This window comes from Rhizobium leguminosarum (assembly GCF_019798305.1).
Classification (GTDB): domain Bacteria; phylum Pseudomonadota; class Alphaproteobacteria; order Rhizobiales; family Rhizobiaceae; genus Rhizobium; species Rhizobium leguminosarum_U.
This window is the reverse complement of record NZ_JAAXDD010000005.1, coordinates 1-115,343: the sequence shown is the minus strand read 5'-3', so window position 1 is coordinate 115,343 and position 115,343 is coordinate 1. Positions and strand designations below refer to the sequence as shown.

The window sequence follows — 115,343 nt, the reverse complement described above, 5'->3', positions numbered from 1 at the left end:
AATCTTCGCGATCCGGCAACCTTGTTTGCTGTTCAGCAATTCAAGATGGAAGACAAGGATATTATCTATATTTCCAATTCGGACTCTGTCGAATTGGTCAAGTTCCTTGACATCGTAAACTCGGTATCGTCCACTATTTCCGGAGTGGCCGACGATGCGAACGATACCAGCAATGCGGTCCAGGATCTTGGAAATTGATTGACATAGGCGGGCCGTTATCGATCGCGAACGATCAATGACGGCGGTCTATGTAGCGGATTTGATGAAGGACTATGGTTATGGCAAGGTCTGGTGTTTATCGTAAGCTTGCGTATAGCGGAATCGTCGTCGCGATGTTTGCCGGCATGAATTCAAGCGCTTTTGCGGCAGCTTGCTTGGGTTCGGCAAATCTGACTTCCGGCGATATCAGTGGATTTTCAGCTAATCCCGTCGTTCTGCTCGACATGTCCGATCCGTTGGTTTTGTCATCGCGTGTTCGCGCGCTGGTCGGGAGTAGCAATGACGCGCTGTCGCCGGTGATCGAGCAGGCCAAGAAGGCCAGTGCCGGACAAATGGCGGCTATTGGCTCCGGTCTGGCGCGGGCCGCAAACAGCTGTCAGGTGCCGGATCCACAGTTCAAGCTGGCGATCGAAAAAGCCGTTGCCGACGCGGCTATTGCCGATCCCAACCTCGCGCCGCTGCTTGCCGCCTTTGCAAAGGTCCTTGCCGAAGGCGGGACCGCAGCTCTTGGCCCGGGTGCAAGTGCCGCCGCCGCATCTGGCATCGGCAATGACGGGCAAGTTGGACAAACCGGGCCTGGAGCGGACGATGGTACGCCGTTCGACGGCGCTGCCACAACTGCGGGCACGCTGAAGGTTTCGAATGCCGGCGCAGATGATTCATCGTCGACTTCAACGACGACGTTCGTCAGCATCGGAGCGGCTGGGCAGTCGTCCACCGATCCGACGCAGTCGACGAGCCAGAGTGTCCCGGTCATACAATAGCTGGAATTGCCCGTAGATCTTAGCGCTTGACGCTTTTGTTGGAGATCGAAATTGCTATCGCCAGATAAACTTACGCCGCGTATCGACCCCTCCCGCGATACTGGAAACGAAGCTGACTTCATCGATTTCGACAAGCTCATCGCAATCGCCCGCCGACAGTGGCGGATGGTTGCGGCGTGCGGTTTCGCCTTCGCCATTCTCGGCATTGTGTATGTCCTGACTTCGGTGCCTGTCTACACCGCCGACACAAGCGTGCTGATCGACCGCAGCGATAGTCAGGTGATCAACCAGTTGGCGGCTTTCGGCCAGATGGACGATGACGAAGGTACTGTCCTCAGTCAGGTCGAGCTGTTGAAGTCCGATACGATTGCCTATGCTGTCGTCGACAAACTTAAACTCGTCGACAATCCGGAGTTCATGGGACCGAAAAGCTCGCTTTTTTCCGTTTCAACGTTGAAATCCTTCATGAATTTTCGGTCGTGGTTTGCCGATGATGCAGTCGTCGCCCCCGATCCGGAAATGAGGCGCCGAGGCGCCGCGGAGACTGTCGCAGGCAATATTGATGTCGAACGCGTCGGCCGCTCCTATGTCCTTGACGTCAGTTATACCGCGCAGTCGCCCGGCCTAGCGCGTGATATCGCGGCAGGGATCGCCGACGTCTATCTGGTCGACAAGCTCAATTCGAAATACGAGGCGACACGCCGGGCCGGCCAATGGCTGCAGGAGCGTATCGAAGAGCTCCGGCAGCAGGCGCTGGACACCGACCTTGCGGTTCAAAAATTCCGCGGCGAGCATGGGCTCGTCGAGGCCGGATCCGGTACGCTGATTAGCGAGCAGCAGCTTTCCGAGATCAACACCCAATTGATCAATGCGCAGGCCGAGACAGCGAAGGCCGAGGCAAGATATGCCCGCGTCAAGTCGATCATCGACGCCAAGCAGACCGATGCGATCGTCACGGATGTGCTCGACAGTTCCATTTCGAACGACCTACGCAAGAAATATCTGGAAGCTTCCAAGCTCGAGACCGAAATTGAGGCGCGGCTCGGTCCCGATCACGTCCAGGCGGTTCGGCTTCGTGCGGAAATGGAAGAATATAAGAGGCTCATGTTCGATGAGTTAAACCGTATCGCCGAAAGCTACCAAAGCGAGCTGCAGGTCGCGAAATCGCGAGAAGATTCTCTGCGCGACAGTGTGACGCAGGCGACGGGCGTAGCCGCAACGGCCGGCGAAACGCAGGTGCAGCTTCGCGAACTCGAGCGCACGCGCGATACCTATAAGAATCTCTATCAGAGCTTCTTGACGCGCTATCAGGAAGCAATTCAACAGCAGAGCTTTCCGATTACCGCTGCTCGCATCATCACGACGGCGGAGACGCCGACGAAGCCGAGCGCTCCGAAGCGAGCTCTCGTCGTGGCTTTCGCGATGTTCGTGGGATGTGCATTTGGAAGTGGTATAGCCGCCTTCCGCGAATTCCGGGATCGGTTCTTCCGCACCGGCGACGATGTCCGGGACGTGCTCGATGTCGAGTCTCTCGGTGTCATGCCGCTGATTGAAAATAACGTCGACGATCCGACGCTCGTTGATCCCGGCAATCCGCGAAGCATTGCCAGGGGCGGGAAGACCACGACCTATGTCGAGGAGCATCCGCTCTCGGCATTTGCCGAGACGCTTCGAAGCGCCAAGATAGCCATCGACCTCAGTGCTGCCGATCAGCGCTGCAAGGTCATCGGCGTCGTGTCGAGCTTGCCAGGCGAGGGGAAGTCGACGACATCCATCAATTTTGCAAAGCTCCTGGCAATGCAGGGTGCGCGTTGCCTGCTTATCGACGGCGACATGCGAAATCCCGGTGCCACCCGAGCGATCGGCCGCCATGCCGAGGCCGGTTTGCTCGAGGCGATCGTTGACAGCCGTCCGCTCAAGGATCTCATCCTTCTCGATCCAAAAACGAAGCTCGCATTTTTGCCGACGGTGGCACGGTATCGTGTTCCGCATTCGTCGGAGCTGCTTGCGTCACGCGGCATGGATCAGCTTCTTCAAACGGCACGTCAAAGCTTCGATTATATTATCGTCGACCTGCCGCCCTTGGCGCCAGTTGTGGACGCGCGCGCGATCAATTCGAAGCTCGATGCGGTGGTTTTCGTTATCGAGTGGGGAAAGACATCGCGCAAGGTCGTGCAGTCGACCCTGCTGTCCGAGCCGGAACTCTATGCGAAATGCGTCGGTACTATATTGACCAAGGTCGACCCGTCGCAGATGAAACTTTACCGGACATTCGGTTCGAGCGAGTATTATTATAAGCGTTATTCGCGATACTATACCGAAAGCTGATGTTCTGCGATCGGTTCGTTTCGGTTACGAGGATCGCTTTCGTTATCGTCACCGTCGTCTTTGTGGTGCTGGCCGGTCGAGAGCTCTCCGCTTCGATAAGAACGGCCAGCATCTCGATCGTCGCCGAAAGGATCGAGCGTGGAGAGACGGTCGCGGATGACGTCGTGACCAAATATGCGTTGCGTAGTGTCGACGTCGTTGACGGACATTATTGTCGATCAGACATCGTGGCTGCTGGCGTAACCCTCGTTCTGGCGCAACTCGATCGGCAGAATGTCAATGTCAACTACGACGCCTGGGCCGTTGCGGCGTCGAGTGCGCGCCAGTATCTGCGGTATGCGCTTTCATGCATGCCGACGAACAGCAATTTTTGGCTTCGCCTTGCGGCCGTGCAGTCGACAATTGCGGAAGAGCCGGTCGCGATTGCGGGAATGATGAAGCGTTCGGTTGTGCTCGCACCCTACGACCAAGTGATGGTTCTGACGCGGTTTTATTTCTGGAACGATTTTACCGATGCAACGCTTACCGCGGCAAAGCGCGCCCTCGATAGCGATCTTACGACGATGCTGAAACTGGGCGATCGTTGCAGGGTCAACGCCACGATAAAAGAGATTAGCCCGCAGCTTCGTCCGATCTTCGATCAGACCTGGACGAGCGTTGGAGAGGCCGCGACGGCGCGGTTCCGGCAGCGTTGCAGCAAGTAAATCACCGAGCCGGTTTTCAAAGACAGTTCCAAGCTCCAAAAAGGCAGTGAACCAACGCCCGATGGAATATGATCGTGCTGTTCTGGAGGCAATTCCGAGCACCGCTGAAGTTAGCGGTCCATCTGGTTGCCGGCAACTGAGCACTGCGGCTCATTCTCTTGACCGGAGCTCAACTTGTATAAAACAACGCCCGCTGCTTATGCGGCGGGCTTTGTTTTTGATTGGCTATCGATGATCAGACTTCTGCGTCCGCGCCAGTGATGTTAAGTGTCAGGACGCCGACGTCGGTGTGGCCTTCGCCGTCAGAGATCTTGTAGAACTGGATGGTTTCCGTGACGTGATCGCCCGGAGCAACATCTACTGCCAGATCATAGGTGAATGTTCCATCCGCTTTGACATGGAACGTGCCATACGTGCCGGCGACATCGGTCGTTGCGCTTGGATTGCCGTTTACGGTCGTGGCGCCGAACTGGCGGAGGAAGAGATGACCATTGTCGCCGGCAATGTCGTTGTCCAGGGCGTTGCCGCCGATGGCGTCGCCCTCGGTGAAGCTGTAGTGGTCGTCGACCGCGATCGGCTTTACCTGGGTTACGCCCTGGATGTTCAGCGTGAACAGGCCGACATCGGTATGACCGCTGCCGTCGGAGATCTTGTACGAGACCTTCTCTTGGATCAATTCGCCATTGGTGAAGCCGATCTTGGCAGCGGCGCTCAGGACATAGGTGTAGCTGCCATCGGGCTTGACGAAGAAGGTGCCGTAGTCGCCCTGGATCTCGGTGACCTGGCTGTTGCCGCTCTTGGCGCCGACGCTCGCACCGTCGAAGGCGCGCAGGAACAGGTGTCCGTTATCGGATGAATCGTTGGAAAGCAGATTTCCTGAAATGGCGTCAGTTTCCAGGAATGTTGCACTATCGTCGGTTGCGTGAACAGCCATCGGTTCTCTCCTTGAATTGTTCTTTGCTAGGTCAATTCTGACCTTTAGCGAGCTGCCCGATTAAGGATATCTTAATACAGAGAGTCAAGCGTGTAATTAACAGCACGTGAACATTTTGGGGTGTATCGTACAATAATGACACACCTGTAAGTCGCGCAAGACAATGAAACGCCAGGGATTGTTACGTTAAATATAAGTGAAAATGTCAAATTACAGATACGAATCCATTTTTCGTTAGGAGGGAAGAATGGTTATTCAAAGGCATTTTATAAAAATACACTGATGTCCAGATATGCAGATGAGATATTGACATAGTCACTACGGGCTATAGCGTGACATCGCTGTTTTGTTTGGTTGTTCGCTCGATCTCATGGTTTTCGGCGAAGTAACTGATGTCGTGCTCTTGTCACATATGTTTATCAAGTAAGCTTTCTTTCGAGGCGGAATTTTCGCAAATTAATATGCGTGCCCTGGAAGATAGTCTTAATGCCGCTGCCTATGTCAGATAACTTGTTCATAATTGTGCAGCGCAACTTTTTTTGCAATGCAAAATATTCGAGAAGCTAAGATATCTTGTAGAGGATGTAAGAATTATCGCGAGATAGAACGCATTTTAGTGTTCCATTTTAGGAGGCAGAGAGAGGTCAGCAGGTAAAAGATTTTCCAGTATCTTTGGGAGATCATGGTGTGACCGTCTACTATGTAAATTCGGCAACGGGATCCAATCAGAATAGTGGGATGAGCGAGCAGTCGGCTTTCGCGACGCTTTCCGCGGTCGAATCCTTGAGGTTAAAGCCGGGAGACAACGTGCTGCTTGCCGCCGGAAGCGTGTTTAACGAGCAATTCGACTTGAAATACTCCGGCACTGTCAGCTCTCCGATTACAATTGGGAGTTACGGCGTTGGCGATGCGCCGGTCATTCACAGTAGTAATGACGGCATCCACGGATCGAAGGCTTCAAACATCATCGTGGAGAACATCAAGATTGCTGATACCGGCGGTGCGGCGATATATGCGGGAAATGTCTCTAACTGGACCGTCCGCAACGTCGAGGTCGAAAATACCGGAATTGCCGGCAAGCCCGGTTCCGTCAATTTCCAGAGCAGCCAGAACATTACCATCGAAAACAGCAAGATTTCCGGGGTGAATGGAGACGGCATCTGGATGGATAAAGTGATCGGCGTTACCATCGTCAATAACCTGGTCATCAATAGCCAGGGCGCTGCGGCAGACGCCGTTCAGTTGAACGACAGCAGCAATATCCTGATCAAGGGGAACCGTCTGGAGCAGACGGAGACCAATAGCGCAAAGGGCGTTCTGGTGCTTGTTCGGGCCGTAAATGCAGTGGTCGAGGACAATACCGTGGTCGGCGGCGGTTTCGGGATAGGTGCCAACGCAGGCAAGAATATCGCCATCCACGACAATGACATTTCGGAATATGGCGGTTACAGTTGGTCTTTCGGCATCGGCCTTGGCGACCAGGGCGATGCGACAAACTATGATATCAGTGGAAACTATATTCATAACGGCGTCTGGGGAGTGTCGATCAGCGCTGCAGGTTACCCAAGTTATACACGCACGGATATCGACATTCATGGTAATGTCTTTGACGACCTGTCGTCCTCGGCGCTGAAGGTCGACAGGCCTGCATCCGGCTCTTTCCATGATAATATCATCGACAGTGTGGTGTCGACGTTGACGATGCCGGTCGCAATTGCCCTCCAGAGCACCTTCTTGATCAACGACAATAAAACGCTGGAGCAAGCGCAGGCCGAACTCGACGCTGCGACTGGCAACACCCCGTCCAACAGTGAGACGCCTGCCACACCGGTTGTGGAGCCGCATGTCGAACCGTCAACACCGACGCAGACAAGCACTCCGGCGCCCGCGACTGAAGCGCAGGTTTCCACCGCACCCACCGTCGCCGTTCCCAAGATTTTCGCAGCCCATGACAGCCTGAAGATCTCGACGGATACGGGCAGCGCTTATCATGGCAACCTCCTCGAAAACGATAGCGCAATCAATGGAACCGTGCTGCTTCGTCGCTTCGGTGACAGTGCAGTGGATAAGCATGGGCTGACGCTGACCGGGAAATACGGCGTCATCCATGTGGAGAGCGATGGTGATTACACGTATACGGTCGATGCGGCGAAAATCGCCGGTCTCAGCGGAAAGGTCAGCGAATCCTTCCAATATAAGATTTCTGACGGCGCCTCTCACATCGATACGGACTCGCTCGGCGTGTATATCGATGTGGACGCTTTCCATAGCAGCCAAGCATCGCACCTGCTGGTTTGAATCACGCCAAAGAGAGCGCCGGCCCGCTGTTCAACATCTGAAAGGTTGATGATGAAGCGGTGTCGGCGGTCGAAGGCGCGGATAAAAAAATAGTCCTGCCGTTCAAAGGAAAAATGAACTATAGATTGAATTTATAGTTAACGCGGGAGTAATCGTCACACATATGCGCGCCATACGTTCATCTCTCTGCGCCGTTGTTGGGCAATTTGCGATTTTCACTTGCTTAGGTTGGTATATTTAGCGTAGCGTCAAGACAGAATCCCTGAAACCGCTCGTTATAAATTGGAGTTTTTGGCCACTTTTTGGTTGGATTCATGTAATAGGTCGTGGGCTTGCAAGCGGTCCGGCGCCGGTGTCGGGGGTCCAATGCAGTCGTGTCATTGATCGGGCGTGATGGACCCGGAGCTGGAGTGTGCGCCGGCATATTTGCTTTCGTGCGATGCGGTAAGAGAGGGATTATTTCGTGTTTCAGAATTCAGCAGCTGATGTCAGCGAGCCATCCAAAGCATTAAGGAAATGCAAGGGGGGGCTTGTTTTCATTGGAATAGCAAGCGCGCTTATTAACATCCTATACCTTACAAGTTCATTTTTTATGCTTGAGGTGTATGACCGGGTCATCCCTAGTAAAAGTATACCCTCGCTAGCTGTCCTGGCAATACTTGCGTTAATGCTTTACTGTTTTCAAGGAGCGTTCGAGGTTCTGCGAAGCAGGATGCTTGTGCGTGTTGCCGGTGCGCTTGACGAGATGGTGAACGGACGCGTGTTCCGCGCGCTGATCAAGGCTCCGTTGAAGGTCAAAATCGGCGGCGACGGGCTTCAGCCGTTGCGCGACTTCGACCAGATCAGAACCTTCCTGTCCGGTATGGGCCCGACAGCGATGTTCGATCTGCCCTGGTTGCCGTTCTATATCGTGATCTGCTTCCTCTTTCATCCGGCGATCGGATATATCGCGATCGGTGGATCGCTGGTTCTCGCGATCCTGACGTTCATGACCAATCAGGGAACGCGTACGCTCTCAAAAAAGCAGTCTGACTCCGCCAATATGCGGAATGCCTTCGCGCAGACCTCGATCCGCAACTCCGAGGTTATTCACGCCATGGGCATGGCAGGCACGATGGCCGAAATCTGGGACCGCAAGAACAGTGAATACCGGACGATCACTCGGCAGGCATCGGATGTCGGCAACGGATATGCGACCTTGTCGAAGATTTTCCGTATTGCTTTGCAATCGGGAACGCTCGCGACCGGCGCAATCCTGGTCATTCAAGGGCAGGCCTCTTCGGGAATTATCATCGCGGGCTCGATATTGACCTCGCGCGCCTTGGCGCCTGTCGAAGCGGCGATTGGAAATTGGCGTGGTTTCGTTTCTGCTCAGCAGAGCTGGGCGCGGCTTTCGAGCCTGCTGAAAACCATTCCTGAGATACCAGCCCCCCTGGCGCTCGCGGCTCCTACCAAGCAAGTCACTGTCGAGGGCTTGGCGAGCGGACCGCCGGCGGGCCAGCGCCTGGTCATCTCCGATGTCAGCTTCGGCTTAAGGGCGGGCAGCGCGCTTGGGGTCATTGGTTATAGTGCCTCGGGCAAGTCGTCGTTGGCACGGGCGATGATGGGCATCTGGCCGACCGTCAGAGGATCCATTCGCCTCGATGGAGCTGCGCTGGATCAGTGGGACGGCGACGCACTTGGCCGGCATATCGGTTATCTCCCGCAGGATGTGGAGCTTTTCTCGGGGACCGTCGCGCAGAATATCTGCCGTTTCGCGAAGGAGATGTCGCCCGAGGTTGTGGTTGCCGCAGCGAGGGCGGCGCGTGTTCACGATCTTATACTTCGTCTACCGAACGGTTACGAAACCGAAATCGGCGAAGGCGGTGCTGCGCTTTCGGCTGGCCAGAGACAGCGTATCGCGCTTGCAAGAGCGCTTTACGGCGAACCATTCCTCGTCGTGCTCGACGAACCGAACTCCAATCTCGATGAAGAAGGCGAGCGGGCGCTGAGTGCCGCGATCATGAGCGTGCGGGCGCGCGGCGGCATTGTCGTTGTCATCGCACATCGGTCCGGCGTTCTGGCGGTCTGCGACTTCGTGCTGATGATGCAGGAAGGCCGTATGATCGCGTTCGGTCCCAAAGAGGAAGTTCTGGCAAGGGTCAGCCGGCCGGAAGCGGCGCGTACGCCGATTGCCGAGCGTGTGGCTCAGCTTAAAGTCGTCGTTGACGGCATGAATGCGGCCGAATAGGCCAGAAGGAAGATTGTGAGCAAGGTTATCAGTGAATCGAAACGCTCCCTCAATCGACATGTTGCCGTTGTCGGTGTGTTGTCGATAGCCCTCGTTTGCGGCATTGGCGGTTGGGCGGCGACGTCAGAGCTTTCGAGTGCAGTCATCGGCGAGGGTGTGATCGTCGTCGACGGCGATGTAAAGAAGATCCAGCACCTGACAGGTGGTATCGTGTCGGAATTGCTGGTCTCCGAAAACGACCATGTGACGGCAGGGCAGGTCCTGATCCGGCTCGATGGAACGACGACCAGAGCGAACCTCTCGATTGTCGAAAGCACGCTCGCTCAGCTTTATGCTCGCCGTGCCCGTCTGAAGGCGGAACGGATCGGCGCCGAATCGTTCGAGGTCGAGGAAAACATCACCGATCTGACATCCAGCACCTCCGCGCAGAAGCTTCTCGATGGCGAGCAGAAGTTGTTCGACAGTCGCAGGTCGGCGCTTATCGGGATGAAGAGCCAGCTGGCATCGCGCAAGGATCAGCTGGCCGAACAGGTAAAGGGGTTGGTCGTTCAGATCAACGCTACCAACGATTCCATGGGCTTGATCGAACAGGAGCTTGAGGGCATTGATACGCTCTACAAGAAGGGGCTGGTCACGCTTCAGCGTCTGAATCAGCTCAAGCGGGCACGTGCCGATCTCCAGGGCAATAGCGGCCAGGAAATCGCAGCAAAGGCGGAGGCCGAGGGCAAGGCAATCGAGATTGATCGCCAGTCGATCCAGCTGGACGAGGATCGGCGATCTGAGATCGCAAAGGACCTGACCGACGTCGAGGCGCAGATAGCCGAATATGAAGAGCGCCGCGGAACCGCAGTCGATCAGTTGCACCGTCTCGACATTACCGCGCCGCTGACTGGGCGAGTTCACGAACTTTCGGTTCACACCGTCAATGGCGTTATCGATCCTGGTCAGACGCTGATGCTCGTGGTGCCCGAAAACAACGAGCTTACGGTCGAGGCGAAAGTTGCCACCCGCGACATTGATCAGGTTCACGTCGGTCAGTCCGTCGATGTGCGTTTCAGCGCTTTCGATCAACGCACGACGCCTGATGTGAGCGGTGAGATTACCTCTATCGCCCCTGATATCGTCAAGGATGAGCGCACGGGCATTAGCTACTATCCCCTGCGCGTCAAGCCGAAAGCTGAAAGCATCGCCAGGATGAAGACAATAAAGCTCTATCCCGGCATGCCGGCGGAGGTCTTTATCAAGATCGGCGACCGGACGGTTATATCCTATCTCACCAAGCCTCTGACCGATCAGATGCAGCACGTATTTCGTCAGGAGTGATTGGCGGCTGTTTCGCGTCAGGAGCCCCACGTCTTAAAGCAGCCGTTGTCTTTCGCCGGGCTGGGGTTGGTTTATTTCGTGGCGCTTGAACAGAGGTATGAGCTTCCATTTCACGAAATTGTCTCAAGCCTGCTGCAGGGTCTCCCTATGATATGTTTGCGGCTTTGGCGAGCAGCGCCAATTGAGAGGCGACCGGCTTGTGGACTGGTTCTGTTTATGGCGTGTCTGGTGATGCTTTCAGCGACCAAAAACGGTTATGCCGATAGTCCTCCGCCGCTGAAAATAGTGGCCTTCGGAACATCCTTGACGGCCCGCGGGGGATGGCAGCCTGCCCTTGAGGCAGAGCTTGCAGCCTGCCTGCACCGGCCTGTGAAGGTCGATAGTGTTGCGAAAAGCGGTGAAACGTCGCTGTGGGCTCTGACCCAGATCGATCGCGTCGTTGCCGAGCAGCCGGATATCATCCTGATTGAGCTCTACGCCAACGACGCAACGCTGCATCGGTTCGTGTCGCTTGCGCAAAGCCGAAAGAATATCGGCGACATCCTCGACCGGCTTCGGCAGCGCCTGCCGCAAGCGCGGATTGTCGTCATGGCCATGAATCCGTTTTCAGGATTACGTGGGCTGATCCGCCCCTTTGTCGACAGCTACATCTCGGCACATCAGGCGGAGGCGCAAAAACGGGGCCTGGAATTTGTCGACCACCGGCCCAACTGGGAGCGTCTTACGCCGGATGATCTGGTTACGGCAATTCCTGATGGCGCGCATCCTCTGCCCGACATCGCCTCTAAAATCATCACGCCTGAACTCGTCAAACGCATCACCGGCAACAATTGCGGAGAATGAAAAATTCTCTCACATGCCCGTCACAATCCGTGACGGCTTCCGGGTTCAGACGGCGGCAATATAATTTTTCAAGTAACTGACCAGCGAAGCCCGGCCGGCCTCAGACGCATCTTCGTGAGACGGACTATCCAGATCTTCGAGGAGATAGTTTTTGAGATCGTCATCGGTATGCGCGACATAGATGCCCGGCCGGCCCGCGAGCTGACTCACGGTGGCGAGTTGGTGATCGTTTCGGTGCTCGCCGAGAGCGGCCTTCCGGGGAACGAGTATGATCGGCTTCCCAAAACGCTTGGCCGTCAGCACAGTGCCAATTCCCGCATGAGAGACGATGATGGTTGCATCGCGAAAGACCTTATCAAAGTCCTTCGGCTCGATATTCTTGATCCACTTCATGTTCTGTGGCGTGTAGCTGCCCCTGCCGATCTGTGCCAGAACCGGTTTGGACAGTTCCGTTGCGAAGGTGTCGACGGCCTTGACGAGGCGATCGAATGGCAGCTGCGTTCCGACGGTGACGAGAATCAAAGGACAGCTCCTGCGTAGTGGGGGCCATCCGGCCGTGAAAGATGCTGCCATTGCGTGAGCCAGAGCGTCGCAATATGGCCAGCCAATTTTCCCGATAGGGACAGCTTCTCGACATTGGCGACGCTATCGATCCAGATCGTTCGCTTGCCCATCAATTTGCCGGCAAGCAGGCAAAAAAGTCCGGGTGCGGCGCCGGTCGAGATGATGACGTCTGGCCTCTGCTTGATGACGATGGAGAAGGCGCTGAAAAAGCACCGGATCGACATTGTGATCGAGTCGCGGCTGCAATCGGGAAGCACCAGGCCGTCGCGAATGTCGTATTTGGCAAGCAGCCCCGGGATGGTCGTTGCAAAGACAATATCGCAGCCCTCGAATGCGCCGCGCATGGCCATCAGCTGTTCCCAATGGCCGCCTCCTGACGAGGCAGCGAGAACCTTCAATTTTTTCTCAGCCATAGACAGGCATCTCCTATATTCGACCGATGATAATAGCGCAAAACCGTTCTGTTCAAACTGCGGCTGTGCCGCGATAATTCAATGGAAGTGTACCCATTTTTGGTTTGGTTGGTCGAAGCTTTGAAATTCATGGACGGCCGGTTAACCGCAGGATGTTTTCGTCTTGAACAAAAAAAGGGCCGAAACTCATTCGAGGCGCTCCCGCAAGCAATATCAGTGGACCGCATTGGGTTTGTATTCCTGATACGCGTGTCCGAGAATCCCGTTGACCATGCCAGCACCGCGCAGAACGTGGGTGAGAGCTCGCATGCCCCAATAGGGTGAAATCAAAATCGCCGGCAGCATGGCCAGTCCCAGTATGACCCTCGTTGCTCCATAAACTGCGCGAAAGGCTCGGCGCTTGAGGTTGCCATGCAGAACCTCACTGACTGCGAAGGTATTTCCGAGCCGGTATTGTCTTTGCAGCACCCATTTCCAGGTCATCCGGTTGGCGGGAACGATATCATAGACAAGCGCCTTATCAGCCCAGAAAACCTGCATGCCACGACGGATGGCCTGATTGAAGAAGAGATAATCCGTGCCTCCGGTGAAGCGCATCTTCTCTTCAAAACGCAGATTCCATGAGCGGATCAGGGGATAGTCGAACATGACGTTGTTCGAGGCCGCATAACCGATACGCTGACCGTCCTTGTTCTTTTTGCGCTCGAACACTCTCGCCTTGATGAAATATTCCGGCGGGTTTTCCGGATAGACCGGCTGGACGGGACCGTAGACGCAATCGGCGCGGTGTTTCTCCCGTGTCTCCAGCATCGCGTCCAGCCAGCCGTCGACCGGCCATTCGTCATCGTCGAGAAAGCAGAAAAGGTCGGTGCCGGGAGGCGCTGAATCCATTGCGCGGTTGCGCGCAAAGGGTATGCCCTGGTTTTGTTCGATAACGTAGATCAGGTCGTAGGCGCCTGTCTGGCCAAAGCCCTCCACCGTGGCCTTTGCGCTGCCGGCTGCATCATTGTCCACGATCACCATGGTGAGATGATAGGGACGATCCGGATGCCTGACCTGGCGGGTCATCACGTCAAGCAGCTTGGCAATCCCGTCGAGGCGTCGATAGGTCAGCACGCCGACGGCGATATTCAGCGGTGCGGCGCCTGCTTCTGCGCCGACGGATGAATGCGGAAAAGTCTGTTGCTGATTCATGACTGTCCTCGCCGCAGCATATTTCCCAAACGCTTGCGCGCCGCCATCAAGGCCACTTCGGTCGCGGCAGCATCGCCGAACGGACCGCCGGCCACCGTGTTGCGAGCTTCGCCCCGGAGCTTCAGAAGCGATGTCGTTTCGGCAATTCCGCCGGCCACGAGGCTTTTGCCGAGTGCTTGCAGCCCGTCATAGCGGCGTGCCAGTTCGAGCCCAGTCGCGATCATGATCCGCGGGCGCAGTGTCTTTGCCCTGCTTGTGCCTGTGTAGCGGTTCGACGCATGAATACGCTGAAACGTCAGCGGTGTTTCGACGATGGCGCCGCGGCCGAGAAAGGCAGCGGCAAACTTGATATAATTGTCGCTGAGGACGACGTCTGTCGCGACGGACATCGGCAGTATCTGGGACAGTAGATTGCGGCGGAAGCTCAAGCCCGATGTCGGAACCGGAAGCGAGGGAAAGCCGCCCCTGCGAAGCGTGTCCCGCTTGTCGAACAGTGTCACTTGCAGCTCTGCAGGAGGCTGGTCGCTTTCCTCGGTCGTCACCCGGTCGAAGCACCAGTCGATTTCGTTGCGATCGTAGATCTCGGCGATACGAGCAAGTTTGCCGGGCAGAAACGCATCATCGGCATCGAGGAGAAAGAGGATATCGCCGCTTGCGGCCGCAAAACCCGCATTGAAGCTTGATGCCTGGCCACCATTTTCCTTCAATACGGGCAGGATCCGCTCACCATAGGAAGCAAGAATCTCTTGGGAATCATCGGTGGAGCCATCGTCGACCACGATTACTTCGAAGTCGGGATAGACCTGCGACAGAACACTGTCGATGCATGGGCGCAAATACTGGCCATAATTGAAATTGTTGATAAGCACCGATAATTTCAATGCACGACCTCCTGCGCTAGTCGACCAGAATGATTTACTGCCGGCGCGTATCGGCGAAGTCCGGCGCGGTAGCCACGCATGTAATAGTACTTCCAGATGGCCCAGAACCGCTTCTTTGATCGCGGCAACGGATAAAGGAGGGCTGCCCGAACCGCCCAGTTGGCGCTCTCGATCCAGGTTCTTAAGGGGATTCCCCCGATCCTTATACCTTTTGGAATGTCTTCGGCGAAGAGCGCTGGCATTCCATAGCCAAGACGTTCCCCACGCTTCTGTACCCAAGCCTCTGTCACGCTAGAGGCTGGAATCCAATGATGAACAATGGCCTCAGCGCACCGATAGGTTTTCACGCCGCTTCGGGATAGGCGGCTGACAATTTCCGTATCCTCTCCCATTGCGAAAAGACCTCCTGGAAGCGGCCCGATATCTTCGCGGAATCGAACATTGCTGCCAAGCAATTCGCGACGCACGGTCGTGTTCGGACCCCAAATTTTTGTCGGGTCGCATGGGCCACTGGATTCCTGGTCGGCTATGGCGAAGGTTGATCCCATGGGAATCCAGTCCAACAGCGGATCCCCATGGGGATAGTGCTCCCAATTTGGAAGAATTCGGCCGCCGATAACGCCGAAATCCCGGTTCGCCTCCGCGCATGCAGCGATCGAACTCAACCAGTTCGCATCTGCCTCGACGTCGTCGTCCGTAAAAACGATCAGCGCTCCTCGAGCTATCGCCAGAGCTGCGTTCATAGCTCCTGATTTGCCTGGGCGGGTATGATTAACAACAACAATTGGAAGCTTCTTTGCATATTGATCGAGAAGCTCCTGTGTTTCGTCTTTACTGTTGTTGTTGACGGCAATCAGTTCCCATTGTTCGACTGGAAGGTTTTGCCCCAACATCGAATCCAGCATCTGTTGAAGCCGTCTGCTGGCGCCGTTGAAGGACGAAAAGATGACACTGATTCTCGGATCCGTCATCAAACCCACTCGCCTCCTGACGTGCGAAAAACCTGCCCGCTGCCTCCGCAGCTGGAGCACTTCCTGTCGATGCCGCGGTTTAGTACTTTCGTCATTTGGCACCGACCTGAGAGTAGATCGTTTTATTCATCGTAGATCGCTGCTTGAGAAATTGGCGCAGGATTCCCTGTCTCACCGACTGCGCCCAGAGCAATTTGAAGCGAACGCCGCTTAGCGGAAATCTCTTGACGACGACGCTGGCCGGCACCATCAGAAGCCATCTTAAGGCGCTAGCGATGGGCACACCGCCAATTTTCGTTTTGCTGTCGAAGAGGTCCGGCCGAACGATAACCAAGCCCATGCCATAACGCTCGCCGCGCCGCAAAACCCAGCCTTCGTTCACATAGCCCTTCCTGACAATGTGCCGAACCCCGGGATGCCGCGAGTGAAAAGCCTTGGCTCCATTCTTCTCCAACCTGAGAGCGAAAGCAGTATCCTCACCCATGGGGAACTGAGCGACAGTGGCATCGGGGCCGAGGCCGTCGTGAACGATATAACTGGATCCTAAAATGGAACGACGGAAGGCCGAATTCGGCCCCGATATCAATGCCGCTGAAATCGGCCCCTCGGGTAGACCGTCATTTAGTGCATAAAGAATCCCCAGATGCCCGTGATTGATGAGCCACGATGCGGGCCTTTCCTCCCATTCGGGCCTTATCAGGCCGCCGAATATGGCAAACTGTGGCTGCTGATCCGCCAAGGTGAGAAACTGCTCGATCCAATCCGGCGCGGGAATGACGTCGTCATCGGTTAAAATGACGAGTTCGCCCTCCAGATGGCGGAAGCCCAAAGTCAATGCGTACTGCTTACCTTGTTTTGGCTCAAAATAAACTTCCAGCGGAAGCCGCTCCTTATAGGAATTCAAGACTGCTGCAGTGTCGTCGCTGCTGTTGTTGTCGACCGCAACGATTTTCCATTCTTCCTGCGGTAGGGTGGAAGCGCATAGTGCGTCAAGCATCGTTGGCAGAGTCTTCTCGCCGTTATAAGTTGAGAACAGTATTGTAACCTTGACTTTGCTCATTTGATGCTCCGGACCTCATTTCGGCCGGATCGCTTCCCTGTGCGATTCGGGTCACGCCTTTACCGATGTCTTGGGCCTGCGATAGAACGCTGTCGATGCGTGGGCGCAAATACTGCCATAAATTTATGATGATCACCGAGAGTTTCAAATTACTGCCTCCTGTGCAATCGATTACTGTGTCATCGTCTGAGAAACGTATCGACGAATTCCGGCGCGATAGCCACGCATGTAATAATATTTCCAGATCGCCCAGAAACGTTTCTTCGATCGCGGCAGGAGATAAAGCATTGCTGCCCGGAGGGCCCATTGTGCGCTTTCGATCCAGGTCGGAAGTGGAACTCCGCTTAACCTCACCCCTCCGGGCACCTCGTCGGGAAAAAGCGCCGGCATGCCGTAGCCAAGCCGCTCGCCTCTTTTCTGTACCCAACCCTCGGTCACGCTCGATGCCGGAATCCAATGATGGACCACCGCCTCGGCGCATCGATAGGACTTGGCGCCATTGGCCGCCAGGCGAATGATGATTTCCGCATCTTCACCCATGGCAAAAATCTTTCCGGGAAGAGGACCGATATCTTCGCGGTAGCGCACGCTTGTTCCGAGCAGCTCTCGCCGGACGATCGTATTCGGGCCCCAGACTTTCGTCGGGTCACACGGTCCGCTTTGGGGGTCATCGACTATCGCAAAGGTGGATCCCATCGGAATCCATTCGATAAACCTGTCTTTTGGTTCTGTCTCCCATTCAGGGACGATTCTGCCGCCGAAGACGCCGTAACTCGGATGGGCCGCGGCGCAGTCGACGATCGCTTTCAGCCAGTTCGGTTCGGCGCGAACATCGTCGTCCGTAAAGACGACGAGATCCCCCTTCACCCGATCCAAGGCCATGTTCAGCGCGCCGGACTTTCCGGGCTTCCGCTGCTGCAGGATGGTGATGGGAAGCTTGTCGCTATAGGTTTCCAAAAGATCAAACGTGCCGTCATTGCTATTGTTGTCGACGGCTATCAGTTCCCACCGATCATGGGGAAGCTCCTGGCGCACCAAGGAATCCAAAGTATGGCGCAGCCGGCGGCTGGCGCCATTGTAGGATGAAAAGAGCACGCTGACCAATAGATCCGACATCAGTTAACAACCCTCTTGGTGAAGTCGAAAGAGAAGAGCTTCATATTTTGACCGCCTGTGCGATGTTCGAATGGGATCGGCGCTTACGCGGGGTTCGACCGCGTCTTACCGAAAAATTCGCGCTTGTGACCCTCGCCGACTATCCTCAGTTTACGAAGATTGCGCAACCACCGCCGCGGTTTGGTGAGTACGCCGCGGTTCAGGAAATACTGTCGCAGCAGGCTGGGTGCCTGACTATGCGATCCGCCGTGGGCGACCCGATAGACCGCCCCGCGAAAGGGAAGCTTCGTGAGCGGCGCCCCCCGCTGCGCAAGAATATCCGCTATGCGGACATGGCTGCCCAGCATCGACTTGATCCAGTCCAGCGAAGCATCCTCAAAGCGGGTCGGCAGTTCGTAGAGATCGGCACGAATGATCAATGAGGTACCGCAGAGATGGCTGAAGTCGTCGTGGCCAAACAGGAAGTTGCCGCCATCGTCCCAGATATAACCATGGTCGATCGTCCATCCGTTGGCGTCCCGATTGTCGGATACGTGTTGAACGATCCGCGAGCTGACGAAATCGTCGTCATCGACAATCATGAAGAAGCGACTGTCGGTGGCATTCAGCATACCGCTCAGAACGCGACGCCCTTTGTCTGCCCGGAAGGCATCAAGGAAGTCTTCTTTGCTGCCCTTTCCCAATTCATGCAGGTCGTTAGGCGGAAAGGTGACATGCACGGCGGAGAATTTTTCCGGCAGGTCAGGCAGATCGGCGCCTTCGTTTGCCACGATGATGCCGCGCCAGTCTCCGTTGGTCTGGTTGGAAATAGAGGCCACGGTCTGGGTCAGGTTTGCCTTCAGCCTGCTCCAATCGCGGGCATTGTCCTGATGGCGGACCGGGATAATGAAGGTGACAAGTGTCATCGAATGCCCCCTTAAGCCCGCAAGCTCACAGCTTCTTTTTCATCGACACGCCCCTTGGCTGCCTGACCACGCGCCCACTCTATTCCGTCCTCGAGCGAGGTTGCCTTGTATGAAAGGTCGGTTCCGCCGGAGAAAGCATTCATGAAGCGGCGGATCTTTCCATAGCTGTTGTCCAGCACGGCATGCGGGCGGCCGAGCAGCAGCGAGCAGATATGGACGTGCAGGCGATCGGTCACGATTGCGCGGGCACGCGAAATCTGACTGATGCCGCGCTCGAAACGGTTGTGTGCCGCAGCATCCAGTCTGCGCAAGGCAACTTCGCTCGGCTTCAATGCGAGATAGGCCGAAGCGACTCCCAACTTCTTGGCGATATCGACCTTCCGTTTCGACTCGGTAATCCAGTCTTCCACAGGAATATCGGAAGGAATTTTGCGATCGGTACCGCCAACCCGTTCAGCATCCTCCCGCAACATGGCGAGGACGGGAATCTGTGTCGCCCTTTCCGCAAGCGGGCCGATGGCAAAAGCCATATCGGGGCATAGTCGTACGGTGCAGTCGAAGTGTTTTTCGGAAAACTCCTTCGATTCTTCGTCGCGCACGAGCAGCACGAAATTCTTGTGGCGCCCGATTGCCCGTTTGGATTGCTCGATGCGCTCAGGCGAACTGTAGTGGATCGACTGCGGGAACTGGATGATCTGCCGATCCGGGAAACGCTCCATGATCGCTTCGCGGAAATCCTGGTGGGCAACCCAGATATCGCCGAAATTGCCGCCGCCGTGAATGAAGATCGGGCCGGTCGGTACGCGCCGCTTCAGTTCGTCGGCGGAGAAGTCGTACAGTCTGGAAACATAGTCCGGGCGCTTGCCGAAGCGATCCTTGAGATAGGCCATCTCACCCAGCCAGATTGCCGAGTCGCCGCAATTGCGGATGTCAGGAAAGTCGAGAATCGCAAGCGGTTCGTCGCGCGAGACATAGTCCTTGAGGCAATCATGGATCATGCCATTGAGTTTTGCGATCAGCTCCGATCTGGATTGGCTGGTCATTCTGCCTCTCTTCTTGATGTTCGTTTCGCTTCAGGCCGACTTGGGTACGGCAATACGTTTGGCTTTTGACAGGAACTTGACAACGATACGCTGAACTTCAGTTTCCGGGCCGTTTGGCTTCTTCATCGCGAGCCAAAGGACAAAGCTGGAACCGACATAGAGGATACCGCCGGTGACGACGAGGATGGCCAGGTGAAGGGCCAGCGCCAACTTGTCGGTGGGAGTGTTCAGGAGATGCGACAATCCCCAGACGCCGGCAGCCATCACGGCGACACTGGCAAGCGCGCGAAAGTTTGCCGCAAGCTGCTGGAAGAATGGCAGATTGATCAAGCGCTTGACGAGAAGCATGTTGACTACGGTGGAAATCAGGCCCGTCAACACGCGTGCATAAACGACGCCCGGAAGCCCGGCCATCATGAGACCCGCGATGATGATGGGCACGCGGACCACCAGCATCTGCGTGTCGCGGATGAACAGCATCTTGGTATGACCCTTTGCCATGCCCAGCGGTTGGACGAGCGAGCCGAGGGTCTGCAGAGCGAAGACCGATGCGAGCGCCTGTACGATGAAGATGGCGGGAATCCACTTTTCTCCCAAGGCAAGCCGCATCATCGGATCAGCTACCACTGCCATGCCGATTCCGGCCGGAAGCGCCACCGCCGCCAGAAGCGCCTGTGCACGCTGATAGGCTGCGACAAGCCGGACCGGGTCGTTGCGGACCTTCGAAAAGCCCGGGTAAATCGTCTGGTTCAACGGCGCCGTCGCCTCGCGCGTCGGCAGAGTCGAAAGAGTATTGCCGACGGTATAATGGCCAAGCTGCGTGGCGCCCAGCATCTTGCCGATTAACAGATACTCGACCCGCCAGTTCAACGTGTTGACGATCTGTCCGGCCGTCAGCCAGAGCGAGAACGAAAACAATTCCCGTGCATGCCGGAACGTTATGCGCGGCCAGAACGGCAGGACGGTATAGGAAACGATGATATTCGTGACCTGGTAGGCGAGGGTGCCGACAACGAGCGCCCAATAACTCTGGTAGATGGCAGCAATTGCCACCGTCACGACGAAGCCGACCAGCTTTTGCGAGACGTTGAGTACGAACTCCTGCCAGAAGATCAGATCACGCTGGAGCATGACGCGGCGCGGATTGGCGAGACCACTCAGGAGCAGGCTGAAACTCAAGGCAAGCATGACGCTCGTCAGCCGGGGCTCGTTGTAAAACTCGGCGATCGGATAGGCACTGGCAGCAAACAGCAGCGCCAATACCGCGCTTCGCGTCACGCTCAACGTCCACACCGCACTGAAGTGAACTTCGCTCGGAGATTCGTGGCGGATAAGCGCCTGGTTCAGCGAAAGTTCGGTGACGGAGCTCAAAATGACCTGGATCGTCGTTGCGATAGCAACGAGACCAAAGTCGGCCGGCACGAGATACCAGGCCAGGACAAAGGTGCTGAGTGCGGAAAGCCCGTTGACGATGGCGCGGGACAGACTCAGCCATATGCTGCCTTGGATCAGCCGGTCGGTAACACTGCTCATAGATCAATGGCTCCGCACGACCAGGACATCGACCATTTAAGTGGGCTGCACACCCGTTCAAAGTGCTTCTCCCCTTCGGCAGGGCAGATCGGGTTGATGGAGTTAGAAAGGATCATGCCTATTGCCTCGTCACGAACTCGGTTTGCGACATCACACGACGCTTGCCGTTTTCTTGGAAAAATCTTGCTTCAGTCGGTTTAGCTCAAGCAGCATTCTGTCGTGCGCCTTTATAATAGACTCATCTGTGCTGAGCTGGCCCGGCCTCTCTGCCACCCGCTGCAACGTCTTGACCGTCGACCCAAAGACATAGTTGCCAGTGAGCTGTCGGATGCGGCGGTGGCGAAACGTTATGTTCTTCAAAAGGTAGGTGCTTTTTCGTACCAGCGACGCGCCTGCTTCGACGATATTTGACGGGCCAATCGCGTCGAAGTCGATCTCGAGATCAAGCGCACTTGCCCAATCGTACCACTTGGCTCGATTCCCCGGCGCGATCGGCCGGATAGCCCGCCAGGGAACGCGCAGCGCGTCTGAGATAATGCAGCCATGCATCGCCTCGGAGACCACTTTATGCGATGCGCTGATTTCGGTCAGAACCTTTTCCACAGACCAGCGGGGATCGATATAGTGAATCCCTGCGAGCTCGCAGGCCTTATCCCAACTGCCATACATCGCGCTTTCGTAATGCGGCATGAAAGAGACCGGGTAGCGCTTCTCGATGCTTTTCGCATCCCAGCAGCTGCGCGTGAGGATACCCGAATCGCCGATGGCGTAGCTCGGATCGATGCCGAGGATTTCGGCAGTCTTCTTTCCGCGCACGAAATAGAATGTCCAGTTGCGATCGACTTTCGGCGGGTTGGTGTAGCCGCCATAGCCCGAGCCGAAGACAATCTTCTGCATATTAGGGTCGAAATTGTCGTAGAGAATCGAACCGATACCGAGAAAAAGTTGGCTTTCGTCGTCGTCGAAGAAGCCGGGCAGCAGGCGCTCCCAAAGCCAATGGTTCAGTTCGTCGCCAAAATTCTCGTGTTTCCCCCGGTAGGCAAACATCTTCATCGTGCTTCTCCAGTCGGCAAGTGCGTCACGATCTGCGAGACCATCTCATCTTCGCGTGCCATGCGTCCGTAACGCGAAATGATCTTGATGTCGCTGCGGATTATCTTTGCCGGATTGCCAGCGACGAGCGAGCGCGGCGGCACGCTCTTGGTCACCACCGAGCCCGAGCCGATGACGCATTCGTCGCCGATCTCGACGCCGGGCAGAATGATGCTGCGGGCGCCGATGAAGCAGCGTTTGCCGATCCTCGTGTGAAGGTAGAGCCCGCGTGTGAGGTCGTGGGTCAGAATCGCCGCCTCAAAGGCGACGTAAGTTTCCGCGCCGATATGCAATCCCCTAGGGTTGGTCTTGTCGAAACGCACGCTCAAGGAAAAGCTCGCGGTCGGATCGATGTCCATTCCCCAGAACTTCGTATAGTAGAGCCATTTGGCCCTCACAAATCCGTTCCGCAGCGGCCGAAATACGTTCAGTCCCCACTTCGGTTTTTTTCCTGTCTGCACCATCAAGTCCGACCCCGGCTGGAAAATTCGTCTAGCACGGAACTGTAATAGTCCTCGAGCGTCCCCGTCTGACGACGTAAGTCGAAGCGTTCGGCCACCAGAAGCGGTGCCCGCGCGCTAAAGGCTGTCCACAGGGTCTGGTCGTTGAGCAGTCTTCCGACCGCGTCCGCCATTCCTGCGACATCCCGCTCCTCCACGAGATAACCAGTTTTCCCCTCTTCGATCGCTTCGCCGACGCCTCCCGAGCGAAATGCGACGACCGGAGTACCGACGGCTTCCGCCTCGAGATTTGCGAGGCCGAAAGCTTCGGCGTGACCATTGTCGAGGGTCACGCTTCCATGGAGATAAAGCTCCGCACTGGCGAGCAGATCTCTTATCTCAGTCTGCGACAGATTTTCATGGATCGTGACGCTTGGCAAGGAACGACGCGCCAGTGCTTCGATTTCCTCCTTCAAGGGACCCTGGCCGACCATGACGAATTCGACCGGGGTGCCGGCGGCGGCCACACGCGAAAGCGCATCGATCATGAAACGATGGCCCTTATAGTCGACGAAGCGGGCAATTGAAACCACGAGCCCTTTTTTTCGGGGGCGGGGTTCCATTTTGAAGAGATCGAGATCGATGCCGATGTGATGGCGATAGACGCGTTCGGCTGGAAAGCCGAGGGCCAGCAGCCGGTCGCGGATGAAATCGGAAACGGCGATGTTCCAGCTGTTCCAGCCCGCCATCTCGCTCCGGCCCTTGGCGAAGAAACGCACCTGATTGAAGCCGCCCGGCTTTTTCGGGTCGCCGCGATAGGTGGCATCGAAGCCGTGGAACGTCGTGACGAGCGGCTTGCCGGCGGCCCGGGCCAGCGGGCCAATGACATACCCGTTCTTACCGAAATGGGCGTGAACAAGATCGGCTTTGCCGATCGCAGGAAAGAGGAAGGGAAGGCCGATCTGCGGGATTTTCAGCAGCAGTTCACCGGCCCGCGCAATGGGAGACCGACGGATGTCATGGACTGGAACAGTGGATTTTTTTGTATGCGCCGAAGAAATTCGCGAGCCGGCAAGAATTTCAGCTTCGAAAGTACGAAACGCTACAGCCTGGTTGAGAACAAATGCCTGGCTGGCAGGCAAAAATTTTTCCACATAAATAACGGCTTTTTTCATGAATCTGTTAGCGTCTCCGTTGTCTTGTGCATCACATCGCCTCTATTGCCCGCCGGACACCGTCGATCGCACTTCTTGGCGCATTATTTTCGTCGTAAAGATTAACACGCTTCGTGCAGGCGGCGGCAGGATCGGCCGCTTTCTCATCGCGCTCGCCGTATTTTTCCGACATGCCCCATACTGTCACGCCTTTCAAGTCGCCATGTTCGGCCGCCACGGTGATCACGTCACTGAAAATATCGGCGTAGGATGCCGGCGTGAAGGATTTGTCGCGGTTCAGGAAGTGGCAGGACGCATCCAGTTCGGTGATGAAAACGCCGACACCCATGTCCTTCAGCGCCGCGCAGAAGCGCCCCATTCCTTCCGGATCGATCCGGTCGAGACCGGGGCGGAAATGCGCCTGCAGCCCCACCGCATTGATCGGCGTTTTTTTTGCCACGAGATCCTCGACGATTTTCAAGATGCGTGCACGCTTCTGTTCGAACACGTCGGATTTTTTCTCCAGATGCGTTTCGTTGAGCACCAGCGTTGCGCCGGGATTGGCCTGGTGCGCCATGTCGAAACTCATACGAATATAATCGTCGCCAAGAAGGCGTCGGAAAACACAATCCCGCAGATCCGGTGCATCATACTCTAACGGTTCGTTCACCACATCCCAAGCATCGATCGAGTTCTTATAGCGAGTGACAACCTGTTTTATATGACGGTTCATCGCCGCCTGAATGGTCTTTGCGTCCGTGATATCCGACACCCAGCCCGGGACGCGATACCAGATCAGCGTATGGCCATAAACCCTCATGTTGTTTTTTCGTGCAAATGCAACCATGCGGTCGGCACTGCCGAAGCTGAAAACGCCTGGTCTCTTTTCCGTCGCATTCCACTTCAGCTCGTTTCGCGGCGTTATCGAATTGACGTTGTCTATGTAGATTTCGGAAGCGATTGGATCGTTGATGTTTGGCAGGTCGATTGCCGATCCGAATCGGAACGACTTCTTGTCGGCAAGGGCGCGTAACCCGGCAGCGGCAGGCACCTGTGCCAAGGCCTGGCCTGCACGAACATTTAACAGAGCGAGCGGAAGCGAGGCGAGGAAACGTCTTCTATTCATTCTATCTCTCACTGTTAGCTTTTTTCATGTCCGCGGTGGAATTTGAAGGACCGAGCTCGTCGGCACCGATCCACCAGGGGATTCGCGTTCAATTCAGCAGGCTGATGCAACCTCAAATATACTTTCCCGGCAGGGGATATTGTCAGTGTCTGCTAGACTTTTCAGCATACTCCAAGAGATAGACCGCTGGGGGAGGGCGCTGGTGATGGAAGATTGGTCTAGCTATCTGATGAGCAATTTTTATATGGCATTTCCAAATGCCGTTTTTTTTATGGCGACCGTTCGAAACGATCTGTCTCTTCTCGATGACCGGCAGTTCGCTGCCCTTGTTCTCGGCATCATCGGCGTCATTTTCCTCCCGTTCGCAGTGATCGTCAGAATGTCGTGGCGGCTGCGTCGATCCGAGATCGTCATTCGCTCGCTGAACGATGGCCTTGCGCAAATCACACAGGACCTCAATGTCGAGCGTGTCTGGCGCCTGGCGGGTGGGGACAGCACCGAACGGCCGAATGCGGACAGTTTGAAAGAGCTCTACAAGATTCTGGCCAGACATCATGACGATGTAAGTAACATGGCGTGATGGCCGGTGTTGGCGTGAAGCCAGAAATCGACAACATGTTCGCCTTTCTCCAGGTCGCGAAGATGCTCTATCTCTTTGTTTTCGCGCAAGTCCTGTGAAACCGTTGAACGGTTTGCTGACGCGAGGATTGAAAGAGTTGAAGCGTCATTTGTGCGTCTGAAAGGACGCACGGGGCTCTAACGCGGGTGTTCCTGACTTGCTGCCGGGGCCTCGGCATCGGGAGGCCTGGAGACTGCTTCCGGTTGCGGGCTATCGGTCTCGACCGCGGGGTCCGGCAATGGCAGCCATGTTCTGCCGGAAAAATAATTTCTCGTTCTTTTCTGAGCTCCTGAAGTCGCATCCAGCGAGAGTGTGAAATTGTAATTCCCGGGATTGAGCACCTCGCGGGTGAAGCTGATGCTGGCTCCGAATCCGTCTTCCTTGATGTCCCTTAGATTTTTGATCGCGTTCAGGGTCTCGTGAAAATCGAGCCACTGCGGTTGCCGCAGGATGATTTCGAAGATTCGCAGAATGCCGGGATCGAGCTGGCCATTTCGATCAGTCTCGGGATTGATGATTTTCACGCGCATATTGTTGATCGTGCCGGCGGCGTTGCCGCGAACGATGACGAAGATGGACTTTGGGAGCTGATCCTTTTCCCGCTTGCCGCTCTGCTCGAAAAAACACTCGAACGTATCGGCGTTGAAGCTCGTCGCTGCCCAATCGCTGGTCTCAATGCCGGCATTGCGTAGTGCCGCACACATCGCGGCGCCGGATATCCGCCATGTCCGTAGAAAAGTCGAGGCGGCCTGTACCACCGGTGGTTCGATGGCATGCAAGGGAAGCTTAAAGCTGGCTGGGGGCGTGGGGCGGGGAAGGGCTTTGGGTGGAGGCGGCCTCACTTCATGGGGAAAGAGATCGAAGCCAAAATAATGGCTGACTGTCTTTAAGTGTTTCCTGTCGTTGGAAAGCAGCACCGTCCCCATGACCAGTGAGAGGGAAATCGTCAGCAGCAACCAGAAGACCACGGGAATCCGCGGTTTCCCCACAGGCTGTTTCGCATATGCGGACGATGAATTATCGGGCAAGCTTGTCTTCTCCGGCGCGCGAGAAGGGTTTCGATCGGGCTGGCTAGAGCATTTCCGTTTTTCTCCAAGCCACGGAACCCGCGCAACTCCGGACGCAAACCGCTGCGCACTTTTGCTGGAATTGCTCTAGACCCAGCATATACATTCAGCCGTTAAATATCTTTGGCTTCGTGTCGGCAATTGGGCACCTTTGTGCCTCGCCATCAGGAAGGCGCGCTGCATATTTTGGATACCGGCTTCGACAATGTTCGTTTTGAATATGTTGGAAGGATTCCCGTTTTCGCCAAGTCGATGATCGCTGTTGTGCAAAAGCCTCTTAGACACGGCGTCGGAGCTGCGCTGGTTTCGAACGGGATTCGTCCGCTGCGACGTGGGCGATAGGAGCACCGCGCCAAATGGCACCCGTTGCAATAATCCACAGGTTGCTTTTACTGTGTGCACTGCTGAAAAAAACCCTGACGAAATATTTACTTTTAGTTGCATTATTGGTTAAACTCTCCATTATACAGCGGGGCGTGCTGATAACGCGGGAGACTTATTCACATGAAGGCTAAATCGCCGAATTCGATCGACGTCTATGTTGGCAACCGCGTGAGAGTTCGGCGGAAGACGCTCGGGATGACCCAGAACGGCTTGGCCGAACTTCTCGGCATTACCTTCCAGCAGATCCAGAAATACGAAAAAGGAACGAATAGAATAGGCGCCAGCCGCCTTCAACGCATATCCGAGATTCTTCGCGTGCCCATCGGCTTTTTCTTCGAGAACGGCGGCACCGGGCCGATCGACGGCCAGACCAATGAATTGAACAGCTTTTTGTCCTCGAAGGAGGGGCTGGCGCTCAACAAGGCATTCATCGCCATCGAGGACCCGAATATCAGGCAAAAGCTGGTGGCGTTGGCCAAAAGCCTGGCAGCTGCGGGGTTGCCTGACAGCGACAGTGAGTTGCACGATTCGGTTATGAACAGCTGAGGACGGATTGTGCTCCATCTGCAGACATTTGGCGATCTGCGGTTGATTGAGACGAATGGCGATCCGGTTCGCTATCCGATCAAGGGCCTGTTGATGATGGCCCATCTCTATGCCGGCGCGGGCCATGAACTCAGCCGTTATGAATTGGCGCAGTTTCTATGGAATGACGTCGAAGCTGATCTGGCGCGGCTCAATCTGCGCAAACTGCTTTCCCGCATCCGCGAGACAGATGGCGGACGCGCCGACATGCCCTTCGATTTCACCGCCACCACGGTTCGTCTCGACACGCAGGCAGTTTCCAGCGATCTGGATATCTTTCGCACCGGCGGTTCGCCGCTGGAGCGGCTGAACGCGATCGCCGAACTGACCCAGCGCGGGTTCATCGGAAATATCAAACCGGCGACAAAGTTGATAGAGGCGTGGATCAGGGCGCAACGGGACGCTCAGGCGCTGCAGTTGCGGCAGGCACTGCTGGATGCGCTGCCGGATGCGCAAAAGCCGGGTGCTGCGCGCACCATTTCCAACGCCGCCCTGCAGATCCTCGAACGGGATCCGAATGACGAGCAGGTCAGAGCCTTACTGCACCAGCTGTCTGGCGGTTCGTCCCTCAATGAGAGATTGCCGAACGGCGATGGCCATGCCCGGGTACAGGTGAAGCGCTCAGAAGCCGGTGGTGAGACACCCACCGACATCGAACGTATATCGCCGATGCCGCTGATCTTGCCTCGCCTGGTGCTGCTTCCCCCGACATCGAAACATGCCGATGCCGGGCTTGCGCTTGCCAACGCCCTGATCGAAGACGTCACGATCGAACTCTGCGCGCTCAGAAACATTTCCATCGTCGCGCCGCATACGGCCGGTCAGATCCGCCGCGACTCCGAGAAGGCTGCCGTGGTCGCCCGGCACTCGATCGCCTATCTCTTGGATACAAGGCTTTCCGAAGAGGGATTATTCGCCCAGTTGGTTTATTTTCCGACGGACGAGATCATCTGGGCCAATCGCTTTGCGATGACGCCCGATACATTGCCGCGTCAGAGACGGCTGATCGCGCAGCAGCTGACCATGTCGGTGGCCCGCGAGCTGGCTGAAAACGAGGAAGAGCGCTTACGCTTCGAAGCCAATCCTGAGGCCTATCACGCCTATCTGGTCGGCTCGAGCCTGATGAGCAAGTTGACATTGCCGCATATCCGCCGGGCACGGAAGGCATTCAAGCAGTCATTGTCGCATAAGGCGGATTTTTCTCCGTCATTTACCGGGCTGGCGAGGACCTTCACCAGCGAGTGGCTCGTGACGGCGCAGGGAAACAACGAACTGCTGCATCTGGCGAAACAGCATGCACTTCGGGCCATCGAGCGGGATCCGGCATCGGCGGCGGGCCACCGGGAACTCGGCGTCACCAAACTCTACCTCGGCGATGTCGACGCCAGTGTCGCAGCACTTCATCTGGCGGAAGAGCTCAGCCCGCATTTTGCCGATGTCATCTACAGCCATGCCGACACGCTGGTGCATGCATCCCGCCCGGGCGATGCGCTCGCCAAGATCAAAAAGGCGATTTCGCTCAACCCGATCGCGCCTGACGCCTATCTCTGGTGTGCTGCGGGAGCGAGCTTCTTCCTGGAGCAATACGAGGAGGCCATCGTCTATGTCGAGACGATGAAAGACAAAGCGCCGGCCCATCGCATCGCCGCGGCCAGTTGCGCAATGATCGGCGATCGAAAACGGGCGCTTTTCCATCGGCAACGGGCCGAAAGCATCAACCCGGTCTTCGACGTCGAGAAGTGGCTCGCTATCGTCCCCTTCAAGGAGCATTGGCAAAAAGAGCTATACCGGGAGGGCCTGTTGAAGGCCGGTTTTTAACAATAACGTAGGGGCGTTACATGGCGAAAGCTGTCATTATAGGTATACCCGGTGAGGCGGGTCTTTGGCTTGCCGATCTCGGCGCGGGTACGGTCAAGTCTCTCAATCCGACGGGGGATTTGGCGACCGCGAACGACCTGCGCAAAGCCGGCGGCACATTTGTGAAGGGCGTTGACCTTGCGGTTGCCGTTTCGTCGGCGCAGGTTGCCCTTTCCGGTCACGTCGACGGCTGAGCCGGCACTCTGACGGACCGGTCCATATATTCCGACAGGATCATGTCGCCGCGGGAAACCCTTTCTCGCGTCGAACCTTTTTTGGCCGGATTCGGCATTACCAGGGTTGCGCGACATACCGGACTGGACGACATCGGAATCCCCGTCTGGTGCGCATTCGCCCCGAACTCCCGCTCGATCGTGATTGCTCAGGGAAAGGGCCTGACCGATCTCGATGCCAAAGTATCCACGGTCATGGAAGCCCTCGAACGGGCGGTTGCCGGGGAACCCTCCGTCGATCTCGTCCGCGGCACCTCTTCCTATCTGCAGGCGATGGGGCACGTGACCGACACGCTGAGCTGCCTGATCGCTGTCCATAAACCCGATCTCGGACCGGACGAGGAGACCGAATGGGTTGCCGGGATCAATCTCCTCACCGGCGATAAGGTTTACATCCCCTTTGAAGCGGTGGTGCTCGACCGCACACGGGACGCGCGATACTGGATGTCTTCAGACGGCCTCGCGTCGGGCAACGATGCCGAGGAGGCGATCTTTCATGGCGTCCTGGAGCGTATCGAGCGTGACGCCCATGTGCTGTGGCAGGTGGGCGCGGAAGCGGATCGTTATGCCGGCTGCGTCGATCCCCGCGGCTTCCAGGACGTTGCTTTGGACGGGCTGATCGACAAGATCGAAACATCGGGATTGGCGCTCAGGCTCTTCGATATCACCAGCGACATCGCAATCCCCTGTTTCACCGCCATGCTGGGGCCTAGAGATCTCGTGCCTGGCTCCCGGGATCTTCACGGAGACAGGGACATTCGCCTCGTCGAGGTGACCGGCGGCACCGGCGCTCACCCGTCTCCCGTGCGCGCGGCCATTCGGGCGGTGACGGAAGCCGCGCAATCTCGGCTGACTTATATCAGCGGAGCCCGGGACGATATTTCTCCCGCAACTTTCTCACGATGCTTGCCGCCGCTGATGCGGCAGGCCTTCGCTGCGGTTGCCGCACCGCCGGCTGCCGCCATCGGCCTTGATGGGGTGGCCGGACATGGGCAGCAGGATCTGGCCCGCTTGCTGCAGCATGTGCTTGACCGGCTACGCAACAGGCGGATCGCTTCGGTGATCGCCGTGCGCCTCAGCGACGACACGCTTCCCTTCAGTGTCGTCAAGATTGTCATTCCCGAGCTCGAAAATCCGGAGGGGGAGCGTGCCCAGCGGTTCGGAACGAGGGCGCTTGCCAGGACAATAGGGTTTTGAAGATCATTTTCGCAGGCCCCAGTCTTCCCGATGCGGCGTCGCTTGCCGGCGAGGGAATATGCGTCCTGCCGCCTGCGACGCAGGGCGATGTCTTGGCGGCGGTGGAACAGGGCGCCAATGTCATCGGCCTGATCGACGGCGGTTTCGAATATGCTGCACCGGTCTGGCACAAGGAAATTCTTCATGCTCTTTCGCTGGGCGTCGCGGTTCTCGGGGCGGCAAGCATGGGCGCGTTGCGCGCTGCCGAATGCCATCCGTTCGGCATGATCGGGATCGGACGCATTTTCGAAGACTATCGCATCGGCCGGCTGGTCGACGATGCCGCCGTCGCACTCACCCACGCGCCGAGCGCGCTGGGCAGCAAGCCGCTCACGATACCGCTCGTCAATGTCAGCGCAACGCTCGATGTGATGGAGGATAGCGGACTGTTGGAAAGTCGGTTGCGCCAACAGCTGGAAGATGCCGCAGGCGCGATATTCTTCAAGAAGCGAACGTGGCGGGCGGTCGTCGAGCAATGTGCAGGGCTGGCCGAGCAGGATCGTCCGCGACTGCTGGCGGCACTTCTGTCGAATGCAGTCGACCAGAAACGCATCGACGCCTTGGAATTGCTGAAAGCCGTGCAAGACGTTCGCGATATTCGGTCGAATGCCGATCTGCCCTGGAAACTGCACGAAACTTCGTTCCAGACGCGACCTGCATTGTGAACCGAAGTCGGCAATTGTCACCGGGAGTTGTGTCACGCTTTTTTCACGGGGTGGATCACGTCTAGGCGCGTATCATTTCTTCAATTCATTGGAGAAATGGGGCATGGGCGTGACATCGGTTGGCAAGGGGGAAGCAGACCAAGGGGCGGAAGACGGTCTGGAAGAGCTCGTCGCATTGGCGCGGATGATTGCCTATGCGCGACAGGTCGCCCAGGATATCAAACTGCCGTTCGCGACGAATTGCCTCGACCTTGCGCTCGAGGCAGTGAAGCAGGAGGTCGGGGAGGGCTTGACCAGGGAATTGGCTGAATTGAGCTCCCCGGTTCCGCAAGTGAGCGTCAGAAGCCACTAGACCGGCATGCGTCCGATCGGACGCGCTGGAACGCTCTACCCCTTCAAATCCATGCATAACCCCGGAAATCAGCATCGATTTCCGGGGTTATGCATATGTTAGTGTCCAGTGAGCGGTCGATCGAAATCCATTCTGTCAGCTGGCGCGAATTATGGATTGGGAGAAGCCCAGCTCGTTCTGGGCGGACGCATGCGCTGTTGAGTGTGGTTGAGCGTTTTATTCAAAAGCTGTTCGACATCATCGCGCGGATGGTTTCGGCGCAATCCGTAAACGATTCCGTTGACGTTGCCTCCGGGCAGGGAAGCGGCGGCGATTTTGGGTCTCGCACATCGTGCGGACGATGGGCCGATTGACGGCCGATCCATTGACCTCAATGGGTCAAATTGCGCTTCTGGGCCAGCAGTAAAATGTAATCGTCGGCAATGTCTGCGATCGCCATTGCGACTTCCGCCGGATCGCATCCCTCGACCTTCGTATTTGCAATGAACTGATAGACCGCCTTTTCGATCTGCTTCCGGCAGATCATCACGCGCTCATCGTAACCAAATTCCGGAATCTGCGATGCCATATCACTCATCAGGTCGGCTCCCTCGCTACTTACAGTGACCATGACACAAATTATAAGTTGAGCAAGCAAATGCTTTATGAAGGGTTAATTCGCGGCCGAGGTGCGACCAATTCGACACAGGTCGGGGCATGCCGGGGGCTCCGATGTAATGAATCAGGACTGTCCAACCTCGCCCAAGCATATCAGTTGTTTCGTATCGGGCGACTCGCCAAGAGGATAGGCATTTCTTACGCCGCAGGTTTTGCGTCGGTATTTCCGTTGGCGAGTACAGCCTCATATGCCGGCGTTTGAAATGACAGACCGAATGCCGTTGGGCTAAATTGGCCGGTCCAGCTCGTATCGAACTATATAATATCTTTATGTGTCAGGGTGTTAATATTTCGTGCAGCGGTGTTGAATTGCATCGGCAACTTTTCCACGCGCGGCCAGTCCAGGACAACATCACCAGTGTGCCGGCAGGTTGTCGGATCGTTGAGAACCGGGGAAGGGAAATAGCTTTCGGGAGATTTCCAGCCATCGCGCGAAAACTAAACGCCGATGCTTATGAAATGAAGAAACTAATTAAACCGGTACCAATAAATGAGTATAACAAATAAAATTTATCAAAAGGTAAAAATTATGATTTTCAGATAATGGTTGTATTTAAATATCAATATAAGACGGTCAAAATTATATCAAGAAATAACCATATGATGTATATTTCTTGATAATGGCATCAATAATTATCAATTTCTATTAAAAAACAATATCAACTTTATGACGGATTGCTCCGTCTCCGAAATTTCATTGCAGATCTCAAAAAATCGCGCGCTCAATTGAAATTTTTATCGAAATATTAAGCAGGGGAGCCGGCACTTCGACCTTCACCTGCCGATGATGCGGGATTTTCTCATCAAGCCGATCTCAACAGCGTAATATCGTCATCCGAAGTAAGATCTATCTATGCTGATGCAATGATAATGGCGACCGCATTTGTGCAACCAGCCGAGAAGGAAAGTTGAGGACCCGCCGGGGTGGTTGGCGGGTCCTCCAGTCGGAATGCTTGCACAGTGCGTAGGTATGATTGCAGTTAAAATCGACATTGTCGAAGATTATTATTGGGGTATTTCTTCTTTCTTTAGGATACTCTCTTTTCTAGCAGTTGCTATTCTTCATTAAGATAAAAGTTCGTAGTACAAAATAGCGAGATAGTCGCAGGCTGATGGAGAGCAAGGGTTGTCAAACCTTTGGATGTTTGACGGTGCTCGATCTCTCCGGCGCGACATAGCGGCCGAGCAATGAGGTCGCCGCAGAGCGTTTGCCAGACCGATCGATCTCAGACAGGCGGCAGAGCAATGTCTTCGTTCTGAAGCGAGACCAACCGCCGACCAAGGGGAGAAGCGGGTCTATCTCTTCGAATTTCCTGAGATTCTTTTGCTTTTGTTCCGTAGCCGGCCAGACTTTCGACAACACCCTGCGTATGGCTCTGTCAGCTTTTGAAAAGATCAATCTGGCGAGGATCCCGGAGGCGAGCATTGGGCTATGATGGTAAATGTGTTTGAGCGAGGTCGCAGCGCTGGACCAATCTTTCAGAGCGGCAAATTTTGAAAATGCATAAAGATGCGCCGAAGCGCGGGCGCAGCTGACGACAAAAGCCGGAAGCTGGGGATTGCGAGCGATGCATTGCTCGGTCACCGCCAGGAGCGATCGCGCCATTCGTGACCTGTCTGAAGACATGGCTGCGGAATGTGATCGATAGCCCACCAGACCCAACGGCACTGTCTCGATCTTGAAATGTTCAGCGGTGCGGAGTTCGAAATCGAAATCCTCGCATCCTCCAATTCCCTTCCTGGCATAGCTTGAATCGTAGCCGCCGATCTTGTCGATAACAGCGCGGCGAACCATGAAGCCGCTGCCGTTGCCGACGAAGCGGAATACGAGATGACGGTTGAGAATGCTGTCCCGGGCGTTCAGCGACGAACCGGATCTCGTGCAATATCCTTCGGTATCGATGAAGCGGTGAAGGGCATAGACCGCGCCCCAGGCGTCCGGCAGGGGGTGGAGAGCCGCAAGCATTCTTTCAACATAGGTCGGATGCCATAGGTCGTCCGCATCGAGGAAGGTGATATAGGCGGATTTCGATGCTTCGATCCCGGTATTGCGGGCAGCAGCGACGCCACGGTTTTCGGTCGACAGAATCCGGATCCTTGAATCACTCGCGGCGAAACGGCGACAGATCGAGGCCGTGTCGTCCGTCGAACCGTCGTCGACGACGACGATCTCCAGCGCCTTGTGGGTCTGGTCGCTGACGGACTGGAGCGTGTGGGCAAGGTAGGGGCTGGCGTTATAAGCAGGGATAATGACGGCCACTTGAATGCGGGATTTGGTTGGCATCTCCATCTCCGTCACCCGAGCTTGGATGTGGGGGTGGGTGGGCGGAGATCGATCCGGTTCTTCATCAGCCTGGCCACAGCGGGCCGATGGCTAACGACAATCAGCGTTCTGCCAGCATCTTCCTTCATTGCCGAAAATACCCGCATCTCGGTCTCTTCGTCGAGCGCGCTTGTTGCTTCGTCCAACAGCAGGATCTGAGGCCGGCCGGCGAGCGCGCGCGCCAGACCTATGCGCTGCCTTTGCCCGCCCGAAAGCCGGATCGCCTCGTCGCCCAGCCATTCATCAAAGCCATACGGCAGATCTTTGATGAACTCCGTTGCGCAGGCCACATCGGCCGCCCAGCGGATATCCTGCTCCGAGATATCGCGACGAAACCGGATGTTGTCGAGGACCGTGCCCTCCATCAGTTCAACATCCTGGCCCGACACGGAGAGCAGTTGCAGCCAGCTGGACCGGTCGATGGTTGTCAGATCCCTGCCGTCGACCGTGATCCAGCCCTGGGTCGGCGGGTTGAGATCGAGGATCATGTTGAGGATTGTGGTTTTGCCGGAGCCGCTTGGCCCTGTCAGAGCCGTCGTCTCGCCTGCTCTGATTGCGAAGCTGAGATTGTGAACCGCCGGTGCGTTCGATCGCTCATAGGCAAACGAGACGTCGTGGAAGACAATCGCCTCCGCGAGGCGGCTTACCCTTTCCCCTTGCGAGGTCTGCTTGATGTCATCCTTTTCTGAAAGCAGCGCCAGGACGTTTTGCAGCGACGCTTCCATCTCATAAAGGCTGAGAATCTGGGAATCAAATCCCTTGATATGCGGCTGAAGCCTGTAAAGAAGGATCGTGGCCGAGAGCGCCGCCTTGAAATCGACCGGCAGGAATTCCGAGGACAGAATGATCGTCAGGATGACCCCGAAGGTCAGGATTTCGCTCAGAAGCGAGGTTATCGCTCCCATCCAGTCCGACCGGCGCCAGGTTTGGCCGACATCGTTGGAAAGCACCTCGAAGAGTTGTTGGTGACGCTTTTCCATGCCGAAGCTTTTGACGGCTTTCAAAGTCTGTAGCGTTGTCCAGCTCAACTGTGTCAACGCTTCCACCGCAGCCAGTGCAGAGGCGCCGAGACGGCGGTAGGCGCCGGCAAAGAAACCCAATACAAAATTATGGATGAAGCCGAAGGCGAGCGCGAGCAACGCGATCGGCCAGGCCATGACCAGCATGCCGACGCCGAAAATCACAATCGTACCGAAATTGACCCCCAGACGGACCAAGCTGGCATGCGCCGACGACACCGCATAGGATTCGGTCGCGATGACGTTGATCAGGTCGCTGCGCTCATAGTCTTGAAAGCGCTGGAAGGGCATGGTCAAGACCTTGGCGTAGAGGCGGTCTCGCATACGGTCGCTAATTCGGTGGTTGACCGCGCTTGCAATGAGCGAATTGGCGCATCCGAGAAAAATCCGGAACAGGATGGAGCCGATCAGGATGCCGATCAGGACAGGCTTCGAAAGACTGAGGTCAATACCGCCAAAAAACGCTGGAAGCCATGCCACGGCGGAGCCGGAAACGGGACCTTGCTGCCCGAGAAGAAAGACGAGGCTGACCAGAAAGGTGATGCCGACCATTTCCGAGAACCCTGTGAGAATTCCCAAGATGATCATCACCGTCATCTTGAGCCGCAGCGCTGGTACGAGTTGCCGAAGCTCGCGAAACCGAGACGCTACAACCAGGTTGTAGGCTCTTGCGGGTTTAGCAGAAGGCGGCTTTCGAAACCTATTCATTGTTGACCATCCGGGAAGAGGCCAGACCTATTGCCTCTTTGGCAGGCATGGGCATGAAACGATCGCTGAATGCTGTTCCGGGTTGCGGGAGGGGCGCGCTCGCGATGTGGGTTTTCGGCCGCGCCGAAGACGTGCCGAGGACGCGCTTTGCCATCCGGAGGCAGCGTTTCGCTTGGCGCCAACCCTGCTGCACGCCATGGGCGATAAGGCGCAAGGAATATTTTCTGACCATCATCGGTGCCAGCTTTTTGATCTGGGCAAAATCGTTGCCGAGAAACGCCTTCGCGAAATACCAGCGCGCCGTGTTGAACTCGGCTGTCTGGATGTCGCGCGTAAACTGCGGATAGCGCGTGATGATCGGGGCCATCACCAGGGCGTGGGACTTCAGCATCCTGTAGGCGTTGCTGGACATATTTCCCTTGGTAAAGCGATAACCGGTCAGGAAATCGGGAACCAACGCAAAGGGCAAGGTTTCGGCCAAGGCCAGATAAAGTTTCAGATCCTCACATCCTTCGGCGCCGTTGTCGCGCAGGCTGGCGTCATAGCCGCCGCAGCGAAGAATGTCCGTCCGCGGCATCAAGGGCGTGCTGCCATTGCCGATGAAGTTTTCCCGCAACAGAGGTTCGAAGATAGTCCCTTGATGTAGGACTGGTCGCGAATGACCGAAAATGATGCCGTTTTCGTCGATCGCCGCATACCAATTGTAGGCGACCCCGCGTCCGTCCGGAAATTTCCTTATCGCCTCAAGCTGGAGCTCGATTTTCCGGGGGTGCCATAAATCATCGGCATCGACGGGAGCTATGTAAAGGCCGCTGGCCTCCCGGACGCCATGGTTGCGTGCGCGCGCAACCCCACCATTCTCCTGGCGGAGAACACGGACACGGCGATCGGTCAGGCTGTGGTCGCTCGCAAGATCGAAGGTATTATCTCGCGACCCGTCGTCGACCACAAGGATTTCGAGCTTGTCATAGGACTGGCTGGAGACGCTTCTCAATGTTTCGGCAAGCGTCTTCTCAGCGTTGTACGCCGGTATGACGACGGTGATGAGAGGGGCCGCAACGCCGGTCATGGTATTGTCATCCGATATAAGCTCCCGGCAGGCCCATAAGTTCAGGGAAGGCTTCAAGAGGACGATCGCCACGGACTTCGAGGCGTGGCAGACCGAAGAGATTATCGGAAAATGTGGCTTTTGCCGGTCGTGTCGTGAAGCCGATCCGGTAGCCGGCAAGCGCCAGAATGCCCGGGACCCTGAAGTCTGTTCCGCCATAAGGAATTGCGATCGATTCCACGGAGCTGCCCAGCCGGCTTTGCAGCGCATTGCGCGATCGCATGGCTTCGGCCAGCAGGGCTTCGTTGTCCATCGCACTGGCTGGTGTGTGGGATGCGAGGTGGGAGCCGAAGCTGATGCCCTTCTGGTGCAACTGCTGAATATGCGACCACGACATCAGCGGTGCAGTCTCTCCATAGGCCGAATCCCAGTCCGACCGACCGCCGACTTTATCAGTCACGACGAATACGTCAGCGCTGAAATCATTCTCGGCAAGGATCGGGAAGGCGTCCTCCAGGAAATCCAAGTAGGCATCGTCGAAAGTCAGCATGACCGGCCGGCCCTGGATCGGCTTGCCGCTGCGCAGAAGCCCCGCCAGGGTCTGCGCCGTCACCGTGTAAAAACCCTGTCGCCGAAGAAACTGCATCTGCTTGCGGAAGGTCTCCGGCGGCGTGCGGAAGCGCTGGAGTGCCGCGGGTCCTTGCTCTGCGATCCTGTGATACATGAGAATGGGAACCGAGGTGGTGACCTCCGTCGTCCATGCCGCCCCACGCTCAGTGCCAGCCGGGCCCCAGATGATGTGCTTTGCGACATCCGCGTCCAGCGGAGTTCCATGCCGCTCGACCCGCAGGACAGGATCTGCCACCGGGCCTTTCCTAAACCGGTGGATGGCGTAAAGTTCGGTTTCGATCGTCTCTTCCAGGGCCAGCTCAGGTTGTGCGGCTAACAGCTGTTTGATCGTCCCGACACCGAAAGGATTGTCCCAATCGAAACCGGTCCGGTTGGGCTCGTCCCGGCGGATATGGGCGTGAGCAGTGATCAGGTAGCCATTCGGCTTCACCGCTGCGGCCATCTTCTGACAAACCGCCGCAAGCATCTCCTCGTCTTTCATGTAGTAAAGGACTTCGGAGCAGATGATGAGATCCTGTTCGGGCGGAACATCGCTCTTGACGAAGTCAAGCACGCGAAGCTCGATGTTGCGATGGTCGCGGCACCGCTCGACAGCGCGGTCTATTGCCCGCTGGGAAATATCCGTGGCCGTCACCCGACCAACCTTTTGCGCCAGCTTCTTGGTAAAGATCCCCTCGGCGCAGGCGAGTTCGAGGGCCTTCTCGATCCCTTCGGGGATGAGGCTCAGGGTCTGCGCATATTTAACCTGCTCGTAGACGGAGACGTAATTCCATGGATCCGGGCGTTCAAAGATATGCTCCCAGTACTCTTCTTCCGACTGAACGTGGGTAGCTCCCTTTTTTTCGTCGGGCCGCAGCCGAGTGGGATTTCGGAACCGTGGAGCCAGACCGCGTTGGAGATTTTGCAGCATGTCGGACAGTCGGGCGTCGTTGTCTTGTTTGTCGCTTGGCGCGCAGGCAAGAAGGGCGTTGCGCCCGATACGCACCAAAATTCGTTCGAGACGTCCTCGCCGCTGGCCATTCCGGATGATCAGCCCGCCGAAGGCTCGGTAGCCGCGCAATGCCTCCCTTGTCCACGAACTGATATAGACGAGGGTGGGCGGCGTCTGCAGATGTTCTTCTGCCTGCATCTCATGCATGATCAGCCTGATCTGCGCCCGGATCGAAAGATCGCCCCAGAATGGCCCGACAAAGGAGCCGACATGTTGCCCGCCGGACACGGCGTGCATGATGAGCGTGTCGGCTGGCTCGGCCTTGGGGATCCGCGAAAGCGTTTCGAGAGCGGCACTGACCACCTGGACATTGCCAAGCGTGAAAGACCGCAAAGGGTTTGCGGCGGATATGTGCCAAGAAGCGGCCTCAATGATCTTGCGCCCAGTGCCAGGCAGGGAATGTTTCTGAATCAGCTGGATGAGCAAAAGGAACGTCGGCCGCCATTTATCGAGTACATCAATGAGATCGTCGGCCCGATCAGTAGAGAGCCCCGTCTGCAGGCCATGTAGGATTACACCGGCAAGAAAGTTTTCGTAGCCCGCGGCGTCCGGCATCTCAGGCAGAAGCGCTGCAAGGGCTGCAATATCCAAAGTCGGATCGAGCTTGGCCGCGACGACCCAGGCTAGCATGCGCAGCTGGCTGACGGGGGGCGTGATCCAGCCTGTCTCCGGCCCCTCGGCCGACAAGCCTTGCTGCATCTGCAGCGCTTGCGCCTTCGATGTCACGCGAATGGCGTCACGCACCATTTTGGTCGGATCGCCGGAGAGCGAGTCCGCCTTCATGCGATAGAAAGCGAGGCACTTGTCGACGCGACGAAATTCGGCGCCGGAAAAGGCCATGCGAAGCCAAAGATCCCAGTCCTCGCAGGTCTGCAAGGTCTCATCCATGCCTCCCAAAAGCTCAAAAGGGCCTCTGGGAAAGACAACCGTATGGATGGCGAGTGCACAAAAGGAGGAGAACTCACGCTCGGCGACGTCTCCCGTCAAGATGGGAGGTTGTTCTACCTGCATAAGCCTGCCGTCTGGGGCGACGCGGCGGAAGGCGCAATAGGCGATGGCTGCTGAAGATGAATCCTCCGCAACTGGCTGCATGTTTTCGATGAAGGTCGGATCCAGCCAGTCGTCGGCATCCAGCATGCAGAGCAGGGGCGCGGCTGCCAGTCTTGCGGCGTGGTTTCGCGCCGCGGCGGCGCCGGCATTCGGCTGACGGGCGGGGAGAATGCGGCTGTCCGTTTTTGCAATGCCCTCCAGAACCTCCCAGGTGCGGTCGGTCGAACCGTCATCGACCACGACAGCCTGCCAGTTCGTTCGCGACTGCTGCTGCAGGCTGGCAAGACATTCGGCAAGCGTATCGGCTGCATTGTAGGCGGGGATGAGGAATGAAATGTCAGGCGTCGCGGCGATCACCATGCGGGCCTCTTCCATCGCCGCAGAACGTATAGAGCACCATTTACGCTTCCGAGCATCTCCTGCTTCAGGAAGATGTCGTGCGACGTCGTGCCTTTGCGAAGACGTCTTCGGAGCCTTCCGGCGTAATATTTCGGAAACGAGAGCAGGATGCGCCGCAGATTGGCGTTATTTCCGGTGTTCTGATACTGGACCAGCAGGGCTGCGACATGGCCACTCATATATTGGTAGATCTGTTTGGCGAGCCCCTTCATATCCTTGCGATGAAAGTGCCAGGCTACTGCCGTCGGCTCGTAGCGGCAGACATGGCCATGATGGAGGAGCCGGTTCCAATATTCGGAATCGCCTGAGCATCCGGCAGCGCCCATATCCAGGCGGACATCGAACAGGCCGATCTCGTCGAAGACCTTGCGGCGGATGGCCTGACTTGCGCCGGCTCCTATCGTCCAGACCGGAGCGCCGTAACGTGTATCCCTGGTATAGAAGTCCTGGTTGAAATCCTGCCGCAGATAGCCCCTGCCGAAACTCCAATGCTTTTCGAAGATAAACTGTGCGGGCGTTGTGAGTTCTCCGGGAAGGACCAACCCGGTTACGCAGGCGATCTCCGGCAGATCGAACCCCTTCATCAGGTTCTCCAGCCACCGCTCGTGGAGGACGACGTCATCGTCCGTAAACGCGACGAATTCGGTTCTCGCCGCGCGAACCGCCGCATTGCGCGCATAATCCAGCCCGACCCGATCTTCACGGACATAGGTTGCGCCCGATTCCTCTACCACGCGACGTGTTGCCTCGCCAGCAGAGGCATTATCCACCACAATGATCTCGACGGGGCTGAGCGACTGTTTGGGGATTGAGGCCAGGCAACGGCGTAGTTCCTCCGGCCGGTCCTTTGTGCAAATCAGAATGCTGACGTCACGGTTGCGCACAGGGGTTTGCGCGACTTGACGCGCATGCTCGAGCGTCTCGGGTCGCACGACACGCTCGGCCAGTGCCGACACCGTCTCGGACCTTTCGATATAGGCTTGTCCTACGGGAAGACCATCCGACAGAAAGACCACGAGCCCATCAGAGACCGGGGGCGAAACGGCATCGAGGTGAGAGGCGGCGAGATCAAGATAGTGAATCGGTATGGGAAAACTTATATCCTTCAGATCGGACGGAATTGGTTCTCGCATCATCACTCTCTCAATCGCACCGTGAACATACGCCAGCTGCACCCAGGACGCGAGCCTCGAAAGTCATTATGGTTTATTCTGCCGCGTGCGCCTTCATTTGGTTCCTGAACCAGTCGAGCGTCATCGCCACGCCCTGTTCGTAGGTGATTTTGCACGACCACTCGGGCATGACATAGTGCGCGTTGGTCAAGTCCGGCCGTCTGTTCGTGGGGTCCTGCGGCGGTGACGGCTCGAAGACGATCGGCACGTCGCCAACGAGTTTGGAGACATATTGCGCGACCTCGAGAACCGAAATCTCGCGATCATTGCCGACGTTCAGAGGCCCCTTATAGTCGGTTTCATTTATCCAGAAATATCGCGCGAAACCATCGACAACGTCATCGACATAGCCCCAGCTGCGAGACTGAAGGCCGTCGCCGAACACGGTAATCGGGCGACCCGAAAGCGCCTGGGTGATGAAGTTGGAGACCGCGCGCCCATCGTCGGAACGTGTCCGGGGACCATAGATGTTGAAGGGGCGAACGATCTTGACGTCGAGCCCTTGGGTACGCTGCATCTCGAACAGCAGCGACTCCGTGCACCTTTTGCTCTCGTCGTAGGACGAGCGCGGTCCGGTACAGTCGACCTGGCCCTTGTAGGATTCCGGCTGCGGCGACACCAGAGGATCGCCATAGACTTCGGAAGAAGAGGTGAAACCGAAACGTCCGCCCTTCTTCAGCAAGTCGAGCAACCGGAACGCTCCGAGAAGATTGGCGGAGATCGTCCTCTTCGGCTCCTTCATGTACCACGGCGGCGATGCGGGAGATGCAAGGTGATAGATTTCGTCGAATTTATCCGAGGTCTGCAGCGTCTCGACGTCGGATTTCACGAAGTGGAAACGGGGGTCCCTGATGTGCGCGATATTTTCGAAAAGCCCGGTCCAGAGGTTGTCGACAACGACCAGCTTCTGAATATCCGTCCTAAGCAAAAGTCGATCACACAAGTGGGATCCGATGAAGCCAGCCCCGCCAGAAATCAATACGCTCTTCATTGCTTTGCGCCTCGTGACTTGAGATAAGGTACTTGTCTATTAGCATCGCCTGTATTGCATGACAATTACTTAGAGCCTTTCTAAGAAATACTCGCTTATTAATGTTAATTGTTATACGTGCCTACTTTAAGGCGACGCGTGTCCCTGCCGCGCTCGATAACGAGCGGCCACACCGGAACGGATGCTACAGATGATCGTCGCGTGATCATCACGACCTGCCCAATCTCGACTATCCCTTCCATGAGACGGCCGCCAGCATCTGCTGGTTCGATCGAAGGAATCGGCATTGAGAACCTCCAACGAGTTCGGATCCAGAGCTGAGGTTGCCTCATCGAAAAGCATGTCGCTCGATGGAAACGGGCATCCCGCATGTGTGCTATATTTTCGAAAGGTCCGGTGCAAAAATTGTCAACAACAACCAATTTCTGGATATCACTTTCTAAGTAGAAGTCGTTGTATAAAAGCGATCCAATGAAGCCGACCTCGTTTCTCACATCGTCTCGCCTCGTTACTTGAGAATATATTATTGTTATTACGGCGATCGGACGTTTTGTATGGGCACGAAGTCCGGGGTCGGTCGGACTTTGGTCTGGGTTTCGGGCGCGCGGAAACGATCGTCATCGTCGTTCGACGCGCGTCCTTTTCAGGCGCGGAGATAGCGCATTAACACCTTGAATCAACCTCATTGTTCCGGAGAATCGATTCCGATTTTCGATCCGATGCGCGCACTGACTGTAAGGCATGCCGGTTTTTTAGGAGTTTCTAAAAAACGCTAGTCTGCCGCAGTACGGTCCTCTATTCACGATGGTCGCCTCGAACGATAACGCCGTCTTCCAGTCTGGTCTCGACCACGAAAGGCTTCTGGCACCGGGCGGCGAGGTCTGGTTTCTCGGGAACGCCGCCCCGGTTCTCACCACCGTCGTTCTGGCGCATCTGACCGGCTCCGTGCTGCGCATCAAGCCTTATGATTGAGGTCAGCCCTCCGGAGGCGACGCAAACCGGCTCGCATCGAACAGGTCTGTGGCGGCGAGCGGAATGATATCCTCACCGGATGTCGCGGCATTCGCTTCCCGATGAACGGTGCGTGGGGAAACGCGAGGTGCGCTCAATCCCATCACCTCTCCTGGAGAATGCAGCGCCCATTTCATCAACGCCGCGTCGGAAGTCGATCCAAAGAAACTTGCTCCTTCCCAGGAAGCGGTCATGGGCAGGGAGGCGATCATATCAGCGCCGTGTTTGGAGGCCTGGTGTGCAACAACGAGTGGTTCGAAGCGCGCGTAGGCCGGCAATGCAGGCGCCGGTCTGTCCGGAAGCACGGCAATTGGGCCGATCGACGCCGTCTCCAGTTTGTCATCTGCGCCCGCGTCGTGCTCAAGGGCGGCCGGCCGCGTCGCCGGTATTGGGATCGGCAAAGATGAAACATCCCCAGCGGACCGTTTGTCATCCCGCTCGACGCCGCCGGTCTGCAGCGCGAGCGCATTCAATGCCCGGCTTTGGGGCGCAGGCAGAAGCGCCGTCACGAGGTTATTGTCGCCGCTAGAAGTGGTCGGCGCTCCCACGTCTTCGTCTTCTCCAGCGGTGCTAGCGAGCTGGATTGAGGTGGGGCCGACGCGCTTCTTGTAGTTCGCAATGGCCTGATTGTATCCCGGCAGCGGCCGGCCATCGGCCGGGAGATGCATGGTCTGCCCATTCGAGAATATTCGCGCGAGTTCTTGCCGGGACATGCGGGGCCAAGCCCTGACGTTGCCTACGTCGAGATGCACGAAGGGGGATCCCGAGGTCGGATAATATCCGACGCCGCCGACCTGCATCTGCATTGCAAGTGCGCGCAGCGTCGAAAGCTTCACGCCGGGAACGTAGAAATCCATCGCCTTACCCAGCATATGCTGGCTCTTCTTGGCGACGCCCGTGCTGCGCGAACGATTGCGGAGCATGTTGTTGGTATCAGGGGATCGATAGGCGGAAACGATGTGGATGTAGTCCTTGCCGCCGCTACGCTTATACACCTCCCAGACCAGGTCGAGCAGCCGGGGATCCATCCGGGTCGGCTCATTCCTTCGCCAGTCGCGCAAAAACCGATTGATCTGGGAGAGGCCTTTTGGATCGAACTTTCCCTCGCGCTTGTAGGTAATCGTGGCCCTCTCGCCCGTATGGGTAAAGAACAGCTTCAGGGCGCGATCTTCCGCTGAGGCAAATGATGCAGAACCAACAAGTGCCGGCAGCGCAAACAGAGCCGGCAGAATGGTCTGCGTTGCGAAGCGTTCCGCACGCGACAGGAGTGTGGCAACTCCGCCCCAGGCTCCGCCCGATAATCCTTGCACTGGATACTTCAACACGAACAATCCCGCCCAACCAAACATTCGACGACGTGCGGGAAGCTCCGCATCCATCGCGCCCAGTAAAGCCAGCTTATGGTCAACAAACTCCTAACGAGTGGATGCGTGAGCTCGGCGGATTGAGGATGCGGATCATCCCAAGCGCAGTCGGACCCTGCGCCCGCGAGAGGAGAGCATCGAGCGCATTGTGTGCTGCTCTGAAATCCCCGCCGCTCTGAAACGGTTACAACCGCTCCCGACCCTCAGCCTCCCTGAACACGCGACCTCAACTCCCGCCTAGCGGCTGACCAGAACATGCATCGACCTTAAACCCGAATCATCAATAGGGCGGACCAGCTGGGAATGAGGCATCCGATGCGCTGCTAGCCGCCAGGCTTGTCGATCGGTAGAGACGCGACGCTTGCCCAGAAATGCGTACTTCGGTCGGAACTGGAAAAGTTCGCTGAACAAACTCTAGCTCTATCCTCAGAAGTTTGGACTATCCTCATGGCCCTCCAACTCAGGGCACCCCCTGATGTTGCCGAAACCGATCGTTCGCCGGTCGCCCGATTCATCCAGACCACTGAGCACGATGATATTCTCATCCTGCTGTATAATCTCGCTACGATAGATGCCGGCCCGAAGCGCCCTGTTCTTCGCTTGGCTTATATTACACTGCCCGGGCGGAGGAGTGACGTGCCAGTATCTCGTCCCTTGCCCATCCGAATGCCATCCTCCCGAAGCTGCGAATCCTGACAAGCTGGATAGCAGTATCCCAGACGCCAATATTACGCTGCCTAGAACCAGTTTCATGTAACCTCCGTAAGCCGCGGCAGGGCTGGTCTTCATTCTGCTTGTCCTGATTCAACATAACCGGGTTTCCCATGGCGTCACCACACACTAGGTGGCTCGCGCTAACACTGTGCTAACGCCCGCTTCGGCGGCGATTTGCGGATACTGAAAACAAGGGGTTTTTCTACGCGGTTCGCTTTGTGCTACCGATGCCACCGCTCGTTACGGCCTGGCGACGACCACCGGGAATGGTACGCCGAGACGGATTGCCTTCGAGAAGTCGGGCGACAATCCATCTGCCCGCGCCCGCACGTCGATCTTGGCAATCTCCCGCAGGCGGGCCAGCGGCAACGACGTGTCGATGGCTCCCCGGTCATAGGCGTAGTCAGGAAGATAACCGTTGACGATCAGCCGCCAATCGAACGGCACCTTGTCACCTGAGACCCGCATCAGCTTGGCGACGGTCGTCGTGCAGTTCGTCGTAATCGAGTTGTAGAACTGCGGCGTCCGGGCGAGCGCGTTGGCCTCAGCGACGTACTCGAGCAGCAGGTTCTGCGCCTGTTCGGGACTGGCTCTCAGCCGGTAGATCTGGACGTCCTCGCCACGCACGTTGGAGCGGACGCCGACGACGTCACGTTCGTCCGCAGCAACAACCACCAGTGGGTCGTTCTTGAAGAGATCGGCAACGGGAGAAAACCCGCCGCCGACCTTGTGGCGCACCTCGATCGACCAGGCGAGCTGTTCGCCGCCTTCGAAGCCGAAGCTGAAGATGACATGCGCGATCTTCGGCCCCGCCCAGTATGACATGAACAGGTCGACCGTCCTCACCTTGCTTACATCGTAGGTTCGCGTCGTCCACCGCTCCGTAAAGTCGGACTTGCTTCGCCACTCGAAGTCCCGGACATCGGTCAAGGTCAGCGAATTTCCCTCGATACGACCCGTGACCTGACGGGCCACATCCGGCGCCCATGCGGCATTGGCTTCCGGCTTGATCGAGCTCCACCAGAAGAGAACTAGGGCAAAGACGACAGCGAACGAAAGGATGGCTCTCATGCGCACCCGGCTGGCAAGCGCTGCTACGGTGAAGAGACCGAAGACGAGGAAGACGCAGGCGCCGATCGCCCGGCCGGCATCGGGCAGGGGCAGGCGATACCAGAACGCCAAGGAGCCCCAGGCTGTCAAAGCCGCCACGATCAGGGCGACCGCGAAGATCAAGATGATCGCCATCAGTCGAAGCATGTTGTTCCTTTTCCGTAGCCGCCGAAGTGCCGATGATGCGGAGCGCGCATTCATCTGGCGACCTGGAATGGAACGACCTTGGCAAAGTCCAGCATCGTGTGGATTTCCGCGGCGAGGCCGTCCATGAGTTCCAGCGCCTCAGCATAACGTGCGTCCCGCTCCGGAGCCGTAGACGACTGCCAGTCCCGCACGAGCTGGTCCGCGATGGAAAAGTCGTTGCACAGTTCCCGGAAGCTTTCATTGCGGGAGGCAAGCGCTTCGATCTCCAGCGTCTGTTCGGGAAACCTGCGCTTGGCGAACTCCGTGTCGTATTCCATTGCATCGGCTCCCGGCCAGACGACGCGGGGGGCGCACATCGCGTCGTCGTCGTGAAGATGACACAGAACCCGGCCGAGACCATGTAGGTTACAGTAACACACCGCGAATTTCTTGCGGTCGGCAGCGCATGTGTGGTCCATTCGGTCATCGGCCCGGTGGCAGGCCAGCACTGCGAGGACCTTACCGTGAAACCCATCCTGATCTCCGTCACAGCGCTGCTGATGTCGACCGGACTGGCGAGCGCAGCCGAGCCGATCGTCGGAAACTGGAAGACGACGCTTGGCGACACCGCCGCGATCGAGCCGTGCGGCGGCGGTTTCTGCATTGCGATGAAGAGCGGCAAGCATACCGGCGAATGGCGACATCGGCGTGTGCGGCCTCCCGGCGGCGGCGGTCGACGTTTCGCCTCTGGATGTGCTCGAGGATATTCACGCGACTGATGGCGAAGTGCTCGCCGGAACTCGACTTCTTCGCTTTGAACGCCGTGTCCTACGGTTCGTGTAACCGTAACATACTTTCCTTCTCTCCGCCGAAAGCGCACCAGATACGTGCGGAAAGTTTCTCCGACGATCAATCGTTCACGATGGGGAGAAGTATGTCGACGAGAACCAGACTGTTAGGAGGGGCGCTGGTCGCGTTCCTGGCGCTCAGCGGGGCGTCCCGTTCCGACACCATCAGCTTCGCCGACGCGGTGAGCACGCTCGCCAACGACTGCGGATCCGACATCAAGAAGTTCTGCAAGGGCCTGAACCTCGGAAGCGATCGCATCCAGAACTGCCTCGAGGCCCATGCCGCAAAAGTCTCGCCGACCTGCACGGGGCGCGTCGGCGTGGTCGGCGTCGGTGCGGTCGGCTTCCATGGCGGCTGGTATGCGCACCCTGCGGCCCGCTACGGCGCCGCGGTCGCGACCGGCGCGGCCATCGGTGCAGCGGCGGCCTCCGCGCCATACTACTATCACCCCGCTTGCGGCTACTATCCGTATCCGCCCTGCTACTGAAGTCGGAGCGGCATACCGCAATGGAACAGCGAAGAAACAGCCGAGGGAGATGGAAGTCAGCTGCGGGCGTTCTTTCCGCCATCATTCTGGCCTATCTCCTCTTCTCCTACCTGGTGATGCCGGAACTTTGGATCTTCCGCGACCGGAGCACTGTTGCCGATCTCAGCCGGATGGTCACCACGACCGGCGACGACATTCCGGGTGACCCCATCAACGTCGGGCTCGTTGGCCCGAAGCAGCAGGTGATCAAGGCCTTCGCAGCCTCGGGCTGGGATCCGGCCGACAGGATAACATTGCTCTCCTCGGTCGAAATCGGCCTCAGCGTGGCGCTTGATCGGCCGGATCTCGATGCGCCCGTCAGCCCGCTGTTCTTCGACGGCCGGAAGCAGGATCTGGCCTTCGAAAAACCAGTCGGGCGAAGCGCGGACGAGCGCCACCACATACGCCTCTGGCAAACGGCGACCGTCGGCGCCGACGGTCAGCCTCTGTGGTTGGGCTCCGCCAGCTTCGACCGTGGCGTCGGCGTCAGCCACGACACCGGGCAGATCACCCACCATATTGGACCCGATCTCGACGCCGAGCGCGAACTGGTGATCGGCGACCTCAAGGCCGCCGGGCAGATCTCCATGACCTATGAGCGCGCAGGCGTCGGTGCGACAAGAGATGGTCGGAACGGCGGCGGGGATCCGTACTTCACCGATGGTCGAATCCTTGTAGGGGTGCTGCGATCGACCGAAAAGCGATAGAATTGGCGACGGCGGGACAAGGGCGAGCGGAGCGACCGTATGCGGTGCTCGACCGCAACGGGCTGGTCCAGCACCGCAAACGACGGCGCAACAGAGCTGTCGGAACGCCACTCTCCCAACCTCGCCAACCCAACGACCTGTGGTGCGCCGATTACAAGGGCGAGTTCATGCTCGCCGACAAGCGCTACTGCTATCCATTGACCGTCACCAGGCATGCCGTTGGAATCAAACAGGTCGAAGACCATATCTGGCTCGCAAGCTTCATGGATTACGATCTGGGATCCTTCGATGACGAAACATGCAGGCTCGAACCACTGCCGAACCCTTTCGGTCCAAAAGTGTTACCTATGTCTCAGGAATAAACCGTAACCCATGTGTCCAGAACGGACCATCAGTTTAGTGGCGCACCCGACAGGATTCGAACCTGTGACCTTTGGAATCGGAATCCAACACTCTATCCAGCTGAGCTACGGGTGCATGCTTGAGGCGGTTTGAATCGCCTGTCCGATGGGTGGTTCTTAGCCTAGCTTGCGGCTGGCTTCAATCGCGAAATTCTCAGAAATAACGGTGCTTGCGCTTTGCAGGGTGTTTTTATCCGTCAGCCCCGAGGAACGTTACATAAAAACTCCGCCGGCCTTGCGGGCGGCGGAGTGTGATTGTCGCAGGGTCGCCTTGGCGCGCGGTCAGATCTGCATGGCGCCGGGGCCGGGGATTGCCTTTGACGGCACCTTGCCGAGAATGATCATGCCGAGGACTTCGTCCTTGGTCACGTCCTCGGTGCGGGCGTGGCCGACGACCTGACCGTTTTTCATCACCGAGACGCGGTCGGCGAGGTCGAAGACGTCGTGGATGTCGTGGCTGATGAGGAAGATGCCGATGCCTTCCTTCTTCAGCTGCTTGATGAGCTCGCCCACCTGCGCCGTCTCCTGGGGGCCGAGCGCTGCCGTCGGCTCGTCCATGATCAGGATGCGGGCATTGAATAGGATCGCACGCGCGATCGCCACCGATTGCCGCTGGCCGCCCGAAAGCGCCTTCACCGGCTCCTTGAAGCGCTTGAAGTTGGGGTTGAGCCGCCCCATCACCTCGCGGGCCGAGGCTTCCATCGCGACGTCGTCGAGCGTGCCCCAGCGAGTCTTCAGCTCGCGGCCGAGATAGAGGTTGGCGGCGGCGTCGACATTGTCGGCGACGGCGAGCGTCTGGTAGATCGTCTCGATGCCATATTTCTTGGCATCGCGCGGATTGCGGATGTCGGCGGGCTCGCCGTTGATCAGGATCTCGCCGCCATCACGCTTGTAGGCGCCGGAGAGGATCTTGATGAGCGTCGACTTGCCGGCGCCGTTATGGCCGAGCAATGCCACGACTTCGCCAGGGTAGAGATCGACCGAGGCGTTGTCCACGGCGTGAATGCCGCCGAAGGAGATCGAGATGTTTTTCAGTTCTACGAGGGGAGTGCGTTGATCAGCCATGTCTAGGGCTCCTCTCACTTGGCACGGGCGCGGTAGACGGTGTCGAGCCAGACCGCCACGACAAGGACGGTGCCGACGACGACGCTCTGCAGCGGCGTATCGACATGCGCAAGCACCATGCCTGACTGCAGCGACTGCATGACGAGCGCGCCCAGCATGGCGCCGGCGATGGTGCCGGTGCCGCCTGCCAGCGACGTTCCGCCGATGACGGCTGCGGCGATGGTGTAGAGTTCGTCGAGCGTACCCTGCGAGTTCGTAGCGGCATTGAGGCGGGCGGTGGAAATCGCCGCCGCAATGGCGGCCAGAATACCCATCAGCGCGAAGATGCGCACGGTGACCCAGCGGGTCTTGATGCCGGCGAGCTCGGCTGCCTCAGGGTTGCCGCCAATCGCGAAGACATAGCGGCCGAAGCGCAGTCGTGTCGCGATGAAGGTCATGATGATGCCGACGACGATAGCGATCAACACCGGCACGGCGATGCCGTAGGGGATATCCAGGCCGGTCTCGGGCCACGGAATATTGTTGTTCTCGGCATATTTCTTGGCGATGTTGATCGGCCAGTAATAGCTGTTGGCGATCCAGACCGCGCCGAGGATGAGCACGCAGCTCAGGATGGCGAGGAAATATTCAGCCCACATCGGCCGGCGCGGGAAGCCGAAGCGGCGGCGCTGCCGGCGCGAGCCGACGATGCTGGCGATGACGAAGAGGCAGGCGCAGATGCCGACGATCCAGCTCCAGGTGGCGCCGATCGAGCCCTCAGCACCGCCGCCCATGATGCGGAAGGTCTGGTCCATCGGGGCAACCGTCTGGCCGCTGGTGACGAGCCAGGTTGCGCCGCGCCAGACGAGCAGGCCGCCGAGCGTGACGATGAAGGAGGGAACGTTGAGGAAGGCGATGATGATGCCCTGAAAGGCACCGATCAGGCAGCCTGCAGCCAATCCGACCAGAAGTGTGATCGCCCAGGTGAAGGGGCTGTCGAAGCCGATATATTCCGGCAGGATCTTGGCCTGCGTCACGCCCATGATCATGCCGCAGAGGCCGAGCACGGAACCGACCGACAGGTCGATATTGCGGGTGACGATGATCAGCACCATGCCCGTCGTCATCACGGCGATATCGGTCGTCTGGACCGAGAGGTTCCAGAGATTGCGCGGGGTCAGGAAGAGGCCGCCGGTGATGATGTGGAAACCGATCCAGATGATGATGAGCGCGCCGATCATGCCGAGCAGACGCGTGTCGATCTCGGTGGCGCGGAAGAAGCGGGTCACCGGACTGGCTTCCGCCGCTCGCGGTCCGCTTGATGTTGTGGATTTTACCATTTCGGCCATGGGTTTGCCGTTCCCCCATTTTGTTTGGACGGACGCGCCGGCGTGCTAGAGGCTGCCATCGGCGTCATGCGTCTGTTCTTCAACTCACCATCGCGATGCTTCCGGAAACCGGTCGCGTGGCGTCGCGACACCCTTCCGGCAGGGAATGAAAATCCGCGATGGTGCGGCGAGGCGGAGAAAACTTCGTCGTTGGAATTCTCATCCGCATCCGGCGCCGCAACGGTGTTCCGCTGCGGCGCCGGCAATTCCAGTTTACAAGCCTGAGCTTACTTGCAGGCAGCGACGCTGTCGGCCTTGACGCCCTGGCACGCTTCCGCCTTGGAGATCCAGCCGGCGTCGATGACGACGTTCAGGTTTTCCTTGGTGATCGCAAGCGGCTTCAGGAAGACCGACTGCATTTCGACGCCCTTGGGGCCGCCCTTGAAAGCCTGGGCGCCGTCGATCTTGCTCATGTCCTTGCCGCCGGCGAGGTCGAGAGCGACTTCTGCGGCGCGCTGGCCGAGTTCGCGGCTGTCCTTCCAGACGGAAACCGTCTGCGTGCCGAGAGCGATGCGATTGAGCGCTGCCTTGTCACCGTCCTGGCCGGAAACCGGAACGGAGCCGGCGAGGCCCTGTGCGTCGAGAGCAGCGATGGCGCCACCGGCGGTGCCGTCGTTCGAAGCAACAACGGCGTCAACCTTGTTGTTGTTGGCGGTCAGGAACTGCTCCATGTTGCGCTGAGCGTTCTCCGGCAGCCAGCCGTCGGTATAGGCCTCGCCGACATTCTTGATCTTGCCGGCGTCGATGGCGGCCTTCAGGACTTCCTGCTGGCCCGAGAACAGGAAGTCTGCGTTCGGATCGGAAGACGAGCCCTTGATGAAGACGTAATTGCCTTCCGGCTTGGCCTTGAAAACGCCTTGAGCCTGGAGGCGGCCGACTTCCTTGTTGTCGAAGGTGATGTAGAAGGCAGCCGGGTTTTCGATCAGGCGGTCATAGCCGACGACGGGGATACCTTCAGCGGCGGCCTTTTCGATGGCCGGGCCGATCGCATCGGAGTCCTGGGCGAGAATGATCAGCGCATTGGCGCCCTGGGAGATCAGCGATTCGACGTCGGTAAGCTGCTTGGCGGCAGAAGACTGCGCGTCAGCGGAAATATACTTGGCGCCCTTGGCTTCGAGAGCCTTCTTGATGGCGGCTTCGTCCGTCTTCCAGCGTTCTTCCTGGAAATTCGACCAGGAAACACCGACGACGAGATCGGCAGCCATGGCAGCGGTATGCACGGAAACGAGGATGGCAGCACCCGCCATCAATTTCAAAATAGACTTCATAATGTCCTCCCGAGTGGATTGCGACCGGCCCAGCCCATGCTTCCTCCGGCCACCGCGAATAGCTGTCGAGAAAGGTTTGGATTTTTTTCTCGACAGTCGAGAAATTTAGTGTCAGAGATTTTTTCAACTGTCAACACTGCACTGCCAGCTTAATTTCCTTGCGAAACACCGGCTGGAGATGCAGTGGAAACCACGGGAAGAGCAAGCAGGAGGAGAGGGCGGCATTCATGCTGACCAAGTCGAGCACGGAGCTGGTCAGGCAGAGAAACAGCGTGCTCGTGCTGTCCGTGCTGCGTCGCCACGGTGCGCTCGCGCATACCGAAATATCCGATTTCACCCGGCTTTCGTCGGCCACCATTTCGGCGATCACCACTGAGCTGGAAAAAGCCCAGATCATCGAAAAATCGGAACAGCAGCCGGCAAGCGGCCGCGGCCGGCCGCGCGTGCTGCTGCGCCAGCGGCGCGATTGCGGCTATCTCATCGTCGTCATCATCTCCTCGGATGCGGTGCAATATTCGCTGGTCGATTATGCCGGCAAGCTGATCGACCGCTTCAGCGAGGAACGTTCGCATGATCCGGCAGGCGCCGTCCGTTTTGTCGCGGCGGTGCGGGCCGGGCTTTTGCGGATTCTCGATCGCTCGAAGATCAGCCAAGAAAAGGTGCTGCTGATCTCGATCAGCAGCAAGGGGCTTGTCAATTCCACCGAGCCGGTTCTCGTCTGGTCACCGATCTTCGGCAGCGAGCAGATCGATTTCGAATCAGCACTCCGGCCGGAATGGCAGGCCAAGGTGATCCTCGACAACGAGACGCTGCTGATCGCAGCCGCGCTCGGCGCGCGTGAAGAGATGGTGAAGGGCGCCGATTTCCGCTCGCTCGCTGCCCTTTCGCTCGGCCACAGCGTCGGGCTCGGCATCGTCAGGCGCGGGAACCAGACAGGCCAGGAGATATCGGCGCCCAATTTCGGGCACATGCTGCACATGGCCAATGGCGGGCTCTGCCGCTGCGGCACCCGAGGTTGCATCGAGGCCTATGCCGGTTTCTACGCGATCCTGCGCAGCGCCTTCGAAGTGCCGCTGGATACGATCCCGGCAAAGTTCGTGCCGGTGGCGGAACTCGACAAGATTGCCGCAAAGGCGCGCCAGGGCCACCGCGTCCCAGCTTTCGCCTTTCGCCAGGCGGGGCTGGCGCTCGGCAATGGGCTGTCGCGCATGCTGAGCCTGACGGAGCGCATGCCGATCGCCATCACCGGGCCGGGCACGCGTTATTACGACCTTCTTCGGCAAGGGATCGAAGAGGGTCTGGGGCAGTCGCATATTGTGCGCATGGAAGGCATGCCCGAGATCAGGGTAGTGGCCGACGAGCAGATCCTCGTCTTCGAAGGACATTTGAACCGGGCGCTGTCGGTGATCGACGAGGATATCGTTCTCTCGGGCGTTCACGGAGCCCAAGCATCGGCGACTATTCAAGAATCGGGTTGAGGGTTTCTTTCGATCAAGCATATGGCTTTGGGGGCGCCGCGGCACGCCCCCACAAAAAGATCCGCAAAATGCGAAATGGCCGGGCAAGTGCCCGGCCACCTCATGCATGGCTTCCGGTCGGGAGAGGGCCGTCAGCCGATCTTGATGAGCTTGCCTTCCTTGACGGACTGAACCGCGGCATCGGCAAGTGCCAGCGCTGCGAGACCATCGGCGCCGGAAGGCGAGATCTTGGAGCCCTTCTCGATCGCGGCGATGAAGCTGGCGATCTCGTTGGCATAGGCTTCGGTATAGCGGGTCATGAAGAAGTCATGCAGCGGCGGGCGGGTGTAGCCTTCGCCGTTTGCGACTTCGATCGAGACAGGGCGCTGGTTTTCGGCTGAGACGAGGCCCTTGGAGCCGTGCGCCTCAATGCGCTGGTCGTAGCCATAGGTGGCGCGGCGGGAGTTGGAGATGATGGCCTGCTTGCCGGATTTCGTCTGCAGGATCACCGAGACGCTGTCATAGTCACCAGCTTCGCCGATCGCCTTGTCGACGAGAACTGCAGCGGTCGCGAAAACCGACACCGGTTCTTCGCCGAGCAGGAAGCGGGCCATGTCGAAATCGTGGATCGTCATGTCGCGGAAGATTCCGCCGGAGCGCTTGATATAGTCGACCGGTGGGGCGCCGGGGTCGCGCGAGGTGATCGTCACCATCTCGACATCGCCGATCTTGCCCTCGTCGATGACCTTGCGCACCGCCATGAAATGCGGGTCGAAGCGGCGGTTGAAGCCGACCATCAGCTTGGCGCCGGTCTCTTCCACTACCTTGATGCAGGCCTTGACGCGGGCAACGTCGAGATCTATCGGCTTTTCGCAGAAGATTGCCTTGCCGGCGCGGGCGAAACGCTCGATCAGGTCGGCATGTGTATCCGTCGGCGTGCAGATGACGACGGCGTCTACATCCTTGGCGGCCTCGATCGCTTCGATGGTGCGGACCTCGCAGCCATAGGCGGAAGCGATTGCTTCGGCAGCCTGCGGAAAGGCGTCGGCGACCGCGACGAGCGTCGCATTGGCGTCGCCGCTGACGGCCTTTGCATGGACCTTGCCGATGCGGCCGGCGCCGAGAAGACCAAATCTCACTGTCATTTTTTAACCTCCCTTGAATTCGGAACAAATAAACCGAATTGCCAACATTCTGGAATTTTCATTCCATCTTCTGTGGACCGCGTCAAGCCCGCGGATCTTTCACATTTGCAAGATTCGAACCAGAGCCTTTCATGGTCGGATTGAAGTATTCTGCCGGAGCAGATTTTGGTCAGGGCAGAGCCGATCGCCTCCGATCGTGGCGGAAAGATGCCCGGCTTTCAGCCAAGAGAATACTTTAATCTGACCAGGAAAGGCTCTAGAACAGGATGATTTTAGGCCGGTCGGCCTAAAATCTGAATCCTGTTCTACATTATATAGTTAGAGCTTGATGTCGTCCGAAAACCGCTTACACTTTTCAGCATCATGCTCTAGAGACAATCGCGGCACGGGCCGAAGGCCGTGCGACAAATGCGACCGCGGGGCAGGAATGAAACTCATCGATCCGAATCATCCGGCATATCGGCGCCTCTGGGTGCGGATTGCCATCGTTGCCGTTTGCTTCGGCTGGGCCGTGGTCGAACTTGTCACCGGCGATCCGTTCTGGGCGGTGCTGGCCGGCGGGGCAGGCGCCTATTCCTTCTATATGCTGTTCTGGACCTTCAATCCGCAGCCTCCGGCCATCGAGCCGCCCGTACAGCCTGACGCCGAGCACGAGGACGAACACGCGGCGGCCGCTGAAAAACCTTCGAAGGACGGGCGGGCCGAATAGTCAGCGGCTCAATCGCCGCAACGCTTCGTCGATCAGCAGATTGGCCAGCATCATGCGCTTCGTCGCATTGTCACGGAAGGGCAATTCTACGCCATCGGGATGATTGGCCCGCGCGAAGGCGCGGCGCTTCTCGCGGAGTGTGAGCAGCGTATCGGCGGCGGAGATCGCCAGTTCTTCGGCAACCTCCTGCGGAGTCGTGCGAACGAGATGATCCGGCATGACGGGCTCGGGTGGAGGCGCAGGCGCCGGTTTCTCCACGACCCCAGCGGCATCGAGATCCAGATTGTCGAAATAGGCTTGGCCGACGCGTTGCGAGGCGACTGAGACGCCCGCCATCACATCGAAGGCAAGCCCGGTGCCGAGACCGGACACACGATGGGCCGCCGGGGCTTCGGCGTCTTCGGTCGTCTCATCCTCCGCCTTCAGCCGCTCGAGGACTGATTGAAATACCGACTGTCCGAACAGCATCCCGCTTTCCTTTCGAAGCGCGCATTAAAAGAGAGCAAGATGGCGCAGGGCTTGCGGCTGTCGTCAGCCGGCCTGCTTTTGGCTCTCTTCGAGGATGATGTCGTAGAGCAGCCGTGCACTCGGCGGCAGCGCCCGTTCCCTCGCCGTGATCATGCTGTAGGGCTTGACGTTGATGTCGAAATCGATCGGCAGCATGCGCACATCAGAGGCATTCGAGCCCTGGCTGGCAAGGAACTGGGCGACGTCGACGGCAACGGGAGCGATCGCATCGGTTTCGCAGATGATGGCGCAGGTCAGAAGCAGCGAGGAGGTGTTGACGATGTTTTCGGGCAACGCCACGCCACGCGACAGGAAAACGTCCTCGATCGTGCGGCGCAGCAGCGTGCCCGGCGGTTGGAACACCCAGTCGTAATCCCTGACGTCGGAGAGGCTGCTCGTCTTCTGCTTCATAAGCGGGTGATGGCCGCGCACGATCAGGCAAGCCCGTTCGATGCCGATCTCCGTCACCTCGAACAGGCGCGGGTTGAGATCATCGGGAATGCGGCCGATGATGAAGTCATGGCGGGCGGCGAGCAGCTCGCGGGCAAGCACGTTGCTCGTCTCCACCTGGATGTTGATTTCGATACCCGGATAGGCCTTGCGCACCTTGTTGATCGCCGGCACGACGAGGCTCATGGCCGGCGCGGTCACCGCGCCAATGAAGACCGAGCCGCCCTTGCCGCTTTTCAATTCGCCGATCTCGCGGCTCGCCTCGCGCAGCTCCAGGAGGATCTTCCGAGCCCTTCGGGCAAGCGCTGCGCCGAAGGTCGTCAGCACGACGCCGCGGGCCACGCGCTCATAGAGCGATGTCTTGGTGATCGATTCCATTTCGGACAACATGCGCGATGCGGCGGGCTGCGAAATGTTCAGGACTTCCGCAGCTGCGGAAATCTGTCCACTATCTTCGATTGCGACGATCATGCGCAGGTGATTCAGCTTAAGTCCTGCACGCAAAAGGCCGTCATCGCCGAAATTATCGCTGTGGATATCGACGTGATCCATCAAAAATGGCTCAGAAATAACCGTCATGGTTGCAGCCTCCTCGCTGCGCTCCATCAAAAGTAATACTTTTTAACGATATACCAAAATTGTTATGCACGTTAGCACTTATTCTATTTGACAGTTATAGGAATCCATACCAGTTTGCCGCCGTGTGCTGGTTGGCACTCAACACGTGTGAGATCGTGGAGGAGACCTACTTCGTTTCTCACCATCTGAAGTAACTATCCAATACGGAACCTGCCACAGTTTCGGGGCGGGCGATTTTTCGTCCGCTGCTTATTAACAAGGGAGAGAGAAATGAAATCCATTATCTCATTGATGGCTGCGTCTGCCTTCGGCGTCGCTTCGTTCGTTGCACCGGCTCTGGCCGCGGATAAGGGTACCGTCGGCATCGCAATGCCGACCAAGGCTTCTGCCCGCTGGATCGACGACGGCAACAACATCGTGAAGCAGCTGCAGGCTGCCGGTTACGGCACTGACCTGCAGTATGGCGACGACGACATTCCGAACCAGCTTTCGCAGATCGAAAACATGGTCACCAAGGGTGCCAAGGTTCTCGTCATCGCTTCGATCGACGGCACGACGCTTTCCGACGTTCTCCAGAAGGCACACGACGCCGGCATCAAGGTCATCGCTTACGACCGCCTGATCCGCGATTCGGGCAACGTCGACTACTACGCCACTTTCGACAACTTCCAGGTCGGCGTTCTGCAGGCTGGCTCCATCGTTGACGGCCTCGGCCTCAAGGATGGCAAGGGCCCGTTCAACATCGAACTGTTCGGCGGCTCGCCTGACGACAACAACGCCTTCTTCTTCTATGATGGCGCAATGTCCGTCCTGCAGCCCTACATCGACAGCGGCAAGCTCGTCGTGAAGTCCGGCCAGACCGGCATGGACAAGGTCGGCACACTGCGTTGGGATCCGGCAACGGCCCAGGCCCGCATGGACAACCTGCTCTCGGCCAACTACACCGACGCCAAGGTCGATGCCGTTCTGTCGCCCTACGACGGTCTGTCGATCGGTATCATCTCCTCGCTTAAGGGCGTTGGTTACGGTACCGCGGCTCAGCCGCTCCCGATCGTCACCGGTCAGGACGCTGAAATCCCGTCGGTCAAGTCGATCATCGCTGGCGAACAGCACTCGACGATCTTCAAGGACACCCGCGAACTCGCCAAGGTCACTGTTGCCATGGTCGACGCCGTCATGTCCGGCAAGGAGCCTGAGGTCAACGACACGAAGACCTACGACAACGGCGTCAAGGTCGTCCCGTCCTATCTGCTGAAGCCGGTTGCCGTCGACAAGACCAACTACAAGCAGATCCTCGTCGACAGCGGTTACTACTCTGAAGACAAGCTGAAGTAATGAGAAGGACCGGAACCCGCGCTTGCGGGTTCCGGTCTTCGATTTTATGATCGCCCAGCCGCTTGACGGCTGTCGGCGCTGGAACTTTGACTATGGACAATACCATCCTCGAAATGCGGAGCATCACCAAGACGTTCCCGGGCGTCAAGGCACTGGAGAATGTGAACCTCAAGGTTCGCCAGGGTGAAATCCACGCATTGGTGGGCGAAAACGGGGCCGGCAAATCGACCCTGATGAAAGTGCTATCAGGCGTCTATCCCACAGGAAGCTATGAAGGCGACATCGTCTACGAAGGCGAGACGCGCAACTTCAAGGTCCTGAAGGACTCAGAAGAAATCGGCATCGTCATCATTCACCAGGAACTGGCGCTCGTGCCGTTGCTGTCGATCGGCGAAAACATCTTCCTCGGCAACGAGAATGCCAAGAGCGGCGTCATCAGCTGGGACGAGACATTCAACCGCACGAAGCAGCTGCTGAAGAAAGTAGGCCTGTCCGAATCTCCGAACACGCTGGTGACCGACATCGGCGTCGGCAAGCAGCAGCTCGTCGAGATCGCCAAGGCGCTGTCGAAGAGCGTCAAGCTGCTCATCCTGGACGAGCCGACCGCTTCGCTCAATGAACGCGATTCCGACGCGCTGCTCACTCTGCTCATGGAGTTCCGCAAGCAGGGCATCACTTCGATCATCATTTCCCATAAGCTGAACGAGATCCGCAAGGTCGCCGACCAGATCACGGTCCTGCGCGACGGCATGACGGTCAAGACACTCGACTGTCACGCGGACGAGATCAGCGAAGACATCATCATTCGCAACATGGTCGGTCGCGATCTCGAGGACCGCTACCCTCCGCGTTCGGTGCCGATCGGCGAAACCATTCTCGAAGTGAAGAACTGGAACGCCTATCACCAGCAGCACCGCGACCGTCAGGTCCTGCACAATATCAACATCACCGTCCGCAAGGGCGAAGTCGTTGGTATCGCTGGTCTGATGGGGGCAGGGCGCACCGAATTTGCTATGAGCCTGTTCGGTAAGGCCTATGGTCATAAGGTTTCGGGCGAGGCGCTGATGCACGGCAAGCCGGTCGACGTCAGCACCGTGCGCAAGGCGATTGACGCAGGTCTCGCCTACGTTACCGAAGACCGCAAGCAACTCGGCCTCGTGCTCAACGACACGATCCTGCACAACACGACGCTCGTCAATTTGAAGGCGGTGTCGAATGCGTCCGTGATCGACAGCGTCAAGGAGTCCAGGGTTGCGACCGACTATCGGTCGAAGTTGCGCATCCGTTCCTCCAGCATCTTCCAGGAGGCTGTCAATCTTTCCGGCGGCAACCAGCAGAAGGTGGTGTTGTCGAAGTGGCTGTTCTCCGATCCCGATATTTTGATCCTCGACGAGCCGACGCGCGGCATCGATGTTGGCGCAAAATATGAAATTTATACTATCATCAACCAGCTTGCCGCCGATGGAAAGGGCGTTCTGATGATCTCGTCGGAAATGCCCGAATTGCTCGGCACGTGTGACCGCATCTACGTGATGAACGAAGGACGCATCGTCGCGGAACTGCCGAAGGGAGAAGCAAGCCAGGAAACCATCATGCGCGCTATCATGCGCTCAGGGGAGAAGAAACAATGACGCCGATCAATCAACCCATCGCTGAGCAGGGGCGTGTCGTCTCCGTCGGAGACTACGTTCGCGGCAACATCCGCGAATACGGCATGTTTATCGCCCTCATCGCGATCATGGTGTTCTTCCAGTTCTCGACCGGTGGCGTTCTCTTCAGGCCGCTCAACCTGACAAACATCATTTTGCAGAACTCGTTCATCGTCGTCATGGCGCTCGGCATGCTGCTGGTGATCGTCGCCGGCCATATCGATCTTTCTGTCGGCTCGGTCGTCGGCTTCATCGGCGCCATCGCCGGCGTGATGACGGTGCAATGGCACACCAACTATGTCCTGGCGGGTATCGTCTGCCTTGCCATGGGCGCGCTTGTCGGCGGCATCCAAGGCTATTTCGTCGCTTATCACAAGATCCCGTCCTTCATCGTCACGCTGGCCGGCATGCTGGTCTTCCGCGGCCTGACGCTGTTCGTGATGACGGCATCGGGGACCGGCACCAGCATCGGTCCTTTCCCGCCGGCTTTCCAGCTGATCAGCATCGGCTTCCTGCCGAACGCTTTCGATATGGGCGGCATCAACTCGACCTCGATCATTCTGACCGTTGTCGGCGCCGTAACCCTCTTCTACCTGGCATGGCGCAAACGCCTATCGAATGAAAAGCATGGCAATGACGTCGAGCCGCTGGGCTTTTTCCTCGTCCAGAACGCCCTCGTCACCTTCGCCATTCTGGCGCTCGGCTACCAGCTATCGATCTATCGCGGCTTCCCGAATGTGCTGATGGTCATGCTTGTTCTGGTGGCTGCCTATGCCTTCATTACCCGCCGCACGACGATCGGCCGCCGCATCTACGCCATGGGCGGCAATGAGAAAGCGACGAAGCTTTCCGGTATCAACACCGAGCGGCTGACCTTCCTGACGTTCGCAAACATGGGCCTGCTTGCCGGACTGGCCGGACTGATCGTTGCCCTGCGTCTCAATTCGGCAACGGCCAAGGGTGGCTTCGGTCTTGAACTCGACGTGATCGCGGCCTGCTTCATCGGCGGCGCATCCGCCCAGGGCGGCGTCGGCAAGGTGACCGGTGCTGTTATCGGCGCTCTGATCATGGGCATCATGAACAACGGCATGTCAATCCACGGTCTCGGCACCGACTCGCAGCAGATGGTCAAGGGTGCGGTGCTTCTCGCTGCCGTGTTCTTCGACGTTTACAATAAGAACAAGGGCTGAGCTTAGCTCGGCACCCGCTCGCAGTCATAAGAAATCTGAATTCCGGCTCCGCATGGAGCCGGAGAGGCGTCGCTATGCCATCGCCAAAGAAAAAGGATGAGTAACGTGCTTATTTCACAGATCAAGGGTGCAAACGGAGAGATCATTGTCGCCGTACGCGAGCAGGGCGGCACTGCAAGATCGGTCAAGAACGCCGTCAGCGCCTATGCGCTGGCGATGGAGGCCGCAGACGGCGGCAAGTCCCTTGCCTCAGTCATCGAGGCGCATGGCTACGGGGACGCCGTCGATCTTGAAAAGGCCTATGCGGAAGGCCGCTTCTTGCCGCCGATCACCCATCCGGATGCCGCGCACCTACATCTGACCGGCACCGGCCTGACACATTTAGGCTCGGCGGCAACGCGCGATTCCATGCACAAGAAGACCACCGAAGCCGCCGAGGAAACCCTGACGGACTCGATGAAGATGTTCAAGATGGGCCTCGAGAACGGCAAGCCGAAGGCCGGCGAAAAGGGCGTCCAGCCTGAATGGTTCTACAAGGGTAACGGTTATGGAGCCGCTGCACCCGGCGCGCCGCTGGTTTCGCCTTCCTTCGCGCTCGATGGCGGCGAAGAGCCTGAAATGGCCGGCATCTACGTGATCGCCAAGGACGGCTCGCCCTTCCGCATCGGCTTTGCGCTGTCGAACGAGTTTTCCGATCACGTCACCGAGCGGGTTAACTATCTCTATCTCGCCCATTCGAAGCTGCGCCCGGCAAGCTTCGGCCCGGAAATCCGCGTCGGCGCGGCCCCGGAAGATATTCGCGGCACCTCGCGCATCAAGCGCGGCGACAAGGTGATTTTCGAAAAGCCGTTCCTGTCCGGTGAGGCGAACATGTCGCACACCTTCGCCAATCTGGAATACCACCATTTCAAATATGGCCTCTTCCGTGTTCCGGGCGATGTTCACGTCCATATGTTCGGCACGGCGACTCTTTCCTTTGCCGATGGCGTCAAGACCGAAGAGGGCGATGTGTTCGAGATCGAAGTCGCCGATTTCGGCCTGTCGCTCCGTAATCCGCTCAAGATAGCCGCCGAGGAAGAGATCGCCGTCAGGCAGCTCTGAATTCAAGACCTGGCCGCATTGGCGGCCGGATCGTTGCTCGTAAACGGTAAAGGAGGCTTGTTAAGCCCATGACCATTTATCAAAACCTGATCGCCGGCGAATGGGTCGGCTCGAACGCGACGAAGAATATCAACCCGTCGGATACGAACGAAGTTGTCGGCCTCTATGCCGACGGCAGCGCCGATGACACGAGAAATGCCATCGCTGCCGCCAAGGCCGCCTTCCCGGCCTGGTCGCGGTCGGGCATCTGGGAGCGCCACGTCATCCTGAAGAAGGCCGGCGACGAGATCATGGCGCGCAAAGACGAGCTCGGTGCGTTGCTTGCCCGCGAAGAGGGCAAGACGCTGCCGGAAGCCACCGGTGAGGTTATTCGCGCTTCGCAGATTTTCGAATTCTTCGCCGGTGAGGCGCTAAGGCTGGCCGGCGAGGTCCTCCCGTCGGTTCGTCCGAATATCGGCATCGAGATCACTCGCGAGGCTCTCGGCGTCATCGGCATCATCACACCGTGGAACTTCCCGATCGCCATTCCCGCCTGGAAGATCGCGCCGGCGCTCTGCTACGGCAACACCGTCGTTTTCAAGCCGGCCGAACTGGTGCCCGCCTGTTCCTGGGCGATTGTCGATATCCTGCACCGCGCCGGCCTGCCGAAGGGCGTGCTGAACCTCGTCATGGGCAAGGGCTCGGTGGTCGGTCAGGCCATGCTCGAAAGCCCCGACGTTCACGGCATCACCTTCACCGGTTCCACCGGCACCGGCAGGCGTGTCGCCGCCGCCTCCATCGAGCATAACCGCAGGTTCCAGCTGGAAATGGGCGGCAAGAACCCGATGGTCGTGCTTGACGATGCCGATCTCAACGTCGCCGTCGAGGCGGCCGCCAATTCCGGCTTCTTCTCGACCGGCCAGCGCTGCACCGCCTCCTCGCGGCTGATCGTCACCGAAGGCATTCACGACAAGTTCGTCGCAGCACTCACCGACAAGCTGAAGACGCTGGTGGTCGACAACGCCCTGAAGGCCGGCACTCATATCGGCCCTGTCGTCGATGAGCGGCAGTTGAAGACCGATATCGACTATATCGATATCGGCAAGTCGGAAGGCGCCAAACTCGCCTTCGGCGGCGAGGTGATCTCGCGCGATACGCCCGGCTTTTACCTGCAGCCGACGCTGTTTACCGAGGCAACCAACCAGATGCGGATTTCGCGCGAGGAAATCTTTGGGCCTGTGGTCTCGGTGATCCGGGCGAAGGATTACGACGAGGCGCTTGCCATCGCCAACGATACGCCGTTCGGCCTTTCGGCCGGCATCGCCACGACCAGCCTGAAACATGCGACGCACTTCAAGCGCAATTCCGAGGCCGGTATGGTGATGGTGAACCTGCCGACGGCAGGCGTCGATTTCCACGTGCCGTTCGGCGGCCGCAAGGGCTCGTCCTACGGTCCGCGCGAGCAGGGCAAGTACGCCGCCGAATTCTACACAACCGTCAAGACCGCCTACACCCTGGCTTGATACAAGTGCGATAACCCGGGCCGTACGAGGCGGTCCGGCGATATCCTGAAGGATAGAGACTATGAAAAAGAAAGCGGAATGGCCGCGCAGGCTGAGGTCGCAGGAATGGTACGGCGGTACGAGCCGCGATGTGATCTATCATCGCGGCTGGCTTAAGAACCAGGGTTATCCGCACGACCTGTTCGACGGCCGGCCGGTGATCGGCATCCTCAACACCTGGTCGGATATGACCCCGTGCAACGGTCATCTCAGAGAGCTCGCCGAGAAGGTGAAAGCGGGTGTATGGGAGGCTGGCGGCTTCCCGCTTGAGGTGCCGGTGTTCTCGGCATCCGAAAACACCTTCCGTCCGACCGCGATGATGTACCGCAATCTTGCGGCGCTTGCGGTGGAAGAGGCGATCCGCGGCCAGCCGATGGATGGCTGTGTATTGTTGGTCGGCTGCGACAAGACCACGCCCTCACTTATCATGGGGGCCGCTTCCTGCGACCTGCCTTCGATCGTCGTCACTGGCGGACCGATGCTGAACGGCTATTTCCGTGGTGAGCGCGTCGGCTCGGGCACGCATCTGTGGAAGTTTTCCGAAATGGTGAAGGCCGGCGAGATGACGCAGGCCGAATTCCTCGAGGCGGAAGCCTCGATGAGCCGTTCGTCGGGCACCTGCAACACCATGGGTACCGCCTCCACCATGGCTTCCATGGCCGAGGCGCTCGGCATGGCGCTTTCCGGCAACGCCGCGATCCCGGGCGTCGATTCCCGCCGCAAGGTCATGGCGCAGCTGACCGGCCGGCGTATCGTGCAGATGGTCAAGGACGACCTGAAGCCCTCCGAGATCATGACGAAGCAAGCCTTCGAGAATGCCATCCGCACCAACGCGGCCATCGGCGGATCGACCAATGCCGTCATCCACCTGCTCGCCATCGCCGGCCGTGTCGGCATCGATCTTTCGCTTGACGACTGGGACCGCTGCGGCCGTGACGTCCCGACCATCGTCAACCTGATGCCGTCGGGCAAGTACCTGATGGAGGAGTTCTTCTATGCCGGCGGCCTGCCGGTGGTGCTGAAGCGCCTCGGCGAGGCGGGCCTCCTGCACAAGGATGCGCTGACGGTATCCGGCGAAACCGTCTGGGACGAGGTCAAGGACGTCGTCAACTGGAACGAAGATGTTATCCTGCCGGCTGAAAAGGCGCTGACAGCTTCGGGCGGTATTGTCGTGCTGCGCGGCAATCTCGCCCCGAAGGGCGCTGTGCTGAAGCCTTCGGCGGCTTCGCCGCATCTGCTGGTGCACCGGGGCAGGGCTGTTGTCTTCGAGGACATCGACGACTACAAGGCCAAGATCAACGACGATAACCTCGACATCGACGAAACCTGCATCATGGTCATGAAGAACTGTGGGCCGAAGGGCTATCCCGGGATGGCCGAGGTCGGCAATATGGGACTGCCGCCGAAGGTGCTCAAGAAGGGCATCCTCGACATGGTGCGCATTTCCGACGCTCGAATGTCGGGAACGGCCTACGGCACCGTCGTGCTGCACACATCGCCGGAAGCGGCGGTCGGCGGGCCGCTCGCGGTCGTGAAAAACGGCGACATGATCGAGCTGGATGTGCCGAACCGTCGTCTGCATCTCGACGTTTCCGAGGAGGAACTGGCACGGCGGCTCGCCGAGTGGCAGCCGAACCATGATCTGCCCACATCCGGCTATGCCTTCTTGCATCAGCAGCATGTCGAAGGAGCGGATACCGGCGCCGACCTCGACTTCCTCAAAGGATGTCGCGGAAATGCGGTCGGCAAGGACAGCCACTAGCGCGGTTCAATCCATAACGAGAAAAGGCGGGGCACGACCCCGCCTTTTTCTTTGCACTTGTTCAATACGGAAATGGCTCTATCTTCCGTATAGATGTACAGGAGATATAGTCATGTCCAAGACGGTCGGCGCGGCGGAGTTCAAGGCGAAATGCCTGAACCTTATCGATCAGATGGGGAAGGACGACGAATCTATCGTCATCACCAAGCGCGGCAGGCCAGTTGCCGTGCTTTCGCCGGCACGTGACACCAGCGGACGCAGGAGTATCATCGGCGCGATGAAGGGCAGCGTATTGCACTATGACGATCCGCTGTCTCCGGCTGCTGAAGCAGAAGATTGGGACGCCGTTCGTTGATCATCATCGACACACATATCCTCGTCTGGGCAATGCAGGACGATGCGCGCCTCGGATCACAAGCCCGGCGCATCATCGACGAGATGACGGAGAAAAGCCGGATTCTGGTTTCGGCAATTACACCTTGGGAAATCGCGTTGCTTGTTCAGAAGGGACGCCTGGCGCTCGGCGACGATGTCGGTCGATGGATCGATAGCGCGTTGTCTCTGACCGGTATCCAGCACGCACCGATTGAGCCTTCCATCGCGATAGACAGCGTTCGGCTGCCTGGCGAGTTTCATGCCGACCCCGCCGACCGCATCATCGCTGCAACAGCCCGCTTTCATCGCGTTCCGTTACTTACGGCCGACCAGGCGATGCTCAGCTACGGCGCGCGCGGGCACCTCCAGGTTCTTGCAGCGGGATAGGCTTGGGCGGAGCCGTCAAGTTGCTGTCTTGCGACGGGGCCATGGTGATCCGGCGGCCCAAAACAATCCCGGTCTAGCCGTTTGAGACCGCCAGCGCCACACGCCGGAAGCAGGCGGAATTTCGGCACCGTCCGTCTCTATATTCAAGTCCAAGATGTTTCGCGGCGAGCTCGGCAGCTATTCTATCGGCCCTTCGCAGGGTGCGGTAAAGCTATCTGTACGCTCAGCTCTGGCTCTGGTTTTGCATCTGTCCGCCGTCCTCGACCTTCACGGTGACCGACAGCGTTTCGCCCGGCGTGCCGATGCGCATGCCTGAAATCGGCGCGGCGTCGCGATAGCAGAGACCGGAGGCGACTCTGATGTAGCGAGCATCCGGGCAGATCTCATTGGCGGGATCGAAGCCGACCCAGCCGAGGCCGGGAATATGGGCCTCGGCCCATGCATGGGTCGCAGCCTGCTCGATCTTTTCCTCCATCATCAGATAACCGGAGATGTAGCGCGCCGGCACCTGCAGGGCGCGGGCGGCGGCAATGAAAATATGCGCGTGGTCCTGGCAGACACCGCTCTTCTTCTCCAGCGCTTGTTCGGCCGTCGTCTCGGTGTTGCTGGTGCCAGGCTTATAGTCGACCGTCTCGTGGATTGCGGCCATCAACGCGTGCATCCGGGCAAGCTCGTTATCGCCACCGACGTCCTTGATCAGTTCCTTGACCAGCTTGCCGCCCTTGGTCAATGGCGTGTCGCGCAGGAAGAGCCAAAGCGGGCAGAAGCCGGTATGCGGGCCGGTGACGCCGTTGTTGTCCTCGGTCTCGACCTCGCCTTCGGCGAGGATGCGCGTCACATCCTGTTCGCCTTCCAGCGAGACCAGATTAACGTGATTGCCGTACTGGTCGTCATATTCCACTTCGGGCGTGGCGCCTTCGACGTTCAGCGCCCAGCCGAGCACTTTCTGAGCGGGGCTGGTCGGCGGCGTCAGCCGCAGCCTTTGCAGCGAGAACTGCGTCGGTCCGTCGTAGCGGTATTCGGTGAGGTGGCTGATCTTCAATCTCATATTGTTATCCGCTTATGCATAGAACCGGTAGCCGTCGGAAATTTCCGCGCCCAGCTTGTTATTGCGCGAGACAAAATCCTCCAGGAACTCGTGCAGGCCCTGATCCATGATATCTCGGATCGCCCTTGTCTGCAGTGTCTTGCGGATTGAATCCGCAGTATCGTGGGCGGGCAGCCGCTCCTCGTAATCCTGGGCGAGATAGCCGAGATTGCTGACGATTTTCTCGTAGCAATAGGCAAGCGAGCGCGGCATCTGGACATTGAGGGTCAGGAAGTCGGCGATGTTCATCGCCCGGTATTCGCCGTCATAGGCCCAGCTATAGGCGCGGTGCGCCGAGACCGAGCGCAGGATCGATTCCCACTGGACGTTGTCGAGAGAGGAACCGACTGATGAAACCGAGGGCAGCAGCACGTAATATTTCACGTCGAGAATGCGGCTGGTATTGTCGGCTCGCTCGATGAAGGTGCCGATGCGGGCAAAATTATAGAGTTCGTTGCGCAGCGTCGAACCATGGAAGGCGCCGCGGATGAGGCCGGCCCGGCGCTTGATGACATCGATCACCTCTGGCATTTCGGCCGCTTTGACGCGCTTTTCGAGCAGTGATTTCAAGTCGATCCAGCATTCGTTGGTCGCTTCCCAAGTCTCCCGCGTCAGCGCCGTGCGCACCATACGGGCATTGTTGCGGCCGGAATCGATGCAAGACATGACGCTCGACGGATTGGTGCGATCGCGCAGGAGATAGTCGATCGCGTCGGCGTTGGTCAGCTTGTTGTGGCCTTCGTCATAAGCCTCGCGTACGCCCGCACTTTGTAGAACGCCATCCCAATTGTCATCGCCGGTGCTGCTGCGGGTCAGCGACATGCGCAACCCCGCATCGATCAGGCGGGCTATATTTTCGGCGCGCTCGATGTAGCGAAACATCCAGTAGAGGCCGTTTGCTGTTCTTCCGAGCATCAGTCCTCCAATACCCAAGTGTCTTTGGTGCCGCCGCCCTGGCTGGAATTGACCACCAGCGAGCCTTGCTTCAGCGCTACGCGGGTGAGCCCGCCCGGAATGATCTGCACCTTGTCGGATACAAGCACATAGGGGCGAAGGTCGACGTGGCGCGGAGCAATGCCCTTGTTGACGAGGATCGGCACGGTGGAGAGCGACAGCGTCGGCTGAGCGATGTAATTGTTCGGCTTGGCTTTCAGCTTCTCGGCGAAATCGGCGCGCTCCTTCTTCGATGCTGTCGGGCCAACCAGCATGCCGTAGCCGCCGGAGCCGTGTACCTCCTTGACGACGAGGTCTTCCAGGTTTTCCAGCACATATTTCAGGCTGTCGGCTTCCGAACAGCGCCAAGTCGGCACGTTTTCGAGCAGCGCCTTGCGGCCGGTATAGAATTCGACGATCTCCGGCATATAGGAGTAGATCGCCTTGTCGTCGCAAATGCCGGTGCCTGGCGCATTGGCGATGGTGATGTTGCCGGAGCGGTAGACATCCATGATGCCGGGAATGCCGAGCGCGGAATCGGAGCGGAAGGTCAGGGGATCGAGGAAGTCGTCGTCGACGCGGCGGTAGAGCACATCGATCGCCTCGTAACCGCGTGTCGTCCTCATCTTCACCTTGCCGTCGATGACGCGCAGATCCGCGCCCTCAACCAGTTCGACGCCCATCATGTCGGCGAGGAACGAATGCTCGTAATAGGCGGAATTGTAAATGCCCGGCGTCAGCACGGCGACGCGCGGCTTGCCCTTGCAGCCGGGTGGGGCGAGCGAGGCGAGGCTCTGACGCAGCAGATAGGGATAATCCTCGACACGCTGCACCTTGTTCTCATGAAAGAGCTCAGGGAACATCTGCATCATGGTTTCCCGATTTTCCAGCATGTAGCTGACACCGGAGGGCGTGCGGGCATTGTCCTCCAGCACGTAAAACTGGTCCTCTCCGGTGCGCACGATGTCGGTGCCGACGATGTGGGTGTAGACGCCGCCGGGCGGTCGGAAACCGATCATTTCGGGGATGAAGGTGACGTTGTTCTCGATCAGCTCACGCGGAATGCGCCCGGCGCGGATGATCTCCTGCTTATGGTAGATATCGTCGAGAAAGGCGTTCAGCGCGATCACCCGCTGCTCGATGCCTTGGGCGAGCTTGCGCCACTCTCGGGCGGAGATGATGCGGGGAATGATGTCGAAGGGGATGAGCTTTTCGGAACTGTCGGCATGGCCGTAGACCGCGAAGGTGATGCCTGTCTTCCGGAAGATGTTTTCCGCATCGCGGGACTTGGCAATCAGATGCGCCCGGTCTTGGCTGTTGTACCACTCGAAGTATTTGTCGTAAGGCGGGCGAGGGCTTTCGTCCCCGGTAATCATTTCATCAAATGCCAAAAGCGCGGCTCCCCTTTTTCTTCATTTGAATACAACGCAAATGGCAATGCAAGAACCATGCGCAGTTCGAGGAAAAGATTTTGCGCTGCGGGAAACGGGTGAAAATCTGGGCATTTTAAGTGATGCAGTGCGGCATGACGGATGGGTGATCCCGAGGTTTGCGCAAAATCTGAGCATGTGATCGCTTTTCGTTCGGTCAAGACGGTGGAATATGGTCACGCGCGCAGGCGCCCCGCCCTCCCTCCTTGGTAAACGCCGGCTGGCGCGACCGACCTGGGTCTCTGTCATCAGCGAAATTTCAAATAAACATCAACGCTTCGCCTTTGACGGCAGCCGCCGGGTGGGGCTATCAGCACGGCGACCCTTCTCTCCCGAGCCGCCCCATGTCCTTCGATCGCCTTGCCCCCGCCGTTTTCGTCCTGCTCTGGTCCACGGGCTGGGTGGTGGCGAAATACGCCTCGTTGCATTCCGAGCCCTTCACCTTTCTTTCGATACGTTACGCGCTGTCGGCGGCGGCATTCCTAGCACTCTGCCTGGTGATGCGGGCGCAATGGCCGAAAAGTCGGGCGACGGCGCTGCGCGCCGTCTATTCCGGCTTCTTCCTGCATGGCTTCTATCTCGCCGGTCTCTGGTGGGCGATCGCCAATGGCGTGCCGGCCGGCATATCGGGCATCATCGCAGCGCTGCAGCCGCTGCTGACGGCAATGGCAGCTCCCTTTCTCATCGGCGAGCGGCTGCAGCAGGCTCAGAAACTCGGCCTTGCCCTTGGCTTCGTCGGCATTGCCATCGCCATTTCGCCGAAGCTGCTCGATCCGGCGACCGCCGATCTCACACATGCAGCCCTGCCGTTGGCGATCAACCTCGTCGCCATGGCGTCCGTCACCTACGGCACGCTCTATCAGAAGAAGCACCTGCAATCCGGCGACCTCAGAACCATCGCGACTTTGCAATATATCGGCGCGCTGATCCTCACGCTGCCGCTTTCGCTGGTCTTCGAGCATCAGCATTTCGACGGCGCCGCGCAGGCCTATGGCGCGCTGGCCTGGTCGGTCCTCGGCTTGTCGATGGGCGGCGTCGGACTGCTGCTCTATCTGATCCGCCGGGGGCAGGTGTCACGCGCCGCCTCGCTGATCTACCTCATGCCGCCGGCGGTTGCTCTCGAAGCCTTCATCGCGTTCGGGGAACCGCTGACCCTGCCGCTGATCGTCGGCACCGTGGTCGTCGTGACAGGCGTCTATCTCACGAACCGCAAGGCGTTCAGCGAGCATAGGCCTGCGGAGGTTTAGAGCGCCATGCGTCCTTTAGGACGCACAAAGGACGCTCTACACTTTGAAATCTGCGCATCGGGCTTTCCGAAAATCGATTCCGATTTTCGGAAAGCCCGATGCGCTAGATCACAAAAAAAGGCCGGAGATCACCGGCCTTTTTGCTTCTCAATCGTTCGACGTTCAGGCGCGTTCGCGGCGCTGGCCGCCACCGTTGCGGGAGCCGGAGCCACCGCGACGGTTGCCACTGTTGCCGTCGCGGCGCGGTTCGCCGGCCTGGGCTTGCTGCGGGCCGCGGTCCTCGCCATGCTTGCGGGCCGGGCGGCCGTGGGCATGGCGGCTGTTGCCGCGATGATGACCGCTCGGCTCACCATTGGCATGGGCGCCGTGATGGGCCGGACGCTGCGGCTTTGCAGAGGCGCGGAAATCGGAGGTCGAGGCCAGATCGTTGTCGGGGCCGAGATCCGGGGTCGTTTCACCGCGGCGCTGACCGCGGAAATCCTCGTTGCGGCTGGTCGGACGCTCCGGACGCGGACGACGCTCCTCGCCGCCGGCGCGGACTTCGCTGCCTTCACCTTCGCGGCGCGGGCGGCGTTCCTGACGGCTGCCGCGATGCTCCGAACGGTTCTGGTCGCCACGGCCTTCGCCACGACCCTGGCCTTCACGACCCTGGCCGCCATTACGATTGCGGTTGTTGCCGTTGGCGCGGCGGGGCGCGCTGTTCATGTTTGCCGGAGCTTCACCGCTGGCGACAGTGATGTCGATGCCCATCAGGCGCTCGATATCACGCAGCAGTCTGGCTTCATCAGGAGCGCAGAAAGCGATGGCGATACCGTCGCGGCCGGCACGCGCCGTGCGGCCGATGCGATGCACATAAGCGTCAGGCACTTCAGGCAGGTCGTAGTTGTAGACGTGGCTGACGGCCGGAATGTCGATGCCGCGGGCCGCGACGTCGGTGGCGATCAGCGTCTTGATGCTGCCGTCGCGGAAGGCCTTCAGCGCCCGCTCGCGCTGACCCTGGCTCTTGTTGCCGTGGATCGAGGCGACGGAATAGCCGATGTTTTCGAGATGCTTCATCAGCTTCTCGGCACCGTGCTTGGTGCGCAGGAAGACCATGGCGCGGCCATCGGGGTTTTCGGTCAGCGACTTGCGGAGCAGCTCCGTCTTGTCGTTCTTGCCGGCGACATAATGGACGTACTGCTCGACCTTGTCGGCGGCCTTGCCTGGAGGCGTGACTTCGACCTTGACGGGATCGACGAGATATTCGCCGGCAAGATCGGCGATCGCCTTCGGCATGGTGGCAGAGAACAGCATGGTCTGGCGCTTTTTCGGCACCATCTTGGCGATCTTGCGCAGATCATGCACGAAGCCGAGGTCGAGCATCTGGTCGGCTTCGTCGAGCACGAGATAGCGAACCGCAGTCAGCGTGATCGCGCGGCGATTGATGAGGTCGAGCAGGCGGCCGGGCGTGGCGACGAGAATGTCGGTGCCCTTTTCAAGCTGAAGCTGCTGCTTGTTGATCGAGACGCCGCCGACCACGACATTGATGCGCAGCGACGACTTGCGGATGAACTTCTTCAGGCTCTCGGCGATCTGGTTCACCAGTTCGCGGGTCGGCGCAAGGATCAGCGTCCGCGTCGTGCGGTTGTCGGGGCGCCGTTCGTCGGCAAGCAGCTTTTCGATCAGCGGCAGGCCGAAAGCGGCCGTCTTGCCGGTGCCGGTCTGGGCAAGGCCGATCAGATCGCGGCCTTCGAGGAGGAGAGGAATGGCATGTTCCTGGATCGGCGTCGGCGTTTCGATGCCGAGCTGGAACAAAGTAGCGACGATCGGCTTGGAGACACCAAGCGATTCAAAATTAGTCAAGGTATAACCTTTCGGGGCGCCACAATGACTATCGCCGGAACGCACCATGCGATCCGGTTTCATTCTGGCGTCAAGAACCCCGCGTGAAGTGGGAACTTGTGAGTTGGAAAAAAGCTTTCCAGCGCTTCTGGCCGCTCATGGGAGTGCGGCGCTCTATCGAAATGCGCTTTTGTCCCTTCTTCCTGCGTCTGTATTTTTCAGCAGGGGCACGCTCACGCGGCGGCCGGAAGGGTGAAAGCTGACCCGCATTTGGGCTAGTTCGCGTGGAAAGTCAAGTGCAGTGCACAAGAAAGCCTCAAGCTGGGTCAGGTGAGGGCATGCCGAGGACGAAGCTTTGCGATGCGGTCTCGGCGCCGTTGACGAGGATGGCGATGCGATGTTCGCCTGGATAATAGCGTCGCGTGGTGATCGGCCGCATGGCGTGGCGGCGCCCAATCGTATGGCTTTGCCCCGGAGCAAGCATTATCGCCTTGCACTTGAAGACCTTGGGTGAGAGCGAACCGTCGCTCTTCACATGGTGAATGGCGTAGTCAATCATCAGTGACTGCGCTCGCTCGCCGGCGTTTGTCACCCGGATTTCGAAATCCAGCCCTTCGCCGAACATCACCTCAGCATTCCGGAGCCGCAGGTCGCATTCGAGCGAAACGGTGGCGGCGAAGCCGAAATTGGCGAGCGCCTGCGCGTGGCCCTTCTTCAGAAGCGTGCGCGAGGCATGTTTCAGCAGCCAGCGGCGTTCGGATGAAGCGCCGTCGATATGGCCGGCGATATAGGCGGCGACCAGATCCGGGTGGTCCTTGGCGACGTCGTTCAGGCTGTTGGCCACGGAGCGGCGCACATAATCCTCCGGATCATCCATCAGCGCGGTCAGGATGGGCAGGATCGGCGCCGGATCCTTGACGAGCTGCGGCAGGCGCATCGCCCAGGGCAGGCGCGGCCGCGTTCCCTCGCTCGCCAGCCGGCGCACATGCTGGTCGGGATCGCCGGCCCAGCCGGAAATGATGGCGAGCGCGCGTTGCTGATCATGATGGATGAATTGTCGGATGCCGAATTCGGCGGTGAAATGCGGCGTCAGCGCTTTCAGGAGATCGAGGCCGAGATCGAAATGATCAAGGCCGCGTGCGGCGATGAACTGATTGACCGGCAGCAGCATCCAGCCTGTCAGTCCAGGCTCGCTTTCGGAGGGGAGGCTTACCTTCAGAATGGCGGCGGCCTCCGGGAAATTGTCGGGAAGAGTTGAGAACAGCGCGTCGCGGATCAGGGCCGATCGCTCCATCAACTCCAGCGCCTGAAGGCCGCCGGTCGCCAGCGTCACGAAGCGGCCCTTGTCGAAGGACGGGGAATTGCGGGCGATTCGATCGGCCATTTCCGCGACCAACGCTTCATGCAGCAGGTTCTTGAGCGGTTCCGGCATGCTGATCCTCCCTTTGCGTGAGGAACGCATTGGACCGGCGCCGCCGGGAGGTCAAGCGGCGCCGGATGCGGTTTCTTCTATTCCGTGCAGACTTTGACGCGGTAGGGGTCGCCCCAATCGTCGTGTCGCCATTCGAGGTGGCAGTAGGACGGTCGGTAATAGGTCCGGTAGACCGGATAGGGGCGATAATAGGGGTAGGCAGGGTAGACAGGATAAGCAGGACGGGCGGCCTCTGAGAGTAGAGCGCCACCGACGATGCCAGCGGCAAGGCCGCCCCAGAATTCATCGCGTGGACGGGCGTCGGCGGTGGTGGCTGTGGCGAGCGAGGCGCCGGCAAAGGTCAGCGCGATCAGGCCCGTCGCCATGGTCTTATGAAGAACGGACATGGTATTTTCCTTTCATGGGCATGGCTTCCATAAAGCCATGCCGCAGACTCGGCCCGGATCGCGGCGGCGCAATGGCCGCGCAAGCGGTTTCGGCATTAAATTTTCGTCATGATTTCAACGGATCCCCGACGTCGAAAGGGTTTATGGAGGACGACCTTTCAGTCTCGTGCAAGCCGGGGCTGGTAATCCCGAAATGTCTTCAGCTTGGTGAGCCGGCTCGTAAAATTCCGCTGTCGAATTTTATGGTTAAAACCTTGTTAAAAGCCTTGGCGTTATAGTTTTTATAGTCGATATTTCATTTATTGCGGGAGCGATATTTTTTGAAATCAGCCGGGGAACTTCTGGAGTTGGCTTGCCGCCGGATCGCTGATCTGGATACCCCGGCCTATGTCAAGAACAGCGAGCTGCGTTATATCGCCGTCAACGAGGCCTATGCCCGTTTTCTAGGCCGCGAGATCTCCGATTTCATCGGCAGGCGCAGCCGCGAGCTTCTCGACCGTCCCGAGGAAGAGGAGCGCGAGGACAAGGAACGCCGCGCGCTGGTGTTCGGCACCGAGGAAAACGCCATCTGCTTCGATGCGGCGGGCCTCAGTCATGAACGCATCCAGATCGAAAGCTTTTCGCCATCGCCGGAGCGAGCCTATGTGCTCGGCATCTTCGAAGTGCGCGAGACGCCACGTCGCGCCCTTGGAGACGGGAAGGGCGCCGACGATCATGGCCTTGCCGGCGATTTCGCCCGCGTGCGCGAGGCGCTGGAAAAGCTCGACCACCCGATCGGCATCTTCGCCGAAGACGGCCGGCCTCTGGTCGTCAATGCCGCCTATCGCAACGGCGAGAAACCGGTAGCCCCTAGCGATTCGAGTTGGCACGCGAGCGTCGACGAACGCGACCTGCTACGCACCATCATGGAGGATCTGCCGGTCGCGGTTTTCGTGCGCGACGAGAAACATCGCCTCGTCTATGCCAACCAGTATTATGAGACTTTCAGCGGCCATGAGCGCTCGCGGATGCTGGGAATGACCGAATATGAAATGTTCGGGCCGGAGGGCGGAGAGGCGATCTACCAGGAAAACCGGCTGTCGCTGGAACAAGACCTGTCGCAGGAGCTGGAAGGCGTAATGCCGAGCAAGGACGGCCGCATCCATCCCGTGATCTCGCGAGTCAAGCGTGTCGTGACGGCGGATGGGCGAGCCTATGTCGTCGGCTCCTTTTCTGACATTTCACCGCTCAAGGAGCGGGAGAAGGCACTGATCGAAGCGCGGAAGCAGGAAGAAGTGCTGCACCGGGATATCGAGAATATCCTGCGCTCGCTGCCGGTCGGCGTGCTGATCCTCGATAACGATCACCAGATCCTCTACGTCAACGACGAATTCTACAGCGTCTGGGAGCTGCCGCTCGACGACCCCTTTGACGGCCGGCCCTTCATCGACGTCATCCGCCGCAATTATGAGCTCGGCCGCTACGACGGCACGCAGACGCCCGAGGAAATCTACGCTTTCCGCAAACACCTGTTCGAAACCGAGGAGCCCGAGCCGATCGAGCTCGGCTGGGCGGGTGGCAAATCCGTTATCTTCGATAGCCGCCGTATCTCGAACGACCGCATCCTGCTCACCTATGCCGACATCACGGCCGTGCGTGAGCGGGAAAATGAAGTCCACGAGGCCCGCGCCGCGCTGGAACGGCTCGGCGAGATGATGCGCGACGCGACCCATGCCATGCCGCAGGGCCTGGCCATCGTTCAGGACGGCATCATCAAGATGTCCAACGAGGCGCTTTCTGACATCCTGCAGATTCCGGCCACCTATCTCGAACCCGGCGAGGGCTGGATCGGCATGTTCGAATTTTGCGCGGCGCGTGGCGATTTCCATGATGCGGCCGCCGAAATCCTGCAGGGCTGGCGCGACAATATCGCGGCCAGGCTGCCGATTTCCAGCGTCTTCCACGTCGGCGGCGAGCGCTGGGTGAACATGGATGCGACGGTCAGCAAGGGGCAGCACTGGGTGGCGCTTTTTACCGACGTCACCGAGCTCAAGAGCCGCGAGGAGGAGCTGCGCCAGCTGCTGTCGCGCGCCGAAGCCGCCGACCGGGCCAAATCCGAATTCCTCGCCAATATGAGCCACGAGATCCGCACGCCGATGAACGGCGTGCTTGGGATGGCGGAACTGCTTGCGAAGACCAATCTCGATACGCGCCAGAATACCTTCGTCGATATCATCGTCAAATCGGGCAATGCGCTGCTGACGATCATCAACGATATCCTCGACTTCTCGAAGATCGATGCCGGGCAGATGAAACTGCGCAAAGCCGCCTTCGATATTACCGAAGCGGTGGAGGACGTGGCGACACTCTTGTCCTCGCACGCCGCCGAGAAGAACATCGAGCTCCTGGTGCGGGCCGCGCCAGATCTGCCCGCCGCTGTGATCGGCGACGCCGGGCGTTTCCGCCAGATCGTCACCAATCTCGTCGGCAACGCCGTCAAGTTCACTGAACGCGGGCATGTCTTCGTCGATGTCGGTTTCCAGCCGGCCGCCGGCGGCGAGATCATGGCGAGCATCCGCATCGAGGATACCGGTATCGGTATTCCGCCGGAGAAGCTCGAATCGGTCTTTGATAAATTCTCGCAGGTGGACGCCTCGTCGACCCGGCGGCATGAAGGAACCGGCCTCGGTCTTGCGATCACCGCCGGGCTTGTCGACCTCTTCGGCGGTTATCTCAACGTCGAAAGCGAATGGGGAAAGGGCTCGGTCTTCACCATCAATCTGCCGTTTGCGGTGGCCGCCGCCCGGGTCGAACCGAGGCCGTTGCCGATCAACGTGCAGGGTGCGCGCATCCTCGTCGTCGACGACAATGAAGTAAACCGGCGAATCCTCACCGAGCAGCTGTCTCTTTGGGGTTTCGACGGCGTGGCCGCCGAGGGCGGCGACACCGGGCTTGCGATCCTGGAGGCGGCGGCCGGTCTCGGCGTTACCGTCGATGCCGTCGTGCTCGACTATCACATGCCCGATATGAACGGAGCCGATGTCGCGCGCAGGCTACGAGCCGATCCCCGCTTCGTCGAACTGCCGATCATCTTCCTGACGTCGATGGATATTTCCGGCACGGAAAAGGAATTCGCGGCGCTGAATGGCCACGCGCATCTGATGAAGCCGGCGCGCGCCAACGTGCTGCGCAACACCGTCGTCGAGGTGGTGCGCGCCAGCCGCGTCAAGCAGGCATCCGAGGCCGAGATTGCCCGGCTGCAGACGGAAGTGGCCGCGCCCGCGCCTGCGCCGCAGAAGCGAGCCGCTGAATTCTTCGACGTGCTCGTTGCCGAGGACAACGAGGTCAACCAGATCGTCTTCACCCAGATCCTGCAAGGCACGGGTCTTTCCTTCCTCGTCGTCGACAATGGCGAGGAAGCAGTCGCCGCCTGGGAGCGGCATGCGCCGCGGATCATCATGATGGACGTCTCAATGCCCGTCATGAACGGCCATCAGGCGACCCGGGCGATCCGCGAACGGGAAAAGGGGCAGGGGCACCGGGTGCCGATCATCGGCGTTACCGCCCATGCGCTCGAAAGCGACCGCGAACTCTGCCTCGATGCCGGCATGGACGACTACATGTCGAAGCCGATCAGCCCCGAACTGCTCGAGGAAAAAATCCGCCAGTGGCTTGGAACAAGTGAGCAGCAGCCAGGGCGCACCAGCTACTGATCTGTACGCTGATCGGGTGACGCCTTGGCGCCGCAGAGCATTTCGCGCTTGCCGGCAAAGCCCTTGCGGCGCTCGACGGCAAAGCCTGCGGCGATGAGGTTGCGGCGCACGAAGCCAGCCGCCGCATAGGTGGCGAAGGTGCCACCGGCTGCGCTTTTCTCGCAGACGAGCCGCATCAGTTGCTCCGACCACATATCGCTGTTGCGCGACGGGGCGAAGCCGTCGAGATACCAGGCGTCGAAACCGGGCGTGGCTGCGGCCACGCCCTCCAAGGCATGGTCGCAGACCACGCTGAGCATCGTCTGGGCATCGAGATCGAGCTCAACGATGCCATCAGGCGCTTGCGGCCAAGCCGCCGTCAGCGCCTCGCGTTCGGCATCGATCTCCGGCCAGTGCGACAGCGCCCGGCCGATTTCTTCGCCGCGCATCGGGTGGAGTTCAAAGGAGGTAAAATGCAGGTGCTGTCCGTCTGCACGGTGGAGCTTCCATTGCCGCCAAGTCTCAGCGAAGTTCAGACCGGTGCCGAAGCCGAGTTCTCCGATCCGGAATCTCTGCCGCCCGTTCCAGCGCTCTGGCAGGCCATTGCCGGCGAGAAAAACATGGCCGCATTCTAGCCGCCCATCGGTCTGGCAATAAAAATGATCGCCAAAGGCGGTGGAATAGGGCATATCGCCGTCGCGCCATTCGAGCGGCTGCGGCGCGCCCGCGCCAATCTGATCGGGGTTCACGTCTGTCATGGAAAAAGCCGATAGTCCTCAGCCGGTCTCAGGTCAATCGTCCTCAGAATTGCTGATCGTCGGCGGCGGTATCATGGGACTCTGGGCGGCGGTCCATGCCGAGCGCCGGGGCATCCGTGCCGTTATTGCCGACGCCGACAGGTTGGGCGAAGGTGCAAGCGGCGGCCTGCTCGGCGCGCTGATGCCGCACATGCCGGACCGGTGGTCGGAGAAGAAGCAGTTCCAGTTCGATGCGCTGGTCTCGCTCGAAGCCGAGATCGCCGCGCTCGAATTCGAGACCGGGCTTTCCGCCGGTTATAGCAGGTCCGGACGGCTGATCCCGCTGCCGAAGCCCCATCTCAACACAATAGCGCGCGTTAGTTTCGAGGACGCTGAACAGCATTGGTGGGTGGGCGACCGCCGCTTCCACTGGCATGTCCTCGACAGGCCGCCGATCGACGGCTGGATCGAAGCGTCTGCCGGTGAGAGCGGCTTCGTGCACGACACGCTCGCCGCCCGCGTTGCTCCGCGTTTGCTGATCGCAGCGCTTATCGCCTTCCTGCGGCGGGCAAAGCATGTTCGTATCCTGGAGCATGCGACGGTTGCCGGCCTCGATCCCGATCGCGGTACGGCCGAAATCAACGGCGAAACCATTGTTTTCAGTCACTGCATCCTGGCCGCCGGCCATCAGTCCTTTCCGCTGTTGCAGGGACTGACACCGGGGCTGAAACAGCCGCTCGGCCAGCCGGTCAAGGGGCAGGCGGCACTGTTGAACGCCGATATCGACCCGGGGCTGCCGACGATCTTCCTCGACGGGCTCTATGTCGTCGCGCATGAAGGCGGGCATGTGGCAATCGGCAGCACCAGCGAGAACCGATTTGACGATCCTACATCCACCGACGTCCAGCTCGACGTGCTGATCGAGGCGGCGCGCGGCATCGTACCGAAGCTTCGCGACGCCCCTATTGTCGAGCGTTGGGCCGGGCTTCGCCCGAAGGCGATCGATCGGGATCCGATGATCGGTCGCCATCCCGACCACCGGCGCCTGATCGCGCTGACCGGCGGCTTCAAGGTCAGCTTCGGCCTCGCCCACCGGCTGGCGGAGGCGGCGATATGTATCGCAGGCGATACAGACTGCGGATTTTTGCTGCCGGAAAGCTTCGCAATTTCACGCCACATCGCGGCGGCTTCACGTTAAACGTGAATTAGACGCCGCTGCGTTTCGTTATTCTGTCATGCAAATCACCTATCTGCTTGCGCATCGACAGCGCTGGATCTGACCGGCGCTCACTTCCTTGATGGAGGAAATTGCATGCGCTATGCCATTTGCTTCACGCCTCCGGCGAGCGACCCGTTGTCGCTCGTGGCGGCCAATTGGCTTGGCCGAAACGTGTTTTCGGGCGATATGATGGAGCCTCCGGCAGTTCGCGGCCTGGGTATCCACGAGATCGCCTTCCATACCGCCGTGCCGCGGCGCTACGGCTTTCACGGTGTTTTGAAGGCGCCGTTCCACTTGTCCCGCGACATGCCCGAATCGCAACTCCTGCGCGATCTCATGCGTTTTTCCGGGACCTTCGTTCCCTTCCAGATTCCGCGTATCGAAGTCGCCCGGCTCGGCAATTTCTACAGCCTGCTGCCGAGCACGCCCTGCGAGCAGATCCAGTATCTCGCCTCGGCGATCGTGCAGGAATTCGATCGTTTTCGCGCACCGCTCAGCGAGGCCGAGATCGAACGCAGCGATCCGGACGGGCTGTCGGCGACGCAATTTTCCAATCTGCATCGCTGGGGCAATCCCTATGTGATGGAGGAGTTCCGCTTCCATATGCCGGTGACGGGCCCCGTCAACGCGATCGACATGCCGCGCATCGAGCCGGTGTTGCGGACGATCTTCGAGCCTGTCCTCTGCGAACCTGTAATGGTTTCCAACGTTGCCCTGATGATCGAAGAGGGCACTGGCGGTCCTTTCCGCGTTCATTCGCTGCATCCGATGGGCAAGGTCAGCGCGCGCAAAATCGCTTGAACCTGCTGATGAGCTAAAGGCTTGTGCCGTAAAGGCAAAATCCGGCGGAGCAGTTTCCGTCTCGACATTCCGGCTGCGGATGCTACCGTTCCCCGTCTTTTCAGAAGGTGATTTGATGGTATCCGAGACTTATCCGCGTAATCTCGTCGGTTACGGGCGTCTGACGCCCGATCCGAAATGGCCGGACGAGGCACGCGTCGCCGTGCAGTTCGTCATCAACTACGAGGAGGGCGGCGAAAGCTCGATCCTCGACGGAGATCCGGCTTCCGAAAACCTGCTGTCGGAGATCGTCGGTGCGGCCGCCTGGCCAGGGCAGCGCAACCTCAACATGGAATCGATCTATGAGTATGGTTCGCGTGCAGGTTTCTGGCGGCTCTGGCGGATGTTCACCGATCTCAAGGTGCAGGCAACCGTCTACGGCGTGACGCTGGCGATGGCCCGCAACCCCGAGGCCGTCGCCGCGATGAAGGAGGCCGGTTGGGAGATCGCCAGCCACGGTTACCGCTGGCTGGAATACAAGGATTTTCCTGAAGATCTGGAGCGCAAGCATATCCTCGAAGCGGTGCGCCTGCATACCGAACTTACCGGTGACCGGCCCTATGGCCTGTATCAGGGCAAGCCTTCCGACAATACGCTTCGGCTGGTGCAGGAGGAGGGTGGTTTCCTCTATTCCTCTGATTCCTATGCCGACGACCTGCCTTACTGGGTGAAGGGCGTCGACGGGAAACCCTTCCTGATCATCCCCTATACGCTCGAAACCAACGACATGCGTTTTGCGACGCCGCAGGGCTTCAATGCCGGCGATCAGTTCTTCACCTATCTGAAGGATGCCTTCGATACGCTTTATGAGGAAGGCAAGGCGGGCAGCCCGAAGATGATGTCGGTCGGATTGCATTGCCGCCTCGTCGGACGTCCTGGCCGGGCGGCAGCGCTGAAGCGCTTCATCGAATATGTGCTGAAGCACGATAAGGTCTGGATTCCGCGCCGCATCGAGATTGCCGAGCATTGGCACAAGCACCATCAGCCGGAAGCGCTCTGATGGTGTCGCGCGAGGATTTCGTCTCCCGCTTTGGCGGCGTCTTTGAACATTCGCCTTTCATCGCCGAGCGCGCCTATGACGCCGGCTACGTGACGGAGCCGCTGACGGCGGCCGGCGTGCATGCGGTCCTTGCCGCCGTATTCCGAACGGCAAGCCCGCAGGAGCGCCTCGGCGTGCTCAGCGCCCATCCTGACCTTGCCGGGCGCCTCGCGATATCAGGCGAACTCACCGAAGACAGCCGGAAGGAGCAGTCCGGCGCCGGTCTCGACCGGCTGAGTCCGGCTGAACACGCCCGCTTCATCGAACTCAATTCGGCCTATGTTGAAAAATTCGGCTTTCCCTTCATCATCGCCGTCAAGGGGCTTGGCAAGGACGACATTCTGTCCGCCTTCGAAACACGGATCGGCAATGGCAGGGACGCGGAATTTGCGACCGCGACTGCGCAGGTCGAACGGATTGCGCTGCTGCGGCTGACATCGATGCTTCCGGAGGCTGAATGAACGAGCGGCGCGCGATCGACTATCTCAATGAGATGTATGAGGCGGCATCCGAAGCGCTGTCCTTCGTCGGCGGGATGGATGGAGCGGCGTTCGCCGGGGACAAGCTCACCTTCAAGGCGGTCACCTTTTGCCACTTCACCATCGGTGCAGCCGCGTCCCGCTTGCTGGTGACACATCCGGAATTTGCGACCGAGCATCCCGACCTGCCGTGGACGAAAATCTGCGGCACGGGAAACCGTATCCTTGAGGACGTCTTCGATCTCGATCCCTCCGGCATCTGGGAGGCAACATACCGCACGCTGCCGGAGCTTCTTTCCGCGATCGACGCCATCCGTCACTGGCATGCCCAAGGTGAGTGAAGCGATTGCCCCCACATCTCGACATCCGTCCGCTTACGAGATCCGCCTTTGCCCCCTTCGGCGACGTAATCGAAGCCGATCCCGCCTCGATGCGGCTCATCAATGGCGGTACGACGGAGCGTTTCCATGCGCTGGCCGCCACCGAGGCTACGGGCGAGGGCGCACGCGTTATCATCAACCTCTTTCGTGGAATGCCGCGCAGCTTCCCCTATGAAGTCGCCATGATGGAGCGCCATCCCCTCGGCAGCCAGAGTTTCTCGCCGGTCTCGGACCGTCCTTTTCTTGTCGTCGTCTCCGAGGACCAGAACGGCCGCCCGGGCAGGCCGCAGGTGTTTCTGGCGCGCGGCGACCAGGGGGTGAACTATCGCCGCAACGTCTGGCATCATCCGCTGATGGCGCTCGGCCAAGCTTCAGATTTCTTGGTCGTCGACCGCGATGGGCCGGGCAATAATCTGGAAGAATACTTCTTCGAACCCCCTTATATCATCAAAGAGCCAGCCCCATGACCGGACTGACCACGCATGTTCTCGACACCGCTCTCGGCAAGCCGGCCGAAGGCTTGAGGATCGATCTTTTCCAGCTCGACGGTGAGATCCGCAGGCATCTGAAGACGGTCGAGACCAATGCCGACGGCCGGGTCGACGGCGGCCCTATCCTCATTGGCGAAAATTTTCGGGCCGGCACCTATGAACTGGTCTTCCACGCCGGCGATTATCTGAGGGCCAGCGGCACGCCGCTGCCGCATCCCGCCTTCCTCGATCTCGTGCCGATCCGCTTCGGCATTGCCGACGTCACGGCGCACTACCATGTGCCGTTGCTGATATCGCCCTACGGCTATTCCACGTACCGAGGGAGCTAAAAATGCGGTTTGCAGCAATTGCCGATATTCACGGAAACCATCTGGCGCTCGAGGCGGTGCTGGCCGATATTCGCGCGCAAGGCGTCGAGGAGATCGTCAATCTCGGCGATTTCTTCAGCGGCCCGCTGGAGGCCGGCAGGACGGCAGACTTGCTGATGCCGCTCGGCCTGACGTCGGTCCGCGGCAATCACGACCGCTACCTGATCGAACAGGACCCGGCGGCAATGCATGCTTCGGATGCGGCCGCCTACGGTCAATTGTCGTCGTCTCATCTTAGCTGGATCCGAAGCGTGCCGTTCGATACCGTCTATCGCGGCGAGGTCTATCTCTGCCACGCGACGCCGAAGGACGACAATCTCTACTGGATGGAATCGGTTTCGCCGGAGGGCTTCGTCTTCCTGAAGCCGATCGAAGCGATCGAGGCATTGGCCGAAGGCATCGACCTGAAGCTGATCCTCTGCGGCCACAGTCACATCCCTCGCGCCGTCCGGCTTTCCGACGGCCGCCTGATCGTCAATCCCGGCAGCGTCGGCTGCCCGGCCTATGACGACGAGCTGCCCTACTACCACAAGGTGGACGCCGGTCATCCGCTGGCGAGCTACGCCATTCTGGAAAAGACGGCAGCCGGATGGACATGGCAGTTCCGAACCGTCGCCTATGACCATATGGCGATGTCGGCACTGGCCGCCGAAAGGGGCCGTGCCGACTGGGCAGGCGCGCTGGCAACGGGTTGGGTGAGATAGAGCATGATGCCGAAAAGCGTGTGCGGTTTTCGGGCGACATCATGCTCTAATTATTTAATTTAGAACAGGATTCAGATTTCAGGCCGAACCGGCCTAAAATCATCCTGTTCCAGTCCAGACCCGCTTGCGCGGCGATCAGACCTTCTTTGGTGCCTGCTTCGGCGCCGGAGGGATGATCGTTTGTGTCGGGGCTACGGCCGGTATTGCCGGTTTCGCCGGGGCTGCGGCGGTCGCCGCCGGTCTTGCCGGTTTTGCGCCATCGAGATTTCCAAGAAGGGATGAGATGGCATCGTCGCCCTCGAAGCCGGCTTCCTTCAGCAATTTGTCGAGGATCGGTTTGTTCGCCTGGTAGGAGAGGAGTTGGCCGGCCAGTCCTTCGCCTAGCCCGATGCCGTTTCCGCCGTTCGCTCCATTTCCGCGGCCGAGCATGCCGCCGGTGTCGAATATCCTGATATCGGAGATCTTCTCGATCGGCTTGACCGCTTCGGCGAGCGCCTGCGGAATGATGCGGATACGTTCGCGGGTGATCTCGAACTCGATAATAGCAGAGCTCAGCTTGTTGCGCGCGTCGTTGAGCAACGCCTCGCTCTCGGCCGCGGCCTTGCCGGTTTCGAGAATGCCCTTGGCCTTGATGATCGCCGCATCCGCCTCGGCGGTCGCGAGCGTCTTGATGGCCTCGGCCTGGTCGCTTGCCGCCTGTTTTTCGGCCTCGGCGCCGACGGTGACGGCAGTCGCTTCCGTCTCGGCTTTCTTGCGTGCGTCGATGACGGCAATCTGCTTTTCGCGTTCGGCAATCTCGATCGCCTTGGCGGTGCCAACCTTTTCTTCTGCTGCTATCGCCAGCGCACGGGCCGTTTCCGCAGCCGCCTTCGCCTCCGATTCTTCACGGCTCTTGTTGGCAACGGCGATCGCGCTTTCCTGTGCCACGATCTGGAGGTCACGCTTGGCTTCGGTTTCGCGTTGTTGGACGGCGCGGGCGGCGTCGATGTTGGCGCTTTCGCGAGCTTGTTTGGCAGATGCCTCGCGTTCGGCGATCGCCTGTTCGGAAGCGATGCGGGCTTCCTCCTCGGCGCGTTTTGCGGCCTGCTCCTGCTGCGCGGTTTCAGCGCGTGTCGCCGCGGATTTGTTAGCGATGTCCCGTTCCTGGCTGAGTTCGGCTTCCCGCTTGGTCCGCTCGATGGTCAGCGATTGCTGACGGGCCTCGAGATCCTTCTGGGCGATGGCGACTTCGGTGTCGCGAACGATCTCGTTTCGCTCCTTCTTGCGTCCCTCGGTGATGCGGGTCAGTGCGGCGAGGCCTTGCGCGTCGAAGAAGTTGTTGGCGTTGAAATGCTTGATATCGGTCTGGTCGAGGCGTGTCAGCGACACGGATTCGAGTTCGAGGCCATTCGACTGAAGATCGGCGCCGACAGCTTCCTGCACGGCCTTGACGAAGTCCATGCGCTGTTCCTGCAAAGCATCGAGGTTCATCGTCGCCGCCACCGAGCGAAGGCCGTCGACGAATTTCGCCTCGATCAGGATGCGGAGAGCCTCGGCGTCATTGGTGCGGTTGCCGAGTGTCTGAGCTGCAAGTGCAATCGAGGAGGCATCGGGTTTCACGCGCACATAGAACTCGGCGCCGATATCGACGCGCATGCGGTCCTTGGTGATCAACGCATCGCCTTCGCCGCGGCGAACTTCGAGCCGCAATGTCTTCAGGTTGACCCGGGCGGTCGAATGGAAGATCGGCAGGACGACCGAACCGCCGTCGAGCACGACCTTCTGGCCGCCGAGACCGGTGCGCACATAGGCCTCATCGCGGCTGGAGCGCGTGTAAAGAGAGGCGAGGACAAAACCGATGCCGAAGATCAGAACAATCCCAATGCCGGCTGGTAGAATAACGTCGTACATCATTGCTGCTCCCTCAAAGATTGATTGTCCGCATCGGTGGGGTCGACCGGCGCGGGAATGGCGATAAACACATTTGCCTTGTGATCGACGAGAAGAACCGAAGCGCCGATCGCGAGTGGACCTTCGCCCTTGGCGGCTCGGGCTCGAAGCACATGCCAGTTTCCATGCTGATCCTTGACGCGGACGCGGCCCGGCAGTCCCTGATCGAGCGGGCCGATCGACACCTCGGCTGTCCGGCCGAGCAAGGCGTCGAGATCGACCGCATAGGTTTCGTCGTGCGGTACGATCCGCGCCACGGTTCTGCTCGAAGCCCTGACCATGGGGATGGTTGCGAGCGCGGCAGGTATGACGGCTATCAAGTTTGGCAGCGGCGCCCAGAAGGCGTTGGCGACGGCCTGCAAGGCAAAGCCCGTCATCGCGAAGAAGCCGAGCGTCAGCATCATGAGAATCAGCAGCGGAACACCGCCGAGATTGAGCCAGGAAAGGTAAGCCAGGATGCCGTCATGGCCATGAACCTCTGGCTTTCCCAGAAATTCCGTCATCGAAAAACCCATGACCATCGCGAGCATCTCGATCGCGGTCAGGCCGACAAGGATCGCTGCGGCGATGGCAAAGGGCGCACATTCAGGGGAAAAAAGGAGTGCCATCGTGCTATCGGTTATCCGCCTTGAAGCGTGCGAGCCGGGCTTCGATTGCCTGTTCGCGGTGCAGTCGGTCGAGTTCGTCCAATTCGGAACTGTGGCCATGCTCGCCAGCGGGAACTCCGGTCAGCCGCGAGACCGCTGCGGCAGCGCGCGCAGCATCTGCACCCGGTGCGGGCTGGCTGTGACCGGTCGCTGCCTGTTCGGGATGCCGGGCGATACTGCGCTTGAAATCGGCAAGGCGAGCGTCCGCCTCGCGGCGCGTGGCGAGCACGGCCTGCAAGGCTTTCTGGCCTTCGTCCAGCTGTTCCCTGGCATCCGCCAGCGCCTTATCCAGAGCTGCGATCTGGGATTCGAGATCGATCTGGCGGGCGACGCCGGCCTTTGCTAGGTCATCCCGCTGAGACGAGACGGCGAGGCGGATCTTCTGGTCGAGCGCGTTCAGGTCTTCGACGATTTCGTCCCTCCGGCTCTGGATGCGATATTCCTCGGCGCGCGCCTTGCCGAGATCGGTGCGGGCCTCATCCGCCGCTGCGTCGATCTCGCGGATCGCCTGTTCGATGACGGCGATCTTGTTGACGCCTTCCGCCTTGTCGACCGCCGCATTCGCGATGCCCGCGATCAGACGGCCCATACGTGAGAGAATGCCTTCGTTCGTCATGTTTTCCTCCATCCGAGCGGAATTCGGCGTAACGCCGATGTGAATCTCGTAGCGATCCTGGCCTGCAACGAGGTAGGCCGGAAAAATACTCTCCCATCCCCGTGAATAACCCGCGACATCGAAGGGCACGGCAACACGTCCGTGCACCGTGGCGATCGTCAGGTCCGAGGGGCCTTTGATGGCGAAGAGCTTGTCGTCTAGCGGCAGATGCGGCGGATCGGCGGTGACGCCGCGATTGGCGGCGAAATCGCGAAGGCCGAGCGTGACCAGCCTTGCCGGCAAGCCCGTCTGCTCGCGGACAGTTTCATAGGCAAGGTCATGCAGCACGACGAGATTGGCGCCCGTCCTGTCGGAGACGAGGCCGGTCAGGATTTCGATCATCCTGAGATAGGCGGCAATGGTGTCGTCCAGCGCCTGCCGGGCACTGTTGTCAGGCGCCAGCGTGTAGCGCAGCAGCGATGGATGCGTTGTCTTGCCTGTGGTAGCCATAGGTAAAACATAAAGCACCGCTTTTGTGCTTTCAAGATGCCGCGCTAAAAATACAACCTAAGCTTAACGTGCAGTTAGAAAGACAGAGAGCAGCGTCCAGTATCGAGATATGTAGGGAGCCGTTGCTGCTTCCGTCGCTGGCGGCAGGTCACTGCCGCCCGTCGATGATCGACGAATTCACGTCGTTGATGTGGCGCTTGCCGCAGAGCGCCATGGTGATGTCCATCTCTTTGCGGATAATGCCGAGCGCCAGCGATACGCCTTCCTTGCCCATGGCGCCGAGGCCGTAGAGGAAGGGGCGGCCAATATAGGTGCCCTTCGCGCCGAGCGCCACGGCCTTCAGCACGTCTTGGCCGGAGCGGATGCCACCATCGAGATGGACCTCGATACGGTCGCCGACGGCGTCGACGATCTTCGGCAGCATGCTGATCGAGGAGGGGGCGCCGTCAAGCTGACGCCCGCCATGGTTGGAGACGACGATCGCATCGGCGCCGGTGTCGACGGCCGCCTTGGCATCCTCCGGATCGAGAATGCCCTTGATGATCAGCGGGCCGCCCCATTGTTCCTTGATCCAGGCGACATCCGCCCAGGACAGCCGCGGATCGAACTGCTCGTGCGTCCATGCGGCCAGCGAGGCGATACTGGTGACATTTTTCGCATGGCCAACGATATTGCCGAAGTTGCGGCGCTTGGTCTGTAGCATATCCAGGCACCAGAAGGGCCGGGTCGCCATCTGCCAGACATGTTTCGGGGTGAATTTCGGCGGCGCCGACAGGCCGTTGCGCAGGTCCTTATGCCGTTGGCCGAGGATCTGCAGATCAGCCGTCAGCACCAGCGCCGAGCATCCGGCCGCCTTGGCGCGGTTGATGAGATTGAGGACAAAATCCTTGTCCCTCATCACGTAGAGCTGGAACCAGAAGGGACGTGTCGTCGCTGACGCAACGTCCTCGATCGAGCAGATGCTCATCGTCGAAAGCGTGAAGGGAACGCCGAACTCCTCCGCAGCGCGTGCCGCCAGCATCTCGCCGTCGGCATGCTGCATGCCGGTCAGGCCGGTTGGCGCCAGCGCCACGGGCATCGACACTTTTTGGCCGATCATCGTCGTTGCCAGTGTGCGGTCGGTCATGTCGACCATCACTCGCTGGCGCAGCTTGATCTGGCTGAAATCGCTCTCGTTCGCCGCATAGGTCGATTCCGTCCAGGCGCCCGAATCCGCATAGTCGAAAAACATCTTCGGCACACGGCGCCGTGCCAGCTTTTTCAGGTCGGCGATGGTGAGCGGGGTGGCCATGAATTGAACCTTCACATCTGAATGCGACTATCGGCCATAACATGAATTTGGCAGGGGTGTTACGGGAAACTGGCCGTGCCGGGCTGCTTTTCACGGTCCAAATTCGAGAGTAGTAGGGTGTGTCATCTCAGCCCCTTCTTCAACGCAACACCTGCCACATAGGTCTCTGCAACAGCGCGGTCGTCACCCATCGTCTGCAGCAGGAAGAGTTCCTCAGGCAGCGTCTTTGCCACTTCCATCTTTAGCGCCATGGCCGGTGTCGCCGTGGCATCGAGGACGACGAGATCGGCCTCGGTGCCGGGATCCAGTGTGCCGATCCGGTCCGCCAGCGACAGAGCTTCGGCATTGCCGCGGGTCATCAGGTAGTAGCTTTCCAGCGGGTTCAGCCGTTCGCCGAGCAACTGCTGGATCTTGTAGGCCTCGTCCATCGTCCGCAGCATCGAATAGCTGGAACCGCCGCCGATATCGGTCGCCACGCCGATACGGACCGGCTTTTCCCGCCGCGCCAGCGCCTTCAGCGGAAACAGGCCGGAGCCAAGGAAGAGGTTCGAGGTCGGGCAGTGGACGGCGACGGCGCCCGCCTCGCTCATCACATCGGCCTCGCGCTCGGACAGGTGGATGGCGTGGCCGAAGAGGCTTTTCGGCCCGAGCAGGCCGTAGCGGGCGTAGATATCGGTATAGTCGATCGCGTCGGGATAGAGCTCGCAGGTGAATTTGATCTCGTCGTGATTTTCGGAAAGATGCGTCTGGATGTGCAGGTCGGGAAATTCGCGGGCAAGGGCTGATGTTGCTTCCATCTGCGCCGGTGTCGAGGTGATGGCGAAACGCGGGGTGATGGCGACGTGGTTGCGGCCCTTGCCGTGCCAGTCCGATATCACTTGTCGGGTCTCGTCATAGCCCATCTCGGGCGTGTCGAGCAGGCCCTGCGGGGCATTGCGGTCCATCATTACCTTGCCGCCGACCATGCGCATATTGCGTTTCATGGCCTCGGCGAAAAAGGCGTCGGCCGAGGTCTTGTGCACGGAGCAATAAGCGACCGCCGTCGTCGTGCCATGGCGGATCAGCTCGTCGTAGAAATGCGCGGCGATCCTTTCGGCATGCGCGCTTTCGACGAAACGGCATTCCTCGGGAAAGGTATAGGTATTCAGCCATTCGAGCAGGTTGGCGGCGTAGGAGGCAATCACCTGCATCTGCGGAAAATGCAGGTGCATGTCGATGAAGCCCGGCATGATGAGATGCGGGCGGTGGTCGATCTCGGCCGTCTCCGCGGCTGCTTTTGCCTTGACGTCGGCATAGGGGCCGATGGCCGTGATCAGCCCATCTTCGATCAGCAGGCCGCCATCCCCCTCGTAGCGATAGCTTTGGCTGTCGGCGAGGCTTAGCGGCGCGCGATGGAAGGAAAGCAGGCGGCCGCGCAGGAGTGTTGTCGTCATTGTGTCTTGCCTTCGACTGCGCTCTCGAACCAGGCGACGAGCAGCTTGCGTTCATCCGGCGTGATGTCGGTGATGTTGCCGGGCGGCATGGCATGGCTGCGGCCCGCCTGTATATAGATCTCGCGGGCATGGGCGGCGATTTCGGCGTCGTTTTCGAGCATCACGCCCTTCGGCGGCCGCACAATGCCCTCATAGACCGGCTCGGCCGCGTGGCACATGGAACAGCGCGTCGAGACCAATTGCTTGACGGCGGGGAAATGTGGATCGCCGGCGAATTGCTGGAAGGCAGGCGCGACCGTCGCCGTATCCGTGTCGCCGGTCAGCAGCTTCGGCACAGTCGAAAGCCACATGATCAGGATGAAAAGGATGACGGTGACGATCCAGGTCCAGGTCGGCCGGCCTTTCCTCGCATGCGTCGTGTTGAACCAGTGGCGGATGGTGACGCCCATCAGGAAGACCAGGGCCGCGATCACCCAATTGAACTGCGTACCGAAAGAGAGCGGATAATGGTTCGACAGCATGAAGAAGATGACGGGCAGCGTCAGGTAGTTATTGTGTAGCGAACGCTGCTTGGCTACCTGCCCATATTTGGGATCGGGAACCCGTCCGGCGATGAGGTCGGCGACGACGATCTTCTGGTTCGGAATGATGATCATGAAGACGTTGGCAGACATGATCGTCGCGGTGAAGGCGCCGAGATGCAGGAAGGCGGCACGGCCGGTGAAAAGCTGCGTATAGCCCCAGGCCATAAAGACGAGCACGACGTAGAGCACCGCCATCAACCCCCAGGTGTTCCGCCCAAGCGGCGACTTGCAGAGCAGATCGTAGGCGACCCAGCCGAGGGCCAGTGATGCCAGCGAGATCAGGATCGCGACGGGCGGGCTGATATCGAGCACATGCCGGTCGATCAGGAAGAGGTCGGCGCCGCCGTAATAGACGATGCACAGCATCAGGAAACCGGAAATCCAGGTGAAATAGCTCTCGTATTTGAACCAGGTCAGGTGCTCCGGCATCTGGGCGGGCGCCACCAGATATTTCTGGATATGATAGAAGCCGCCGCCATGGACCTGCCATTCCTCGCCATAGGCGCCGGCTGGCAGATGTGGGCGTTTCACCAGTCCGAGATCGAGCGCGATGAAATAGAAGGACGATCCGATCCAGGCGATCGCGGTAATGACATGGAACCAACGCGCCGCGAAGGCGAGCCATTCCCATGCTATGGCATATTCATACATCGAGTTCCCCTGTCTTCCTCCGACTCGTGACATTGCGGAAATTTTGGCGGGGAGGGAAGAGGAGATTGAAGAACTGCACACGCGCAACGACCGGCGCGGCCAAAGCAGCAATGGCAGAATCGCCGCGCCCTCGAGATCTTCGGCGGTTTTGCCGAAGTTGCCGATCGCGGTCGGATCACCGATCTGCTGTCGCGTGCCTAAAAGCTGCCGAGAAGGCTGTGCATTATCTCTGGCTTATACTGAATCTGCTAATTCAGCAGATCTTGAACTGCGACGACTCGATTACAGTTATTTTGCAGGCCGCCGGAATAAAATAAGAACCGTTAGATCATCGGCGGCGCATTCATCGACGGAGAAGATGCCGATGCGCAGTATTCTGACGTGTGTGATGATGGCGTATGCGTCGTTGGCGACGGCTCACGACGCACCTTCGGGGTGGAGTTATGACCCCTATTGTTGCAACGGCGACAGTCATAATGGCGATTGCCAGATGATCCCTTCGAAAAGCGTGGCGGTGACGCCAGGGGGATATCGCGTGACGCTGCTGCCGGGCGACCACCGGCTGGTTACGCATGCTCATGTCTTCCTGCTGCCGATGACGAAGGCGATGCAATCCGGCGACAACGACTATCATCTTTGTCTGTTCCCGAACGAGGATACGCCGCGCTGTTTCTACGCGCCGGAAATGGGTTATTGAAGGCGGGACCACAGGACCGGAGCCAGGTCATGAAACGGGTCCGGCGTGCGATGCTCTAATCTCCGGCTGCCTTCATCTCCTCAAGGATCCAGTTGCGGAAGGCCTTGATCTTCGGCACGTTGCGACGGTTTTCCGGGTAGACGAGCCAGTAGGCCTTGCCGTCGCTGCGGGTCAGTTCGAAGGGCTGATACAGCCGGCCGAGGGCGATCTCTGCCGCATAGAAGGCAGGATGAAGGATGGCGACGCCATGGCCGGCGATTGCCGCGTCGGCTTCCACCGCCTGAGAGCCGAGCTGGTTGCGGGGGCGCCGGTCGAGATCCGTCTCCGTGACGCCGGCTGCCTCGAACCATTGTTTCCACCAGATGTCGCCGGCGTCGAAGAGATCGAACTTCAGGAGATCGCGCGGCTCCCTGATGCCGCCTGCCGTCTCCGCCAGCATTGGGCTCAGCATCGGCGTGAACTCCAAGCCCATCAGCCGGTGCAGCGTCAGCCCCGGCCAGTTGCCGTCGCCCCAGCGGATGCCGACATCGATCTGCTCGCGGGCGAAATCTATGATATCCGAGCTCGCCTGAAAGCGCACCGCGATTGCCGGATGCTTCAAGTGGAAGGAGCCGAGGCGCGGCGCCAGCCATTTCGAGGCGAAGGTATGGGTCGAACTGATCGCGAGCGTGCCTTCGACGCTGTCGCGCGCCGTTGCCATCGCGTCGTGCAGCATGGCAAAGGCTTCGGTCACCTTCGGCGCCAGCCGCTCGCCGGTCTCTGTCAGCGCGATCTGGCGGGGACGGCGCAGGAAGAGCGGCTCGCCGACATTCTCCTCCAGCAGTTTGATCTGATAGCTGACCGCCGTCTGCGTCATGCCGAGCTCATCGCCTGCCTTGGTAAAACTTCCAAGCCGGGCAGCGGCCTCGAATACGCGCAGCGCATTCAGCGGGAATTGTTTGGAGAGTTTCATGGATAAGTTCTCTTGATGCAGACAGACGGTCGTTCGATTGGAATTGCAGCATTTTTGGCGGCAAACTGCAACTCATAGCATCAATCTATCGAGGTGATGTCATGGACTGCCATGTTATCGAAGAGGGCCGGCCGCAGCAGAGAATCCAGGTTTTCCGGCGTCTTGCCGGCTGGCTGGCAAGCGGCGCTGATCGTTTCCGCCGTCTACCCCGGCTCGATCTCAATGCTGCGCCCGATCGCGTCAAGCGCGATCTCGGTTTCCTCGACGGACGCGATCCCTACTACGAAGACGAGCGCATGCGGTAGGCGCCAAGCGCCGTCAGGATCTCGGCGGCGGTCATGGCCGCGATCACCTCAGGGCGCTTGTCCCTGACCGCCGCGCCGCCGATCGGCAGCGTCAGCCGCTCCATCCAGCCGCGCTCTCCGCCGCCTTCACGGGAAAGCCAGCTTGCGAAGGTGGCGCGCTTGGTCGCAGAGCCGATCATGCCGGCATAGGCGAGATCCGGTCTTTCCAGCGCCTCGCGGGCAATGAGGAAATCCAGCGCGTGGTCGTGCGTCAGGATGACGACCGCGCCGCCGGCCGGAATATCCCTCACCAGTGCTTCCGGCATCGGCATGAGCCGCGTCTTCGTCTTGGAAGGCAGGTTGGCGAGTTCCTCCCGCCGCGTCTCGACGACCGTCACCGACAGCGGCAGCGGCGCAAGGGCTGTTGCCAGCGCCCGGCCGACATGGCCGGCACCGAAGAGATAAACCTCCGGCAGACGCTCGAGCTCACTGGTTAGCCTGGCCTCGATATCTTCGGCAACCGCCTGCGTCACCCGGCGAAACCGCAGCTGCGTGCGCCCACCGCAGCACTGACCGATGTCCGGCCCGAGCGGGATATCCATCTGAGCCATCCCGCCGGTTCCCGCGAGCATGTCCCGGGCATTCGCGATCGCCATGAACTCCAACTGCCCTCCGCCGATCGTGCCCCACAATGCGGTTTGCGATACCAGCATGAAGGTACCGGCCTCGCGTGGGGTCGAGCCCTGCGTGCCGGTGATATCGACGAGGATGCAGTCCGGGTCGGCGGCGAGGAAAGGGGGAATGTCGGTCATGGGGCGATGGCCGATGGGTTCGCGGGTGTGTCACCCCCCTCTGTTCTGCAGGACAGTGGGGGGTATCGCTCACTCCAAGCTCTCTGCCCGTCCTGCTCAACCAACAACCCAGCCGGACGCGTTCGCATCTCTACACTCGTTTCATCCGCTCGACCGCCATCAGTACCCGCTCCGGCGTCGCCGGGGCGTCGAGCCTCGGGCAGACCTTGTAGTTGGCCACACTTGCTACCGCCATCGACAAGGCTTCCAGCACCGAGATCGCCAGCATCAAGGGCGGCTCTCCGACGGCCTTGGAGCGGCCGATGGTGGCCTCAGTGTTCTCGGACCATTCGGCAAGGCGCACGTTGAAGATCTTCGGACGGTCGGAAGCGAGCGGGATCTTGTAGGTGGAAGGCGCATGCGTGCGCAGCCGACCCTTGTCGTCCCACCAGAGTTCTTCCGTCGTCAGCCAACCCAGGCCCTGCACGAAGGCGCCTTCGACCTGGCCCATGTCTATCGCCGGGTTCAGCGAGCGGCCGACATCGTGGAGGATGTCGGTGCGGTCGATCAAATATTCTCCCGTCAGCGTATCGATCGACACTTCGGTGCAGGAGGCGCCGTAGGCGAAATAATAGAAGGGCGTGCCACGCCCGGCCTTGCGGTCCCAGTGGATTTTTGGCGTCTTGTAGAAGCCAGCGGCTGAAAGCTGGACGCGGGCGAAATAGGCTTGCTTGATGAAATCGGGGAAGGGGATATCGATCTCGCCGACGCGCACGCGGTTCGGCAGGAAGACGACGTCGGTGGCCCCAACACCCCATTTCTCGGCGGCGAAGGCCACCAGCCGTTCCTTGATCTGGCGGGCGGCGTCATAGGCCGCCATGCCGTTCAAGTCCGAGCCGGAGGAGGCGGCAGTGGCCGAGGTGTTCGGCACCTTGGCCGTCGTCGTCGCGGTGATCTTCACCCGGTCGATATCGACCTGGAAACTGTCGGCCAGCACCTGCGCCACCTTGGTGTAGAGGCCCTGGCCCATTTCTGTGCCACCATGATTCAGATGGATCGAGCCGTCCTGGTAGATGTGGACGAGGGCGCCGGCCTGGTTGAAGGCGGTCATGGTGAAGGAGATGCCGAATTTCACCGGCGTCAGCGCGATGCCCTTTCTGATGTAGCGGCTGTCGCGGTTGAAGGCGATGATGGCGTTGCGCCGTGCCTTGTATTCAGCCGTTTCCTCCAGCTCCTCGACGACGCGGACGATGATATTGTCCTCGACCTCCTGGTGGTAGGGGGTGAGCGTGCGCCCGGACCCCGGCTGGCCGTAGAAATTTAGCTTGCGGACATCGAGCGGATCCTTGCCGACGGCATAGGCGATCTCCTCGATGAAGCGCTCGGCGCCGAGCATGCCCTGCGGCCCGCCGAAGCCGCGAAAGGCGGTGTTAGAGACGGTGTGCGTCTTCAGCGGCTTCGAGGTCAGGTGCACATGCGGATAGAAATAGCTGGAATCGGCATGGAAGAGGGCACGGTCGGTCACCGGCCCTGAGAGGTCGGAGGAGAAACCGCAGCGCGCCGCATAGGTGGCGTCGACCGCATGGATGCGGCCTTCAGCGTCGAAGCCGAGCTCATAATCGACGAGGAAATCATGGCGCTTGCCGGTGGCGCTCATATCCTCGTCGCGGTCCGGACGGAATTTGATCGCTCGGCCGAGCTTCTTGGCGGCGATGGCGGCAAGCGCTGCGAACTGATTGCCCTGCGTCTCCTTGCCGCCGAAGCCGCCGCCCATGCGGCGCACGTTGACGGTCACGGCGTTCGAGGGAATATCGAGCACGTGGCCGACGATGTGCTGGATCTCGCTCGGATGCTGCGTCGAGGACCAGACGGTGACCTCGTCGTCCTCGCCGGGGATGGCCACAGCGATATGGCCTTCGAGGTAAAAATGCTCCTGCCCGCCGATGCGCATCTGACCTTTCAGACGCAAGGCGGCATTCGTCATTTCCGTGTCCGGCTCGCCGCGCCGTAGTGTCATCGGAGTGATGACGAGCGGGCCGCCATTGGCGAGCGCGCCGTCAATGTCACTCCAGTGGGGCAGGTCGCGATAGTCGATCTTTGCCAGCAGTGCGGCACGGCGGGCGGCATCACGCGTCTCGGCGATGACGGCAAAGATTGGCTGGCTATGGAACTGAACTAAAGTTTCGGCCAGCAGCGGCTCGTCATGGCTGCCGTTGGAGCTGACGTCGTTGATGCCAGGGACATCCTTGCCGGTGAAGACCCAGACGACGCCGGGATACGCGGCGACCGCAGAAAGGTCGATGCTGAGGATTTCGGCATGCGCCCGGCCGGAGAGGCCGAGGGCGCCGTGCAACAGACCTGCGGGTTCCGGAATATCGTCGATATAATCGGCGGTTCCGGTGACATGCTTATGCGCTGAATCATGCCGCAGCGGGCCGTGCATCGGGCCTGATATGATAAGCTTACGGTGTTCGAAGGTGGACTTGTCCATTAGCGATGTCCTCCGCGAAGGGAGTGATGGGATGCGGTTACTCCGCACTCCCTCGTTCCTGTGCCTGTCACAGGAATCCAGCCACCGCGCATCTGCGCGGTGAACGACTCATATGATGCTAAGGAAAAGTCTCTCGCGCCCAAGGACTTGGGCGCGCTGGATTCCTGTGACAAGCACAGGAATGATGGAGGGGAGGCGACCGCGACCGTTCCCATCGAAGCTTGCGACCAGGTCTTGGAGATCAGGCGGACGGTCGCTTTTTTCATCACGCCAACTCCTCGAACCGCTTCAGTTCCGCCGGCGCCCCCACGGTCTCCAGATAGAACCGCGTCAGCAGGTTCTTCGCCGTCAGCTGGCGGTATTCAGCTGTGGCGCGCCAGTCGGTCAGCGGCTGGTAATCGACATCGAATGCGGGGCGGGCTGCCTCGATCGTCGCTTCCGTCCACGGTTTGCCGATCAGTTCGGCTTCCACCGTGCGGGCGCGTTTCGGCGTCGCCGCCATGCCGCCGAAGGCGATGCGGATGTCGGTGATCATCTCGGCCTCGTCAAGCGTCAACAGGAAAGCGCCGAGCACGGCGGTGATGTCCTCGTCGCGGCGCTTGGTGATCTTGTAGGCGGCAAAGCGGCTGGTTCCCGCCGGATAGGGCACGTAGATGCTTTCGACGAATTCGCCGGGCTTTCGGTCCTGCTTGCCATAGGCGATGAAGAAATCCTCGAGCGGCAGCGTGCGCGCGCCGTTTATGGAGCGCAGCGTCAGCGTCGCGCCGAGCGCGATCAGCGGCGGCGGACTGTCGCCGATCGGCGAGCCATTGGCGATGTTGCCGCCGATCGTGCCAATGTTGCGCACCTGCTCGCCGCCGATGCGATCGATCAGCCGCCCGAGCGCCGGGATTTTCTTGGAGATCGCCTCGAAGGCCCTGGTGTAGCTGACGCCGGCGCCGATGGTGACGCCGTCCTCGCCTTCTCTAACCGACTGCAATTCGCTGAGGTGGCTGATGAAGACCACTGGGCTCAGCCTGCGCATCTGCTTCGTCACCCAGAGGCCGACATCGGTCGCGCCGGCGACGATGGTCGCGTCGGGTTCCTGCGAAAGGATTCCTGCCAGCGCCTCCATGGAAGCCGGTACGATCAGCCGGTCTTCGCCATTCGTAATGCTGATGGTGCCGCTCGCCTGCATCGCCCAGAGCCGGGCGACGATTTCCGAACGTGCCCGCTGCAGCGGATCGAAGAGCGTGCTCGGCCGCATCATGCTCACCTGCTCGGCGGCCTTGACGATCGGCTCGTAGCCCGTGCAACGACAGAGATTGCCCTGCAGCGCCTTTTCGATTTCCTGGCGGCTGGGCTTTTCCTTGGCGAGCCAGAGACCGTAAAGCGACATGACGAAACCAGGGGTGCAGAAGCCGCATTGCGAGCCGTGACAATCGACCAGTGCCTGCTGCACCGGATGCAGCGCGCCGTCCCTGCCGGCCAGATGCTCCACCGTCACCACATGCGTAGCGTGTAAGGAGCCCATGAAACGGATACAGGCATTGACCGATTCATAGGCGAGCTTGCCGTGCGCCAGCCGGCCGACGAGTACGGTGCAGGCGCCGCAATCGCCTTCCGCGCATCCTTCCTTGGTGCCCGTCAGCCGTCGCTTCAACCGCAGAAAATCGAGAAGCGTCTCGGTCGGCCCGACATCGGTGAGCGTGATGTCCTCGCCATTCAGGATGAAGCGGATACTGTCGTTCATGATATTCCCGGTTGTTTTTCCAAATGGTTAAGCCGCTGTCCAGCCACCGTCAATCGAGATGTGCGTTCCGGTCACCTGCCGGGCGGCATCGCTGGCGAGGTAGAGCGACAGTGCGCCTATTTCCTCGGCCTTGACGAATTCATGCGTCGGCTGCGCCTTGAGGATGACCTCGCTCTTCACCTGCTCCTCGGTCATGCCGCGCGCCTTGGCGGTGTCCGGTATCTGTTTCTCGACGAGCGGTGTCAGTACGTAGCCGGGGCAGATGGCGTTCACGGTCACGCCGAATTCGGCAAGCTCCAGCGCCGCCGTCTTCGTCAGGCCTAATATACCATGTTTTGCCGCGACATAGGCGGATTTGAAAGGGGAGGCGACGAGCCCGTGGGCCGAGGCGATGTTGATGATGCGGCCGGACTTCTTAGCCTTCATCAGCGGGATCGCGGCGCGCATGGTATGAAAGGAACTCGACAGATTGATCGCGATGATCTGATCCCATTTCTCGATCGGGAAATCCTCGATCTTCTCGACGTGCTGGATGCCGGCATTGTTGACCAGGACATCGACGCCGCCGAAGGTTTTCGCTGCCGTTTCGATCAAGTCGGCGATCTCCGCCGGCTTTGTCATGTCGGCTGGATGATAGAGCGCCCGGCCTTTGGACAATGATTCAAGCCGTTGGGCGATCGCCTTGATTTCGTCAGCTTTTCCGAAGCCGTTGATAACGACGTTGTCGCCCGTTTCGGCGAAGGCAGTGGCGATCGCAAGGCCGATGCCGCTGGTGGAACCGGTAACGACGACTGTTCTGCTCATACTGTTTCTCCGTGACTGCCGATGCTGCGTCGCAGCGTTACCGGCGAAGTTATGCTCAAAGCCGGCAGGCGGCAATTCCGCTTTATTCGCTTTTCTCGCTCGCATCCGTGTCCTATTGATTTGCCATGATAATCAGCGTGCTTGGGAGAGCAATTTCATGAGCGGATATGTTCTGGCGATCGATCAGGGAACGACGTCGACACGGGCGATCGTTTTTAACGGCGACATGCAGGTCGTCGGCAAGGGCCAGAAGGAATTCACTCAAATCTATCCGCGCTCCGGCTGGGTCGAGCACGATCCCGAGGAGATCTGGGATTCGGTCGTCTCCACCGTCCACATGGCGCTGCGCGATGCCGGGATCGAGGCTAGGGATCTTGCCGCACTCGGCATCACCAACCAGCGCGAGACCGTCGTCGTCTGGGAGCGCGAGACGGGCCGGCCGATCCAGAATGCCATCGTCTGGCAGGACCGGCGCACGGCAAGCTATTGCGACAATCTGAAACGGCAGGATCTGGAGCGGCTGTTCACGAAGAAGACCGGCCTGATCCTCGATCCCTATTTTTCCGGCACCAAACTTTCCTGGATGCTTGCTAACGTGAAGGGCGCGCGGGCGCGCGCTGCCAAGGGCGATCTCTGCTTCGGCACGATTGACACCTTCCTGATCTGGCGGCTGACGGGCGGCAAGAGCTTCGTCACCGATGCCACCAATGCCTCGCGCACGCTGATGTACAACATTGCCGAAAACGCGTGGGACGAGGATCTGCTCGATATTCTGAGGGTCCCCGCCGCCATGCTGCCGGAAGTCAAGGATTGCGCCGCTGATTTTGGCACGGTCGATCCTGATATTTTCGGTGCTGCTATCCCGATCCTCGGCGTGGCCGGCGACCAGCAGGCGGCGACCATCGGCCAGGCGTGTTTTGCGGCGGGCATGATGAAATCAACCTACGGCACCGGCTGTTTCGCGCTGCTCAATACCGGCGCCGATATGGTGCGGTCGAAAAATCGGCTGCTGACCACCATCGCCTATCGCCTTGACGGTGAGACCACCTATGCGCTGGAGGGTTCGATCTTCATCGCCGGCGCCGCGGTACAATGGCTGCGGGACGGGCTCGGCATCATCGGCAGTGCTGCCGAGACCAATGCCCTCGCCGAAAGGGCCGATCCGACGCAGGAGGTCTATCTCGTGCCCGCCTTCACCGGTCTCGGCGCGCCGCATTGGGATGCCAAGGCGCGGGGCGCGATCTTCGGGCTGACGCGCAACAGCGGTCCGGCGGAACTCTCCCGGGCGGCACTGGAAGCCGTCTGCTATCAGACCCGTGACCTGCTCGATGCCATGCAGAAGGACTGGAAGAACGGCGCCGAGGACACGGTGCTGCGCGTCGACGGCGGCATGGTGGCCTCTAACTGGACAATGCAGCGCCTTGCCGACCTGCTCGATGCGCCGGTCGATCGTCCGGTGATCCTGGAGACGACGGCGCTGGGTGCAGCCTGGCTCGCCGGCAGCCGGACAGGGGTGTGGCCGGACCGGGATGGTTTTTCGGCGACCTGGAAACGCGATCGGCGGTTTGAGCCTGAGATGGACGAGAAGGTGCGGGCGGCAAAGCTCAAGGGTTGGAAGAATGCGGTCAAGCGGACGCTGAGCGAGGGGTAAGGGGCGATCAGAATCGCGCTGTAATTCCGGTCGCTTCCGGGAGATGCTCAGCACTTTCGTCAGCCACGGCGTTGCCGTGCTCGAGAAGATCACGAATTTCCCATCAAAAATTTTTTGATGCGGCCTGTCGGGTAAGCGGTTACTCCTTCGTCATTCAAAAAGAGGAGTGAGCGATGCTTTATGCAATCCTTTGTTACGCCCATGAGGAAACCGTCTTCGCCTGGACCAAGGAGGAAGAAGCTGCCGTCATGGAGAAACTCTACGCCGTGCAGGAGCCGCTTGCCGCATCCGGCAGGCTCGGCCCCGTCGGCCGGCTGATGCCGACGACGGCTGCTACCACCGTGCGCAAGGGCAAGGACGAGCCCTTGGTCATTGACGGACCTTTTGCGGAAACGAAAGAGGCGCTTCTCGGCTTCTATGTGGTCGACTTCGAAACGCTCGACGAGGCGATCACCTTCTCGAAGCAGCTTTCATCCGTCAATCCAGGTTCCACCTCTTACGAAATTCGGCCTTTCTACGTCTTCAGGCCCGGAGATGCTTCATCATGACAGACATTGCCTGGATCGACCTCGCGCTTGCATCGGCTCGCCCGAAGGCGCTCGGCGCGCTGCTGCGCTATTTCCGCAATCTCGATACCGCGGAAGAGGCGTTTCAGGAGGCGTGTCTGAGGGCGATCCGGACATGGCCGGAGAAAGGGCCACCGCGCGATCCCACAGCCTGGCTCATCTTCGTCGGCCGCAACAGCGGCATCGATGCGGTGCGCAAGCGAGCGAAGATCCAGGCTCTGCCGGATGAGGACGTCATCTCCGATACCGAGGATGCCGAAAGCGACATCGTCGAGCGGTTGGACGATTCCAATTATCGCGACGATATTCTGCGGCTGCTGTTCATCTGCTGCCATCCCGATCTGCCGGCGACCCAGCAGATCGCGCTGGCGCTGCGCATCGTCTCCGGCCTTTCGGTGCAGCAGATCGCGCGTGCCTTCCTTGTGTCGGAAAGCGCCATGGAACAACGCATCACCCGGGCCAAGGCGCGCGTCGCCAAGGCCGGCGTGCCTTTCGAAACGCCGAGTCCGCAGGAGAGGGCCGAACGGCTCTCGATCGTCAGCACGATGATCTACCTAATCTTCAACGAGGGCTATAGCCAGGCCGATCCCAGGCATGAGGCGGCTGCCTTCAGCGACGAAGCGATCCGGCTGGCGCGACTGATGCTGCATATCTTCCCGTCGGAACCGGAGCTGATGGGGCTGCTTGCGCTCATGCTCCTGCAGGTCGCGCGCCGGCCGGCGCGCTTCAATGCCGGAGACGAGATCGTGCTGCTCGAAGATCAGGACCGGTCGCTCTGGAACCAACCCTTCATCAATGAGGCCTTAGCGCTGCTTGACAAGGCGCTGCGCCATCGCCAGCCAGCTCCTTATCAGATTCAGGCGGCCATCGCCGCTGTTCACTCCCGCGCAAAACGCGCCGAGGATACAGATTGGGTGGAGATCGATCTGCTCTATCGCGCGCTGGAGCGTCTCCAGCCGTCGCCTGTCATAACGCTCAACCGGGCCGTCGTCGTCTCCAAGCTCCAGGGTGCGCAGGATGCGCTCGACCTCATCGATCCGCTTGGCGAAAAACTCGGCGGCTATTTCTACTATCACGGCCTGCGGGGCGGGCTGCTGAAGCAGCTTGGCTTGACCAGCCAGGCGCGAGAAGCCTTCGACCGCGCCATTGCGCTCGCCCATTCGGCGGCCGAGGCAGCCCATATCCGCCGGCAGATCGACAAGATGCAGGAAGAGGCCACGCAGCCGGTCGCAAAATAAAATGCGAAAAAGCCGGCGCGTTGTCGGAACGTCGACATTCCACACGTCCTTGTAACAACCTGACAGGAAACAGGTTTCATTCACATGGAGAGATGTCGACATGACCGCCAGCACGCAACATGAACTTGTCCTCGTTCGCGAATTCGACGCGCCGCGCGAGAAGATCTACAAAGCATGGACCGATCCCGCCTTGCTGAAGCAGTGGTTCGTGCCGCGTCCCTGGGGTGTGGCGGAAGCAACGCTCGACGTCCGCCCCGGCGGTTCCAGCGTCGTCGTCATGCATGACCCCGAGGGCAATCAATACCCGAACCGTGGCGTCTATCTCGAAATCGTCGAGAACGAGAAGATCGTCTTCACCGACGCCTATGCCAGCGCCTGGGTGCCTTCCGAGAAACCTTTCTTCACAGGCGTCATCCTGCTCGAAGATCTCGGCAACGGTCGCACGAAATATACGGCCAAGGCGCTGCACTGGCGCGCCGAGGACAAGGAGGCGCACGAGAAGATGGGCTTCCACGAAGGATGGGGCAAGGCCGCGGACCAACTGGCGGAGTTGCTGGCGAAGATGTGAGCGGTAACGGGGCCGCCCTGCGCGGCCCTTTTCGTCATCTCCTGTGTGAAGTTATTCGAGAGATGATTCCGCTCGGCCCTTGAAGTGCTTGATCCGGAATCGAAATCGGCGGTCTCTCCAGGTGCCTTTTGGCACGACGTGTGCCAATCTTTCGCCATGAAGGGCTATGTCTATATTCTCGCATCGAAGCGCAACGGCACGTTCTATGTTGGTGTGACGCGCGATCTGGCGGGGCGTTTGTATGAACACCAGAATGAACTGACGCCGGGCTTTACGTCGAGATATGGCGTCAAGATCTTAGTCTGGTTCGAGGAGCATGATCTGCTGACCACTGCGATCACGCGTGAGAAGACGATCAAGAAATGGCCGCGGCAGTGGAAGCTCAATCTCATCGAGAGCGAGAATCCCGAATGGGAGGATATCTCGTTTCATCTGTTGGGCTTGTGAGGAGTCTCTCGTCGCGCGGACGCGCGACTGCTGGATTCCTGTGACGGGCACAGGAATGAGGGAGCAAGAGGTGCACATCCTGCCACTCATATCCCTTATCATTCAAAGTCTTATTATCAGATGCTAGATTGGGGAAGCAGTTGTTGTTGAACTCCACGATTGCCGAGAACTCCTCTCATTCCTGTGCCTGTCACAGGAATCCAGCAGCGCCGTGGCCACGGCGCAAAGACTCTTTGCCACCCCATTGATGTCCACCCGATGAAGCCTGCCTGAAACATCATGCCGCCTATCGAGATTCTCGAACATTCCGTTCCAGAATTTGTATTTGCGCTGCATCCCCGGCATCCTTATCTCAGCCGAGAATTCAACAGGATGCCGACAATGGAACTGGGGCTTTACACATTCGCCGACGTCAATCCCAACCCTTCCCGCAGCAAGGGCGCGGAAGCGGCCGAACGGCTGAAGCATCTTATCGAGGAAATCGAGCTTGCCGATCAGGTGGGGCTCGACGTCTTCGGCCTCGGCGAACATCATCGGCCGGATTATGCGGCGTCGGCTCCCGCGGTCGCGCTGGCGGCCGCCGCCGTTAAGACGAAGAGCATCCGGCTGACAAGTGCGGTCACTGTGCTCTCCTCCGATGATCCGGTGCGGGTCTTCCAGCAGTTTTCGACGCTCGATCTGATCTCCAACGGCCGGGCCGAAATCATGGCCGGGCGCGGCTCCTTCATCGAGTCCTTCCCGCTGTTCGGCTATAATCTCGAAGACTACGACCAGCTTTTCGAGGAGAAGCTCGATCTGCTGCTGGCGCTGCGCGACAGCGAGGTTGTGGAGTGGAAGGGCGAGCTTCGCGCGCCGCTCAATGGGCGCGGCGTCTATCCCAGGCCACTGCAGGATCCGTTGCCGCTCTGGGTCGCGGTCGGCGGTACGCCGCAGTCGGTGGCGCGCGCCGGCGCGTTGGGCCTGCCGGTGGCACTGGCGATCATCGGCGGCGAGCCGCGCCGTTTCGCGCCGCTCTTTGATCTCTACCGCGAGGCCGCGCGCCGGGCAGGGCAGGATCAGGCGAAGCTGAAGACCAGCATCAACGTCCACGGCTTCATCGCCGATACGACGGAGGCTGCCGCCGACCAGTTCTACGGTCCGCAGGCCGAGGTGATGAACCGCATCGGCCGCGAGCGCGGCTGGGGGCCGACGAGCCGGGCGCATTTCGACATGTCGCGCGGGCCGAACGGTGCGCTCTTCGTCGGTGATCCCGAAGTGGTCGCCGAAAAAATCATCGCCCATCATGCGCTCTTCAAGAACGATCGCTTTCTGCTGCAGATGGCGATCGGTCTGATGCCGCATGCCGAGATCATGCGCGGCATCGAGCTTTACGGCACGAAAGTCGCGCCGATCGTGAGAAAGGCGTTGACTGACAGCAGCGAAGAGGCGAAAGCCACGGCTTGACGAGCGCATAACGGCGAAAATCGGAATCGATTTTTAAAACGGAGTATGCGCAGATTCGAAGTGACAGAGCGTCCTTAGGGCTTCCTATTGAAGGCGCGGCGCTCGAGGCGGCCGCTGCCGCCCCTGCGCAAGGCCGGAACAGACGAATGGTTATCGCAAACGACGACGAACTGATAAAGCTCAAGGAGATCGGCCGCATCTGCGCCAACGCCATCCAGGTGATGGCGGCGGCGATGGAGCCCGGCATGACGACGCTGGAACTCGACCAGATCGGCCGCAAGGTGCTCGAGGATTCGGGCGCGCGCTCGGCGCCGGAGTTCTGTTATCAGTTTCCCGGTGCCACCTGCATCAGTATCAACGAGGAAATCGCCCACGGTATTCCCGGCCCGCGCGTCATCCGCGCCGGCGACCTCATCAATATCGACGTCTCGGCGGAAAAGGACGGCTTCTTCGCCGATACCGGCGCCTCCTTCACGATGCCGCCGGTGAAGCCGAAGATCGAGCGGCTTTGCCGCGACGGCAAGCGGGCGCTCTGGGTCGGTCTCAACCAGGTGAAATCGGGCGAACCGCTGGCAAAGATCGGCACTGCCGTCGGTGCCTTCGCGCAGAAGAACCGCTATACGCTGGTCGCCAATCTCGCGAGCCACGGCGTCGGCCGCTCCTTGCACGAGGAGCCGGCCGAGCTCTCGACCTGGCCGGATCCTTCGGAAAAACGGATGATGACGGAAGGCCTCGTCTTCACCGTCGAACCGTTTCTCTCACTCGGCGCGACATGGGCCGAAGGCGGCGACGATGCTTGGACGCTCTATGCCGATCCGAAGGCGCCGACCGTGCAATACGAACACACGGTGGTGGCGACGCGCAACGGGCCGGTGATTCTGACCTTGCCGGACGGGCGGGCATAGGATTCAGGTCGCAGGGCTTTCCGTTGGCTGGAGCGGGGAGCTTTCTTCCTTTGCGCGGCATCCTCCAAGATACTGCCGTCATCGCCGTCGTCTGTGAAAAATCTTGTTTCAGGTGCGATCCGCGGTGCTCTCCGCTGCCATCCTCTTTCATGATCTGTCTCAAGAGCGAACCACCCTATCGTCAGGGATGGAGTTGGTTAGAGCGACTTCAAATACTCGGTGAGGTCGCTTTTTTCCTCAGCGCTCAAGTTTAATCTCAGGTGGTCGTTATAGTGCGCGACGACATCCTCCAGCGTGGCGAACCGCCCGTCGTGGTAGAAGCCACCCTTGTGGACCTTGTCCTCACTCCATAAGGCCCGCAGTGGCGCTGTCCGGTAGCGGCCGTCCGGGGCTCGTTTCGCCTGGAAATCATCTATCCCGATCTCGTCCGCCGTGTGCAGGTTCCAGCCAGGTTCGGTGAAGAGCGGCGGCACATGGCAGGTGGCGCACTTGGCCTTGTCGTTGAAGAGATTCTTTCCTTTTTCCGCCGCCGCACCGTCGAATATGCCTTCCGGCGGCTGCGGAGTAGGCAAGGATAGCTGGTAGAAATGCAGCGCCGGAAGTTTGGCGGTGATACGGTCTTCCTTGTCCTGCTGGTGGCCCTGCTTTGTCCTAGCTGCGACGGGATACTTCTCGTCGTCGTCGAGACGCGGATCGTAGAACGTGCCTTTGCCATGCATTTCGAGGTTGCCGACATAGGCGTTCCAGTAGCTGACGGTCCCCCAGGCTCCAGTCCAGGTATGGTTGTTCACGCCCGCCAATCCGAATGCGGGCGGATTGAGCGTGGCTGACGTTTTGCCGTCCGGCCGGAATGCCTTTCCATCCAGGTTGAGCTCGGCATCGAACTTGCCAGGCCCCCAGGCTTCCACCGCCTTCTTCACGTCCGCTTCCGAAACCTGCAGCATCTCGGTGAATGCCGTGAGGTCAGGCGCTAGCGCGACGATCGCACCGATGTTCAGGTCGCGGTTGGGCCAGCCATCCAGCCGATGGCCGATGCCGGGAGCGTAGGCGTCATCGACCGTCGAATGGCACACCGCACACTGGATTCCGACCGACGTCAGCGTCTTTCCGTCCTCGCCGAAGAATCCGGTTACCCCCACAACGGCATTGGCCTTCAGCAGAAGGAGCGTGCTGGCCGGATCGTCAAGATCAACCTCGCCTTTGTCGAGCGCAGCAGCAACGTCTTTTGGAATGGCGTTAACTTCGACCTTCAACCCGAGCTCCAGAGCTTTTTTAGGACTAAGGCCTGGTCCCTTGCCGCTCAGCTTATCACCCGCGATCGCCTCGTGAAGCTTGAGTTTGCCTCCCCAGAAGTCCTCGCTGCCGAACGTGTCAAAGCGGAATGTCTCGCGGCCTTCCTCCAGGTATCGTCTTGCTTGATCGGCCGCCGCGGCGTCAAAGTCCTTACCGCCGACAGAGGGCTTTTTGCCCGTTTGGGCAGCAGCGGGAATCATCGTTGATGCGAGGAGGAGAAGGAAAAGAGCTGCGGTACCCTGAGAGCGCAGAGACATAGAATTCCCTCCACGCAGCCGAGGTTTTCGGCTTGCGCATCTAGATTTAACGTCAAGGACAACAATTCCCAACAATATATTACAACATACTAACGTAGCAATGAGATTCCTGGCTCCACTCGGAACATTCGGTTCATCCGCCCATTTACCGCGGAAGGACTGGGAGAAACTCCGCCATGAATGCGAGCGACGAACGGACCGTGTCTCTCTGGTCAGGCATCGAGGTCGCGCCCGATGCAGCGTCCCTCACCCGCAACGAAGACTTCGACGTCGTTGTAGTCGGATCTGGAATTGCAGGCATGTCGATCGCGTACGAGCTGGCCGCCGCGGGGCAAAAGGTTGCAGTCCTCGACCGAGGCCGGATCGGCGGCGGCATGACGGCCCGCACGACTGCACACCTCGCGTCGGTATGCGACGACTACTTTTCGGAACTAATCGGGTTGCGCGGCGAGGAGCTGGCGCGGCTCTATTTTCAGAGCCACTCCGCGGCGATCGCTCGAATTGAGGCGATCCAGACCGCGGAGCGCATAGCCTGCGACTTCCGTCGGCTCGACGGCTTTCTCTTCCCCGCCTCCGGAAGGGCGGAAGCCGATCTCCAGCGTGAGCGGGAGGCGGGCCTCTAAATCGGCATTGCCGTCGAGGAAGTCCCGGGGTTGCCGCTTGCCGGGCATGCGGACACGCCCGCCCTGCGCTATCCGGATCAGGCGACATTCCATCCGCTCAAATATCTTCGCGGTCTCGCCGCCGGAATTCGGGCGCGCGGCGGCTCCCTCCACAGTGAGACGATCGTCGATAAGGTAGAGGAAACCGACGGCGGGGTGCGCGTGGGAACGAACTCCGGCCTCACCGTTACCGCCAGGTGGGCCGTCGTGGCGACCAACTCGCCTATCAACGATAGGGTTGCACTTCATACGAAGCAGGCACCCTATCGAACCTACGCAATGGCGTTCGAGATTGCACGCGGTATCGTACCGGATGGTCTCTACTGGGATACCGAGGACCCCTACCACTATGTCCGCCTTCATCCCGGCGATGACGAGAGCGACTTCCTCATCGTCGGTGGCGAGGACCACAAGACTGGCACCGCCGACAACGCCGACGATCGCTTCGCCGCCTTGACATTCTGGATCAGAAGACTGGTGCCCGATCTCGGGGTCGAAACCCACCGATGGTCCGGGCAAGTGATGGAGACCATCGACTAGGCCGGCTTCATCGGCCGCAATCCCGGCAACGAGCGGCTATTTGTAGTCACCGGCGATTCTGGCGAGGGCATGACCCACGGCGTGGTGGCCTCACTCCTGATCTCCGAGATCATTCTCGAGGGCGGCAGTCCCTGGCGGGAACTTTACGAGCCGTCCCGGAAGACGGTGAGCGCGGTGGGCAATTATCTTGCCGAGAACGCGACAATGATCAAGAATTTCGCCGAGTATGTCGTGCCCGGCGAAATCGAGTCTGTCGATCGGCTGCGACCGGGAGAAGGTGCTATCGTCCGCGAAGGAATCACCAAGATCGCAGCGTTCCGCAGCAACGATGGCACGCTGCACAGGCGATCTGCCGCATGCACGCATGTCGGTTGCCACGTGCACTGGAACTCCCTGGAACGGTGCTGGGACTGCCCATGCCACGGATCGCACTTCGCGGTGGATGGAACGGTCCTGAACGCACCGGCAGTCTCGCCCCTGGCCGAGATCGACTGAGTGTTGCTCCGGCGAGTTAACGTGGAGAGACCGAACTCCACGGGGCGTAGGGCTCAGGCCGCGGGGTTTCGGTTGGCTGGAGCGGAGAGCTTTCCTCCCTTCTGCGGCGTCCTCCGAGGCTCCTCATCCTGAGGCGGGAAGACCGCAGGCGCAGCCTCAGAGGACACGCCGCGGCGCTGCTTCCTGCAGCCATTGCTTCAACCGCGCGTTCCCGGCCTGCCGCCCTGCAGGATTTCCGTCGCCGCGCGTTCCAATATCCCGGCGATGCGGGCGGCTTCGGGTTTGGACCAGGGATAGCGCATCCGCATGGCCGAGCGCAGCAGCATGCGGGCGGCGCGGATATCACCACCGTCCTGCATGAAATCGCCGTCATCGCCTTCGTCGGCGCCGTGACGGTCGGTTTCGAAGACACGCTTCACATGGGCCATCTTCTCGCCGATGCGTTCCAGCTTGGCGAACGTATGCAGGATCATGGCGCGGTTTTCCTCGACACGGCCGCGGCCTGCCTCGGTGATACGGTAGAGCTTCTTGGCGCCCTCGACCTCGACCTCGGCAAGGCCGGTTTCCTCGAGATAGGTGAGGGCGGGATAGATGACGCCGGGGCTCGGCACGTAGAAGCCGCCGGACCGCTCCTCCAGCAACTTTATCAATTCATAGCCGTGGCGCGGCTGCTCAGCGAGCAGCGCCAGGATGACGAGCTGGAGATCGCCAGCCGCAAATTTGCGGCCCATGCGGAAATCTCCGCCGAACATGCCGCCTTTAAAACCTCTCATGGTTCTTCCTTTCATCGTTAGATGTATCGTTGACTATGTCGTAAAATATATATCGTAAGATAATTATTTTCAAGAGGGGGTGAAAATTTCCGGCGTTTCGGGAAATTGATCGATCGATCAGAATTACTTGATTGTGATGCCGATGCTGCAGCGCGATAAACACGGGCATGCTCGCCCGCACCCGAAACTCCCCGCCGAATCTTGTCTCCACCGCCGCTGCCGGCGCTGTCGCCATGGCAGCTGCCATGGGCTTCGGGCGCTTTTCCTACACGCCGATCCTGCCCGGTATGATCAGCGGTGTGCCGCTTTCGGCAGCGGATGCAGGCTTTATCGCATCGGCGAATTTCGTCGGTTATCTCGTCGGCGCCGTGCTTGCCGCCTATGACTGGGCAGCGGGTCGGGAGCGGCTGGTGGCGCTGTTGTCGCTGCTGGCAACCGCGATCCTGCTCGCCGCCATGGCCGCCACCGATTCTGTCGCGATCTTCGCGGTCATCCGCTTTCTGGCGGGCATTGCCAGCGCTTTTGCGATGGTCTTCACGTCGTCGATCGTGCTCAGCCACGGGGCTGCTGCCGGTAATGACCATGTGCAGGCGGCGCATTTCGGCGGGCCGGGAGCAGGTATTGCGCTGTCTTCGGTCATGGTGCTGCTGATCGGACTTGGCTTTCACGACGGACCGGGCGGTTGGCGCGCCGACTGGATCGGCGGGGCGCTCTACTGCGCGGCGAGCCTCGTCGTCGTCTTCCTGCTATTGCCGTCGGCGCCTGCGAAATCGGCGCAGTCGGGCAAGGAGCCGGCGCTGGTCTGGAACAGGCCGATGGTGCTGCTGACGCTGTCCTACGGCGTATTCGGATTCGGTTACGTCATCACCGCAACCTTCCTCGTCACCATCGCGCGCCTTTCTGCAACGGGACCCTTCGTCGAATTCCTCTGCTGGTTCATTGCCGGCCTGACGGCTGCGGTGGCGCTGTTTGCCTGGAAGCCTCTGGTCAGTCCACTCGGGCTTGGCGGCGTCTATGTCGCAGCCCTTCTGGTCGAGGCCGCCGGGGTGCTTGCGACGGTGGCGCTACCGCCTTCCGTCGCACCGCCTTCCGTCGCACCGCTGATCGGGGGGGCGCTGTTCGGGGCGACGTTCCTGGCTATCACCGCTTACGGGCTGCAGATTGGCCGCAAGCTTTCGCCTGAGAGCCCGCGGCGGATCCTGGCGATGATGACGGCTGCCTTCGGCGTCGGCCAGATTGTCGGGCCTGTTGTTGCCGGCTGGATCGCCGAGCGCACGGGCAGCTTCACCGTGCCCACGATGATCGCCGCCGTGGCCCTCGTCGCCTGCGCAGCGCTGGTGATGCCGGTGATCAAGAAAATCTCTTAACCGGTTACATCTCCGTAACAATCGGCCGAACCCATTGCTGCTTCCTTCGAACTGCCTTAGTTTCCGGCACAATCAGTGTTCGACGACACTCCCGAGACTCACCGTTCAGGAAAGCAAAGCTCCCCGTGTTTCATTCCTTCTTCCCCCAGCCAAAAGCGTTCTTTACTTCGCTCGCGATCTGGACGCTGGCAGCAATTTTTGGCTGGTATTTCTTCGCCGCTGGTCTTGGTGCTTCCCTCGGTTTTGCGCCGGTTCCCGAAGAGCAGCAGCCGATCGATCTCTCCTTCTTCCTGCTACGGGAAAATCTCTGGTTTTATGGGTATTTCTTCCTGGCCGCGGGGATCTTCTGCTGCGCTTGGCATCTGAAGGCGCGCAGCCATCCGTGGAAGACGTGGTCCATCTGGGGCTCGGCGCTTATCATTTTCGTGACCTATTTCAGCGTGCAGATTTCGGTTGTTATCAACAACTGGCGCCGGCCGTTCGGCGATTTGCTGCAAAATGCTCTGGCGAAGAAGCCCGGCATTACCGTCGAGAACTTCTACGATCTGTTCCTGGTTTTCGCGCAGATCGCCTTCCTCGCCATGTTCGTGTCGATCCTGACTGACTTTTTCACCAGCCATTACATCTTCCGCTGGCGGACGGCGATGAACAATTTCTACATGGCGAATTGGGAAAAGCTTCGCCATATCGAAGGCGCATCCCAGCGTGTGCAGGAAGACACGATGCGCTTTTCCAGCACCCTGGAAGGCCTCGGCATCAACCTGATCAATTCAGTGATGACGCTGGTCGTCTTCCTGCCGATCATGTTGGCGCTATCACATTACGTGACGACCCTGCCGGTGCTCGGCGAAGTGCCGAACTCTCTCTTTTGGCTGGCCATCTTCTGGTCGGCTTTCGGCACCGCCCTACTCGCTGTCGCGGGTATCAAATTGCCTGGGCTGAATTTCAAGAACCAGCGCGTGGAGGCGGCTTACCGCAAGGAACTGGTTTATGGCGAGGATCATGCCGACCGAGCGCAGCCGCCGACGGTCCAGGAGCTGTTCTCAAGGGTACGGAAAAATTATTTTACGCTGTACTTCCATTATATGTACTTCAATGTTGCCCGCTCGTTTTATCTGCAGGCGGACAATCTCTTCGTCTATTTCTTTATGGCGCCGACCCTTGTCGCCGGCGCCATCACATATGGTATCTTCCAACAGATCGCGACCGCTTTTGGCCAGGTAAGCAGCTCCTTCCAATATCTCGTCACTTCCTGGTCGACGATCATCGAGCTGCTCTCCATCCACAAGCGCCTCAAGGCCTTCGAGGCGGCAATCGACGACGAGCCTCTGCCTGATATTGACCAGCGCTACCTGGAGCGCGAAGCGGCGGGGATTGTGCACGCCGACGGTTGATGCGCGGGGTATTCTGCGAGCGATTGGAAGGTTTGCGTCTGCGGCAACAAATCTCTTCTCCCCAGCGGGGAGCAACCATGTTTCAATTTTGCCGGTACTGTGGCGTCCATTCGGTCTTTCGGATGAGGATGGCGTTGGCGAGAATGATGAGTTTTCGGGCGACGGCTATGACGGCGCACAGGTGTTGCTTCCCGTTGCTGCGCAAGCGCGTATAGAAGGAGGCCAGATCCGGATTGTGCCGGGTTGCCGTGAAGGCGCACATGAACAGGCTCT

The 115,343-nt window shown here is 59.3% G+C and carries 102 protein-coding genes, 1 tRNA gene and 6 pseudogenes (1 of these 109 running past the window's edge); 54 read left to right on the top strand and 55 right to left on the bottom strand.

What is annotated here, in order from left to right:
* The 4 genes from HFO99_RS10640 to HFO99_RS10625 all read left to right on the top strand — a co-directional run.
* On the top strand, positions 1–198 hold the 3' portion of the coding sequence (locus HFO99_RS10640) for an SLBB domain-containing protein (RefSeq protein ID WP_222331232.1). The gene continues 1,014 nt to the left of window position 1, outside the view; only the last 198 of its 1,212 coding nucleotides appear in the window; the start codon falls outside the window, past its left edge; its stop codon occupies positions 196–198.
* A 74-nt stretch (positions 199–272) separates the two neighbouring features.
* Complete coding sequence (locus HFO99_RS10635) at positions 273–983, top strand: sugar transporter (RefSeq protein WP_222361071.1); 711 nt, start codon at positions 273–275, stop codon at positions 981–983.
* Between the two features lie 51 nt (positions 984–1,034).
* Positions 1,035–3,311 (top strand): polysaccharide biosynthesis tyrosine autokinase, encoded by a 2,277-nt coding sequence (locus HFO99_RS10630; RefSeq protein ID WP_222252232.1) that lies wholly within the window; start codon positions 1,035–1,037, stop codon positions 3,309–3,311.
* Positions 3,311–4,015: a hypothetical protein gene (locus HFO99_RS10625; protein WP_222361069.1), complete on the top strand. Its 705-nt coding sequence runs from the start codon at positions 3,311–3,313 to the stop codon at positions 4,013–4,015. Before HFO99_RS10630 ends, HFO99_RS10625 begins: the two co-directional genes overlap by 1 nt.
* Before the next feature lie 235 nt (positions 4,016–4,250).
* On the opposite strand, the gene HFO99_RS10620 is transcribed toward HFO99_RS10625, so the two are convergent.
* Positions 4,251–4,949, bottom strand: coding sequence for an Ig-like domain-containing protein (locus HFO99_RS10620; RefSeq protein WP_222361067.1), 699 nt, complete (start codon positions 4,947–4,949; stop codon positions 4,251–4,253).
* A gap of 672 nt (positions 4,950–5,621) precedes the next feature.
* Between HFO99_RS10620 and HFO99_RS10615 the strand changes: the two genes are divergently transcribed.
* The 4 genes from HFO99_RS10615 (at position 5,622) to HFO99_RS10600 (ending at position 11,643) form a co-directional block, all read left to right on the top strand.
* On the top strand, positions 5,622–7,247 hold the full coding sequence (locus HFO99_RS10615; RefSeq protein ID WP_261323090.1) for a right-handed parallel beta-helix repeat-containing protein: 1,626 nt from the start codon (positions 5,622–5,624) through the stop codon (positions 7,245–7,247).
* A 463-nt stretch (positions 7,248–7,710) separates the two neighbouring features.
* Positions 7,711–9,477, top strand: coding sequence for a type I secretion system permease/ATPase (locus tag HFO99_RS10610; RefSeq protein ID WP_018073794.1), 1,767 nt, complete (start codon positions 7,711–7,713; stop codon positions 9,475–9,477).
* Between the two features lie 15 nt (positions 9,478–9,492).
* Complete coding sequence (locus HFO99_RS10605; RefSeq protein WP_222331236.1) at positions 9,493–10,800, top strand: HlyD family type I secretion periplasmic adaptor subunit; 1,308 nt, start codon at positions 9,493–9,495, stop codon at positions 10,798–10,800.
* A gap of 147 nt (positions 10,801–10,947) precedes the next feature.
* Entirely contained in the window at positions 10,948–11,643 is a 696-nt protein-coding gene (locus HFO99_RS10600; protein WP_222331738.1) for an SGNH/GDSL hydrolase family protein, read from the top strand.
* A 45-nt stretch (positions 11,644–11,688) separates the two neighbouring features.
* Here the strand turns inward: HFO99_RS10600 and HFO99_RS10595 are convergent, their stop codons facing one another.
* The 14 genes from HFO99_RS10595 to HFO99_RS10530 all read right to left on the bottom strand — a co-directional run bounded on the left by HFO99_RS10595 (position 11,689) and on the right by HFO99_RS10530 (position 25,135).
* Complete coding sequence (locus tag HFO99_RS10595) at positions 11,689–12,165, bottom strand: glycosyltransferase (RefSeq protein WP_222331237.1); 477 nt, start codon at positions 12,163–12,165, stop codon at positions 11,689–11,691.
* Positions 12,162–12,620 (bottom strand): glucuronosyltransferase, encoded by a 459-nt coding sequence (locus tag HFO99_RS10590; RefSeq protein WP_018073798.1) that lies wholly within the window; start codon positions 12,618–12,620, stop codon positions 12,162–12,164. The genes HFO99_RS10595 and HFO99_RS10590 overlap by 4 nt, the downstream gene beginning before the upstream one ends.
* A 213-nt stretch (positions 12,621–12,833) precedes the next feature.
* Positions 12,834–13,814 carry a glycosyltransferase family A protein gene (locus HFO99_RS10585; protein ID WP_222361063.1) on the bottom strand — a complete coding sequence of 327 codons (981 nt, stop codon included), beginning with the start codon at positions 13,812–13,814 and terminating at the stop codon, positions 12,834–12,836.
* Positions 13,811–14,695 carry a glycosyltransferase family 2 protein gene (locus HFO99_RS10580; protein WP_222331240.1) on the bottom strand — a complete coding sequence of 295 codons (885 nt, stop codon included), beginning with the start codon at positions 14,693–14,695 and terminating at the stop codon, positions 13,811–13,813. Before HFO99_RS10580 ends, HFO99_RS10585 begins: the two co-directional genes overlap by 4 nt.
* Positions 14,692–15,666: a glycosyltransferase gene (locus tag HFO99_RS10575; protein WP_222361061.1), complete on the bottom strand. Its 975-nt coding sequence runs from the start codon at positions 15,664–15,666 to the stop codon at positions 14,692–14,694. The genes HFO99_RS10580 and HFO99_RS10575 overlap by 4 nt, the downstream gene beginning before the upstream one ends.
* 91 nt (positions 15,667–15,757) lie before the next feature.
* Positions 15,758–16,726 carry a glycosyltransferase gene (locus HFO99_RS10570; protein ID WP_222361059.1) on the bottom strand — a complete coding sequence of 323 codons (969 nt, stop codon included), beginning with the start codon at positions 16,724–16,726 and terminating at the stop codon, positions 15,758–15,760.
* Between the two features lie 171 nt (positions 16,727–16,897).
* The gene (locus HFO99_RS10565) at positions 16,898–17,842 is read right to left on the bottom strand and encodes a glycosyltransferase (RefSeq protein WP_222361057.1); all 945 of its coding nucleotides are present in this window, start codon (positions 17,840–17,842) and stop codon (positions 16,898–16,900) included.
* 83 nt (positions 17,843–17,925) lie between these two features.
* Entirely contained in the window at positions 17,926–18,747 is an 822-nt protein-coding gene (locus tag HFO99_RS10560; RefSeq protein ID WP_222361056.1) for a galactosyl transferase, read from the bottom strand.
* 11 nt (positions 18,748–18,758) lie between these two features.
* Positions 18,759–19,790, bottom strand: a complete 1,032-nt coding sequence (locus HFO99_RS10555) for a polysaccharide pyruvyl transferase family protein (RefSeq protein WP_064247961.1) — start codon at positions 19,788–19,790, stop codon at positions 18,759–18,761.
* 30 nt (positions 19,791–19,820) lie between these two features.
* Positions 19,821–21,323: a lipopolysaccharide biosynthesis protein gene (locus tag HFO99_RS10550; protein ID WP_222361054.1), complete on the bottom strand. Its 1,503-nt coding sequence runs from the start codon at positions 21,321–21,323 to the stop codon at positions 19,821–19,823.
* 150 nt (positions 21,324–21,473) lie between these two features.
* Positions 21,474–22,376: an exopolysaccharide glucosyl ketal-pyruvate-transferase gene (gene pssM, locus HFO99_RS10545; RefSeq protein WP_222361052.1), complete on the bottom strand. Its 903-nt coding sequence runs from the start codon at positions 22,374–22,376 to the stop codon at positions 21,474–21,476.
* Positions 22,373–22,879, bottom strand: coding sequence for an acyltransferase (locus HFO99_RS10540; protein ID WP_222308850.1), 507 nt, complete (start codon positions 22,877–22,879; stop codon positions 22,373–22,375). Before HFO99_RS10540 ends, pssM begins: the two co-directional genes overlap by 4 nt.
* On the bottom strand, positions 22,879–24,030 hold the full coding sequence (locus tag HFO99_RS10535; RefSeq protein ID WP_164577221.1) for a glycosyltransferase: 1,152 nt from the start codon (positions 24,028–24,030) through the stop codon (positions 22,879–22,881). Before HFO99_RS10535 ends, HFO99_RS10540 begins: the two co-directional genes overlap by 1 nt.
* Before the next feature lie 31 nt (positions 24,031–24,061).
* The gene (locus tag HFO99_RS10530) at positions 24,062–25,135 is read right to left on the bottom strand and encodes an endo-1,4-beta-xylanase (protein ID WP_222361050.1); all 1,074 of its coding nucleotides are present in this window, start codon (positions 25,133–25,135) and stop codon (positions 24,062–24,064) included.
* 205 nt (positions 25,136–25,340) lie between these two features.
* On the opposite strand from HFO99_RS10530, the gene HFO99_RS10525 reads away from it, so the two are divergent.
* Positions 25,341–25,715, top strand: a complete 375-nt coding sequence (locus HFO99_RS10525; RefSeq protein WP_261323107.1) for a hypothetical protein — start codon at positions 25,341–25,343, stop codon at positions 25,713–25,715.
* 176 nt (positions 25,716–25,891) lie between these two features.
* On the opposite strand, the gene HFO99_RS10520 is transcribed toward HFO99_RS10525, so the two are convergent.
* Positions 25,892–26,782 (bottom strand): DUF6030 family protein, encoded by an 891-nt coding sequence (locus HFO99_RS10520; protein ID WP_222331249.1) that lies wholly within the window; start codon positions 26,780–26,782, stop codon positions 25,892–25,894.
* A gap of 543 nt (positions 26,783–27,325) precedes the next feature.
* Here HFO99_RS10520 and HFO99_RS10515 point away from each other — a divergent pair.
* The 6 genes from HFO99_RS10515 to HFO99_RS10490 all read left to right on the top strand — a co-directional run bounded on the left by HFO99_RS10515 (position 27,326) and on the right by HFO99_RS10490 (position 32,133).
* Complete coding sequence (locus HFO99_RS10515; RefSeq protein WP_064247952.1) at positions 27,326–27,751, top strand: helix-turn-helix domain-containing protein; 426 nt, start codon at positions 27,326–27,328, stop codon at positions 27,749–27,751.
* A 9-nt stretch (positions 27,752–27,760) separates the two neighbouring features.
* A complete protein-coding gene (locus tag HFO99_RS10510; RefSeq protein WP_222331250.1) occupies positions 27,761–29,608 on the top strand; it encodes a peptide antibiotic resistance protein in 1,848 nt (615 codons plus the stop codon).
* A gap of 20 nt (positions 29,609–29,628) precedes the next feature.
* Positions 29,629–29,841, top strand: coding sequence for a hypothetical protein (locus HFO99_RS10505; RefSeq protein WP_222252213.1), 213 nt, complete (start codon positions 29,629–29,631; stop codon positions 29,839–29,841).
* Between the two features lie 42 nt (positions 29,842–29,883).
* Entirely contained in the window at positions 29,884–31,077 is a 1,194-nt protein-coding gene (locus HFO99_RS10500) for a YcaO-like family protein (protein WP_222361046.1), read from the top strand.
* Positions 31,074–31,781 (top strand): TfuA-like protein, encoded by a 708-nt coding sequence (locus HFO99_RS10495; protein WP_064247948.1) that lies wholly within the window; start codon positions 31,074–31,076, stop codon positions 31,779–31,781. Before HFO99_RS10500 ends, HFO99_RS10495 begins: the two co-directional genes overlap by 4 nt.
* Positions 31,782–31,884: 103 nt before the next feature.
* Complete coding sequence (locus HFO99_RS10490; protein ID WP_222331252.1) at positions 31,885–32,133, top strand: hypothetical protein; 249 nt, start codon at positions 31,885–31,887, stop codon at positions 32,131–32,133.
* 370 nt (positions 32,134–32,503) lie between these two features.
* Here HFO99_RS10490 and HFO99_RS10485 read toward each other — a convergent pair whose 3' ends face one another.
* From HFO99_RS10485 to HFO99_RS10455, 7 genes are all read right to left on the bottom strand, one after another.
* On the bottom strand, positions 32,504–32,710 hold the full coding sequence (locus tag HFO99_RS10485) for a hypothetical protein (RefSeq protein WP_004676311.1): 207 nt from the start codon (positions 32,708–32,710) through the stop codon (positions 32,504–32,506).
* Positions 32,711–33,919: 1,209 nt separating this feature from the next.
* Positions 33,920–35,089 (bottom strand): glycosyltransferase family 2 protein, encoded by a 1,170-nt coding sequence (locus HFO99_RS10480; protein WP_222361044.1) that lies wholly within the window; start codon positions 35,087–35,089, stop codon positions 33,920–33,922.
* Complete coding sequence (locus tag HFO99_RS10475; RefSeq protein ID WP_222331254.1) at positions 35,086–36,840, bottom strand: ABC transporter ATP-binding protein; 1,755 nt, start codon at positions 36,838–36,840, stop codon at positions 35,086–35,088. Before HFO99_RS10475 ends, HFO99_RS10480 begins: the two co-directional genes overlap by 4 nt.
* Positions 36,833–37,909 carry a glycosyltransferase family 2 protein gene (locus HFO99_RS10470; protein ID WP_222331255.1) on the bottom strand — a complete coding sequence of 359 codons (1,077 nt, stop codon included), beginning with the start codon at positions 37,907–37,909 and terminating at the stop codon, positions 36,833–36,835. Before HFO99_RS10470 ends, HFO99_RS10475 begins: the two co-directional genes overlap by 8 nt.
* A 7-nt stretch (positions 37,910–37,916) precedes the next feature.
* Positions 37,917–40,919: a trifunctional glycosyltransferase/class I SAM-dependent methyltransferase/polysaccharide deacetylase gene (locus tag HFO99_RS10465; RefSeq protein WP_222361042.1), complete on the bottom strand. Its 3,003-nt coding sequence runs from the start codon at positions 40,917–40,919 to the stop codon at positions 37,917–37,919.
* Positions 40,913–42,133 (bottom strand): glycosyltransferase family 2 protein, encoded by a 1,221-nt coding sequence (locus HFO99_RS10460; RefSeq protein ID WP_222331257.1) that lies wholly within the window; start codon positions 42,131–42,133, stop codon positions 40,913–40,915. The genes HFO99_RS10465 and HFO99_RS10460 overlap by 7 nt, the downstream gene beginning before the upstream one ends.
* Before the next feature lie 31 nt (positions 42,134–42,164).
* Complete coding sequence (locus HFO99_RS10455; protein ID WP_222331258.1) at positions 42,165–43,121, bottom strand: NAD-dependent epimerase/dehydratase family protein; 957 nt, start codon at positions 43,119–43,121, stop codon at positions 42,165–42,167.
* An 804-nt stretch (positions 43,122–43,925) separates the two neighbouring features.
* Between HFO99_RS10455 and HFO99_RS10450 the strand changes: the two genes are divergently transcribed.
* Positions 43,926–44,093 carry a hypothetical protein gene (locus tag HFO99_RS10450; RefSeq protein ID WP_222361041.1) on the top strand — a complete coding sequence of 56 codons (168 nt, stop codon included), beginning with the start codon at positions 43,926–43,928 and terminating at the stop codon, positions 44,091–44,093.
* Between the two features lie 2 nt (positions 44,094–44,095).
* Here the strand turns inward: HFO99_RS10450 and HFO99_RS10445 are convergent, their stop codons facing one another.
* The 4 genes from HFO99_RS10445 to HFO99_RS10435 all read right to left on the bottom strand — a co-directional run bounded on the left by HFO99_RS10445 (position 44,096) and on the right by HFO99_RS10435 (position 47,784).
* Positions 44,096–45,481, bottom strand: a complete 1,386-nt coding sequence (locus HFO99_RS10445; protein WP_222361345.1) for a DUF882 domain-containing protein — start codon at positions 45,479–45,481, stop codon at positions 44,096–44,098.
* 441 nt (positions 45,482–45,922) lie between these two features.
* Positions 45,923–46,285, bottom strand: coding sequence for a hypothetical protein (locus HFO99_RS33375; protein ID WP_261323087.1), 363 nt, complete (start codon positions 46,283–46,285; stop codon positions 45,923–45,925).
* Positions 46,286–46,450: 165 nt separating this feature from the next.
* Positions 46,451–47,467: a DUF4105 domain-containing protein gene (locus tag HFO99_RS10440; RefSeq protein WP_222361040.1), complete on the bottom strand. Its 1,017-nt coding sequence runs from the start codon at positions 47,465–47,467 to the stop codon at positions 46,451–46,453.
* A gap of 50 nt (positions 47,468–47,517) precedes the next feature.
* Positions 47,518–47,784, bottom strand: coding sequence for a hypothetical protein (locus tag HFO99_RS10435; RefSeq protein ID WP_222361039.1), 267 nt, complete (start codon positions 47,782–47,784; stop codon positions 47,518–47,520).
* Between the two features lie 186 nt (positions 47,785–47,970).
* Between HFO99_RS10435 and HFO99_RS10430 the strand changes: the two are divergent.
* The 5 genes and pseudogenes from HFO99_RS10430 to HFO99_RS33895 all read left to right on the top strand — a co-directional run.
* A pseudogene (locus tag HFO99_RS10430) lies at positions 47,971–48,141 on the top strand (DUF2147 domain-containing protein); the annotation flags it as partial.
* 239 nt (positions 48,142–48,380) lie between these two features.
* Positions 48,381–48,620 (top strand): annotated as a pseudogene (locus HFO99_RS33905) (cysteine rich repeat-containing protein); the annotation flags it as partial.
* Positions 48,603–48,782 (top strand): annotated as a pseudogene (locus HFO99_RS33900) (hypothetical protein); the annotation flags it as partial. The pseudogenes HFO99_RS33905 and HFO99_RS33900, both read left to right, overlap by 18 nt.
* A gap of 20 nt (positions 48,783–48,802) precedes the next feature.
* Positions 48,803–49,528, top strand: a complete 726-nt coding sequence (locus HFO99_RS10415) for an LssY C-terminal domain-containing protein (RefSeq protein ID WP_222331261.1) — start codon at positions 48,803–48,805, stop codon at positions 49,526–49,528.
* Between the two features lie 38 nt (positions 49,529–49,566).
* A pseudogene (locus HFO99_RS33895) lies at positions 49,567–49,746 on the top strand (integrase); the annotation flags it as partial.
* 182 nt (positions 49,747–49,928) lie between these two features.
* Here HFO99_RS33895 and HFO99_RS10405 read toward each other — a convergent pair.
* From HFO99_RS10405 to xylF, 4 genes are all read right to left on the bottom strand, one after another.
* Positions 49,929–50,005 (bottom strand) — tRNA-Arg (locus tag HFO99_RS10405).
* Positions 50,006–50,211: 206 nt separating this feature from the next.
* Positions 50,212–50,994: an ATP-binding cassette domain-containing protein gene (locus tag HFO99_RS10400; protein ID WP_003561812.1), complete on the bottom strand. Its 783-nt coding sequence runs from the start codon at positions 50,992–50,994 to the stop codon at positions 50,212–50,214.
* Positions 50,995–51,008: 14 nt separating this feature from the next.
* The gene (locus tag HFO99_RS10395; RefSeq protein WP_222331313.1) at positions 51,009–52,322 is read right to left on the bottom strand and encodes a sugar ABC transporter permease; all 1,314 of its coding nucleotides are present in this window, start codon (positions 52,320–52,322) and stop codon (positions 51,009–51,011) included.
* Positions 52,323–52,588: 266 nt separating this feature from the next.
* Positions 52,589–53,629 (bottom strand): D-xylose ABC transporter substrate-binding protein, encoded by a 1,041-nt coding sequence (gene xylF, locus HFO99_RS10390; RefSeq protein ID WP_222361038.1) that lies wholly within the window; start codon positions 53,627–53,629, stop codon positions 52,589–52,591.
* Between the two features lie 227 nt (positions 53,630–53,856).
* Between xylF and HFO99_RS10385 the strand changes: the two genes are divergently transcribed.
* Entirely contained in the window at positions 53,857–55,107 is a 1,251-nt protein-coding gene (locus tag HFO99_RS10385) for an ROK family transcriptional regulator (RefSeq protein WP_222361037.1), read from the top strand.
* A 131-nt stretch (positions 55,108–55,238) separates the two neighbouring features.
* Here the strand turns inward: HFO99_RS10385 and iolG are convergent, their stop codons facing one another.
* On the bottom strand, positions 55,239–56,231 hold the full coding sequence (gene iolG, locus HFO99_RS10380) for an inositol 2-dehydrogenase (protein WP_222361035.1): 993 nt from the start codon (positions 56,229–56,231) through the stop codon (positions 55,239–55,241).
* 427 nt (positions 56,232–56,658) lie between these two features.
* Here iolG and HFO99_RS10375 point away from each other — a divergent pair, with 427 nt between their 5' ends.
* Positions 56,659–56,940, top strand: coding sequence for a hypothetical protein (locus tag HFO99_RS10375; RefSeq protein WP_222361034.1), 282 nt, complete (start codon positions 56,659–56,661; stop codon positions 56,938–56,940).
* Here the strand turns inward: HFO99_RS10375 and HFO99_RS10370 are convergent, their stop codons facing one another.
* A complete protein-coding gene (locus tag HFO99_RS10370) occupies positions 56,941–57,408 on the bottom strand; it encodes a hypothetical protein (RefSeq protein ID WP_222361032.1) in 468 nt (155 codons plus the stop codon).
* Positions 57,409–57,471: 63 nt separating this feature from the next.
* Positions 57,472–58,476, bottom strand: a complete 1,005-nt coding sequence (locus HFO99_RS10365) for a LysR family transcriptional regulator (RefSeq protein ID WP_222331318.1) — start codon at positions 58,474–58,476, stop codon at positions 57,472–57,474.
* A gap of 270 nt (positions 58,477–58,746) precedes the next feature.
* Between HFO99_RS10365 and chvE the strand changes: the two genes are divergently transcribed.
* The 8 genes from chvE (at position 58,747) to HFO99_RS10325 (ending at position 67,816) form a co-directional block, all read left to right on the top strand.
* Entirely contained in the window at positions 58,747–59,811 is a 1,065-nt protein-coding gene (gene chvE, locus HFO99_RS10360; RefSeq protein ID WP_222361030.1) for a multiple monosaccharide ABC transporter substrate-binding protein, read from the top strand.
* Positions 59,812–59,903: 92 nt separating this feature from the next.
* Positions 59,904–61,442 carry a multiple monosaccharide ABC transporter ATP-binding protein gene (gene mmsA, locus HFO99_RS10355; RefSeq protein ID WP_164577199.1) on the top strand — a complete coding sequence of 513 codons (1,539 nt, stop codon included), beginning with the start codon at positions 59,904–59,906 and terminating at the stop codon, positions 61,440–61,442.
* A complete protein-coding gene (gene mmsB / locus HFO99_RS10350) occupies positions 61,439–62,650 on the top strand; it encodes a multiple monosaccharide ABC transporter permease (RefSeq protein ID WP_222361028.1) in 1,212 nt (403 codons plus the stop codon). Before mmsA ends, mmsB begins: the two co-directional genes overlap by 4 nt.
* Positions 62,651–62,755: 105 nt before the next feature.
* Complete coding sequence (gene araD1 / locus HFO99_RS10345) at positions 62,756–63,751, top strand: AraD1 family protein (protein ID WP_222361026.1); 996 nt, start codon at positions 62,756–62,758, stop codon at positions 63,749–63,751.
* A gap of 68 nt (positions 63,752–63,819) precedes the next feature.
* Positions 63,820–65,253 (top strand): aldehyde dehydrogenase family protein, encoded by a 1,434-nt coding sequence (locus HFO99_RS10340; protein WP_222361024.1) that lies wholly within the window; start codon positions 63,820–63,822, stop codon positions 65,251–65,253.
* A 61-nt stretch (positions 65,254–65,314) separates the two neighbouring features.
* Positions 65,315–67,054 carry an L-arabinonate dehydratase gene (gene araD, locus HFO99_RS10335; protein WP_222361022.1) on the top strand — a complete coding sequence of 580 codons (1,740 nt, stop codon included), beginning with the start codon at positions 65,315–65,317 and terminating at the stop codon, positions 67,052–67,054.
* Positions 67,055–67,166: 112 nt separating this feature from the next.
* On the top strand, positions 67,167–67,409 hold the full coding sequence (locus tag HFO99_RS10330; RefSeq protein ID WP_164577195.1) for a type II toxin-antitoxin system Phd/YefM family antitoxin: 243 nt from the start codon (positions 67,167–67,169) through the stop codon (positions 67,407–67,409).
* Complete coding sequence (locus HFO99_RS10325; RefSeq protein WP_222361020.1) at positions 67,406–67,816, top strand: type II toxin-antitoxin system VapC family toxin; 411 nt, start codon at positions 67,406–67,408, stop codon at positions 67,814–67,816. The genes HFO99_RS10330 and HFO99_RS10325 overlap by 4 nt, the downstream gene beginning before the upstream one ends.
* A 223-nt stretch (positions 67,817–68,039) precedes the next feature.
* Here HFO99_RS10325 and HFO99_RS10320 read toward each other — a convergent pair whose 3' ends face one another.
* From HFO99_RS10320 to HFO99_RS10310, 3 genes are read right to left on the bottom strand one after another with little or no spacing between them, the layout of a single operon-like run.
* Positions 68,040–68,864, bottom strand: a complete 825-nt coding sequence (locus HFO99_RS10320; RefSeq protein ID WP_222308828.1) for a transglutaminase domain-containing protein — start codon at positions 68,862–68,864, stop codon at positions 68,040–68,042.
* Positions 68,865–68,876: 12 nt separating this feature from the next.
* Entirely contained in the window at positions 68,877–69,818 is a 942-nt protein-coding gene (locus tag HFO99_RS10315; RefSeq protein ID WP_017965458.1) for an alpha-E domain-containing protein, read from the bottom strand.
* Positions 69,818–71,227, bottom strand: a complete 1,410-nt coding sequence (locus HFO99_RS10310) for a circularly permuted type 2 ATP-grasp protein (RefSeq protein ID WP_222361018.1) — start codon at positions 71,225–71,227, stop codon at positions 69,818–69,820. Before HFO99_RS10310 ends, HFO99_RS10315 begins: the two co-directional genes overlap by 1 nt.
* A 383-nt stretch (positions 71,228–71,610) precedes the next feature.
* On the opposite strand from HFO99_RS10310, the gene HFO99_RS10305 reads away from it, so the two are divergent.
* Complete coding sequence (locus tag HFO99_RS10305) at positions 71,611–72,513, top strand: DMT family transporter (protein WP_222361017.1); 903 nt, start codon at positions 71,611–71,613, stop codon at positions 72,511–72,513.
* 162 nt (positions 72,514–72,675) lie between these two features.
* Here HFO99_RS10305 and HFO99_RS10300 read toward each other — a convergent pair whose 3' ends face one another.
* The 3 genes from HFO99_RS10300 to HFO99_RS10290 form a co-directional block, all read right to left on the bottom strand.
* A complete protein-coding gene (locus HFO99_RS10300) occupies positions 72,676–74,403 on the bottom strand; it encodes a DEAD/DEAH box helicase (protein WP_222361343.1) in 1,728 nt (575 codons plus the stop codon).
* A gap of 247 nt (positions 74,404–74,650) precedes the next feature.
* On the bottom strand, positions 74,651–75,766 hold the full coding sequence (locus HFO99_RS10295; protein WP_222361014.1) for a DNA alkylation repair protein: 1,116 nt from the start codon (positions 75,764–75,766) through the stop codon (positions 74,651–74,653).
* Positions 75,767–75,843: 77 nt separating this feature from the next.
* Positions 75,844–76,152, bottom strand: coding sequence for a hypothetical protein (locus HFO99_RS10290; RefSeq protein WP_222361012.1), 309 nt, complete (start codon positions 76,150–76,152; stop codon positions 75,844–75,846).
* 14 nt (positions 76,153–76,166) lie between these two features.
* On the opposite strand from HFO99_RS10290, the gene HFO99_RS10285 reads away from it, so the two are divergent.
* Positions 76,167–76,430: a hypothetical protein gene (locus tag HFO99_RS10285; protein ID WP_222331326.1), complete on the top strand. Its 264-nt coding sequence runs from the start codon at positions 76,167–76,169 to the stop codon at positions 76,428–76,430.
* Between the two features lie 42 nt (positions 76,431–76,472).
* Complete coding sequence (locus HFO99_RS10280) at positions 76,473–79,844, top strand: response regulator (RefSeq protein WP_222331327.1); 3,372 nt, start codon at positions 76,473–76,475, stop codon at positions 79,842–79,844.
* Here the strand turns inward: HFO99_RS10280 and mnmD are convergent.
* Positions 79,838–80,581: a tRNA (5-methylaminomethyl-2-thiouridine)(34)-methyltransferase MnmD gene (gene mnmD / locus HFO99_RS10275; protein WP_222331328.1), complete on the bottom strand. Its 744-nt coding sequence runs from the start codon at positions 80,579–80,581 to the stop codon at positions 79,838–79,840. The genes HFO99_RS10280 and mnmD overlap by 7 nt on opposite strands.
* Here mnmD and HFO99_RS10270 point away from each other — a divergent pair.
* The 8 genes from HFO99_RS10270 (at position 80,580) to HFO99_RS10235 (ending at position 86,080) form a co-directional block, all read left to right on the top strand.
* Complete coding sequence (locus HFO99_RS10270) at positions 80,580–81,758, top strand: NAD(P)/FAD-dependent oxidoreductase (RefSeq protein ID WP_222361010.1); 1,179 nt, start codon at positions 80,580–80,582, stop codon at positions 81,756–81,758. The genes mnmD and HFO99_RS10270 overlap by 2 nt on opposite strands.
* 114 nt (positions 81,759–81,872) lie before the next feature.
* Positions 81,873–82,580 (top strand): DUF1045 domain-containing protein, encoded by a 708-nt coding sequence (locus HFO99_RS10265; protein WP_222361008.1) that lies wholly within the window; start codon positions 81,873–81,875, stop codon positions 82,578–82,580.
* A 115-nt stretch (positions 82,581–82,695) separates the two neighbouring features.
* Complete coding sequence (gene puuE, locus HFO99_RS10260; RefSeq protein ID WP_222361006.1) at positions 82,696–83,619, top strand: allantoinase PuuE; 924 nt, start codon at positions 82,696–82,698, stop codon at positions 83,617–83,619.
* Complete coding sequence (gene uraD / locus HFO99_RS10255) at positions 83,619–84,119, top strand: 2-oxo-4-hydroxy-4-carboxy-5-ureidoimidazoline decarboxylase (RefSeq protein ID WP_222331332.1); 501 nt, start codon at positions 83,619–83,621, stop codon at positions 84,117–84,119. Before puuE ends, uraD begins: the two co-directional genes overlap by 1 nt.
* Positions 84,116–84,478, top strand: a complete 363-nt coding sequence (locus HFO99_RS10250) for a DUF86 domain-containing protein (protein WP_164577183.1) — start codon at positions 84,116–84,118, stop codon at positions 84,476–84,478. Before uraD ends, HFO99_RS10250 begins: the two co-directional genes overlap by 4 nt.
* Positions 84,479–84,483: 5 nt before the next feature.
* The gene (locus HFO99_RS10245) at positions 84,484–84,984 is read left to right on the top strand and encodes an ureidoglycolate lyase (protein ID WP_222361004.1); all 501 of its coding nucleotides are present in this window, start codon (positions 84,484–84,486) and stop codon (positions 84,982–84,984) included.
* Positions 84,981–85,337 carry a hydroxyisourate hydrolase gene (gene uraH, locus HFO99_RS10240; protein ID WP_003541961.1) on the top strand — a complete coding sequence of 119 codons (357 nt, stop codon included), beginning with the start codon at positions 84,981–84,983 and terminating at the stop codon, positions 85,335–85,337. Before HFO99_RS10245 ends, uraH begins: the two co-directional genes overlap by 4 nt.
* Positions 85,338–85,339: 2 nt before the next feature.
* Entirely contained in the window at positions 85,340–86,080 is a 741-nt protein-coding gene (locus tag HFO99_RS10235; protein WP_222361002.1) for a metallophosphoesterase family protein, read from the top strand.
* Between the two features lie 135 nt (positions 86,081–86,215).
* On the opposite strand, the gene HFO99_RS10230 is transcribed toward HFO99_RS10235, so the two are convergent.
* The 6 genes from HFO99_RS10230 to puuD form a co-directional block, all read right to left on the bottom strand.
* Complete coding sequence (locus HFO99_RS10230) at positions 86,216–87,973, bottom strand: flotillin family protein (RefSeq protein WP_222361000.1); 1,758 nt, start codon at positions 87,971–87,973, stop codon at positions 86,216–86,218.
* Complete coding sequence (locus HFO99_RS10225) at positions 87,970–88,617, bottom strand: OB-fold-containig protein (protein WP_222360998.1); 648 nt, start codon at positions 88,615–88,617, stop codon at positions 87,970–87,972. Before HFO99_RS10225 ends, HFO99_RS10230 begins: the two co-directional genes overlap by 4 nt.
* A 4-nt stretch (positions 88,618–88,621) precedes the next feature.
* On the bottom strand, positions 88,622–89,779 hold the full coding sequence (locus HFO99_RS10220) for a PspA/IM30 family protein (RefSeq protein WP_222360995.1): 1,158 nt from the start codon (positions 89,777–89,779) through the stop codon (positions 88,622–88,624).
* A 130-nt stretch (positions 89,780–89,909) separates the two neighbouring features.
* On the bottom strand, positions 89,910–91,052 hold the full coding sequence (locus HFO99_RS10215) for an alpha-hydroxy acid oxidase (protein WP_222360993.1): 1,143 nt from the start codon (positions 91,050–91,052) through the stop codon (positions 89,910–89,912).
* A gap of 122 nt (positions 91,053–91,174) precedes the next feature.
* Positions 91,175–92,485 (bottom strand): guanine deaminase, encoded by a 1,311-nt coding sequence (gene guaD, locus HFO99_RS10210; protein WP_222360992.1) that lies wholly within the window; start codon positions 92,483–92,485, stop codon positions 91,175–91,177.
* On the bottom strand, positions 92,482–93,720 hold the full coding sequence (gene puuD, locus HFO99_RS10205) for a urate hydroxylase PuuD (RefSeq protein ID WP_222360990.1): 1,239 nt from the start codon (positions 93,718–93,720) through the stop codon (positions 92,482–92,484). The genes guaD and puuD overlap by 4 nt, the downstream gene beginning before the upstream one ends.
* 364 nt (positions 93,721–94,084) lie before the next feature.
* Here puuD and HFO99_RS10200 point away from each other — a divergent pair, with 364 nt between their 5' ends.
* Positions 94,085–94,417, top strand: a complete 333-nt coding sequence (locus tag HFO99_RS10200) for a hypothetical protein (RefSeq protein WP_222360988.1) — start codon at positions 94,085–94,087, stop codon at positions 94,415–94,417.
* A gap of 55 nt (positions 94,418–94,472) precedes the next feature.
* Here HFO99_RS10200 and gcvA read toward each other — a convergent pair whose 3' ends face one another.
* Positions 94,473–95,369: a transcriptional regulator GcvA gene (gcvA, locus tag HFO99_RS10195; protein ID WP_222360987.1), complete on the bottom strand. Its 897-nt coding sequence runs from the start codon at positions 95,367–95,369 to the stop codon at positions 94,473–94,475.
* A 101-nt stretch (positions 95,370–95,470) separates the two neighbouring features.
* Here gcvA and HFO99_RS10190 point away from each other — a divergent pair, with 101 nt between their 5' ends.
* Positions 95,471–95,674, top strand: a complete 204-nt coding sequence (locus HFO99_RS10190; protein WP_222360985.1) for a hypothetical protein — start codon at positions 95,471–95,473, stop codon at positions 95,672–95,674.
* Here the strand turns inward: HFO99_RS10190 and xdhC are convergent.
* The 4 genes from xdhC to HFO99_RS10170 form a co-directional block, all read right to left on the bottom strand.
* Positions 95,650–96,465: a xanthine dehydrogenase accessory protein XdhC gene (gene xdhC, locus HFO99_RS10185; protein ID WP_222360983.1), complete on the bottom strand. Its 816-nt coding sequence runs from the start codon at positions 96,463–96,465 to the stop codon at positions 95,650–95,652. The two genes, HFO99_RS10190 and xdhC, sit on opposite strands and share 25 nt — an antisense overlap.
* Before the next feature lie 130 nt (positions 96,466–96,595).
* On the bottom strand, positions 96,596–98,935 hold the full coding sequence (xdhB, locus tag HFO99_RS10180) for a xanthine dehydrogenase molybdopterin binding subunit (protein WP_222360981.1): 2,340 nt from the start codon (positions 98,933–98,935) through the stop codon (positions 96,596–96,598).
* A gap of 265 nt (positions 98,936–99,200) precedes the next feature.
* Positions 99,201–100,667 carry a xanthine dehydrogenase small subunit gene (gene xdhA, locus HFO99_RS10175; RefSeq protein ID WP_222360978.1) on the bottom strand — a complete coding sequence of 489 codons (1,467 nt, stop codon included), beginning with the start codon at positions 100,665–100,667 and terminating at the stop codon, positions 99,201–99,203.
* Between the two features lie 27 nt (positions 100,668–100,694).
* Positions 100,695–101,471 (bottom strand): 3-hydroxybutyrate dehydrogenase, encoded by a 777-nt coding sequence (locus HFO99_RS10170; protein WP_222360976.1) that lies wholly within the window; start codon positions 101,469–101,471, stop codon positions 100,695–100,697.
* A 157-nt stretch (positions 101,472–101,628) separates the two neighbouring features.
* Here HFO99_RS10170 and glpK point away from each other — a divergent pair, with 157 nt between their 5' ends.
* The 7 genes from glpK (at position 101,629) to map (ending at position 108,289) form a co-directional block, all read left to right on the top strand.
* Positions 101,629–103,122, top strand: a complete 1,494-nt coding sequence (gene glpK / locus HFO99_RS10165) for a glycerol kinase GlpK (protein WP_222360974.1) — start codon at positions 101,629–101,631, stop codon at positions 103,120–103,122.
* A gap of 173 nt (positions 103,123–103,295) precedes the next feature.
* Positions 103,296–103,670 (top strand): YciI family protein, encoded by a 375-nt coding sequence (locus HFO99_RS10160; RefSeq protein WP_222246739.1) that lies wholly within the window; start codon positions 103,296–103,298, stop codon positions 103,668–103,670.
* The gene (locus HFO99_RS10155; RefSeq protein ID WP_222360971.1) at positions 103,667–104,926 is read left to right on the top strand and encodes an RNA polymerase sigma factor; all 1,260 of its coding nucleotides are present in this window, start codon (positions 103,667–103,669) and stop codon (positions 104,924–104,926) included. The genes HFO99_RS10160 and HFO99_RS10155 overlap by 4 nt, the downstream gene beginning before the upstream one ends.
* Positions 104,927–105,026: 100 nt before the next feature.
* Positions 105,027–105,494, top strand: a complete 468-nt coding sequence (locus tag HFO99_RS10150; protein WP_222360969.1) for an SRPBCC family protein — start codon at positions 105,027–105,029, stop codon at positions 105,492–105,494.
* Between the two features lie 156 nt (positions 105,495–105,650).
* Positions 105,651–105,941, top strand: coding sequence for a GIY-YIG nuclease family protein (locus tag HFO99_RS10145; RefSeq protein ID WP_222361341.1), 291 nt, complete (start codon positions 105,651–105,653; stop codon positions 105,939–105,941).
* A gap of 381 nt (positions 105,942–106,322) precedes the next feature.
* Positions 106,323–107,384, top strand: coding sequence for an LLM class flavin-dependent oxidoreductase (locus HFO99_RS10140; protein ID WP_222360967.1), 1,062 nt, complete (start codon positions 106,323–106,325; stop codon positions 107,382–107,384).
* Between the two features lie 146 nt (positions 107,385–107,530).
* Positions 107,531–108,289, top strand: coding sequence for a type I methionyl aminopeptidase (map, locus tag HFO99_RS10135; protein ID WP_222246747.1), 759 nt, complete (start codon positions 107,531–107,533; stop codon positions 108,287–108,289).
* Positions 108,290–108,486: 197 nt separating this feature from the next.
* Here the strand turns inward: map and HFO99_RS10130 are convergent, their stop codons facing one another.
* Complete coding sequence (locus HFO99_RS10130; RefSeq protein WP_222360965.1) at positions 108,487–109,839, bottom strand: hypothetical protein; 1,353 nt, start codon at positions 109,837–109,839, stop codon at positions 108,487–108,489.
* Between the two features lie 176 nt (positions 109,840–110,015).
* On the opposite strand from HFO99_RS10130, the pseudogene HFO99_RS10125 reads away from it, so the two are divergent.
* Positions 110,016–111,536: pseudogene (locus HFO99_RS10125) on the top strand (FAD-dependent oxidoreductase).
* Between the two features lie 197 nt (positions 111,537–111,733).
* Here the strand turns inward: HFO99_RS10125 and HFO99_RS10120 are convergent.
* Positions 111,734–112,309 carry a PadR family transcriptional regulator gene (locus HFO99_RS10120; RefSeq protein ID WP_003541914.1) on the bottom strand — a complete coding sequence of 192 codons (576 nt, stop codon included), beginning with the start codon at positions 112,307–112,309 and terminating at the stop codon, positions 111,734–111,736.
* Between the two features lie 167 nt (positions 112,310–112,476).
* Between HFO99_RS10120 and HFO99_RS10115 the strand changes: the two genes are divergently transcribed.
* Both HFO99_RS10115 and sbmA read left to right on the top strand, forming a co-directional pair.
* A complete protein-coding gene (locus HFO99_RS10115) occupies positions 112,477–113,676 on the top strand; it encodes a YbfB/YjiJ family MFS transporter (RefSeq protein ID WP_222360963.1) in 1,200 nt (399 codons plus the stop codon).
* Between the two features lie 125 nt (positions 113,677–113,801).
* A complete protein-coding gene (gene sbmA / locus HFO99_RS10110; RefSeq protein WP_222360961.1) occupies positions 113,802–115,070 on the top strand; it encodes a peptide antibiotic transporter SbmA in 1,269 nt (422 codons plus the stop codon).
* Between the two features lie 82 nt (positions 115,071–115,152).
* On the opposite strand, the pseudogene HFO99_RS10105 reads toward sbmA, so the two are convergent.
* Positions 115,153–115,343: pseudogene (locus HFO99_RS10105) on the bottom strand (IS110 family transposase); the annotation flags it as partial.

Bases quoted from the DNA above. Each gene is read 5' to 3' on its own strand.
- HFO99_RS10635 (WP_222361071.1), top strand. From the start codon at position 273: ATGGTTATGGCAAGGTCTGGTGTTTATCGTAAGCTTGCGTATAGCGGA.
- HFO99_RS10625 (WP_222361069.1), top strand. From the start codon at position 3,311: ATGTTCTGCGATCGGTTCGTTTCGGTTACGAGGATCGCTTTCGTTATC.
- HFO99_RS10620 (WP_222361067.1), bottom strand. From the start codon at position 4,949: ATGGCTGTTCACGCAACCGACGATAGTGCAACATTCCTGGAAACTGAC.
- HFO99_RS10600 (WP_222331738.1), top strand. From the start codon at position 10,948: ATGATATGTTTGCGGCTTTGGCGAGCAGCGCCAATTGAGAGGCGACCG.
- HFO99_RS10590 (WP_018073798.1), bottom strand. From the start codon at position 12,620: ATGGCTGAGAAAAAATTGAAGGTTCTCGCTGCCTCGTCAGGAGGCGGC.
- HFO99_RS10585 (WP_222361063.1), bottom strand. From the start codon at position 13,814: ATGAATCAGCAACAGACTTTTCCGCATTCATCCGTCGGCGCAGAAGCA.
- HFO99_RS10575 (WP_222361061.1), bottom strand. From the start codon at position 15,666: ATGACGGATCCGAGAATCAGTGTCATCTTTTCGTCCTTCAACGGCGCC.
- HFO99_RS10570 (WP_222361059.1), bottom strand. From the start codon at position 16,726: ATGAGCAAAGTCAAGGTTACAATACTGTTCTCAACTTATAACGGCGAG.
- HFO99_RS10565 (WP_222361057.1), bottom strand. From the start codon at position 17,842: ATGTCGGATCTATTGGTCAGCGTGCTCTTTTCATCCTACAATGGCGCC.
- HFO99_RS10560 (WP_222361056.1), bottom strand. From the start codon at position 18,747: ATGACACTTGTCACCTTCATTATCCCGGTCCGCCATCAGGACAATGCC.
- HFO99_RS10555 (WP_064247961.1), bottom strand. From the start codon at position 19,790: ATGACCAGCCAATCCAGATCGGAGCTGATCGCAAAACTCAATGGCATG.
- HFO99_RS10550 (WP_222361054.1), bottom strand. From the start codon at position 21,323: ATGAGCAGTGTTACCGACCGGCTGATCCAAGGCAGCATATGGCTGAGT.
- pssM (WP_222361052.1), bottom strand. From the start codon at position 22,376: ATGAAGATGTTTGCCTACCGGGGGAAACACGAGAATTTTGGCGACGAA.
- HFO99_RS10540 (WP_222308850.1), bottom strand. From the start codon at position 22,879: ATGGTGCAGACAGGAAAAAAACCGAAGTGGGGACTGAACGTATTTCGG.
- HFO99_RS10535 (WP_164577221.1), bottom strand. From the start codon at position 24,030: ATGAAAAAAGCCGTTATTTATGTGGAAAAATTTTTGCCTGCCAGCCAG.
- HFO99_RS10530 (WP_222361050.1), bottom strand. From the start codon at position 25,135: ATGAATAGAAGACGTTTCCTCGCCTCGCTTCCGCTCGCTCTGTTAAAT.
- HFO99_RS10525 (WP_261323107.1), top strand. From the start codon at position 25,341: ATGGAAGATTGGTCTAGCTATCTGATGAGCAATTTTTATATGGCATTT.
- HFO99_RS10515 (WP_064247952.1), top strand. From the start codon at position 27,326: ATGAAGGCTAAATCGCCGAATTCGATCGACGTCTATGTTGGCAACCGC.
- HFO99_RS10505 (WP_222252213.1), top strand. From the start codon at position 29,629: ATGGCGAAAGCTGTCATTATAGGTATACCCGGTGAGGCGGGTCTTTGG.
- HFO99_RS10500 (WP_222361046.1), top strand. From the start codon at position 29,884: ATGTCGCCGCGGGAAACCCTTTCTCGCGTCGAACCTTTTTTGGCCGGA.
- HFO99_RS10490 (WP_222331252.1), top strand. From the start codon at position 31,885: ATGGGCGTGACATCGGTTGGCAAGGGGGAAGCAGACCAAGGGGCGGAA.
- HFO99_RS10485 (WP_004676311.1), bottom strand. From the start codon at position 32,710: ATGAGTGATATGGCATCGCAGATTCCGGAATTTGGTTACGATGAGCGC.
- HFO99_RS10475 (WP_222331254.1), bottom strand. From the start codon at position 36,840: ATGAATAGGTTTCGAAAGCCGCCTTCTGCTAAACCCGCAAGAGCCTAC.
- HFO99_RS10470 (WP_222331255.1), bottom strand. From the start codon at position 37,909: ATGACCGGCGTTGCGGCCCCTCTCATCACCGTCGTCATACCGGCGTAC.
- HFO99_RS10465 (WP_222361042.1), bottom strand. From the start codon at position 40,919: ATGGTGATCGCCGCGACGCCTGACATTTCATTCCTCATCCCCGCCTAC.
- HFO99_RS10455 (WP_222331258.1), bottom strand. From the start codon at position 43,121: ATGAAGAGCGTATTGATTTCTGGCGGGGCTGGCTTCATCGGATCCCAC.
- HFO99_RS10450 (WP_222361041.1), top strand. From the start codon at position 43,926: ATGGTCGCCTCGAACGATAACGCCGTCTTCCAGTCTGGTCTCGACCAC.
- HFO99_RS10445 (WP_222361345.1), bottom strand. From the start codon at position 45,481: ATGTTTGGTTGGGCGGGATTGTTCGTGTTGAAGTATCCAGTGCAAGGA.
- HFO99_RS33375 (WP_261323087.1), bottom strand. From the start codon at position 46,285: ATGAAGACCAGCCCTGCCGCGGCTTACGGAGGTTACATGAAACTGGTT.
- HFO99_RS10440 (WP_222361040.1), bottom strand. From the start codon at position 47,467: ATGCTTCGACTGATGGCGATCATCTTGATCTTCGCGGTCGCCCTGATC.
- HFO99_RS10435 (WP_222361039.1), bottom strand. From the start codon at position 47,784: ATGGAATACGACACGGAGTTCGCCAAGCGCAGGTTTCCCGAACAGACG.
- HFO99_RS10415 (WP_222331261.1), top strand. From the start codon at position 48,803: ATGGAACAGCGAAGAAACAGCCGAGGGAGATGGAAGTCAGCTGCGGGC.
- HFO99_RS10400 (WP_003561812.1), bottom strand. From the start codon at position 50,994: ATGGCTGATCAACGCACTCCCCTCGTAGAACTGAAAAACATCTCGATC.
- HFO99_RS10395 (WP_222331313.1), bottom strand. From the start codon at position 52,322: ATGGCCGAAATGGTAAAATCCACAACATCAAGCGGACCGCGAGCGGCG.
- xylF (WP_222361038.1), bottom strand. From the start codon at position 53,629: ATGAAGTCTATTTTGAAATTGATGGCGGGTGCTGCCATCCTCGTTTCC.
- HFO99_RS10385 (WP_222361037.1), top strand. From the start codon at position 53,857: ATGCTGACCAAGTCGAGCACGGAGCTGGTCAGGCAGAGAAACAGCGTG.
- iolG (WP_222361035.1), bottom strand. From the start codon at position 56,231: ATGACAGTGAGATTTGGTCTTCTCGGCGCCGGCCGCATCGGCAAGGTC.
- HFO99_RS10375 (WP_222361034.1), top strand. From the start codon at position 56,659: ATGAAACTCATCGATCCGAATCATCCGGCATATCGGCGCCTCTGGGTG.
- HFO99_RS10370 (WP_222361032.1), bottom strand. From the start codon at position 57,408: ATGCTGTTCGGACAGTCGGTATTTCAATCAGTCCTCGAGCGGCTGAAG.
- HFO99_RS10365 (WP_222331318.1), bottom strand. From the start codon at position 58,476: ATGACGGTTATTTCTGAGCCATTTTTGATGGATCACGTCGATATCCAC.
- chvE (WP_222361030.1), top strand. From the start codon at position 58,747: ATGAAATCCATTATCTCATTGATGGCTGCGTCTGCCTTCGGCGTCGCT.
- mmsA (WP_164577199.1), top strand. From the start codon at position 59,904: ATGGACAATACCATCCTCGAAATGCGGAGCATCACCAAGACGTTCCCG.
- mmsB (WP_222361028.1), top strand. From the start codon at position 61,439: ATGACGCCGATCAATCAACCCATCGCTGAGCAGGGGCGTGTCGTCTCC.
- HFO99_RS10340 (WP_222361024.1), top strand. From the start codon at position 63,820: ATGACCATTTATCAAAACCTGATCGCCGGCGAATGGGTCGGCTCGAAC.
- araD (WP_222361022.1), top strand. From the start codon at position 65,315: ATGAAAAAGAAAGCGGAATGGCCGCGCAGGCTGAGGTCGCAGGAATGG.
- HFO99_RS10330 (WP_164577195.1), top strand. From the start codon at position 67,167: ATGTCCAAGACGGTCGGCGCGGCGGAGTTCAAGGCGAAATGCCTGAAC.
- HFO99_RS10320 (WP_222308828.1), bottom strand. From the start codon at position 68,864: ATGAGATTGAAGATCAGCCACCTCACCGAATACCGCTACGACGGACCG.
- HFO99_RS10315 (WP_017965458.1), bottom strand. From the start codon at position 69,818: ATGCTCGGAAGAACAGCAAACGGCCTCTACTGGATGTTTCGCTACATC.
- HFO99_RS10305 (WP_222361017.1), top strand. From the start codon at position 71,611: ATGTCCTTCGATCGCCTTGCCCCCGCCGTTTTCGTCCTGCTCTGGTCC.
- HFO99_RS10300 (WP_222361343.1), bottom strand. From the start codon at position 74,403: ATGGTGCGTTCCGGCGATAGTCATTGTGGCGCCCCGAAAGGTTATACC.
- HFO99_RS10295 (WP_222361014.1), bottom strand. From the start codon at position 75,766: ATGCCGGAACCGCTCAAGAACCTGCTGCATGAAGCGTTGGTCGCGGAA.
- HFO99_RS10290 (WP_222361012.1), bottom strand. From the start codon at position 76,152: ATGTCCGTTCTTCATAAGACCATGGCGACGGGCCTGATCGCGCTGACC.
- HFO99_RS10285 (WP_222331326.1), top strand. From the start codon at position 76,167: ATGGGCATGGCTTCCATAAAGCCATGCCGCAGACTCGGCCCGGATCGC.
- HFO99_RS10270 (WP_222361010.1), top strand. From the start codon at position 80,580: ATGGAAAAAGCCGATAGTCCTCAGCCGGTCTCAGGTCAATCGTCCTCA.
- mnmD (WP_222331328.1), bottom strand. From the start codon at position 80,581: ATGACAGACGTGAACCCCGATCAGATTGGCGCGGGCGCGCCGCAGCCG.
- HFO99_RS10265 (WP_222361008.1), top strand. From the start codon at position 81,873: ATGCGCTATGCCATTTGCTTCACGCCTCCGGCGAGCGACCCGTTGTCG.
- puuE (WP_222361006.1), top strand. From the start codon at position 82,696: ATGGTATCCGAGACTTATCCGCGTAATCTCGTCGGTTACGGGCGTCTG.
- uraD (WP_222331332.1), top strand. From the start codon at position 83,619: ATGGTGTCGCGCGAGGATTTCGTCTCCCGCTTTGGCGGCGTCTTTGAA.
- HFO99_RS10250 (WP_164577183.1), top strand. From the start codon at position 84,116: ATGAACGAGCGGCGCGCGATCGACTATCTCAATGAGATGTATGAGGCG.
- uraH (WP_003541961.1), top strand. From the start codon at position 84,981: ATGACCGGACTGACCACGCATGTTCTCGACACCGCTCTCGGCAAGCCG.
- HFO99_RS10235 (WP_222361002.1), top strand. From the start codon at position 85,340: ATGCGGTTTGCAGCAATTGCCGATATTCACGGAAACCATCTGGCGCTC.
- HFO99_RS10230 (WP_222361000.1), bottom strand. From the start codon at position 87,973: ATGATGTACGACGTTATTCTACCAGCCGGCATTGGGATTGTTCTGATC.
- HFO99_RS10225 (WP_222360998.1), bottom strand. From the start codon at position 88,617: ATGGCACTCCTTTTTTCCCCTGAATGTGCGCCCTTTGCCATCGCCGCA.
- HFO99_RS10215 (WP_222360993.1), bottom strand. From the start codon at position 91,052: ATGGCCACCCCGCTCACCATCGCCGACCTGAAAAAGCTGGCACGGCGC.
- guaD (WP_222360992.1), bottom strand. From the start codon at position 92,485: ATGACGACAACACTCCTGCGCGGCCGCCTGCTTTCCTTCCATCGCGCG.
- puuD (WP_222360990.1), bottom strand. From the start codon at position 93,720: ATGTATGAATATGCCATAGCATGGGAATGGCTCGCCTTCGCGGCGCGT.
- HFO99_RS10200 (WP_222360988.1), top strand. From the start codon at position 94,085: ATGCGCAGTATTCTGACGTGTGTGATGATGGCGTATGCGTCGTTGGCG.
- gcvA (WP_222360987.1), bottom strand. From the start codon at position 95,369: ATGAAACTCTCCAAACAATTCCCGCTGAATGCGCTGCGCGTATTCGAG.
- HFO99_RS10190 (WP_222360985.1), top strand. From the start codon at position 95,471: ATGGACTGCCATGTTATCGAAGAGGGCCGGCCGCAGCAGAGAATCCAG.
- xdhC (WP_222360983.1), bottom strand. From the start codon at position 96,465: ATGACCGACATTCCCCCTTTCCTCGCCGCCGACCCGGACTGCATCCTC.
- xdhB (WP_222360981.1), bottom strand. From the start codon at position 98,935: ATGGACAAGTCCACCTTCGAACACCGTAAGCTTATCATATCAGGCCCG.
- xdhA (WP_222360978.1), bottom strand. From the start codon at position 100,667: ATGAACGACAGTATCCGCTTCATCCTGAATGGCGAGGACATCACGCTC.
- HFO99_RS10170 (WP_222360976.1), bottom strand. From the start codon at position 101,471: ATGAGCAGAACAGTCGTCGTTACCGGTTCCACCAGCGGCATCGGCCTT.
- glpK (WP_222360974.1), top strand. From the start codon at position 101,629: ATGAGCGGATATGTTCTGGCGATCGATCAGGGAACGACGTCGACACGG.
- HFO99_RS10160 (WP_222246739.1), top strand. From the start codon at position 103,296: ATGCTTTATGCAATCCTTTGTTACGCCCATGAGGAAACCGTCTTCGCC.
- HFO99_RS10155 (WP_222360971.1), top strand. From the start codon at position 103,667: ATGACAGACATTGCCTGGATCGACCTCGCGCTTGCATCGGCTCGCCCG.
- HFO99_RS10150 (WP_222360969.1), top strand. From the start codon at position 105,027: ATGACCGCCAGCACGCAACATGAACTTGTCCTCGTTCGCGAATTCGAC.
- HFO99_RS10145 (WP_222361341.1), top strand. From the start codon at position 105,651: ATGAAGGGCTATGTCTATATTCTCGCATCGAAGCGCAACGGCACGTTC.
- HFO99_RS10140 (WP_222360967.1), top strand. From the start codon at position 106,323: ATGGAACTGGGGCTTTACACATTCGCCGACGTCAATCCCAACCCTTCC.
- map (WP_222246747.1), top strand. From the start codon at position 107,531: ATGGTTATCGCAAACGACGACGAACTGATAAAGCTCAAGGAGATCGGC.
- HFO99_RS10130 (WP_222360965.1), bottom strand. From the start codon at position 109,839: ATGTCTCTGCGCTCTCAGGGTACCGCAGCTCTTTTCCTTCTCCTCCTC.
- HFO99_RS10120 (WP_003541914.1), bottom strand. From the start codon at position 112,309: ATGAGAGGTTTTAAAGGCGGCATGTTCGGCGGAGATTTCCGCATGGGC.
- HFO99_RS10115 (WP_222360963.1), top strand. From the start codon at position 112,477: ATGCTCGCCCGCACCCGAAACTCCCCGCCGAATCTTGTCTCCACCGCC.